Consider the following 111,852-nt stretch of genomic DNA (forward strand, 5'->3'; position numbering starts at 1 on the left):
TCCGGGGCGTGATAGATAGCAACCTGCGGCATCGCAATGCCCGCCTGCTGCGACTGCTGAGCCACGGTGTTCATCAGCCAGCGCTCCATATCGTTGCGCGGCTGCTCAATGACTTCACCCCCAACCGACTTCAGCGCCATCCATTTCGACATCAACAGTGAAACGAACGAGCCACCAAAACCAAACAGCAGCGCCATGATCAGCAAGCCCTGAACGCTGCTCGACTGAATACCCGTCAGGCTGAGCACCAGCCCGAAGACCAGCATGACCGCCAGGTTCGTTAACAGGAAGAGCGCGATCCGCATCATAATTTTCTTTTAACCTCAACTTAACAAAACGCACTATGCGACTACCCACATCGTATGGGTATATTGGCTATTTTCAAGCATAACCCGCGCGTAAGTTACCAGAAAGACACAACTTTACATTTTGACGCGGCAGGCTTACGCCGTGATACGCTTGTTAAAAAAAACAGGCACAATCTCTTGTGCCTGTTGGGGTTTACTGTGCCTTAGCGGGCTGCGCTGGCGGGCTTTCTTTCTCGATATGCGCCAGGTCGAGGGCGATATGCACCGTCTCATCAAGATAGGGATCCGGCTCCTGATAATCCTTCGGCAGATCGTCCAGCTTCTTCAGCTCCGGCTTGCCTTCGCGTTTAAAGCGATCGTTCAGGCGCGCCAGGCGAATCGCATCATCCTCTGCGTTCTCTTTCTCACGCTGGGCAAGATTGAGCGAGATCTGATTCCGCTTATCCTTCAGAGCATTAAAGCGCGCAATGTCCTTCAGGATGTACTGGAACTCCGGATCTTTGGCAATACGATCGTCATGCTCCTTGAGCAGCTGCGGCCCAAGCGGCGTCAGATCGCCTGACTTCACGAAGGTCGCGGCGTTGATGCTATCCCACGGCAGCGCGTTATCTTCAAACTTCTCACCGGTTTCGGTCTCTTCGTTGCCGGTCGGCATGATGATATCCGGCGTCACGCCCTTACGCTGCGTGCTGCCGCCGTTAACGCGGTAGAATTTCTGAATGGTGTACTGCACCGATCCCAGCGCCGGCCACTCCGGACGCAGCATTTGATCGTAGATACGGTTCAGGGAGCGATACTGCTGCACCGTGCCTTTACCGAAGGTCGGCTCACCGACGATCAGCGCCCGGCCATAGTCCTGCATCGCGGCAGCGAAGATCTCTGACGCCGAGGCGCTGAAGCGGTCAACCAGCACCACCAGCGGGCCTTTATAGTAGACGACGCCATCGGTATCGCTGTCTTCACGCACCTTGCCGTTGTTATCACGCACCTGCACTACCGGGCCGGACGGAATAAACAGGCCAGAGAGCGAGACCGCTTCGGTCAGCGCCCCGCCGCCGTTGGTGCGCAGATCGATGATCACGCTGCTAACGTTCTGCTTCTCGAGCTTCTGCAACTGCACCTTGACGTCATCCGTCAGGCCCACGTAGAAGCCTGGTATATCCAGCACGCCCACCTTCTCTTTACCAACGGTTTTCACCGTCATCTTCACGGCGCGATCTTCAAGGCGGATCCGCTCCCGGGTCAGGGTCAGGATGCGGGTCTTGGTCCCTTTACCGGCCGGCAGGATCTCAAGGCGCACCTTGCTTCCCTTCGGACCTTTGATCAGGGCCACGACGTCATCAAGACGCCAGCCAATCACGTCCACCATGTTCTGGCCAGGCTGGCCGACGCCAACGATACGGTCGCCAACGCTTATCGCTTTGCTCTTCGCCGCCGGACCGCCCGCCACCATGGAGTTGATCACGGTGTAGTCGTCGTCCATCTGCAGCACCGCGCCGATCCCCTCAAGCGAGAGGCTCATCTCGGTGTTGAACTGTTCGGTATTACGTGGCGACAGGTAGTTGGTGTGCGGGTCAATCTCATGGGCAAAGGCGGTCATCGCCAGAGAGAAGACATCTTCACTGTTGGTCTGCGCCAGACGCCGAATAGCAAACTTATAGCGGCGGGTCAGCGTTTCGCGGATCTCTTTCTCATCCTTACCGGTCAGCTTCAGGCTTAGCTCATCGAACTTCACCTTCGCATCCCACTGGGCGTTCATCTCCGCGTCGTCTTTCGGCCACGGCGCTTTGCTGCGGTCGGCATTAAAGGTGTCGTTGCCGGTGAAATCCATCGGCCGCTCAAGCACCTTTAGCGCATATTGATAGCGTTCAAACCGGCGCTTCTGTGCCAGGTTGTAAAGCTCGTAAAAGACGTCGAGTTTGCCGGTGCGTAGCTCATCGCCGAGCACGCTCCGCTTCGGCATAAACTTCTCAACGTCGCTAGCCAGCAGCACGTTATGGCTGTAGTCCAGCAAATTCAGGTAGCGATCAAAAATCTTGCCCGAAAACGCCTGATCGAGATCGAACTGGCGATAGTGGGAACGAGTGAAGCGCGACGTTACGCGCTCACTGACCGTTGCATGCTGGGTCTCTTCCTTTAGCACCGGGATCTGATCGGCACGCGTAATATCTTCAACGGCAAAGGCCTGCCCTGCAATCAGGAACAGGCCAGCCAACGCGGTGCGCTTAAACAAAGTGTTCATGCCAGGCTTGGCCTCCGTTTCAGAACAACAGGTGTTCTGCGCGTACAATCATCGACATGCCTGAGGTCAGCTGTACACGAACACCGTCTTTGGTGATCTCCAGTACAGTGGCGTCCATTGCGTTATTGCCCGCTTTCACCTTGAGGTTCTGACCCACATTCAGCGCAGTAATATCGGATACTGGCGTATGCTGTGGCTCTTCACGCGGTGCGCGCTGAGGTTTCGCGGCAGGTTTGTCGGCGCGTGGTTTACGCTGCTCGTTGCCCTCTTTACGGCGCGGCGCAGGACGCGGTTTACGCTCGCGGCGAGGCGCATCTTCCTGCTCACCGGCAGCGGCAGCAGCTTCGCGCTTTTTAGCCTGCTGTTCAGCACGCTGAGCCTGGACGCGGGCTTTCGCCTCTTCAAGCTGCTTACGCGCATGTTCAACATGCTGCTCGTCCAGCACGCCGCTCGGATTGCCGTCGAGATCGACGCGGGTCGCACCGGCTTTGATCCCATACAGGTAGCGCCAGCTAGAGGTGTAAAGACGCAGCGCAGAACGAAGCTGAGTTTTGCTGAGGCTCATCTCTCCTTCAACGCGCTCGACCAGATCCTGAAAAATACCAATTTTCAGGGGGCGCGCTTCACCTTCTGCACTGAAACAGTGAGGAAAACGTTCGGCCAGAAAGGCGATAACTTCTTTACTGCTATTCAACTTAGGTTGATTTTCCATGAAATTTCCTGATTACAACGGACGTTGCCAACAAGCCGCAGGCATGAACAGGCGTCATTATAATGACACCATCAGTAAATGCTACGTTATCCGTTGATTATACTGCGTCGCCCGCAAAGAATTTTTGATAATCGGTCGCTTCCAGCAGGCGTTCAAGGTGCGAAACCAGCTCGCGCAGCCCCTGCTCATCCTCGGTAGTGAAGCGAGAGAATACCGTGCTGTCGATATCCAGCACGCCAATAATCTTGCCTTTTACCACCAGCGGCAGAACGATTTCCGAGTTACTGGCGGCATCGCAGGCGATATGCCCGTCAAAGGCATGGACATCTTCTACGCGCTGGACGCTATTCTGCGCCACTGCCGTACCGCAGACGCCGCGGCCAACCGGAATGCGCACGCAGGCAATCTTGCCCTGGAACGGGCCTAATACCAGCGTTTCGCCTTCCAGCAGGTAGAATCCCGCCCAGTTAACGCCCTCAAGGCGTTCAAACAGCAGCGCGCTGGTATTGGCGAGCGTTGCTAAAAAACTGGTTTCACCTGCCATCAATGCCTGAAAATCGCGGTTCAACTCCGCGTAAAATTCACTTTTGTTCATTATTCAATCACTTGTTGTCTTACAAAAAAAGGTAGCCTAGCCTATTAAAATAAGCATTAAATGCCTTCATGCTCAAGATAATCCATTCATGAGTTAAGATAGATTAATTCAAACCTATATCAAAATACGTCATGGCGCTGAAAACTCCAAAGTTAGTCACCGACAGGAAAATGGCAATTCGTGCTATTGGCGACCCTCTGCCACGTGCACATTATCAGCGCTGCCCGCAGTGCGATACGCTTTTTGCGCTGCCAGTGATGAAATCACACGAAAGTGCTTATTGTCCGCGCTGTGATGCGAAGATCCGCGATGGACGCGACTGGTCCCTTACCCGGCTGGGGGCGATGGCTATCACTATGCTGATGCTGATGCCCTTTGCCTGGGGGGAGCCGTTGCTGCACCTCTACCTGCTGGGGGTGCGCATCGATGCCAACCTGCTGATGGGGATCTGGCAGATGTCCTCGCAGGGCAATCCGCTCACCGCCGCGATGGTGCTGTTCTGTACCGTCGGCGCACCGTTGGTGCTGGTGGCGGCCATTGCTTATCTCTGGTTTGGCAACCGGCTGGGGATGAACCTGCGTCCGGTGCTGCTGATGCTGGAGCGGCTCAAGGAGTGGGTGATGCTGGATATTTATCTGATCGGCATCGGCGTCGCCTCTATTAAGGTCCAGGACTATGCGTATCTGCAGCCGGGGGTAGGACTGTTGGCCTTCGTCGCGCTGGTGATCCTGAGCATTTTGACCCTAATCCATCTCAATATTGAGCAGCTGTGGGAGCGATTTTACCCTCAGCGCCCGGCCACCCGTGCGCATGAAAATCTTCGCGTCTGCCTCGGATGCCACTTTACCGGCCTGCCGGATCCGCGTGGACGCTGCCCGCGCTGCCATATTCCGCTGCGCCACCGCAGACGACATAGCATCCAGAAGTGCTGGGCGGCGCTAATCGCCTCGCTGGTGTTTCTGCTGCCCGCCAACCTGCTGCCTATCTCGGTTATCTATGTTAACGGCTCTCGGCAGGCGGACACCATCATGTCCGGGATTATGTCGCTGGCGAGCAGTAACATTGCCGTCGCGGGCATTGTTTTTATCGCCAGTATTCTGGTGCCGTTTACCAAAGTCATCGTCCTGTTTACACTGCTGGTTAGCATCCATTTTAAATGTGAACAGGGATTGCGCACCCGTCTGCTGCTGTTGCGTTTTGTGACATGGATTGGCCGCTGGTCGATGCTCGACCTGTTTGTGATTTCAATAACGATGTCACTCATTAACCGCGATCAGCTTCTCGCGTTTACCATGGGTCCCGCTGCGTTTTATTTCGGCGCAGCGGTAATTTTGACTATTCTTGCTGTGGAATGGCTGGACAGCCGCTTACTTTGGGATGCACATGAGTCAGGAAACCCCCGCTTCGCCGACTGAAGCGCGCATTAAAACAAAACGTCGAATTTCGCCTTTCTGGCTGCTACCTGTTATCGCATTAATGATTGCTGGCTGGCTTCTGTGGACCAGCTATGAGGATCGCGGTAACACCATTACCATCGATTTCGTCTCGGCTGACGGCATCGTGGCCGGGCGCACGCCGGTGCGCTACCAGGGCGTTGAGGTGGGCACCGTGCAGGACATCCGCCTGAGCGAAAACCTCAATAAAATTGAGGTCAAAGCCAGCATCAAAGCGGATATGAAGGATGCCCTGCGCAACGATACCCAGTTCTGGCTGGTGACCCCCAAAGCGTCGCTGGCGGGGATCTCCGGGCTGGATGCGCTGGTCGGCGGGAACTACATCGGCATGATGCCGGGCAAAGGCGATCCGCAGGATCACTTTACCGCCCTCGACACCCAGCCGAAGTATCGTCTCAGCAACGGCGAGCTGATGATCCATCTCCACGCCCCGGACCTCGGATCGCTGAGCAGCGGCTCGCTGGTCTACTTCCGTAAAATTCCCGTCGGGCGCGTCTATGACTACTCCATCAATGCCAACAAGCAGGGCGTGACTATCGACGTGCTGATTGAGCGCCGCTTCACCAGCCTGGTGAAAAAAGGCAGCCGCTTCTGGAACGTCTCCGGCGTGAAGGCGGACGTCGGCCTGAGCGGGGCGAAGATAGAGCTGGAGAGCGTCGCATCGCTGGTTAACGGAGCGATCGCCTTTGACTCTCCGGAATCATCGAAACCAGCAGAGAGCGATGATGAGTTCGGCCTCTATAAGGATCTGGCCCACAGCCAGCGCGGCGTGATCGTGAAGCTGGCCCTGCCCGGCGGCGAGGGGCTGAAAGCCGGCTCTACCGCGCTGATGTACCAGGGGCTGGAGGTAGGCGAGCTGACGAAGCTCGATCTCAACCCCGGCGGCGCGGTGAGTGGGGAGATGACCGTTGACCCGAGCGTCGTCAACCTGCTGCGCACCAATACCCGTATTGAGATGCGTAACCCGAAACTCTCCCTGAACAACGCCAGCGTCAGCTCGCTGCTTACCGGCACCACCCTTGAACTGGTACCGGGAGAAGGCGAGCCGCGGGATAACTTCGTGGTGCTGCCGGCAGACAAAACCCTGCTGCAGGAGCCAGGCGTCGTCACGTTAACCCTGACCGCGCCGGAGAGCTACGGCATCGACGCCGGTCAGCCCATCGTTCTGCATGGGGTGCAGATAGGCCAGGTGCTCGAGCGGGATCTGACCGCGAAAGGCGTCTCTTTTGCCGTCGCTATCGACCCTCAATATCGAGAGCTGGTGCAGGGCGACAGCAAGTTTGTGGTGAACAGCCGGGTAGACGTTAAAGTTGGCCTGGACGGCGTCGAGTTCCTTGCCGCCAGCGCCAACGAGTGGATCAGCGGCGGGATCCGTATCCTGCCGGGAAGCAAAGGCGAGATAAAGTCCACCTATCCGCTGTTCGCTAACCTCGACAAGGCGATTGAGAACAGCCTCAGCGATCTGCCCACCACCACCCTGACGCTGACCGCCGAGAAGCTGCCTGACGTACAGGCCGGCTCGGTGGTGCTCTACCGTAAGTTTGAGGTGGGCGAAGTGATCAACGTCCGCCCGCGCGCTAACGCGTTTGATATTCAGCTGCACGTTAAGCCGGAGTATCAATCTCTGCTGACCGCTAACAGCGTCTTCTGGGCCGAAGGTGGCGCGAAGGTGCAGCTCAACGGCAGCGGGCTGACGGTACAGGCCGCGCCGCTCGCCAGAGCCATCAAGGGTGCAGTGAGCTTTGATAACCTTACCGGTGCCAACGCCTCGACCCGCAAGGGCGACAAGCGGATCCTCTTCCCGTCAGAGACTGCGGCCCGCGCCGTGGGTGGCCAGATTAAGCTTCACGCCTTTGATGCAGGCAAGCTTGCCCCTGGGATGCCGATTAAATATTTAGGCATTGATATTGGCCAGGTGCAGGATCTGGAGCTGATTACCGAGCGTAACGAGGTGCAGGCCACCGCCGTGCTCTATCCGGAGTATGTGAAAAAATTCGCCCGCAGCGGTACGCGTTTTTCGGTGATCACCCCACAAATCTCAGCGGCCGGGGTTGAGCATCTGGACACTATTTTGCAGCCCTATATCAACGTCGAGCCTGGCCGGGGCGGTGACGTCCGCCGGGAGTTTGAGCTGCAGGAGGCCACCATTGCCGACTCGCGCTATGTTGACGGCCTGAGCATCGTGGTTGAAGCCCCTGAAGCGGGCGGGCTGAACATCGGTACGCCGGTGCTGTTCCGCGGCATTGAGGTGGGTACGGTGACCGGTCTGACCCTGGGATCGCTCTCCGATAGGGTGATGGTGGGCCTGCGCATCAGCAAGCGCTTCCAGCACCTGGTACGCAATAACTCGGTGTTCTGGCTGGCTTCCGGCTACTCACTGGACTTCGGCCTGGTAGGGGGCGTCGTGAAAACCGGTACCTTTAACCAGTTCATTCGCGGCGGCATTGCATTTGCCACCCCGCCGGGGATCCCGCTGGCACCGAAGGCGCAAACCGGCAAACACTTCCTGCTCCAGGATAGCGAGCCGAAAGAGTGGCGCACGTGGGGCACTGCCCTGCCGCGCTAAGCACCCTGCTCCGGCGCGCCTGCTGCGCCGGAGCGTTTTATGCTACACTGCGCCCCCTGATTTATTGCTGGTGGTGTAATTCGTGGCTCACAACGCTGTCTATCTCCCTGAAGAATTTCTTGCGCAAATGCGTCTGGCCATGCCGGCGCATCTCTCCTTCGATGACTTTATTGCCGCCTGTCAGCGTCCGCTGCGCCGCAGCATTCGGGTTAACACGCTTAAAATTTCCGTGGCAGCGTTTCTGGAACTGATCGCCCCCTATCATTGGCAGCTGACGCCCGTCCCCTGGTGCGAGGAGGGTTTCTGGATCGAACGCGATGACGAAGAGGCGCTGCCCCTTGGCAGCACCGCCGAGCACCTCAGCGGGCTGTTTTATATTCAGGAAGCCAGCTCTATGCTGCCGGTCAGCGCGCTCTTCGCCGACGGCAACCAGCCCCAGCGGGTAATGGACGTTGCCGCCGCACCGGGTTCGAAAACCACCCAGATCGCTGCGCGCATGGATAACGACGGTGCGATCCTCGCCAACGAGTTCTCCGCCAGCCGGGTAAAGGTTCTGCATGCCAACATCAGCCGCTGCGGGATCAGCAATGTTGCCCTGACCCACTTTGATGGCCGGGTATTTGGTGCGGCACTGCCCGAGACCTTTGACGCCATTCTGCTGGACGCCCCCTGCTCCGGTGAAGGGGTGGTGCGTAAAGATCCCGATGCCCTGAAAAACTGGTCCGTTGCCAGCAACCTGGAGATCGCCGCCACCCAGCGGGAGCTGATCGACAGCGCCTTTCATGCCCTGCGCCCCGGCGGAACGCTGGTCTACTCTACCTGCACGCTTAACCAGGACGAGAACGAAGCGATTTGCCACTGGCTGAAGGCCCGCTATCCCGAGGCGGTTGAGTTCCTGCCTCTGGCGCAGCTGTTTGCTGGCGCTTCTCAGGCGCTAACTGCCGACGGTTTCCTGCACGTTTTCCCACAAATCTTTGACTGCGAGGGGTTCTTCGTAGCGCGCCTGCGTAAAACTGCCTCTGTCGAGCCCCTGCCCGCTCCCGGCTATAAGATGGGCAAATTTCCTTTCTCACCGGTGAAAGGCCGGGAGGGCGCGCAGATAGCCGAGGCCGCTGCGGCTTCCGGACTGCGCTGGGACAACGCGTTACGCCTTTGGCAGCGTGATAAAGAGCTGTGGCTCTTCCCGGAGCAGATCGAAGCGCTTACAGGCAAGGTGCGTTTCTCACGCATCGGCATTAAGCTCGCCGAAACGCACAACAAAGGCTATCGCTGGCAGCATGAGGCGGTGATTGCCCTTGCTGGAGTCGATAACCCGTTGGCCTTTGAACTCACCCCTGCTGAAGCGGAAGAGTGGTATCGCGGACGGGATATCTACCCGCAGACGCAGGTCAAGCGTGACGAAGCGATCGTGACGTTTCAGGGGCAGCCGCTTGGACTGGCAAAAAAAGTCGGTTCACGCCTGAAGAACAGCTACCCAAGAGAGCTGGTTCGTGACGGTCGGCTGTTTGCCGGCAAAGAGTAGATCCGGGAAAAAGAGCACTTTTTTACTGGCGGGATACGTCATGTTGTACCAGGCTGAAAAATGGGGTGACTTTACTGGTCGTACCACATTATGCAGATAAATGGAGAGCATTATGACGAAAACCAGCGTGCGCATTGGCCAATTTGAAATTGATGATGCTGAGCTGCAGGGTGAGCAGCCAGGAGAGCGAACGTTACGCATTCCATGCAGCTCCGACCCTGATTTATGTATGCAGCTCGATGCCTGGGACGCCGACACCAGTATTCCGGCGCTTCTCAATGGCGAACAATCCGTGCTTTACCGTGAGCACTACGATCAACAGACCGACACCTGGATTATGCGCCTCGGCTAATCCATTGAACCCGCCGCCCGGCGGGTTATTTACTTCTGGAATTTCCTCTCTTTACATTCCTCCCCTACACTTAACTTAAGCGGTACGGAAGTGAGGAAGGAATGGTCGCACTGGTTCTCTTTATCTGCTACCTGGACGGTGGCTGTGATGACATTGTTATCGACGTATACAATACCGAACAGCAGTGCCTGGTCTCAATGGAGGAGCAGCGGATCCGCCACGGCGGCTGCTATCCGGTAGAGGATTTCATCGACGGCTTCTGGCGTCCGGCCCAGGAGTTTAGTGATTTTTAACTCCCCCAAATTTTAACCAAAAAAACGCTGGACGCCCGGCGGGTTGGGTATGGTATGGTTAACTCAGGAAGTAGATAAAAAAAGACCGAATACGATTCCTGTATTCGGTCCAGGGAAATGGCTCTTGGGAGAGAGCCGTGCGCTAAAAGTTGGCATTAATGCAGGCTAAATACGCCTGGCACTTTAAGAATAGATGACAGCGCCAGCTTTTCCAGTCCACAGCATCGGTGGCAGGAAAAAAAGGGTAATTGTCACGGTCGTAAACAAAAAAACCGCAACGCTTCATCAGTGAAGCCTGCGGTTTTTTGTTATGAATCAACCTGTAACTAGCAAAGCTTTTCCGCGCGCTCAATGTATGGAGCCAGGCTCATCTTTTCTCCGGGCTTCGCCGGATCGTCAATCTGGATAATGGAGATAGGCTGGCCACTGTTTTCCCCGCTGGCTACCTGCTGTTGCGCCGCATCATTGAGCGGATACTGCACCAGCGTGCTGGGGTTGATAGCAAACAGCGCATGGCCGGGACGACAGGTGAGCATCACCTCTTCACGGTTAAACGCCCATTTATCTTTACCCACATCTAAGCGGCTTACGGTGATCACCTGCGGTGCGGCCAGCGCGCTGGCAGAACAGGTAAGTAACAGAAGAGTGAGAATACGTTTTTTCATTTTTTCGCCAGTTATTCAAAAAGGTTCAAGTGTCGCAAACAGGCTGACCGTTGCCAGCACCACAATGCCGAGAACCACTTCAGCTTGCGTCATCCGAATAAAAACAGCACGCGCCTGCGCTTCCTGTGTACGGAAGCGTGGCACCAGCACGTAGCGGTTTATCAGCGCAATGGCCACCATCAGCAGCACCAGGGCGCATTTTACCAGCAGTAGACGGCCATACCAACTCTGCCACGGCAGTATCAACCCTTGAATAAGTAGCGCATTGATAATGCCGGATATCAGCACCCCTGCGACTGCCAGATGCCCGTAACGAGAAAAACGCATCAGGCTGCCGATCGCCTGCTGCCGTTTTTCCGCCTTAACCAGCTGCATACAATACAGCACCGGTAGCAAGCCGCCAAACCAGGCGGCGGCACAGAGTATGTGCACGGCGTAATTAATTCGGGTAAACAGCCCCATAGCCCCGTCATACATTGCCGCATGACCAGTCGCCGCCAGCAGCAGGAGCTGAGCGGTGACCAGCAGCAGCACCCGCCCCTGCTGCTGTGAATTCAGGAAACAGAGCAGCAGGGCTGTCAGCGCGATAATAATCTGCCACAGCCAGACGCTGCCAAAGTGCGTTTCGCTTACTGCCAGCCAGATATCCGGCTGCCAGACGTCATGCCAGCCGTTGCCCATCATGCCGCCCTGTAGGGCAAACATCAGCAGGGCGCAAACAAACGTCAGCATCAGCGCGCCACGCTGCATGAACATAAAGCGGCGCTGCAACGCGGAGCGGAGCGCCGGATCGGCAAGCCAGTGCGCAAAGGCGTTGCTGCCGAATACCAGCATCAGGGTCAGAAAGTGGATAAACCGCAGGCTTACATAGCAAAACGCGAGCATATTACTTCACGCTGAACCGATAGCTGCCCTGGGTTTTATGCCCGTCAACGGAGACAACGTGCCACTCTACGGTATACTGGTCAGGCTTCAGAGCCTGTTCGATGGGCACAATCAGCTGCGTTTTATCATTATCGTTACGCTTTACCACGCCGGTTTTTACCGTCTGCTGCTGCGAGCCGGTAATCTTTACGCCGCTGAATTTAGGCTCAATGCCTTCGGAAAAGTTGAGGGTCAGCGCCTGCGGAGCCGCCGTTACATTGGCGTCTGCCGCCGGATACTGGTGCTTCAGGTGGGCATGCGCGAAAACAACAGGCGATGCAACCAGAGAGGCGGCCAACAATAGCGCACGGCAGGTGTACTTTGCGGTAAAGCCCATCGTTCTATTCCTTTTTGTTATGTGTATAGCACAAAGAATAACTCTGTATAATGTACGAGTCGAGTCTGTACAGGCGTGGACTTGCCTTTCTACAGCAGGCTTAGTAATTTTGCGCCATATAACCGGGAGGATCTATGAAAACCAATCTTGCACAGCTGCCTCAGGATGAGATGGACAAAGTTAACGTTGACCTGGCGGCGGCTGGCGTGGCCTTTAAAGAGCGCTACAATATGCCGGTTATCGCAGAAGTGGTTGAGCGCGAGCAGCCCGCCCATCTGCGCGACTGGTTTCGCGAACGGCTGATCGCCCATCGCCTGGCATCCGTGTCGCTCTCACGCCTGCCTTACGAGCCTAAGATCAAATAATCGACCCGGTTTCTGGAGATAAGATGTTACGCGTAATCGATACTGAAACCTGCGGCCTGCAGGGCGGCATCGTTGAAATTGCTTCGGTGGACGTCATTGACGGGCAGATTGTTAACCCGATGAGCCACCTTGTGCGTCCGGATCGCCCTATCAGCCACCAGGCGATGGCCATCCACCGCATCACCGAAGAGATGGTCGCCGATCAGCCGTGGATCGAAGAGATTCTCCCCCACTATCTGGGCAGCAGCTGGTACGTTGCCCATAACGCCAGCTTCGATCGTCGCGTGCTGCCGGAGATGCCCGGAGAGTGGATCTGCACAATGAAGCTGGCCCGCCGCCTGTGGCCGGGGATCCAGTACGGCAATATGGCACTCTACAAGTCGCGTAAGCTGAACGTACAGACGCCGCCGGGGCTGCATCATCACCGGGCGCTGTATGACTGCTATATTACCGCTGCGCTGCTAATCGACATCATGGATAGCTCGGGGTGGACGCCGGATCAGATGGCAACGATTACCGGTCGTCCTGCCCTGATGACGACCTTTACCTTTGGTAAATATCGGGGCAAGGCGGTGTCTGAAATTGCCGACCGCGATCCAGGCTACCTGCGCTGGCTGTACAATAACCTGGAACGCATGAGTCCCGAACTGCGGCTGACGTTAAAGCACTATCTCGACGAAAACTAATCCTGATGAAAACTAGCTTTTCTTGCCGGGCAGCGTGCCCTGCGCCAGCGCCACAAGAAAAGCAAATTCCAGCGCAACGCCCTCATAGGATTTAAAGCGGCCCGATTTCCCACCATGGCCTGCGTCCATATCCGTACAGAGCAGCAGCAGATTATCGTCGGTTTTCGTCGCCCGCAGCTTCGCTACCCACTTGGCTGGCTCCCAGTACTGCACCTGGGAGTCATGCAGCCCGGTGGTGACCAGCAGATGCGGATAGGCCTGAGCGGTGACGTTATCGTATGGGCTATAGCTTTTCATGTAGCGATAGTAGGTCTCGTCCTGCGGATTCCCCCACTCCTCAAACTCGCCGGTGGTTAACGGAATGGACTCATCGAGCATGGTGGTGACCACGTCGACAAAGGGCACCTGGGCAATAGCGCCGTGGAACAAACCGGGGCGCTCGTTAATCACCGTACCGATCAGCATCCCGCCCGCGCTGCCGCCCATGCCGTAGCAGTAGCGGGTAGAGCCATAGCCCTGCGCCAGTAGCGCATCACAGACGTCAATATAGTCGTTAAAGGTGTTTTTCTTCTTAAGGAACTTACCGTCCTCATACCAGTTCTGCCCCAGCTCGCCGCCGCCGCGAATGTGTGCGATGGCAAAGACAAAGCCGCGATCCAGCAGGCTCAGGCGACTGCTGCTGAAATCGGCATCAATACTGGTGCCGTAGGAGCCGTAGCCGTAGACCAGCAGCGGATTCTGCCCCTTCCGGAAGTGTTTGCGGTTGTAGACCAGCGATACGGGCACCTCTACGCCGTCGCGCGCCTTGATCCAAAGGTGTTCGCTGCGGTACTGGCTGGCGTCAAAGCCGTGGACCTCTGTCTGCTTAAGCACCCGTCGTTCACCAGTGTCCATATCCAGCTCAAACAGGGTATCCGGCGTTGTCATCGAGGAGTAGCCGTAGCGCAAGCGGGAGGTTTCCGGCTCGGGGTTATAGGCAAGCCAGGTCACATAGGCCGGATCGTCAAAGGCGATGCCGGTGACCTCGCGGGTTTTACGGTTGATCTGCCGCAGGCTAGTCAGGCCGCGCTGACGCTCCTCCACCACCAGCCAGTCGGTAAAGAGCGTAAAGCCTTCCAGCATGATGTGCTCCCGGGGTGGGATCAGCACCTCCCACTGCTTATCATTGCGCACTTTAGTCCGGTAGAGGCCAAAGTTTTTCCCCTCACGGTTGGAGCGCAGATAGAAAGTGTGCTGGTAGTGATCGAGGTTGTATTCGTGATCTTTACGCCGGGGTAGGAACATAACGGGCTGCGCATCCGGCAGCTCCGCATCCAACAGCAGGCACTCGCTGGTCGTGGCGCTGGCAAGATAGATGATCACATAGTGCTGGGAGGTCGTCTTATGCAGACTAACGTAGAAGGTCTCGTCTTTCTCCTCGTAAACAAGCTCATCCTGGGCCGCAGGCGTACCAATGGTATGCCGCCAGACCTGGTAAGGAAGCAGCGTTTTGGCATGCTTACGCACGTAGTAGAGGGTTTCAGAGTCGTTGATCCAGACGAAATCCGGCGTGACGTTATCCAGCATCTCTGGATACCAGTTGCCGGTCTCCAGATTGCGAAAGCGTAGGCCGTACTGACGCCGGGAGAGATAATCCTCCGCCAGCGCCATAATTTTGTTGTCCGGCGAAACGGCCAGCCCGCCGAGGGTATAAAACTCGCTGTGGGCGGCGCGCTTGTTGGCATCCAGCAGCACCTGCCACTCATCCCACTCGCAGCTGAGCACCGACTGGCGCTGATAGATAGCATATTCGCACCCCGGCTCATAAACGTGCCGGTAGCGGTAACCGTTGCGGGTATAGGGAGCAGAGACTTCACGCTGGGGAAGACGATCGACAATCTCTTTCAGCAGGCGATCCTGTAACGCCTGCTGGGAGGCCATTATGTCGCGCCCGTAGTCGTTCTCCTGGTGCAGATAGTCCAGGACATCCTGATCCGAACGCGTATCATCGCGCAGCCAGTAGTAGTTATCTGTTCGCGTATCGCCATGCAGGTTCATGACGTGCGGTACTGTTTTTGCTTTTGGTGGCATAGCGTTATCTTTTCAGTTTACACCCTATAAGGGTGGCAAAACCCACGCATGTTGCAAGCGAAACGCGCCACCAACGCGTGTAAGCTAGCCTGGCAACGCGCTTTTTTGCTCTTTTAAGTCCTTTTCAATGCCGTCGCGCACGTCCTGCGGGATCTTCAGAGCGTCGCCGAGCGCATTGAGATAGCTGCGCTCCATAAAGTGATCGATATCGATAGCGGCGCAGCTGAGGAAGTAGAGCTCCAGCGCCTCCTCCTCGTTACGCACGTCACGGGCCAGCCGCTGGGGATCGAGCGGCTGCTCAATGGCCTGAGCCACCAGCGCTCTGCCCTGCTCTTCAACGCCAGCTTCCCGCATTTGCAGGTCAATCGCTTCGCGCTCGCGGGCATCGATATGACCGTCGCTTTTCGCGGCAAAAACCAGGGCAAGGATAAGACGTTCAGTGCGCACGTCCAGCGGCGAGCTTTGCTGACCAAACTGCGGCTCGTCCTGGTGCGCAGTCCGCACGCGATCTTTGTATTTGTTCCACAGCACCGTGCCAGCAACGGCCCCGCCGCCAACCAGCAGCGCGCTGGTACCGTATTTAGTAAGCAGCTTGCGGGAAGAGGAGTTTGAGACCAGCAGTCCCGCCAGGCCACCTAATGCCCCCGGCACCAGCAGCTTGCTCAGCCCCTGCCCGTCACCCGACGAGGCGGATGCCCCTTTCTGGCCCAGCAGCGACTGTAGTTGATTCATCCAGTTAGTCATAATTCCCCCCGATTATTCTGTGTCAGACCACAGAGTAAGCGAGGGGTTGTCAGGAAATGTCTAAGCTGGCTAAAGAAGCGAAAATGCGGCTTTGGTTATTGATGCGTGTAAACGGCTTTGCCGCCTTTGCAGTCCACCGCTACCCGATAGTGGATATCGGTATTTTTACCGCGCACGGTCAACGGAACAGTCCACTTATCGTCTTTGCCGGTGATCTCTTTGACGTTGATCCACGCAACCGGATCGGCCTGCCCCAGCGTCTCCTGATCGTCAGCCCAGCGCGCAATGCGGTTTTGCTGATAGTCACGTTTGACGCTGGCAGCGATACCGGAGGCATCCAGCCCTTCACAGCTGGGGAACTTCACGGATTTGTTATTCGCTGCCTGTACGCTGGCGCTGCCGGCCAGCACGGCCAGGCCGAGCAGTAGTCCTAATCTGTTCATGCTTATCTCCTGTGAGCATAACCCACTCAAAGCATGGTACAAATTACCGACAGCGCAAGCTGCAGTTAGGCTGCTTTAGTGCGCTTAGGCGTCGGCATATCCGTAACGGTATCGCTTTTTGCCGGTGCCGCATCCGGGTCCGGCAGCTTACCGGAGCGGAAGACCGCACTGAAGGTCTCTTTTTGCTCAGCCAGCCACAGCGCCATCTGCTCACGCTGTTCGTCATCAAACGCAACGGGTGCATTTACCAGCACGCCCTCCAGCACTTCTGCCAGATCGAGCATTTTGTCGTACGCATCGGCTTCCTTTTTGCTGGCAAAAGACATTTTTTCCTCACCTTCGCGGATTACCACGTATTTGACTTCAACCGCCATAATGCAGCCTCATTTACCTGTTTATTTATACAGTATAATAGTAAGCAATTCGCGCCCTGATTGCAAGCCGAAAAAAGACACGCAAACGTTTTCGTGTATAATAGTCCGAAATTTTTAAACGGTGGATATTATGACTTTTTTAGGTACCGCGCTGCGTCCGGCAGCCACGCGTGTGATGCTGTTAGGCTCCGGTGAGCTGGGTAAAGAGGTGGCCATTGAGTGCCAGCGTTTAGGCATCGAAGTGATTGCGGTTGACCGCTATGCCGACGCCCCGGCGATGCACGTGGCCCACCGGGCGCACGTCATCAACATGCTGGACGGCGAGGCGTTAAAAGCGTTAGTGGCACAGGAGAAGCCGGACTTTATTGTTCCGGAGATCGAAGCCATTGCCACCGATATGCTACTGGCGCTTGAGGCCGAGGGTCAGCAGGTGGTGCCCTGCGCCCGTGCTGCTAAGCTGACCATGAATCGGGAGGGGATCCGCCGCCTGGCCGCCGAAGAGCTGAACCTGCCTACTTCGACCTACCGCTTTGCCGACAGCGAAACCGCGTTTGAAGAGGCGGTCGCGGCGCTGGGCCTGCCGTGTATTATCAAGCCGGTGATGAGCTCCTCTGGCAAAGGCCAGAGCTTTATTCGCAGTGCAGACCAGCTGCATGACGCCTGGCAGTATGCCCAGCTCGGCGGTCGCGCCGGAGCGGGACGCGTCATCGTCGAAGGCGTGGTTAAGTTTGATTTCGAAATCACGCTCCTGACCGTGAGTGCCGTGGACGGGGTGCACTTCTGCGATCCTATCGGCCATCGTCAGGAGGATGGCGACTACCGTGAGTCCTGGCAGCCTCAGCAGATGAGCGCGCTGGCTCTCTCTCGCGCGCAGGCTATCGCCCGCGAAGTCGTGCTGGCGCTTGGGGGCTACGGCCTGTTTGGCGTAGAGCTGTTTGTCTGCGGCGATGAGGTGATCTTTAGCGAGGTGTCGCCGCGTCCGCATGATACCGGTATGGTCACGCTGATCTCGCAAGATCTCTCCGAGTTCGCCCTGCACGTACGTGCTTTCCTCGGTCTGCCCATAGGCGGAGTACGTCAGTACGGCCCGTCCGCCTCGGCGGTGATCCTGCCGGAACTGAAGAGCGATAATGTGACCTTTGATAATGTGCAGGCCGCAGTAGGAGCCGGACTACAGCTGCGCCTGTTCGGCAAGCCGGAGATTGACGGTACGCGGCGGTTAGGCGTGGCGTTAGCCACCGGTGAAAGCGTAGAGGATGCGGTGGAACGGGCAAAAAACGCCGCTGCAGGCGTGGTGGTGAAGGGATAAAAAAACGGGCCGAAAGGCCCGTTTTTGTTGGCATTGCCCGGCGGCGCTTCGCTTGCGCGGGCCTACGGTATCAAGCCGTTGTAGGCCGGGTAAGGCGAAGCCGCCACCCGGCAGAACAAGACCTTACTGCTGCGCGCCCTCTACCGCTTCGCGAGCCAGTTTAGTGATGCGATCGTAGTCACCCGCTTCCAGCGCGTCAGCCGGGACCAGCCACGAGCCACCGATGCACAGCACGCTTTTGAGCGCCAGATAGTCACGATAGTTCGCCGGAGAGATGCCGCCGGTCGGGCAGAAACGCACCTGCGAGAACGGACCAGCAATGGCCTGCAGCGCTTTGGTACCGCCGTTAGCTTCCGCCGGGAAGAATTTAAACTCTTTCAGACCGTAGTCGAGGCCGAGCATCAGCTCAGACACGGTGCTGATGCCTGGAATCAGCGGAATGGTGCCTTCGGTTGCTGCCTTCAGCAGCGGCTCGGTCAGGCCCGGGCTGATAGCAAACTGCGCGCCCGCTTCGGTCACTTCCGCCAGCTGCTGCGGGTTCAGTACCGTACCGGCACCAATGATTGCTTCCGGCACTTCTTTCGCAATGGCGCGGATCGCATCCATGGCGCAGGCGGTACGCAGAGTGACTTCCAGCACGCGAACGCCACCGGCCACCAGGGCTTTCGCCATCGGTACTGCATGTTCCAGTTTGTTCACCACGATAACCGGTACCACAGGACCCGTTTTCAGAATTGCTTCAGCACTCGTTTTCCAGTTTTTCATCAGAGTTTTTCTCTCGCCCGATCTAAAAAATTTATCAGTTTAAAAAGTGATACAGGTTGCGCCCTGCTCAGCACCGGAGAGTTTTTCACGCAGTGCGCTAAACATTTCGCGGCCAGTACCTACACGCGCGCTACTCAGGTCAAGAATGTGTGGCTGACGTGCAGCAAGCTCGGTGTCATCCACCAGCAGAGTTAACTCCCCTGTCTGTCCATTTACGCGGATGATATCGCCCTCGCGTACTTTTGCCAGCAACCCGCCGTCATACGCTTCTGGTGTTACATGGATCGCCGACGGTACTTTACCTGATGCGCCGGAGAGCCGTCCATCGGTGACTAATGCGATTTTGAAACGGCGGTCCAATAATACACCAAGTGGCGGCATCAGTTTATGTAATTCTGGCATACCGTTGGCTTTTGGCCCTTGATGCCGGACAACAACCACGCAGTCACGGTCGAGCAAACCTGCTTCAAAGGCCGGTAACACGTCGTGCTGACTCTCAAAAATCACCGCAGGCGCTTCGACCACCTGGTTCTCTACCGGGACGGCGGAGGTCTTCATAACCGCACGACCCAGGTTGCCGCTGAGCACCTTCGTGCCACCGTGGTGCGAGAAAGGTTTATCGATAGTGGCAATGATATCGCTGTCCAGCGAGGCGCTGGCACCCTCGCGCCAGTCCAGCTCGCCCTCGTTCAACCACGGCTCAAGGGTATAGCGTGACAGACCGTGACCTACCACGGTATTCACATCCTCATGCAGCAGACCACCCTTCAGCAGCTCGCGCATCAGCACCGGTACGCCACCCGCAGCCTGGAAATGGTTGATATCCGCCGGGCCGTTCGGATAGAGGCGCGCCATCAGGGGAACCACCTCGGAGAGTTCGGAGAAGTCATCCCAGTTGATGATAATGCCCGCGGCACGCGCCATCGCCACCAGGTGCATGGTGTGATTAGTGGAGCCGCCGGTTGCCAGCAGGGCGACGATGCCGTTGACCACCACCTTCTCGTCAATCATCTTGCCGAGCGGCATCCACTCGTTGCCGTTGCCGGTCAGGCGAGTCACCTGGCGTGCGGCGGCCACGGTCAGCGCTTCCCGCAGCGGCGCATCAGGATGGACGAATGACGAGCCGGGCAGCTGCATGCCCATAAACTCAATGACCATCTGGTTGGTATTGGCCGTGCCGTAGAAGGTGCAGGTGCCTGGCGCATGGTAGGAGGCCGCTTCGGATTCGAGCAGCGCCATGCGGTCGACTTTGCCCTCGGCATAAAGCTGGCGAATACGCACCTTCTCTTTATTTGGCAGGCCGCTGGCCATCGGTCCTGACGGCACAAACAGCGCTGGCAGATGCCCAAACGACAGCGCGGCCATCGCCAGGCCCGGGACGATTTTATCGCAGACGCCAAGATAGAGCGCACCGTCAAACATGTTGTGCGACAGGCCGACCGCAGCGGACATGGCGATCACTTCCCGACTGAGGAGAGAAAGCTCCATTCCGTCCTGGCCCTGAGTCACGCCATCGCACATGGCCGGTACGCCGCCTGCAACCTGGCCTACGGCGTTAACCGAGTGCAGCGCTTTACGGATAATGTCAGGGTAGCGTTCATAGGGCTGATGCGCGGAGAGCATGTCGTTGTAGGAGGTGATAATGGCGACGTTGTTACGCAGCATGCTTTTTAGCGAGACCTTATCTTCCGGCTGGCAGGCGGCGAAACCGTGAGCCAGGTTACCGCAGGCCAGCGACGAACGGTGAACGGTGCTGCTCTTCGCCTGTTCGATGCGGGCGAGGTAGGCGCTGCGGGTAGCATGGGAACGGTCGATAATACGCTTTGTTACCCGTAACAATGTCGAGTTCATAAAGGCTCCTGAAAATGAGGTGTCCCGGGCGGCGGTATCATTAATACAGAGAGAATACATAAACCACTAATCCGCCGCACACCGGAGGCAAAATCGCTTCAGCGAGTGTAATAAAAAAAGCGTTAAGGGTGAATCCGGGGCAAGTGCAAAAGAGTAAAAATTGTGCGGAAATCTGTGTTAGATCATGTTACCGGTAAAATAGCGACCGGATAAACAAAAAAACGGCCCCGCAGGGCCGTTTGAAAGCGGTGAGTTAATTACTCAAATTCGTTCCAGGAACGGCCGTCGCGGGTGATCATTGCTACCGACGCAACCGGTCCCCAGGTCCCTGCCTGGTAAGGCTTCGGTGACTCGTTATCCATTGCCCATGCTTCAGTAATAGAGTCGACCCATTTCCACGCCTCTTCCACCTCATCGCGGCGCACGAACAGCGCCTGGATGCCGCGCATCGTCTCCAGCAGCAGACGCTCGTAGGCATCGGCCAGATGGCTTTCGTTGAACGTCTCGGAGTAGCTCAGATCGAGCTTGGTGGTTTGCAGGTTGTGCTTGTGATCGAGACCCGGCACTTTGTTGAGGATCTGAATATCCACGCCCTCGTCCGGCTGCAGACGAATGGTGAGCTTGTTCTGGGGCAGATCCTGCCAGGACTCTTTAAACAGGTTCAGCGGCGGGGTTTTGAAGTAAACCACGACTTCGGAGCACTTGGTTGGCAGACGCTTGCCGGTACGCAGGTAGAACGGCACGTCGGCCCAGCGCCAGTCGTCAATATCCACGCGGATGGCCACGAAGGTTTCGGTGTTGCTGGTTTTGTTCGCGCCCTCTTCTTCCAGATAGCCCGGCACTTTTTTGCCCTGGGCAAAGCCGGCGGTGTACTGGCCGCGTACGGTTTTTTCACGCACGTTTGAGCGGTCAATACGGCGCAGGGATTTCAGCACCTTCACCTTCGCATCACGGATGCTGTCCGCAGAGAGATCCGACGGTGGCGACATGGCGATCATGCAGAGGACCTGTAACAGATGGTTCTGGATCATGTCGCGCATCTGTCCGGCCTGGTCGAAATAGCCCCAGCGGCCTTCGATGCCCACCTCTTCCGCCACGGTGATCTCCACGTGGTCGATAGTCCGGTTGTCCCAGTTGTTGACGAACAGGGAGTTGGCAAAGCGCAGCGCCAGCAGGTTCAGCACCGTCTCTTTACCGAGGTAGTGGTCGATACGGTAGACCTGGCACTCTTCAAAATACTCGCCCACCTGGTCATTGATTTCACGAGAGGTATCGAGAGAAGTACCCAGCGGCTTCTCCATCACCACGCGCGCTGGCTTGGCGTTGAGTTTTGCCTCACCCAGGCCTTTGCAGATGGCACCAAAGGTGCTCGGCGGCATGGCGAAATAGTTAATGGTGACGCGATTCTTCTGATCGAGCATCTCTCCGAGGCGGGTAAACGCGGAGGTATCGTTGACGTCAAGATTACAGAAATCGAGGCGTCCGCTCAGCGTATCCCAGAGGCTTTCATCGATTTTCTCTTTCATGAAGGTCTCGAGCGCTTCACGCACGATTTCGGTGTACTTCGCTTTATCCCAGTCCGCACGTCCTACCCCAAGGATACGCGTCTCAGGGTGGATCTGGCCTGCTTTTTCTAGCTGATACAGGGAAGGCAGCAATTTCCGGCGTGCAAGATCGCCTTTCGCGCCGAAAATGACCAGGTCACATGCCTGGGCTGTTTGCGTTACCGCCATGTCATTCTCCTCAGTTGGCAGCCCTAGTACTTTAGCCAGGGCATAGCTGTAATTTTATTACACTGCACTGTACTGCTTTTACGTAAAACCCGAAACCGTTACCGCTTATCCTCCCGTGCGTTTTCGCTCAGGCGGCTAAAAATTGGGTTAATCGCCCTGAAAAGTCAGGGAATTTGTCCGGAATCGAGTAGCTAAAATCCGACTCTGATCATGTAATGAAAAAAAACAACAAAATTTCCCGTGGTTCTTTACCTTTCCGACTCTCACAAGGGTAATATCGACCTAAACGCAGCACAATTTCATCCGTTATTGAAATTGATTTTAGCCATGAGCGCCCCGTTAATAATGAACATGCTGGAAAAAATTCACTCTCAGCTGGAACACCTTAGCAAATCCGAACGAAAAGTGGCGGAAGTCATCCTCTCCTCTCCGGACCAGGCCATTCACTCCAGCATTGCCGCTCTGGCGCAGGAGGCTGGCGTTAGCGAACCCACGGTTAACCGCTTCTGCCGCAGCATGGAAACCCGCGGCTTCCCCGATTTTAAGCTGCATCTGGCCCAAAGCCTGGCTAACGGTACGCCCTATGTTAATCGCAATGTCGATGAAGATGACAGCGTTGAGGCCTATACCGGTAAAATTTTTGAGTCGGCGATGGCCAGTCTGGATCATGTCCGCCAGTCGCTGGATATGCCTGCCGTTAACCGCGCTGTAGACCTGCTTACCCAGGCAAAGAAGATCGCCTTCTTTGGTCTTGGCTCGTCGGCAGCGGTTGCCCACGACGCCATGAACAAATTCTTCCGCTTCAACGTGCCGGTCGTCTACACCGATGATATTGTCCTGCAGCGTATGAGCTGCATGAACTGTAACGAAGATGACGTGGTGGTGCTTATCTCACACACTGGGCGAACGAAAAGCCTGGTAGAGCTGGCGCAGCTGGCCCGCGAAAGCGATGCGATGGTGATAGCCATCACCTCGGCGGGGACGCCGCTGGCCCGGGAAGCGACGCTTGCCATCACCCTGGACGTGCCGGAAGATACCGACATCTATATGCCGATGGTCTCGCGTCTGGCGCAGTTAACGGTCATCGACGTGCTGGCGACGGGCTTTACCCTCCGCCGGGGAGCAAAATTCAGAGATAACTTGAAGCGAGTCAAGGAAGCGCTTAAGGAATCGCGTTTTGATAAGGAGCTCCTGACCGGGAGCGATAAACATTAAAATTTTATAACAGCGTTGTAATTCATTACGGCATTCGGTTAAGTTTTTGATTTGCCAAATCGGCGCCCAGAACTGCCGAATTCATATTCACGCAACACCTGGTTGTTTCAGTCAACGGAGTAATACATGTCCAGAAGGCTTCGCAGAACTAAAATCGTTACCACCCTGGGTCCAGCTACCGACCGCGATAATAACCTTGAAAAGATCATCGCTGCTGGCGCAAACGTGGTACGTATGAACTTCTCCCACGGCACGCCAGAAGATCACAAGCTGCGTGCAGATAAAGTGCGCGAGATTGCGGCAAAACTGGGACGTCATGTGGCTATTCTCGGGGATCTGCAGGGTCCTAAAATTCGCGTATCGACCTTCAAAGAGGGGAAAGTCTTCCTCAACATCGGCGATAAGTTCCTGCTGGATGCCAACCTCGGTAAAGGTGAAGGCGACAAAGAGCGTGTCGGCATCGACTATAAAGGGCTGCCTGCAGACGTGGTTCCCGGTGACATTCTGCTGCTCGACGACGGTCGCGTACAGCTGAAGGTGATTGAAGTTCAGGGCATGAAGGTGTTCACCGAAGTGACCGTTGGCGGTCCGCTGTCGAACAACAAAGGCATCAACAAGCTGGGCGGTGGCCTCTCCGCTGAAGCGCTGACCGATAAAGACAAGGCGGATATCATCACCGCCGCACAGATCGGCGTTGACTATCTGGCCGTCTCCTTCCCGCGCTGTGGGGAAGACCTGAACTACGCGCGTCGCCTGGCGCGCGATGCGGGCTGTGATGCAAAAATCGTTGCCAAGGTTGAGCGTGCGGAAGCCGTGTGTGACCAGGACGCGATGGATGACGTGATCCTCGCCTCTGACGTGGTGATGGTTGCGCGTGGCGACCTCGGTGTGGAGATTGGTGACCCTGAGCTGGTGGGTATCCAGAAGGCGCTGATCCGCCGCGCACGTCAGCTTAACCGTTCCGTGATCACCGCCACCCAGATGATGGAGTCGATGATCACTAACCCGATGCCGACCCGTGCCGAAGTGATGGACGTTGCCAACGCCGTGCTGGACGGTACCGATGCCGTTATGCTCTCTGCCGAGACCGCTGCCGGACAGTATCCAGCAGAAACCGTGGCCGCAATGGCCCGCGTCTGCCTGGGTGCCGAGAAGATCCCCAGCATTAACGTCTCTAAGCACCGCCTCGATATCCAGTTCGAGAATGTGGAAGAGGCCATCGCGATGTCAGCGATGTATGCGGCAAACCATTTGAAGGGCGTTACCGCTATCATCACCATGACCGAATCGGGCCGTACCGCGTTAATGACCTCGCGCATCAGCTCCGGTCTGCCGATCTTCGCCATGTCGCGTCATGAACGTACCCTGAACCTCACCGCGCTCTACCGTGGCGTCACCCCGGTCTACTTCGACAGCAACAACGACGGCGTGGTCGCCGCTCATGATGCGGTCAACCTCCTGCGCGATAAAGGCTACCTGGTCTCCGGCGATCTGGTTATCGTCACCCAGGGCGACGTGATGGGCACCGTGGGTACCACCAACACCACCCGCATCCTGACCGTAGATTAAGGTTCGCGTATTCCCCGGTGGCGCTGCGCTTACCGGGGCTACGATATGTGTAGTAGGCCGGGTAAGGCTTCTGCCGCCACCCGGCGTTTACCCCTATTTCCTGAACAACTCCTTACGCTTGTACGGCTCTGTCTCGCCTGGCCTGCGCGTCTTAAGCAGCTTTAAAATCCAGGTGTACTGTTCTGGATTGGGCCTGACGAGGTGCTCCACCTCTTCATTCATCCGTCTTGCGATAGTGTTATCGTCGGCCTCCAGCAGATCGTCCATGGGCGGTCTGACCACGATTGTCAGACTATGCGTCTTGCTGTCATAGACGGGGAACAACGGCACAACGCGGGCGCGACACACTTTCATCAGGCGGCCAACGGCAGGCAGCGTCGCTTTATAGGTAGCAAAGAAGTCGACAAATTCGCTCTGCTCCGGGCCGTGATCTTGATCGGGCAGGTAGTAGCCCCAGTAGCCCTGGCGCACCGAGTGGATAAAGGGCTTGATGCCGTCATTGCGCGCGTGCAAGCGCCCACCAAAACGACGACGTACTTTATTCCAGACGTAATCTAATACTTTGTTCCCCTGATTGTGGAACATCGCGGCCATGGACTGGCCCTGGGAAGCCATCAGCATCGCCGGAATGTCCACGCCCCAGCCGTGTGGCACCAGCAGGATCACGTTCTCACCGTTGCGTTGCATCTCGTCGACGATCTCTTTGCCCTGCCAGTTAACGCGACCAGCAATCTTCTTCGGGCCGCGTATCGCCAGCTCGGCCATTAGCACCATTGACTGGGGAGCCGTAGCAAACATCTCATCAACAATGGCTTCCCGCTCGGCTACGCTCTTCTCCGGGAAGCAGTAGAGCAGGTTTATTTGCGCCCGGCGGCGGGCGCTTTTGCCCAGACGGCCACCAAAACGCCCAAGCTTGCCCAGCAGCGGGTCGCGTACCGAGGCAGGCACCAGCGAAACGCCTGCCAGCGCGAGAACCCCCAGCCATGCCCCCCAGTAGCGCGGCAGAAGGAACTCCTTTTCAAACTGGGGAGTGTATTCACTGTTATTTTTTTTCGTTTCCATGCATCTTCCGGGAGCCGACAGACTCGAGTCAGAGAAATAATCAGGTATCAGTTAACGTGATAGTTTAGCGAGACGTATAGCTTCACACAAAAGAAAAAGCCGGTGCGCATGGGCAACCGGCTTTAATAGCTTTCCTGCTGGGCAAACTAGTCGAAGCGCAGCTGCGGCGTCACCTCTTTCACCTGCGCCAGATAGTCACGGCGATCGCTGCCGGTCAACCCTTCGGTACGCGGCAGCTTGGCCGTTAACGGGTTAACCGCCTGCTTGTTGATCCACACTTCATAGTGCAGGTGCGGGCCGGTTGAGCGGCCGGTATTACCGGAGAGCGCGATACGGTCGCCTCGCTTCACTTTCTGGCCATCTTTCACCAGCAGCTTACGCAGGTGCATATAGCGCGTGGTGTAGGTACGACCGTGACGAATCGCCACATAGTAGCCCGCCCCTCCGCTACGCTTGGCCGTGACGACTTCGCCATCGCCCACTGCCAGCACCGGCGTACCCTGCGGCATGGCAAAATCGACGCCTTTGTGCGGAGCAATGCGGCCGGTCACCGGGTTCAGACGGCGCGGGTTAAAGTTTGACGATACGCGGAACTGCTTGGACGTAGGGAAACGCATAAAGCCTTTCGCCAGCCCGGTGCCGTTACGATCGTAGAATTTGCCATCTTCAGCGCGAATAGCGTAGTAGTCTTTCCCTTCCGAGCGCAGACGCACACCAAGCAGCTGGCTCTGCTCACGCTTGCCGTCGAGCATCTCCCGGGACATCAGCACCGAGAACTCATCGCCTTTTTTCAGCTTGCGGAAGTCCATCTGCCACTGCATGGCTTTGATTACCGAGCTGATTTCACCGCTGTTGAGGCCGGCGTCTTTAGCACTGGCAACGAAGCTGCCGCCTACCGTGCCCTTCAGTGTGGTGTTAACCCAGTCGCCCTGCTGAACTTCACTGCTCATTTTAAACCCGCCACTCTCCGTGCGGTCGTAGGTGCGGGTTTCGCGGCGCGACATCTCCCAGGTCAGGCGCTGCAGATCGCCGTCGGGGGTGAGGGTCCAGGAAATTTGCTGGCCGATTTTCAAATTACGCAGCTCTTTGTCCGTGCTGGCGAGTCGGGTAACGTCGCCCATATCCATACCGTACTGAGTCAAAATGCTGCTGAGCGTATCGCCGGTAGAAACAACGTACTCATGTACGCCCGCCTCGTTACCGGTTTTGTCGTCCAGCTCATCCTGGGGAATATCTTCCACTTCATCGGGCAGGGTCTGATCGATAGGCTCACTGGCTTCCGGCAGCAGCGAACGGATCTCGCTCTTCTCCAGCTCAATGGCTTTTACAATCGGGGCGGACTCGGGGTGGTAGACGTAGGGCCGCCAGACGGCGACCGCTAATGTGAGAACAGTAAGCGACCCCAGCATGACGCGATGGGGTCGGGGCAAATTGTTAAATGCCAGGGCGACAGAGCGGGCTATCTGTTGCACGTATTCACTTCCTCGTTAATCTCCTTTCAGGCAGCTCGCGTACTGGTTTGAGAGTTGTTTCAAAAATTGCGCATAGCTGGTTTTACTCAGCGCAATATTGGTGCCCAGAGGATCTAACGTCCCCATTCGCACAGATGTTCCTCTCGCAACAGATTCTACGACCGCTGGCCTGAACTGTGGCTCAGCAAAAACGCAGGTTGCTTTTTGCTCAACTAACTGTGTTCTGATTTCATGTAAACGCTGCGCACCGGGCTGAATTTCAGGGTTAACGGTGAAATGGCCGAGCGGCGTCAGACCATAGTGTTTTTCGTAGTAGCCATAGGCGTCATGAAAAACGAAATACCCTTTCCCCTTCACGGGTGCGAGCTCAGTGCCGACCTGCTTATCGGTCTCGGCCAATTGTGCCTCAAAATCGCGCAGGTTGGCGTCAAGCTTGGCTCGACTTTGCGGCATAACTTCCACTAATTTTTGATGGATTGCAACCGCTGCCAGGCGCGCTACCTCGGGTGACAACCAGATGTGCATGTTGTAGTCGCCATGATGGTGATGTTCGTCACCGTTTTCGCCGTGGTGGTCATGCCCCTCATGCTCATCTTCGTCATGATCGCTGCCTTTCATCAGCAGCGGTTTTACGTCGGGCAGTTCACCAATCGCCAGCTGTTTCTGCGCCGGAAGCTGCTGGGTTGACTTCTGCATGAAGGCTTCCATGTCTGGTCCAACCCAAACCACTAAGTCCGCGCTTTTTAAGCGTTTTACATCAGACGGGCGCAATGAGTAATCATGCTCAGAGGCACCGTCCGGGAGTAGTACTTCTGTCTCAGTCACGCCATCAGTAATAGCGGCCGTAATGAAGCCTAAAGGCTTAAGCGAAGCGACAACGGCGGCGTTGGCCGGAGCCATGGTTATGCCCATGAGAGCGGTGGAAATTGCAGCGCAAAGAAGCGTATTTTTATGTAACATAATGCGACTAACCATCGTAACAAGTAAGTGAAATGTGATATTATAACATTCTATGACTTGTGCAAGCCCTTAAACACTATGACAAATCTTGTTTCACTAGAAAACGTGTCCGTCTCTTTCGGCCAACGCCGCGTCCTGTCTGACATTTCGCTGGTGCTGCGCCCCGGAAAAATTTTAACCCTGCTGGGTCCAAACGGTGCGGGTAAATCTACCCTGGTGCGGGTGGTGCTTGGCCTGGTAGCAGCCGATTCCGGGACAATCAAGCGCGACAAGGCGCTGCGCATTGGCTATGTTCCGCAGAAGCTGCATCTGGATGCCACCCTGCCCCTGACCGTCAGCCGCTTTATGCGCCTGCGTCCCGGTACGCGTAAGGAGGATATCCTTCCTGCTCTTAAGCGTGTTCAGGCCGGGCACTTGATTGATGCCCCGATGCAGAAGCTCTCCGGCGGTGAGACCCAGCGCGTGCTGCTGGCCCGCGCCTTGCTCAACGCGCCGCAGCTGCTGGTGCTGGATGAACCAACCCAGGGCGTGGACGTCAACGGCCAGGTGGCACTCTACGATCTGATTGACCAGCTGCGCCGGGAGCTAAACTGCGCCGTGCTGATGGTTTCTCACGATCTGCATCTGGTGATGGCAAAAACCGATGAGGTGCTGTGTCTGAACCACCATATCTGCTGCTCCGGTACGCCAGAGGTGGTTGCCATGCATCCGCAGTTCATCTCAATGTTCGGCCCGCGCGGTGCTGAACAGCTGGGTATTTATCGCCATAACCATAACCATCGCCATGATCTACAGGGCCGTATCGTACTGCGCCGGGGAAATGGAAACTCATGATTGAACTACTTCTGCCCGGCTGGCTGGCCGGGATCATGCTGGCCTGTGCCGCAGGTCCGCTTGGCTCCTTTGTGGTCTGGCGTCGGATGTCCTACTTCGGCGATACCCTCGCCCATGCGTCGCTGCTCGGCGTCGCCTTTGGCCTGCTGCTGGATGTAAACCCCTTCTACGCGGTGATTGCCGTCACGCTGCTGCTTGCCGGCGGGCTGGTCTGGCTGGAGAAGCGTCCGCACCTGGCGATCGATACCCTGCTGGGCATCATGGCGCACAGCGCCCTGTCGCTGGGTCTGGTGGTGGTAAGCCTGATGTCGAATATTCGCGTCGACCTGATGGCCTACCTGTTTGGCGATCTGCTGGCGGTCACGCCGGACGACCTGATTGTCCTCGGCATAGGAGTCGCTATCGTCATCGGTATTCTGATGTGGCAGTGGCGTAGCCTGCTGTCGATGACCATCAGTCCGGATCTGGCTTTTGTTGACGGGGTGAAACTGCAGCGGGTGAAGCTGCTGCTGATGCTGGTGACCGCGCTGACCATTGGCGTGGCGATGAAGTTTGTCGGCGCGCTGATCATCACCTCACTGCTCATCATTCCCGCCGCCACTGCCCGCCGTTTTGCCCGCACGCCGGAGCAGATGGCCGGGGTTGCGGTGGGGGTAGGAATGCTCGCCGTCACCGGTGGCCTGACCTTCTCGGCGTTCTATGACACGCCGGCTGGCCCCTCGGTGGTGCTCTGCGCCGCGGTGCTGTTTATCTTCAGCATGATGAAGAAACCAGCACAGTAGAATGCAGCATCCCATTGCCCGGTGGCGCGTCGCTTACCGGGCCTACGGGTTTTGTAGGCCGGATAAGGCGAAGCCGCCATCCGGCGTTTTGTTGCTACGGCATCTCCGGTGGCGTGATGCCGAAGTGGTTCCAGGCCCTTACCGTCGCCATACGTCCGCGTGGGGTACGCTGTAAAAAGCCCTGTTGGATCAGGAACGGCTCCAGAACATCCTCGATGGTTTCCCGCTCTTCACCGATGGCCGCCGCAAGGTTATCTAACCCCACCGGGCCACCAAAGAACTTATCGATCACCGCCAGCAGCAGCTTGCGGTCCATATAGTCGAAGCCCTCGGCGTCAACGTTCAGCATATCCAGCGCCTGGGCGGCCACGTCTGCGGAGATGGTCCCGTCATGCTTCACCTCAGAGAAGTCGCGCACGCGCCTAAGCAGGCGATTGGCGATACGCGGCGTCCCCCGGGAGCGGCGAGCCACTTCCAGCGCTCCCTCTTCGCTCATCTCCAGCCCCATAAAGCGCGCGCTGCGCCCGACGATATGCTGGAGATCGGGCACCTGATAGAACTCCAGGCGCTGCACGATGCCGAAGCGGTCACGCAGCGGCGAGGTCAGGGAACCCGCACGGGTGGTGGCACCGATCAGCGTAAAGGGCGGCAGGTCGATTTTAATCGAGCGCGCCGCCGGGCCTTCACCGATCATGATATCCAGCTGGTAATCCTCCATGGCCGGATAGAGCACCTCTTCCACTACCGGTGACAGACGGTGGATCTCATCGATAAACAGCACGTCATGCGGCTCAAGGTTGGTCAGCATCGCGGCAAGATCTCCTGCCTTCTCCAGCACCGGGCCAGAGGTGGTGCGCAGATTAACGCCCATCTCGTTGGCGACAATGTTGGCGAGAGTCGTTTTACCCAGGCCAGGCGGGCCAAAGATCAGCAGATGATCGAGGGCATCGCCACGCAGCTTTGCCGCCTGGATAAAAATCTCCATCTGGGAGCGCACCTGCGGCTGGCCAATGTACTCGTCGAGCAGCTTAGGACGGATCGCGCGATCGATGACCTCTTCCTGGGTAACGCTGCCTGCTGATACCAGGCGGTCTGCTTCTATCATCCTTTACCTCACATCGCGGCGCGGAGCGCTTCACGAATAAGTGTTTCACTGCTGGCATCCGGGCGGGCCAGCTTACTGACCATGCGGCTGGCTTCCTGAGGCTTGTAGCCCAGCGCCACCAGCGCGGCAACCGCTTCCTGCTCGGCATCGTCCGCCGACGGACCCGCAGGCGACGTCAGCACCAGATCCGCCGCCGGGGTAAAGAGATCGCCATGCAGGCCTTTGAAGCGGTCTTTCATCTCGACAATCAGGCGCTCGGCGGTCTTTTTGCCGATGCCGGGCAGCTTCACCAGCGCGGCAAGCTCTTCGCGCTCTACGGCGTTGACAAACTGCTGCGCCGACATGCCGGAGAGGATTGCCAACGCCAGCTTCGGCCCAACGCCGTTGGTTTTGATCAGCTCTTTAAACAGGGTTCGCTCCTGTTTGTTATTAAAACCGTACAGCATCTGAGCATCTTCACGTACCACGAAGTGGGTGAAAATAGTGGCTTCCTGCCCAGCATCCGGTAGCTCATAGAAGCAGGTCATCGGCATATGCACTTCATAGCCTACGCCGTGGGTCTCCAGCAGTACCAGCGGGGGTTGTTTCTCGACAATAATGCCTCTGAGTCTGCCTATCACGTTTCGCTCCTGCGCTATCGGCTAAAATTTTCTCTATGATATAAAAAAGGCTGGATACATATCCAGCCTCTTTTTCATTTAACGTAACCGCCCTCGCGCAAGATTGAGCCGGGTTTCACTCATTTGCATGGCATTTTGGCTAACGTGGCAGTGGGTAATCGCGATGGCCAACGCATCGGCGGCGTCCGCCTGCGGGTTAGCGGGCAGCTTGAGCAGGGTGCGTACCATGTGCTGCACCTGGCTCTTCTCTGCGCTGCCGATGCCGACCACCGTCTGCTTCACCTGCCGGGCGGCATACTCAAAGACCGGCAGGTCCTGGTTTACCGCCGCCACAATCGCCACCCCACGCGCCTGCCCCAACTTCAGCGCTGAGTCGGCATTTTTCGCCATAAAGACCTGCTCAATGGCAAAAAAATCGGGCTGGAACTGAGTGATGATCTCCGACACGCCTGCGTAGATCAGCTTCAGGCGTGACGGAAGATCGTCGACCTTGGTGCGGATACAGCCGCTGCCAAGGTAGGTGAGCTGTCTGCCAAACTGGCGGATCACGCCGTAGCCGGTGATGCGTGAGCCGGGATCAATACCGAGAATGATTGACACCACGCACCTCCTGTTTTACGGATTCAGACTGCATCATTCGAGGGTTGCTGCAACCTCGTCAGAGATCTCACCGTTGTGGTAAACCTCCTGCACGTCGTCGCAATCTTCCAGCATGTCGATCAGGCGCAGCAGCTTCGGCGCAGTCTCGGCATCCATATCCGCTTTAGTGGACGGGATCATCGACACTTCAGCGTTGTCCGCTTTCAGGCCAGCGGCTTCCAGCGCATCACGCACCGCACCCATCTCTTCCCATGCGGTGTAGACGTCAATTGCGCCGTCGTCGTAGGTCACCACATCTTCCGCACCCGCTTCCAGCGCCGCTTCCATGATCGCATCTTCGTCGCCCTGCTCGAAAGAGATCACCCCTTTCTTGCTGAACAGGTAGGCAACGGAGCCGTCGGTGCCCAGATTGCCACCGGTTTTGGTGAACGCGTGGCGAACTTCGGCAACGGTACGGTTACGGTTGTCAGAGAGACACTCCACCATGACTGCCGTGCCGCCAGGACCGTAACCTTCATAAATGATGGTCTCCATGTTCGCGTCTTCATCACCGCCCACGCCACGCGCGATGGCGCGGTTCAGGGTATCGCGAGTCATGTTGTTGGAGAGCGCTTTATCGATCGCCGCACGCAGACGCGGGTTGGAGCCGGCATCGCCGCCGCCCAGACGCGCCGCCGTCACCAGCTCACGAATGATTTTGGTAAAGATCTTACCGCGTTTGGCATCCTGTGCCGCTTTGCGGTGTTTGGTGTTGGCCCATTTACTGTGACCTGCCATAAAAAATTCTCCAAAAGCGCCTTCTCAGGCGGCGTTAATTACAAACTCTTCAATCGCCTGCCGGTTGCTCCACGACTTGGTCATGAGGGCGGCATCTGCCGCATCGACCCAGCGGTAGGTCAGGTGCTCGGTGAACACGATCTCCCGCTCGTGAGGCAGCGCAAGACAGAACCATGATTCCGTGTTGCGCTCAATGCCCGGCGCATAGCGATGACGTAAATGCATAAAAATTTCAAACTCCACCGTGCGCTGACAGTCGATCAAGGTCAGCTGCTCAGCTGCAACGTCGATGGCGACCTCTTCCTTTACTTCACGCACGGCGGCCTGCGGTGCGGTCTCCCCCTCCTCCAGGCTGCCGGTAACCGACTGCCAAAAATTGGGGTCGTCGCGCCGTTGTAGCATCAGCACCCGTTTCGTGTCCTGGGCGTAGATCACGACAAGCACGGAAACGGGTTGCTTATAGGCCATTAGCTATTCTCAGCCTTTTTGATCACTTCGATACCCAACTCGGTCAGCGCGGCCTGGTTGGCGAAACTTGGCGCTTCGGTCATCAGGCAGGCGGCGGCGGTGGTTTTCGGGAAAGCGATCACGTCACGGATGTTATCGGTGCCGGTCAGCAGCATGGTCAGGCGATCGAGACCGAAGGCCAGGCCCGCGTGCGGCGGCGTACCGTACTTCAGGGCATCGAGCAGGAAGCCAAACTTCTCGCGCTGCTCCTGTTCAGTAATGCCGAGGATGCCAAACACCGTCTGCTGCATTTCGCCGCGGTGAATACGCACTGAACCACCGCCCACTTCATAGCCGTTAATGACCATATCGTAGGCGTTAGCAATCGCCGTTTCCGGCGCGGCCTTCAGCTCTTCCGGGGTCATGTTGCTTGGCGCAGTGAACGGATGGTGCATTGCGGTCAGACCGCCTTCGCCATCCTCTTCGAACATCGGGAAGTCGATCACCCACAGCGGCGCCCACTTGTTCTCGTCGGTGATGCTCAGGTCTTTACCCAGCTTCAGGCGCAGCGCGCCCATCGCGTCGGCAACTACTTTGCGGTTGTCCGCACCGAAGAAGATCATGTCGCCATCCTGGGCGCCGGTACGCTCCAGAATCGCTTCGATAATCTCTGCGTTCAGGAACTTCGCTACCGGGCTGGTGATGCCTTCCAGACCCTTCGCACGCTCGGTGACCTTGATGTAGGCCAGGCCTTTTGCGCCGTAGATCTTAATAAAGTTGCCGTAGTCGTCAATCTGCTTACGGCTCAGGGCCGCACCGCCCGGCACACGCAGGGCAGCTACGCGGCCTTTGGCATCGTTGGCCGGACCGGCAAATACGGCGAACTCAACGCTTTTCAGCAGGTCGGCAACGTCTACCAGCTCCATCGGGTTACGCAGGTCAGGCTTGTCAGAGCCGTAGCGGCGCTCGGCCTCGGCAAAGGTCATCACCGGGAAGTCGCCCAGATCCACGTTGATGGTGGCCTGCCACAGCTGACGCACCAGGGCTTCCATCACCTCACGCACCTGCGGCGCGGTCATGAAGGAGGTTTCGACGTCGATCTGGGTAAATTCAGGCTGACGATCCGCACGCAGGTCCTCGTCACGGAAGCATTTTACAATCTGATAGTAGCGGTCAAAGCCGGACATCATCAGCAGCTGCTTGAACAGCTGCGGGGACTGCGGCAGCGCGTAGAATTTGCCTTTGTGCACGCGGCTCGGAACCAGATAGTCACGCGCCCCTTCCGGGGTGGCTTTGGTCAGCATCGGGGTTTCGATATCGAGGAAACCGTGATCGTCCATAAAGCGGCGCACGAAGCTGGTGATCTTCGCACGGGTTTTCAGGCGGTTAGCCATCTCCGGGCGACGCAGATCCAGATAGCGGTACTTAAGACGCGCCTCTTCGGTGTTGACATGGTTGGAGTCGAGCGGCAGCGAATCTGAACGGTTAATGATGGTCAGATCGGAGGCCAGCACTTCAATCTCGCCGGTAGCCATATCGCTGTTGATGTTTTTATCGTCACGGCGACGGACGGTGCCGGTGACCTGGATGCAGAACTCATTACGCAGTTCAGAGGCCAGCTTTAACGCATCTGCGCGATCCGGATCGAAAAACACCTGCACGATCCCTTCACGATCGCGCATATCGATAAAGATCAGGCTGCCGAGATCGCGGCGGCGGTTGACCCAACCACATAGAGTCACCTGCTGCCCCTCGTGGGACAGTCGAAGCTGTCCGCAATATTCTGTACGCATGAGATATCCCTTAACTTAGCCGCAGGCCGTTTGTCGCCTGCCTTGCAGCCACGACGACGCAGCGCGAGCTGAATGTCACAGCTGGATGAAAAAGGCGGCTATTATACTGGAAATTCTTCCAGAGGATAAGAGCCAGACCACGCAGACGGGCGATTGCTGTCCGCTAATTAGGGTCTCTCACAAAAATTAACAAAATTTGTGCGCCATGGTAACGCCATTTACGCTTACTGTATGGGCAAAACGACGTAGATAACAGGAGCTAACATGCCAGAACTTAACGCGAAAACAACCGCCCTTGTGGTTATCGATCTTCAGGAGGGCATTCTGCCGTTTGCCGGTGGTCCGCATACGGCGGATGAGGTTGTTGCCCGCGCTGCCCGGCTGGCGGAGAAGTTTCGCGCTAATGGCGCCCCGGTAGTGATGGTACGCGTAGGCTGGTCGGCAGATTTCGCCGAGGCGCTCAAGCAGCCCGTCGATGCCCCCATCGGTGGTCACGCGTTGCCGCCGGAGTGGTGGCACTACCCGGTGGCGCTGGGCAAGCGCGACGGCGATATCGAAGTGACTAAACGCCAGTGGGGCGCATTCTACGGCACCGATCTGGAGCTACAGCTGCGCCGCCGCGGCATCGACACTATCGTACTGTGCGGTATTTCGACTAATATTGGCGTAGAGTCCACCGCCCGCAACGCCTGGGAGCTGGGCTTTAACCTGATTGTCGTCGAGGACGCCTGCAGCGCCGCCAGCAGCGAACAGCATCAGGGCAGCTTCACCCACATCTTCCCGCGCATTGGCCGGGTACGCAGCACCGAGGAGATCCTCTCCACACTATGATCTACATTGGCCTGCCGCAGTGGTCGCACCCGAAATGGGTGCGCCTTGGCATCACCGATCTCGAAGCGTACGCCCGCCACTTCAACTGCGTGAAGCGGTAATTTTTCAAATCACTAAAGAACGCCCAAGAGCATGTGTTTTCTTTAGATTAATCAATGCATTATAAACACGCATCATACGAAAATCGGTAAAGTTCGTATGAGTTAAAATGTCCCAACCATGCCCCAAAGCTGGTATTTATGCCCCATCCCTGCCCCAAAAGCCCCCCTTAAAAAGCTGCGCACCCCACCGTTGACACTGTATAAAAAAACAGTATAAATTGCGTCCTAAATCATTGTTGTTTTGGAGGCGGTATGTTCGTTGAGTTGGTGTACGACAAACGGAATGTTGAAGGATTAACAGGTGCCAGAGAAATAATTCTAAATGAGCTAACAAAGCGGGTGCATCGGATCTTTCCCGCTGCAGAGGTGAAGGTTAAGCCGATGCAGGCGAACAGCTTAAACAGCGACGCCAGCAAAAGCGATCGGGAGAAGCTGAACCGTATGCTGGAGGAAATTGTTGCTGTAATTGTTCTCTTCCGTATAGGCCATATTGCGTTATCATATCAAGTGTAACAGCTACGGGATCGGACATTCCGTTAAGTATAAGTCGTACAACTACACATATCGGCATGAATAAAAATAATGGGGCTTAAATATGGGTGTTAGGCAAGATGATGAAGGCAAGTATGTTACCAGTGACAGGCCGTTTAAACAGTATGATCATGGATGGCAGGCACAAAATGCAGAGAGCTGGCAAAATGCATGTGATGCCAGCAAATCAGTTAGTCAGCCGAGCCAGTCTTACCAGACGCCACAGTTTACAGCAGTTGCCGGTCAATCTGGGTTAAGCACTCTTTTTGGCTATGCCACGATAATATTAACATTCTGGGCTATTCTTAATTTTTTTATTCTTATTCCCGGCCTGAGGGCAAGTTTTTTATTACAAAGCGCCGGAGGTTTTTTTGCAATACCTGGGGCAGGTATAGGGTTTATACTTAGAGTTGTCCATTTAATACTTTTTGCCCCTTATGTTTTTATATACCCTTGGAGTGATGGTGACATTGCCAAACAATTTTTTTACCAGATGGGTGTGATAGCCGTAATTTCGATTCCAGCTCTAATTCTGTGGAAAAAGTTAAAGAAAACCATACTTTATTTTACAGGAGCAATTGCGATATTATCCTATATCTCCGTAGGTTTGCTGGCACTTAACAATGACTTATGGGCTTCTTTTGAAGTTTATCCCTTTTTAAACTAGCGCGGCAATTTCATGCCGTTCAAGCTTACCCGATTCCCGCCCGTTGTGCGGGAATCTTTGTAGAAACCAGACACGCCCACGATGTTAAAGACGACAATATCGTTATGCTGGGGCATAAGGCTGAAGTCGACAAGAAGAAAAGAGCCATCGAGAATACCGGCGCCGATCATGGAATCACCGGACACACGCAGCGTGTAGGGATAGTTATGTATGGCGGATGGTCTGTAGATGGATATCGTGGACTATGGAAAATTATTTTAGGGTCCGCAGCGCCTTGATTATCATGGTAGCGTGCTGTCATGGGGTGTCGGGGGTCGGAGGTTCAAATCCTCTCGTGCCGACCAATAAATCCCAGAAGAACCAGCCTCTTACGGCTGGTTTTTTTATGCCTGTAATCTGCCTGGGGTAGCGTTGGGGTAAAATGGGGGTAAAACCCCCGTCGAAATACCTTACGGAACCGGGCAGTCGTCGTCCCGCCCCACTGCATTGATCAGCGCCGTCACTGGCCCGATTACAGTCACGCCGTCCAGAGCCTCACCCTCAATCGCTTCGCCTTCCTCAGTTATCAGCGCATCACCCATCCAGCGGGCAAACTGGTTGTAGCCGTCAACGCTCACCAGCAGCACAACGCCTTGAGCTGGCCGCCGGGATTTATCGATCACAGCCCAGCCGCTCGACGTCTCAATCAGCAGTGTATTGCCGTTTACGTTGAATAACTCGTTCAGGCAAAGCGGACGCTGTACGTAATCTTGTGCTGGCGACGGGAATCCCATTTACATGATCCTCCCCATGTTGATCATGAAATAGCAGCGGTCCTCACCCTCATGTGGGGTGTAGTCCCGGAAATAGGTCTGATACCGGGCTATCCACCGGTTCGCCTGCTCCAGCGACCAATGATGATGATGCGCTTCCAGCTGCTGCACAAAATCAGCAGTGGTTACTGTAAATCCTCGTTTCGGATCTGGTTTAACGGCTGCGGTGAATGCCGCGCCAATGTCTGAATATTTAGCCACTCTGTGCTCCTCCCTGTTAAATGCTGTATATATAAACAGTAGTTTCAAGAAGGAGCCAGATCAAGATGGTACGGCCTATTGATTATCAGGATTAATACTTTGGTCCGTATTTTCAGCATCTTTTATCGCCAGCGCCTCCGCTGCCAGCCGCTTCTGGTTGTAGATGGAATTTTCCGGCATTTCCACACGAACAGAAACGAACTGATCGGCGGGAATGTCGATCGGGTCGCCGCTGGCATAGCCGTCACGTTCATTGCGTGCGAACTCCGGAGCGTCCGGGTAGGTTCGGTGGTAGGTTTTAACCGATATGGATCCGTCGGCATTCACCTCATAATCCAGCCAGACCAGCGCCTGGCCATTACGATCTTTAGGGATTTCAAACCCGCCATCGATACCGCCCCATGCCGCGTCGGAATTCAGGCCCAGGCAGCCCTCAACCAGATAGACCCCCACCGCCTGACGGGTTACGGTCACGCCCTCGGACTCATCATTAGTTTCTGATGACCCATCATTGCGTATTTTTACAACCGGTGAGGCGCGCTTTATGAATCCGTTCGTATCGACAATAGTGTTTCCGTCTGACCAGAAAACTCTCCAGCCGACCACTGTGCCGCTATTAATAGACCGCACGGATAGCCTGGCATCCATTCCTATTTGCAACTGTGTAGACGTTGTAGGTGATCTATACATGTGCAAAAGAGGAGCAAATGCGTCAAAAAAATTGGTGTTGGCCTGGCCGCTACCGCCATAGAAACCTGTTGCAGGAGCGAGATTTGCATTTGACAGAATATTTGAGTTCGTTGCGCCAAGTCCGAACGAGTTAACCTGTAACATTGCTCCTGAAGTTGTGTCTAGCAGCGAACTTTGTACATTCCGTGTCGATGCAGTGCCAAGCTCCATGTTATTTCTAGCCCCCGCCGCATCCGTTGCGCCGGTACCGCCCTGAGCGAGGGGCACCGCACCATTTGCAGATTTTTGCGCGACAGACTGCATGCCTGGCACTTTAACGGACACGCCGTTAATAGTGATCGTCACGATCCCTGTGCCATTCATCACGTCGGCGAACCCGCCCATGTATCGCTGATACATGCCGAACGTCTCGGCGATATCGAGCGCCAGTCCGTCTACGCTGAGCGAATCGCTGAGCAGAATTGAATAGCGGGTGCCAGCAGGAATGGCCGGGTTAACCGCGGGCGACACTGCCAGCTGCGTGGCGCTGGTAACGTCAGTGATCTGAAATGCCTGCGGCGGGCTGGTCAGAACAATGACGGTGCAACCATTACGGATCAGGCTGCCGGCCGCGGTGAAATTGGTGCCGGTACCGGTGAGGGTATTGCCGCTGCCGGCGATCGTGCCAGTGGTATAAATCATGTGTGCTCCGGACAATAAAAAACCCGCACGCGGCGGGTCTGTGTGGAATAAGGTTTGTTTCAGGCGAGCTAAACCAGCCCGAGCGCATAGGGGTAATACTGATCGTAGATGCTACAGTCGATGTAACCGACATAGCCGCGAATCGCCCAGGGTGTGACCGATGCGGCCTCCTGTGCCGTGATTATGCGACTGGAGAAAACGTTCGCTATCGCCGCCTGCCACGCTCCGTTTTTATAACCGGCTGCGGAGCAGCTGGTATTCAAATAACCACCGCTGGTAGGCGCTGATGGGTCGGCACGAACGAAGATCAGAGACGTAACGCCTGGCGTTACTGCCAGCGGTGTCGGTGAGGAAATATCCCCGGTCAAAAGTTTCATGTTGAGCGGCAGGCAGTTGCTGTGCCAGACCAGAACTCCGTCCCGGTAGACAAAGAAGCCCCAGTCGGGGATGTTGACCAGGTAGTTTGAGAACACATAAATACGGCACCCCGTCTGGGTAATACCCGAGGCATTAAACGAAAATGCGTGATAGCCTCCGGAATTAACCACCGAATAGACGGACGTTGATAACCGCCCGTCGGCGTTCGGCAGCCGGTGAAACGTGACGATTTTCTGGCTGACCGGGATCCGGGTCTGAATCAACTGGCCCCCAGGCGGCACGTCTATAACGTCAACGAGACAGAAAGGCACAAAATCCGGGGCCAGCTTTACCGTCTTGTTCCCAGAGGTGTCATATGAATACAGCGACTGGCCGAAATAGCTGCTGTCGGTACCAGTATTTGGCGTAGCCAGCACGACCAGCCGGACCGGAGTCGCCACGCTCCATGAGACAATATTCCCGGACACGGTTACCTGATACGGGTTATTAGTCGGAAGCGCGGAAACTGCCGTCTCGATCATCAGGTTAGCCTGGTAGGTGCATCCGGCCGGGTAGGCCTTGCTACCAGAGCCGGAGATGTCGATGACATCCATCACATAGTTGACCGCCATCGAATTGATGGCATCAAAGCTGGTTCCAGCGATAAATGTCTGCATTACAGTCTTTGCCCCATAACCGCGGCCACGCGTCCGTACTGGTCATACGAAATGATCCGGTTATTGGTAATAACCAGCCTGCCCTGGCCCGCTACCCCGCCGTTTATCTCGATGGTACCGTTTTTATCAATCCTCCACCCCAGAGTGCCGACAACGTAGTTTGACGACTGGATGTACGCGCCAATTTTCGCATTGCCGATCGTACCGTCGCCGATAACAGTTTCACGGATAATTACCTGCCCGTTCTGGATGACGAACGGCAGCGTCACCGTACTACCTGCGGTAGTGGTAACGGCGAACCGGTCAGCCAGGAAGACGATCTGCGACTGCATTCCGCCGGGGCTGTTCTGAACGCCGATCCCCATACCCGCCGCGTAATATTGCCCGTTGCTGGCAACACCGACCTTGATGGAGTACATCGCGTTGATGTTGCCACTGAGGTCAGTAAGTGCCTGGGCGTTCTGGGTGATCGCCGCCGTCTGTCCGTTCAGGGTCACCGTCATCGAGTTGATTTTCTGCGCCGAGACTGACGAGAAGTCCGCCAGCGTTCTGGCAAGGTCAGTGACATTGGACGTGCCGCCACCAGCGCTGGAATCCAGCGTTTTCAGCGACTCACTAACCGCCTGGCTGGCATCCGCCATCACGTTGTCAACGCGCGCTATACCGGCTTTGTTATCGCCATACTGAACGCTCAGGCGCTGCTGCAGGTTGACGTTCGCCAGGGTGCTCTCTATCAGGGCGACCGCCGTACTCCGTACGCCGCCGCTGGCAGCATCCGTTTTGCCGGTGATCTCCTCGAAACGTGAGGCGGTGGAGCTGTCCAGCGTCGTAACCACCTGGTCAAGCTCTGTGATCGCCGCGGTGTTCTGCGCGCTCTCCTCTGCTGCCGAATCGGCTTTATCAGATGCAGTTTTCGTGGCCGCCGTCAGCTGGTTAACCGCCGTCGCCCGCGCCTCCTCCTCGGTTGCCAGCGCCTGACGCACTTCAGTAATGCTCGCCGCGTTAGCCTCGGTTTCCGCATCCAGGCGGGTAACGTCGGTAACGCGCGCCTCCGTTTCAGTGGCGATCACCTCGCGAAGCTGCTCAAACTGAGCCGAGTTTGCACCCTGTTGAGCAGACTGCCGGAACGTCACCTCGGCGATGGCCAGCGCGTTCTGGATGATACCCTCGGCAGTCTCGCGGGTTGCGCCGACGGCCGCCGCCAGCTGATCGGCATTATCTGCAATAGATGCAGCCATGTCGGCGATGGTCTGGTTGCTGTTTACGGCGTTCTCAATCAGGTCTTTAAAGACCTCTGTATCCTTCATCTGCTCCAGGATATCAGCCGCGATTGCGCTCACATCGATGGAAGATGTGCCCATTACCCAGTCTGTCCAGTCTCCGGCATTGCCGATACGATCCACAAGGCGTGCGCGGTACCACTGCCGGACGCCAGAAGGCATTGGCCCATGCTGGTAGCTGGTTGACGGATAAGGGACGGTGGACAGCGCCAGCGGGTTCGCCTTGTCGTCAGTGGTGGCACGCTGAATCTCGGTATAAGCCGTGTCGCCGGCACCATCAGGGAACGCCCAGGTAACGTTAATGTTCCAGACCACATCGTCGCTCGCCAGCAGGTTCTGCGGCGTGCCGGGCTTGCCCGTCTTCCCTGTCAGGTAGGTCGTGTCAGCGTAGCCCCATGGCGAACTGGACTCCTGAGCGTTCAGCGCACGAACCCGCACATCGTAGCTCCCGGTGTAGATACCCTGCACCGCAAATCCCTGGGCGCTGGTCACCGGAACGTTAACCCAGTCGCCGTTATCCTTGCGCCACTGGGCCTGGTACCGGATCGCACCTTCAACACGGTCCCAGGACACATTCATGGTGGCGACCGTCAGCCCCTGCTCTATGTGATCGGTTTCTGTGATGACAATATTTTGGGGCGCAGGAATGACGCTGATAGGCGTTACTGTCACTGGCGCTGGCGTGATACGTACACCGTCATCGATATAGCGGTACTTATCCGGATCATGCTGAACCGCAGTGATGGTGAAGCCGCCATTGCTGTCGTCGTTCGCCCGGATAGAGGTGACGCGGAAATACTGGATAGCGAGATTATCGCTGTCGATAGCCCACACGGCACCTGGCTCCGGCGGCAGCCTGAAAGAGGTAGTGACTGTCACCGTCTGTTTGTCCGCGCTGACTGATGCGATCGTGCGAGTCTGCGCCTTGCCGTCGGGGAGATTAACCACCAGGCGGTCACCGGCGGAATAATCAACGGGGCGATCAAGCTCAACGCTGCGACCGCTTCCTGACCGGATACGCCCGCCGTTTTGCTTGCCTGCGCGGAACGGATCCGCGATACCGATAATCTCCGCTGGCAGCGGAATGTAACCGTCCAGCCCCACACCAAAGGACACCGTTCCGTCACGCGCGTTGGACAGCAGCGCCCAGCGGCCCCGGCGGTGCGCCTCACTCTGGGAGGTGCAGCCGATCGCCGTCATCGTCATCTGGTTAACGCCGTAACGCTGAACCAGTTCGGAGTCGTAAACCTGTTCTACAGTGTCGGTGAAATGATTCTGCGGATCGGACCACGACACCAGCGCAGACGAATAGCGGTTTTTGTAGCTGCCGCCACCATAGGTAAATAACCCGTCGATGACGTTCGAGGCATGGTAGGTAAAATCAACGTCATCCTGCGGCACGTCGGCGCGCACGTATATCTGATCGTTGCCCCAGAAGGTAATGCCACGAAACACAGCGGCAAGGTCGCTGAGAACGGTATACGCGTCCTGCTGGCTCTGGATGCACACGTTACAGGTAAAGCGCGGCTCGGTACCACCAGCACCATCAGAGACCATATCGTCGCAGTACTGTGCAATGGCGTACAGCTCCCACTTATCGATCATTCCTGCATCGACGCGGGTGCCCATGCCGTAAATTTCATCCAGCACCAGGTCGTAAAATATCCACGCCGGGTTGTTGGTATAGGCCATTTTGAAGCCACCCGACCAGGTGCCGCTGTAGGTGCGTGTCTCCGGGTCGTAGGAGTCAGGCACGCGAACCAGCTTGCCTTTTGGCCGACAGGTAACCTTTGGTGCGCCGGCGGTAAACTGGCTGGCATCGACCTCTATATAGAGCAGCGCCGTGTTGGGGTAGCGCAATTTGCTGTCGATTACCTCTGCGAAAGAAAACACCTTAAAGGCATTGACCAGTTTTGCATTACCGACGGAATCCGGGGTAATACGGCGCACGCGCACGGCCCAGCTGGTTGTGGCCGCAGGCAAATCTATGCGGTGATCGCGCTGGTATTCGCTGGTCGTCTTCCCGTCAAATTTACCGTTAACCACCGTCTGCCAGGCTGCGCCATCAGTGGAGAGATCGATAGCGTACTCGGTGACTGTGCCAACCATGTCGTTGTTGTCTTTATAGGTGTACTGCACAGGCAGGCTGAGCTTGATACGCACGGCATCCAGCGTCAGGTTAGTGAACTGGCGAGTCCAGGGCGCGGTGGTGGTTACCGTCACACCTGCTGAAAGCTCGTTACTGGTATCCGGAAGACCCTGAATGTATGTCTGGTCCTGCGTTCCCGGGCGAAAATCCCACTTCACGCCGGTGAAGTTGAAACTGCCGTCATCGTTGGCCAGCGGCGTGTCGTTGAGGAAAATTTTCTGCGCGGTCAGATCACCCTGGATTTCACCCTCCGCGATGGCCACCAGCATTTTTAGTGTTGCCGTCGACAGCAGGTCGTCCGGAGCCTCAACAGGGGTGTGCGGTTTGCTTCCTCCGCCTTTACGTCCCTGAATAATGGTCTCACCTTCGAGAAGTCGCATATTTCACCCATAAAAAAAGCCACCCTGAGGTGGCCTGGAGTTGGTCATATTTTACTGCTGGTCGCTGGAGAAGATCCCTGCGTTGATTATCGGACCGCCTATTTCAGGTTCGCCGTAATCCAGGGGGACCGGATAACCCATCGCCACGGTGTTCACCGGCGCGCCAAAGGCATAGTTGGGCTTGTTGTCCGCGCTGGACGACGCACCAACGTTATATTTTGGCTGCGGGGTCAGCAGCTGCACCACGCCGCCCAGCATCATCGACAGGCCCAGGCCGGTGAGCGCCGTTGTTGTAGCGGTTGCAGCAGCTGTGCTCAGGCCTATCGCCGTCAGCGATGCGCCCGCGGTAAAATATGCGGCCACGAGAGCCACCGCCCCGATAACGACCTGTAGTACACCGGCTCTTTTCGATCCTTCAACAATGGCTGAAATCCGGTACACCTCGCTACCGCGGGTCATGTCGAACTCTTCGAGACCGATATTATTTTTGCCATTGAAGAAGGCGAAGCGGATCCCCGTCATATGCCCCTCTGACATGTAGCGTTTAAAGCCGGGGACCTGGCTACACATGGCGCGCAGCATCTCTCGCAAATCGTCAACGTGAAACTGATGCTCACGCCCGAATTTCTTCGCCATGCGGCCTTCAAGAATCAGTGTTTTCAGCATTCATCAGTTCCTTATGCCTGACTACGCGAACGGTGCGGTCACGGTAATATTTGCCATAGGGCACCCGGGCAGACAGACTGCCAAAGTTGTGGTGCAGCATGATATTTTCCTGGTGCTCATGGCGCCCGAGGTAGATAGCTGCGTGATTGGTCACCTGGGCTTGTACTCGCATCATGATCATATCGCCGGGCTGCATATCAGACGGGTCAATCTGGATGAATCCCTCGGCCTCCCAGTGATCGTCATAGCGGTTTTCGCCCTGCTCCCACCACTCGTACGGCACTGAGTAATCGCCCAGGGTGATGCCATGCTCTCGCTGATACCACTCGCGGATCAGAGACCAGCAATCGGCAAAGCCGAGTACCCAGCGCCGCCCGGCATAATCCCGGTCTTCACGTGGCGCCAGAGTACAAAAGTCCCCGTCCGGCCAGCTCATAATGCCCCACTCAACGCCAGACCAGTCACACTGCACACGGTCCATTTCTGATGGCACGAGCTGGACCACATCCGGATGGGAGTGGATGACCATAATGATCTCACCCAGCTCCGACGCTGCGAGCGTGTCCTCGGGGGAAAGCGTGAAGGCTTCGTTGGGTGTCCCTGAAATATTGCGGCATGGTATGTACTGCTGCGCCCGCCCGGCCTGCACCACGACTCCACAGGCCTCTTTCGGATACTCCGCCTCAACGTGGGCACGGATCGCATCCATCAGTTTTTTTCGCATGATTATTTTCCCTGAAGGTTTGCCGCCGGGAAGCCGCCAAACGACAGCGGGTTGCCAGCCCCGAAGCGCGCTTCGCAGTCCTGCAGCAGGCCGCTGCACACATCCAGCGAAGGATTATCGGTGGGGGTGCCGTCTTTGAGGAAATAGCGGTTGCCGTTGTAATCGCATCCGGTGCCGGTGCGGTACCAGCCCCGCATGCACCAGGTGCAGACGGGGGTGATTTGCCGGGTGGGCAGCTGCAGGTTCTGGATGTCAAACGGTGAGCACAGCTCAAAGTCGATTTGTACCCTCGTTTCGGCGGTTTTGGCGTTAACGTAAAAAAGCTGCACGCGTTCGTCGGCCGGGCTGGCGTTCGGGTTGCCGGCTGTCCAGTTGGCCGCGTCCAGGTATTTCGCCATTGTGGTGTGGATCTTCACCTTCGCCTTGACCATGTCATCGTACTCCAGGCACAGCGCGGTAACGTAGTTTCCAACGTTGGACACGGAAAGCGTGGGGGTGGGCTGCGCCCCGGTACTGGACAGCTCCAGCCCTTTCAGCTCATACGGGTAAGGGTCATACTGCTGTCCCTGCCAGATAATGGCTGGCAGGTTATCAGCAGCGAACGCAGCCCAGCCCGGGGCTGCAATATTGTGCGCGTGAAATCGGAGTATGGTATCCATGCCAAAGGCGGTACCGTCGATCTCGATGAGCTGTATTAGCTCCCCCGGCTCGAGTTTCTGTACGTCATTCGTAAAGCTCATATTCAGTCCATAAAAAAGGCCGCATAAGCGGCCGGATGAATGCGGGTTTTCTAAGGCGCAAAGGACTGCTCGAAAACAAATGATATTTCGACAAAGCCCCCCATAGGAAATGCGGGGCTTACTGAGTCAGCCTTTATCCGGTAAAGCTTTTTCTCGCCCCACGGATTAACCCACCAGAACGATCTTGTTACGTGGCTTAGAAGAAAATCACGCAGCACCTTCATTGCCTCTACTTTGCCGTTACACGTCAGGTTCCATGTTTCTGCCTCAGCGTTGATCCCGGCGCCAGCCACCTGCTTATATCCATCCCCGAACTGCGCCTGAAGCGTGGCCACAGTATTTGACCCACTACTCCCGACACGGACGCACCAGGTAAAAGTGTCGATTGCCATATTGCTCCTTAACGGCGATAGAGGATGCCGCCCGGAGATATTTCTTTCTTCAGGCGATCGGTGAGGGTTTGCTGAACAATACCTTCGAGCTGGAGTGCTGTGCTGGCGGTATTGGCGTTACTGATTTCACCCGCAGAACCATCCTGGGTGATGCTGACCGGGGAGTGAACAGTGATGGCTGTATTGCCATTACCAGTAGCAGTATTAACGCCTGAAGATACGGCTCGCACACCGAGAGACCCATCCGCGGCCCGGGTCAGCGGCATGATTGCCTCCGGCCCGGCCTCGCCCATGACGCCCGCCCCTTTAGCAAATGCAAAGAATGTCGGCGTATCGACAATGCTGTTGCTAAAGGCGCTAAGCGAGGGTGAGTCGTAAACTCCGCCTTTGGCGTTGAAGGTGAGTGCACCTGCAGCTGCGGAATATGCACCAGACGGCGTTGCGCCAGCTGCTGCACCTCCGCCCACTGCCCCCGCCACGCTGCCTACAATAGAGCCCAAAATCCCAGAGGAAGAACTACCCAGCGCGCTGACAGCAGCCATCTGCAGACTGACTTTTGCGATCATCTCAAGCGCAGATAGTCCCCACTCTTTCCAGTCCGCCTTTCCACGCACAAGCATAGAAGCGACGTTATCCAGAGCGCTGTTCATGGTCGAGGTAATGCCCTGCGAAACCGTGCCCGCGATATTGCTGACACTATCCATCCAGTCAGCAAGACCAGCGCTTACACCGGCCCGCCAGTCCAGTTCGCTGGCTTTAGCCTGTTGGTATTTTTTATCAAGTGCATCCAGCGCCGAAGCGCGGGCGGCAACAGCCTCTGCGCCTTTATCCGTTTTATCAAAGACCCGCTCTACTTCCTGTCGTTCACGGTACTGATCCTGATCACGACTCCCCATCCCTGACGTGGCGACATTCAGGTTTGTTTCATCCTGATATCGGCGCGCGGCGTCTTTGAGATCCTTAAGCGCGTCGGTCATCTCACGCTGTTTGCGAACTGCCTCGTCAGCTTTTTGCGACCACTGGGCCAGCGCCACAGCCCCGGCCTCTATGGATTTACGCTGCTCTTCGCTCCATTTAGTTCCGTTCTCATGCGATGCGGCAAATAATTCAGCAGCCTGCTCGCCCTGTGTAGCGCGAACCTTTTGCACTTCGGTAGCGATACTCAGGTCTGCCATTTTTCGGCTGTACTGCTCGGCTGTTTGCGCTGCTTCACGAGCGGCCTTTCCTGCGTCGCGTGTAGCATCAGCCTGAGATTTTTGGGCGGCAGCAACCCGCTGCGCATTGTTGTAGTCGTCCTCGGCCGCCTTTGTATAGTCGGCAGCATACTTTGAGTTTTCAGGACCTGTACGGCCCATTTTTTCGAGTTCAAATTGCGCTTGCTTACGAGCCCTAGCAAGACCGGTTAATCCGGCAAGCTCTGCCTGCTGTTGCTTTTGAATAAGGCTTTGCTGATCTTGGGTTGATACTGGAGCCTGTGGAATGGCAAACGGGACATTAACCAGAGCGTTTCTTGATGAGAGAAGCTGATTACCAAGTGAAAGCAATCTGTTTAGCTCAGAATGCTGGCCATTCATCATCAGCAAAGAGTAATAAGCTTGGTTTTGCTTCCATGCCTGCTCGCGGAGCTGGTCAGTCCTGCGACGCTCGATTTCTGCCAGAGCCTGCTGAATAATGCGTGCCTGCTCCCGGAGTTGATTGAGCTTGTCTTCCTCGACAGCTAAATCACCTGTAACAATGGAAATGGCGCGCACTATATTAAGATCGTTTTCTCCAGTGATGCCGGGTTTACCCCTCGCAGCATTGAGATCATCAATTTGACCTTTTAAGGTCTCAACTTTCCCCTGCTGTTCGGTGACAAGCCTATTTTGCTCGGCCAGCGCTTCAATGGTTTTCTTGCGATTATCGTCTGTGTCAGGAAGCGACATCTTAGATGTCTTTTCGCGGATCTCATCTATCTGGCTGGCATATTCCTGCGCTGACTGGCGGGCCTGCTCCTGATTCTGGTACATGGCATACCATGCACCTGCACCAAGCATCACCAGACCTGGGACGCCCCCGATCAATCCCATTGCTCCGCCCAAAAGACGCGAACCAACTGATGTAACACTGTTCAGGTTGTTCTGTGCTGCGATCCTGCCTGAAAGGTTGCGGGTAAGCGCCGCCTGCGCTGATGCCAGTCTTGTTTCAGCGACTGTCTGAGCATCAGCGTTTTTAGCCGCTGCAAGACCGGATTGTGCTCGCTCAAGAGCGGCGCGCGCCCTGACTTTTTCTGTCGCTGTACCGCTGGTTAACGCAGTACTCAAACGCGTTTGAGCTGCTGTAACCTTCGCCTCTGCGGCGGCAACCTTTTCTCGCTGAGCCGCCTGCACATCAGCACTGCGGGCTGTCTGAACGGCCTGTTGTGCCCTATATACCTCAGCTCTTGAAGCAGCCACTGCCGACTGGGCTGCTTTTTCCTGCGCGACGGCAAGAGCGACTTCTGCTTTAGCGGCGGAAAGCAAAGAGGCTGTGGCCCCCGAGGCGCTGCTGACGACCCCCCCGAGATACTTCGCCAGTCCAACTCCAACCAGCGCACCAGCAACTGTTGTAATGGTGGACATGTTATTAGCGACGTCGTTCAGAGCGCCGCTCACTGCTGAGGATGTAAGGGAATCCAGTGTTCCGGCGACACCATCAAGCCCTCCAGATAAAGCAGAAGTAGCACCTGTCGCCTGGTTGATGCCACCAACCCATGCCATAAAGGAGTTGGTTACTTTTTGCAGTGATCCGGAAACAGTCTGCGGCATGGAGCTAAACTCCCCCCGCAAATTATCGAGCTGGCTTATCATAGCTGGCACGACTTTATCAATCGTCAGCTGACCCTGATCCGCCATAGCTTTAAGGTCTTTTCGAGCGACACCCATTCCAGCAGCCAGAGCCCTGATAACGCGATCGCCGGACTCGTTAACGGCATTAAACTCTTCGCCACGAAGAACGCCCTGGGCCAGCGCCTGGCTAAACTGCGTAATAACAGACCCAGACTCTTCAGCGCTAGCGCCAGATATTTTCAGCCCGGTAGAAACCGCTTCGGTTATTTTAAGCACATCCGAAGAGTCATAACCAAACTCCCGCATAGAAGCGGCTGCACGTGAGAAAAGATTAGCATTATCAGAAAACGCAGTGCCTGTTCGCTGGCTAATCTGCATGAGCTGTATCTGAGAACTGGTAAAGTCGTCAGTGGTGCTGGACGCTTGTTTTAACCGGGCATTTACAGAAGTCCATTCGTCAGCGATCTGGACTAGCTTGCCAGTTGCAAAGGCTGCTGAAGCCGCTGCGGCAGCCCGGCCTGCGCTTGCAAAACCACTTGTAAGATCGGACAGTGCTTTCTCGCTCTCACGCGCAGCAGCTGCAGCTTGCCGGCCACCATTTTGCATGGTGCGATAATAATCCTGACCCATACGAGAAGCGCGGGAAATTTCAGTTTGAAATGACTGGGAGTTCGCAGAAATTTTGATAATAAGTTCACGCAAGGTAGCCAATGATTAGCCTCCACAAATAAAAAAGCCCCGCAGTGCGGGGCTTTTCAGTAACATAAATTTATTTATCAAACTCTTTATTGCCAGTTGAAAGTAAATATGCGGATTTTATATATGGTAGCCTCATAACTATTGAATCTTCATCAATAGTCGCTCCTAGAGCAATAGTTCTGCACATAAGACTTACATACCCTTGCTTCCTTATGCACATCCCATCCGGGCTTTCAAAAAATGGCATATCTCCTTTTTTCCATATTAATAAAGTTGTACCTTCTGGCACAGCCCCAATTGGTTGGACAGAGAATACCGTCATTGAATTGATGATGAATCCTCCAACCGCCAGTACTAAAATAAATATCAAAAATATATATTTTTTCATGCTAAATCTTCCAGTTACAGGCAGCGGATATCTTTTTAGCGATATTATCAATTCCTGCAAGATCGAACTCAACTATTTGCATGGTTGAACCATAGGGTTCAAACCCAATGACTAGCTTTTTATGCTTCGATAATTCTTTTATAAAAAGCACCGCATTGGGAGCGAAGGCTGAATCACCTCCCTCACCCGGAGTCCACGTAATTTTCTGCGGTTTACCCCCATCATATCTGATGGTCACTCGTGGTGAGTCAACTCCAAGATAATCAGTTACGGACAGGTAGGCATCCGTAGAGTTTTCATTGCACCTTAAAACAAGAGAAGTGCTACGTTCAGTACCTTGCTTCACATAGATATCTTTCGTGCTATTTATTGCTACAACGTCAGTGGAGTCTGTTAGTTTGTTAACTTTAGATTTATAGAACCATGAACCGTCATTCTGTAATTCATCAGATTCCGTGGCATTGGCTGCACCAATAAAGGTGCTCATCACTAAAAATAATACAGATAATTTTTTCATCACTTCATCCCCTAAGGTATCGTTCGGACTAATCCTAACAGGGATCATGCTTGCAACAAAATATGAAGATGGCATGTGACCTAGCATCACTATCCGGCAAGCGCCGCAAAAAACCCTTCCAACCCGTCATTGCTCTCTTCCTGTTCAGTGGCATTCCACTGGAGGATCACATCATCCATGCTGACCTTAGCGCCCTGAGAGTTAAGCACGGCAGCGGAAATCTGTGCCGCCTGAATATCGCCGCGCCGATCGCTGATGGGATTGATGCGGTCAAACTCTATCCACATGCGCAACTCCCTGGCCGTCAGGGTTTGCTTCAGTTCATCAAGCGTGCGCCCCAGACGGAGCGCCAGCGTCATCAGGAAGAACGTGCCGGGCTGGCTTACGGCTTTTCCACCTCGGCCGCCGAAGTAGTCAGGTCAAGCGCCTGCTTGAGAAGGCGGGAGTGTACCGGGCCATAGAACTGCTCGACCTGTGGCTTATCCTCTTCGCTGAAGACCTGCGTACCGTCTTCCTCCAGCAGCACATCAATAAAGAGCACCACATCAGCGCTCTTGTTACGCAGCGCGCGTTCGGCTGCTGTCAGCTCTTCTGGTTCGCCTTCTCCCTGCTTCGGGTTAAGCACCTGCTGCCATTCAAGCCAGGCCTGCGCTGACGGCTCACGCAGTTTTACCCTGGCGTTTTTCCACTCCGGAACGGTGATGGTTTTGGTACGGAAGCCTGCCATCGGCGCCAGCGCGAGCGAGCGAAGTGAACTCTGTGAAACCTTATTGGCCATTTCATTTTCTCGTTTGAAGTCAGAAAAAGCGGCTTTCGCCGCTGTTATTAGCCTGCAGAGGGTGCAGGGACGATCGGGACGGGCTTGCCTTTGATGCGCAGCGTAAACGATGCGGTCACCACCCCGGCGGTGCCTAGGCTCCAGCTGTTCTGGCGCACTTCAGCCAGAAACGCGTAACCGTTGCCGGACGGGAAGATCACCTGAAACGCATGCAGCGCGTCAGTGTCGTAAGCGGTGCGCAGCGTGTTCTGCCCCTCTTCTTCTGAGGACCAGTTTCCGGAAACTGTCATTTCACCCGGCGCGGCCAGGCCGTTCGTCATCTCCTGCTCGGTAGAGCAGAGCGTGGTAGTGTCGATATCTGACTTCTGGCCGCCGGTATAGCTCAGCTCTTTGGTCGAGCAGTTGATAGACTGCCAGGTAGCGCCAGTGGGATTGACGGTAGTTGCCGGATCGGCGGAAACGTTGATTTTCGTTCCCTGTGTTTTTTCGTACTTTGAGGACATGGTGATCTCCGGATATAAAAAAGCCGCCCGGAGGCGGCAGAGTTAATGTGATGATGATTTATTGCCAGATCTGAACTTCAAGCATGGCCCGGTAAAGTCCGGTGTCAGGCTCATAGTCATTGATCTCGTTCAGTCCAACAGGATGCAGATCGGCCAGAGCGGCTTTAACCTGATTACGCAGCGCCCGGGCGTCATCAATCGACGAGGCCCACGCATCAACCTGAACCGTGCTTGCTGTTTCTGCCGGTCCGCAGAAAGCATCCTCACTGGCTGAGGAAGGCAACAGGTAGATCACCCATGGTGCAGAGGTTCCCTGCGGCGCCACGTACGGAAAGACGTTGCCGCCTGCCAGCGCGCTGAGGCGTGGATAGATATCGGCTTCGGTCATTTCGCCAGTACCTCGTCGATAGCCTGATTCATTCGCGCCAGCGCTGCCTGCGTTGCTTCTTCCTGCCGGGTATCAAACGCCGGGCGGACAAAGGGATGCGCGGGCATATTCGATGTACCGAGCTCCACAAAACGCCAGTAAAACGCATTGCGCGGGTTGTCTGCCTTCATTGTGTTATCGCTGTTGCCAGTGTCCGGATTGACTCCCCGGATATGTACGCCGGAAGTGATTTCGCCGCGGCGACGTCCTTTCTGGGTCACCACCACCACGTTTTTTTTCATCTTGCCGGTTTTGACTGGCGCGAGATTCTCTACCTCTTCTTTCAGAACCTGAGCGCCCGCACGAGTGGCATCACGCAAAACCTTGTTATTTTCTGCCCGGCTTAGCGTTTCCAGATCCGTAGCGATATCGGCCAGGCCGGAGAAATCAAGACTCGTTGAGATCACTGCTTCACCCCCTTCTCACAAAGCAACTCCAGGCGGGTACCGTTCTCGGCAGAGATAGCCGACTTGATGTCGTATATCTCTCCATTTCCGGTTGGCGGCAGGTGAATGGCACGCCATCCCGTTGATACCTGAATGCCAGGGTAGCGACGCATCCAGATCCGTGTAGTGGTGCTGCTTATCTCAGCGCCGCCATCTATCAGCTCTCGCCCCGACACATCCGCCACCTCAGCGCGGACAGATGTCACATCCACCCAGCCAGTGGCAGGCTGCCCCGAAGGCAGGCGCCCCGACGCTGGCTTTTGTAACGTAACCCGGTGTCGTAGCCGTCCTGCTTTCATACGCCATATATCCGGTAAGGTTGAAGAAGTGCTTCAGTTGAGAACTCCAAAGCGGAAGTGCTGCTGCCAGTGCTGACCGTCTCACGATTGGCGTACCAGTGTGCGATAAGCATCAACATGGCCATTTCGATATCTGCGCCATAAAGCAACCGATCAGGGTCAGACAGATAACCTGGATCATCGGCAGTGTCATAAAGCCGCCGGCGGGTCCATGTTTCGACGTACCGCGCCGCAGCTTTGATACTGGTATCGATCCAGATATCGTCTTCCGTGAAATCCTGCTCAATGTTGCAGTGGCGCTTAACCTGCTCTTTGGTCAGCATGCCCGCTCCTTATTTGGCCTTGCCATTCCCTTTCGGCTTTTGCTCTTTATTAGGATCCAGCTTTTTCTCGCCAGGCTCCTGAGCGTAACCGCTGGCAAGAAGGTTGCGGCCGTGTTGCTCCAGCGTCTCAAACTCGGTGCCTTCAGTAAGCACGTTGCCTTCAAAGTAGATGGGCTTGATAGCGATCAGCTTCATGGCTGTCTCCTTTAAGGAAAAAGAAAAGCGGCCCGCAGGCCGCCGTTAAGGTTTACGCACCGCCGCCAGCAGCAGGCGCGGTGAAGGAACCGTAAATAAACGCTTCCGGACGTTTCACGGCCAGCGCCAGGCGCTCTTCGCAACGAATCGAGATCATGTTTTTCTCGAAGTCGTCGGCGTTCTCGGTGGAGATAACCACGTTGGCATCTTCACGATCGAACAGCTGCGCCGCGGCGTTAAACGCACCGGTCAGGAATTTGCCCTGGAATGCTGCGGCCTCAGTTGCCACAACCGGCAGGCCCCACAGGGTAGGACCGGTCAGCGCCGCAGGGTTCGCCAGAATGTAGCGGCCCAGCGTGTCTTTGGTGAGTTCAATCTTCGCCCAGTCAATGAAGTGCAGGACGTGGCCGGAAGCCGGGAAGCGTGCCAGCTGAGCCTGGAGCATCGCGAGACGGAGATCATCAATACCGTTCTGTTGCTCAACCGTAAAGGCAGCGTCGTAAGCAGACGCCTGCGGCACGATGCCTTTCAGGTGCGCGCCGGTACCATCGCCAAAGAGAATCTCCTGCTCTTCAACATATTTCAGGCCGTAACGCATCTCGGCGTCGATGGTTGACTGCAGCTGAGCGAAATCGTCCAGGATCTGCTTGGACGCTTTGAACATGTGCGCGATGGTGGTCACCGGGGTGATCTGCGTGGCGAACTGGATATCGCTGTACGGCTTGGCGGTACCTTCAGGCACAACCTTCGCCGCATTGGTGAAGCCAGTCTGCTGCACCCAGAAGATGGCCGGTGCAGAGGTGCGGCCCGGCGCAATCAGATCCCGGATGAAGAGGCGCTGCTTCGGCGCTGTATCAATACCCGGCAGGCGCTGCGGCTCAACCACACCGGTTGCCACGTCAGTGGAAATCAGCGCAGCATTCACCGGAACGCTGACGCGCTTCCCGCCTTCAACGCTTGCCGCGAAAGCTTTCAGCGCTTCGCTGCTGATAACGGTCTGACCTACGGTCTCGATCACCCTGACGGCATTCGCCAGCGGCATCTCGGCAACCTTCTGCTCAATTTCGCCTACTGAGGACTTAAGCATCTTCAGCGCATCGTTAAGGGAGTTATGTTCGGTCGCGATTTTATCGACCATCCCCTTTGTTTCTTCAGAAAGCTTGCCGGACGCTTTTGCTTCATCCAGAGCCTTCTCGGCTTGTTTGCTGAAGTTGCTCGAAACTTCTTCAAGTTTTGAAGAAACTTTCTTCAGTAAATCATTAACGTCAGACATATTTATTCCTTATTTGCCGAACGCGGCCAGCGCGTCTTCAAGTTGTTTAATGTTTTCAGGTTGGATGGTGTCGGTAGCGCCCGGCGTACCTTCAGGGTCGGCAGCAGCGCCAGGCTTGCTGCCGGATAAAGCTTTAAGAAGTTTTCGACGCTCTGAGCGCGGCGTATTGGTTTTCGCCAACAGCGCATCGAGTTTGCGGAGCGCCGCCGCCGGGCTGTCGTCGTCGTCAGCTATCTCATCAGCTGAGAGGAGACTGTCAGCAAAGCCCTTAGCCACTGCATCACTGCCGCCGATATAGGTTTCGCCATCCATCATCTTGTCGACGGTGTCGGCATCAAGGCCGCTGCGAGCCTGGTAGATATCGCTCATCGCTTTATCAAACGGCTTCATGTCAGCGGCGATCTGCGCCAGGTCGTGGCGGTTGCCCATCGCATAGACCCAGCAGTTGTGGATCATCAGGAACGCACCGCGCCCGATCTGCACGTCGTCACCGGCCATTGCGATGACCGAGGCGGCAGACGCTGCCAGGCCGAGAACCTTAACGGTTACCCGGCCTTCGTACTCGCGCAGCAGGTTGTAAATCGCCAGACCTTCGAACATGTCGCCGCCCGGGCTGTTGATGTTAACCGTCACGTCAGCGCCACCGAGCGAACGCAGCGCGCCAGCTATGCGGCTGGCCGTCACGCCCTCCCCCCAGTAATCAGCGCCGATCACGTCGAAGATGGAAATGCTGTTGTCACCTTCGCGGGCGGCGCGGATGCCACCGTTCCAGCGTTCCATTGCCGCAGCCGGCAGATCAGGTTTTTCGCGCGCAAAAGGTCGCCCCTCCGGCGCAGCCGGAAGGCTTTTAATCGTCATGGATGCTCCTAAGCCGCTTTTTTCAGCGGTGACTGTTCGAAGGGAATATCGGGGAATACGTGGTTATGAACCTGCCGCAGTGCGAATGCCTGCGCGGCCTGGCTGTTCTGTTTCAAATCTTCGAGTGGCGTCAGGTTGAGCTGCACCGTGTAAATATCGCCGCCTTCGATAGGAGGCATATTCTCCAGGCGGCGCACGTCGTTGCGGGACATCCAGCCGTTCTGCAGCGCACTGGTGTAATACGCCGCCCGGCCAGCACTGTCTGCGCGCAACAGCCCTTCTACCGAGAACTCGGCAAAGAGATCCTCTTCACCGTTCAACAGGCAGCGGGAGATCTCCTGCTCAATGTTCACCAGCAGCGGGCGCAGTGTATGCGTCAGGAACTGGAGGTTCATTCCCTCGAGGCTCGACGCCCAACTGCTTTGCTTTGACGTGTGCCCGACCATAAACGGCGGCACGCGGAACCAGCGGCAGATTTCCTCGATACTGAACGATCGCGACTCCAGCATCTGCGCCGCCTCGGGGTTCATGGTAACGTTCTGGTATTTCAGTCCGCCCTCAAGCACCATAATTTTCCCGGCGTTTTTAGAGCCAGTAAACGCCTGCATATACTGCCGAAGGCGTTCTCTCTGATCTTTATCAAGTGCTGCGTCAGCAGAGAGAAACCCTGAGCTTTGCAGGCCGTTCTCGAAAATCTTGGCTGCTGACTCTTCGACTGCCATCGCCGCGCCGATCACGTCACGCCCTGTCATCATCGGCATCATGCCGCAGACACCATCGAGACCGAACCCGCGAATATGCATCAGGTTCTTTTCCTGGATAACACGTTTTTTGCCGTCTTCAGTATATGTGTACTCAAGCCGGCCAGTGTCCAGCCGCTTCACTACCATGTTCTGGGGTAGCAGCGGCACCAGCGATACCAGCTTGCTGCCGATAAAGAGCTTTTCGACGAAGGCGTTGCCACGTAAACAGATGCTTGCCACCACCATAAGCATGAATCGGGATGGCGTCATTTCGAGGTTGGGGCGACGGCACAGCACCTGGTAAACAGGATGATCCTGCGCCAGCTTGCGCGAGCCGTTAGCCTGCCGGGTGTAGATCTTGACCGGCAATGTAGAAACCGACTCGCTCAGGAGCCGGACGCAGGACCAGACCGCCGAAAGCCGTATCGCTTTATCCGCTGTAACCACCTTGCCGCTGCTGCTCGTGCCGTACCACTCCTGCCAGAACGTCCCGGTAGTCAGGCTGATGGGCACGCCCAGCCAGTTGAGCAAGGCGCTTTTCACCTTGCCCGGCTGCTTATTTTTATTCATCAGAAACCTACCATGATGGGGTTTTCAAAGAAGCCGTTAAGATCCTGCCGCGTGTCTGGCAGCATGGCCCGGCCGATATCCATGATCAGGGCGGTGGCCCCGTCGATTTTATTCTCGCTGTGCTCCTTAATTGGTCGCACAACGTCATCGTTACCAGGCAGGTGCTTGCCCACCACGTTAGAAATACACCACGTCAGTATGGGGTGCCCGTCATGGTGGAAGCGCCCGGCCTCTATCGCCGCCTCAACCTCCTTCATCGGGTCCGACATATTGGTGTAGTTCTGGACGATGGTTATCGGGTTGAGCCCCTCATCGGCCAGATGGTGGGAAAGGTTCGTGGCTCCGTGGGGGTCAATGGCCGATTCCTCTACCGGGTTCTGCCGGTTGGCCGCCTTCGCTTCCTCCAGGATGACGCGGTAATCGATCTCTGCACCTTCGGTTACCTCCAGATGACCGGAGTTCACCCATTTCTGGAAGCGTTCAGCAGTACGCTGATGATCGGTGTCGGTGCTGTATACCGTGTCATAGGGCACCCAGAACTTGGGCGCTATACAGTAATAGTGCCGTTTGCCATCGATATCACGAGTAAAGATCCGCACCATGCTGTTCATGTCGAGCTTTCGCGCCAGGTCGAACGCAAGATAACAAGGCTGCCCCTCAAACTGCTCGAGCGTAAGCGTCTCATCCTCGCAGTTGCGCCAGCTGACCAGATTGAAGTAAGCCGCCCGGGCTGATACCCAGATATTCAGATGCTTGGTTTTAAAAACGTTGGCCTGGCGGGCGTTGTTCATGGCACGCTTCTGTTGGCTCAGCAGGAAATCGCTGTAGACCGACACCCCCATGTTAGGATTGGCCTTGCGCAGCACCGCCGGGTCGGTCCAGTCGTCACCCTCATCAACGGTGTAAATCACACCGAAGAGCTCATCATTAAGTACCGTGCCGTTCAGCATTTCGATAACTTCCCGGCGCTTGTCGTAGCACGGCCCCTCGATGTTGTAGCCCGCAGTAGTAATGGCCCACATCAGCGGCTGACGCCGGGCTCCCATACCTGTCAGCATGGTGGTGTAGAGCGCGTCGGTATCGTGTTCGTGGTATTCGTCCACAATGGCGCAGCTCGGAGAAGCGCCGTCGCCGGGGTTGCCGATCAGGGGTTCAAGGCGCGCGCCATCTTCCGGCCGGTTCATGTTGGAGGCATTCACCTCAACGCCAAAGGCATCACATAGCGCCGGGGTACGCTTACACATCAGACGCGCCGGGCGGAACACCTCCCACGCCTGCTTTTCCGTCGTGGCGCCGGAGTAAACCTCCGCGCCAAACTCGTCGTCACAGGTGAAACAGAAGAGCGCCACCCCGGCGGATATTGCTGACTTACCATTCTTACGGGGGATCTCGGTATAGACCTCACGGAAGCGACGCAACTTTGTCCCCTTCCGCACCCAGCCGAACGCCGAGCAGACGATAAACAGCTGCCAGGGCTCCAGGGTGATGGGCATGCGTTTGAAGGCCCATTCACCTTTGGTATGCGGCAGGAGCTGAATGAACTTAGCCGCCTTTTCCGCCAGGTCTTTATCGAACCGGTATAGAAACTTTTTCGTTTTCTCTTTCGCCAGATCATCAAGGTGCCGCTGGCACGCATCGATGACGTAGCGGCACGCCACAGTTTTTCCCCGGACGATGTCGCGGGCATACTGATTTGCGGCGTTCACGTTGGGGTAGGCTTTGCGTGTCATAGATTCTTAAAGGGGTTGTCCGACTGTTTTTTGTTCCCCCCAATCAGGCGCTGTCTGCTGCTGGGGTCCAGCCCGAGCATGCCTCCGAAGGAAGCCATCTGCCGCATTGCTTCATTCAGCACGGTCAGCGCCGGGTTCTTGATCACACCGCCCATTGCGCCGGTTACGGTGATTCCATTATTAGTAACGTCTACCTGCGCAGCGCGGGCGTTGGCATAGGCCACACAAAACATTTCGAGGTTGTGTAAATCCGTGGCGCACAAAACCTCCTGCGCGCACAGCTCTTTAGAGACCATTCTCCACATTGTCGCAGCGGATTCGCTGAGCCACTCCGGCGGGTCAACGCCGGTTATGGGTGTGAAGGAAGGCTCTTCTTTATTGAGGGCGCGCTTACCCGGATTACCTGCCAGCAACTTCCGGGCGGTCGGCTTGGCGCGGCGTCCGGATCGGCCCGTCGCTCCAGCCATAGACGCTCCAGTTAAATTTTATATTTCGCGGGTGTAAAAATCTGACTGAGGCGGCGGTCCCAGGCGGGCATAGCCCTGAACTCTGATCCCGCCCTCCCCTTTGATGAGAATGGGTATCATTAAAACCGAAATGATTGCATTTGAAATCATTTCAACATCTGATGATGCGAGTCATTCTCATCAACATCAATCCTGATAGGATTCTCGTTCATCCCGGCATCCAGACCAAAGACCGCCGTGATGCTGGGCATGGTTGCTGGCTCGCTGTTTACCTTGGTGCTCATTTGATGGTCAAGCAGCACTCCATCGACAGCAACTCCATACCCCATAAAGATCTGCCCCCGATAGATGTGAGCCAGTTGTACGGGTTTGTTCTTCATGCTTTTCTCTCCTGCGCCGTCTTGCGCTTATGGCATGGCCAGCACAACGCCTGCAGGTTGCTGTCGTCGTCGGTGCCGCCGTGAGCTTTGGGTTTGATATGGTCAACTGTCGAAGCCGGGACAGGCTTCCCATTCCTCAAGCACTCCTGACATAAATGTCGATCACGCTTCAGGATGCGGGCTCTGATGATGTCCCACTTACTACCATAGCCTCGCTGGTGGCGGCTGCGGCCCTGCTGGTGCTGTTGCCAGCCTTCGTTACGGTGAGCCTCGCAGTAGCCAGAGCGGTCCGTCGTTGTGCCTGAACAGCCACGCTTGCGGCATGCCCGAGGAATTGCGGCAGGCATTAGCGCTTACCAAACAGCAGGCCGCCAGGCTTCACCGCGTTGCGTATGGCGTCGGTCACTACCTGATTAATGGTCTGTTGCAATGTGACCTGAGCTGAAGCCTGAGCATCCTGTGACACCAGCAGCGCCTTGAACACATCGCTCTCGCGTATGGCGTCAATGACAGCTTCACGCATCTCGTCAGAGAGACGGATCTTGAACTCTGCTGCTGTGGCGATCGCGTTGTTTAATTGCAGGCTGCCGCTTTTATTTACCTCAAACTTATCAGCCAGGAACCTCACCTTCTTGTCGCCATCCTCTACAGCGACACCCATACCAGCAGCGTAAAGGCGGCCGTTCTCGTCGCGCTTTACCTTCATTAAGCTGCTGGCTGTCGTATCAGCATCGCTGATCATCGCCTCTTTGATGAATACCTTTCCATCTTCGATGGCAAACGGAGATAAATCAGCGAGCTCCTTGCCAAGCTCCTTCGTCAGACGTCTGTGCTTGATGTGTTCCACCGCATCGCTTATCTCTTCAGGTGTATAGCCGCCGCCAATAGCAACATAGCGATCTCCGAGCATTACCACAGGCACCTTGCCTTCAGATGACGTGCCTAGCTTTTGCTCCCAGCGGCCCCTAAAGCAGTCAAGCTGATCGGCAATAGCTTTCTGCATTTCCAGCAGGTCACCCAGGCTCGGCTCTGTTATCTTCTCGGGGCTGGACTCATTTGTATCTGGTGCGGCAAAGTCAGGCCCTTTAAGCGAGATAGAGACAGGGAAATACTCTGGGACACCGTGCACCTCTTCCCGAACGCCCCACGCATCATATTTTGCGGTGCCGGCAGCGTTATGGAGTTCATAGCCACACTCAAGTGTGACAATCCGAAGGCTGTTCATTACCGTTTTCAGTGGTAACCGTTTCATGTTGGTTTCCTTTTAGATGTGAGCCTGTCGCACGGGACAGCCGCCCGAGAGAAGCGGATCCCCAGGCTCACGGCTGAAAGACTCTCTTTGGTGCGCGTGCGAGGCGCATAAAAAAAGCCACCAGCGAATGCCAGTGGCTCAATAGTGATATGGCGATATAAAAACCGTCCGAAGGCGGCTCTTACTCATTCTGGCTGTTTATCACCAGATTCTGGCGCTGACTCAGGGTTGTCTTTTGGTTTTTTATCCGTCTGCTCAGACTTATCATTTGTAAGGTCGTCAGGGATGGGGCTTAAGTCAGGATGGTCGCCATTAACGGGACGGTCAGTCATATTAACCTCCATTTTGGTTCATGGAACCTTAAGTATAGACAATCAGCTAATTGTCCTCTGGATATCTGAATACTCAGAGATGGTCTGCTGTAAGACCGTGTACGGCTGCTTCCTGGAGAGACTTATGTGCACTTAATGGCAGGCCAGTAAGAGGGTGGCATCGAATGAAAACTCCATCCATACGGCGAACCTTACAGACAAGCCCACGGCATTTTTGGCCTGCTAAATACCATTCCCCGTAGACAAGGAAGACACCTTTTACCTTTTCTATGATAAGTACCCTGGCATCACGTTTTATCATTTTCACTTCACCGTGCTGGTCAGCAGGTCACCGAAAAAATGCCATCTAAAAGCAGACGGCATAAAAAGTGGGTTATCAGGTGTAATCAGGTCACTCATTCGACCTAAATCAATTGTAGCAGCCAGAGCTAAAGATTTAGCATAAGGAAACACTTTCTTCGTAACTATGTAGCTTAGGTCACGTTCCAGGTGGTTTATAAGGCAACGCTAACTATGTAGTCAGTGAAATTATTCTTCCTTCATAATTGCAGGCCTGATGTCACATTCCCGGAACTGATAATCGCCGTACTCGGCGCGAAGCTCGGCATCAACCTCATCGAAGATCCGATCATATAACTGGCGTGTCGGCTCGTTCCCCCATGCACGAACGAAATGGATGCCCTGACCGTCCGGGACTGCTTCCGTTGAGAACCGGAATGTAAGCTGCCATACCGCTACCTTGTTCAAATCCAAAGGCTGTTTCATATCCCCTCCGCTGTAATTAGTCGCGGTCAGGATAGTTCATTGTATCGACAATGAGTACAGTGCTGGGGTCAGTTTTTGAGCCATGACACATTCCCCTGTCCTGTAAAAATGCTTTCCGGCTAAATCTCAGTGCAAAAATCATTAAAATCAGCATGCTTAGTATTGTAACGATTGTGCATTTGCACCCCTTAGAAACACTCTGGGTTTCCTGTTTCTAAGGGCTTTTTTTATTTCACTGCGTTATACCAGGCCTGCCAGCGGTACTTATCCAGCCGAAGTTGGCGCAGGCATTGCGATGTCTCGATGTCTGATTGCAGATCCGCGTCGCTGTCCTTTCCAGCATCACTTCCCTTGCACGGTTCCTGCATCAAATCCGCTGATGGAGTTGGCAGCGTCGATGGCACGCTGGCGCAGCTGCACAGCAGCATCGTCAAACTGGCACACAGTACGATTCGGATCCTGGACATATTTCACCACGTCGCGGGTTATGGTTCGGTAGATGATCCGGCCTTCGTCGCTGGCCTGCGCGGCCTTCTGCTCGACCGGCTGAATCGCCTTTTCTGCTTTGGTGCGCTTATCGGCAGCCAGGGCGTTAATGTGGTCGGCGTGCGCGTACCAGCCATTCCGGTAACGTAGCTCGCCATAGCCAATAGCAAGCAGGATCACCACGAGAGCGATCAGCAGAACCGTTCGGAAGCTAAAGGTCATGTTTGCTCTCCGCCAGACACATCGAGAGCTCCCGCCTTTAAGAAATCACCATGCGTCTTTTGCAGGTATGATTTATAAGCTAACTCAGCATCAGCCTTGTTTTCGAATGTACCTAGGTGGACTTCCTTTTTGTTCACCTTGAGTCTGGCGCGCCATTTTTTGCTTTGTGCGTGCCAGCTGACTCCTTTGCATCCGCTCGTATTTGCGCTAGACAAGCCTTTATTAATCTCATTTTGAGACCGCGTGCATTGCCGCAGATTTTCAATTCTATTGTCTTTCTTATCACCATTAATATGGTCAATCTCACCCTCGGGCAGACATCCGTGGACATACAACCAAACCATTCTGTGCTCAAGGTAATGCACCCCGTTTAGCTTGATATACCGATATCCGTTATCTCCGTTTGCGGTGCCGGCAATTCTGCCCGGTTTTACCCACCCCTTTGCAACTTTCCATACAAATCGGCCAATGTCATCGTGGTAAGCAAAGTTATCCATTAACTGACTCTGGGATATTTTCATGCGTATTACCTTTCAAAAACGAGCCTCGTTGCCCAGAAGCACCGCCCGCAGAGAGGCCGCCGCCTATAGCGGTGATTCTCCAAGGTTCGTTTCTGAAAGGCTCTGCGTGAAAGCGCCGGGCATGGCGCTATGAGGGAATTATTTCTTCACGTCGAAATCGCCAATACAAAGCGATCTTTCCATTTCTCTACGGTTAATAAGTCCAGCCCATTTCTGCTTCCCAGCGTAAACCCAGCGGCGCATCTCTTCGCACGCTCCGGCATGATCACCACGGTTGAGCTTGCGCAGCAGCGTGGACTTTGAGAAAGCGTCAGAGCCGACGTTAAAGACGAAGCTGTAGAGCGCGGCGCGCTGATACTCGTTAAGCGGGGCTTTGACCAGACTATCAACCGTCTTTTTGGCTGGCTGCAGGTCTTTCCACAGCAGGTTGTCACATTCGCGATCGGTGTAGGTCTTCCCTCTCACGATATCCCGGCCCGTATGACCATCGCAGACAGTCCACACCCCGGCGACGTCTTTATAGGGCACATACTTGCGCCCTTCGACGCCATCCTGCCCGCCTAGGAAAAGGGAGGCGATCAGCATTGCACCGCCACCAGCGGCGGCGATGAGTTTGTTACGCAGGCGGCTGGTCATTGGCATTTAATCATCTCCGACTTTGACTGCGGGGCCGTACTTCTCCAGCGCTTTGACCTGGGCGTTCGTTACCTTGCGCTTAAAGTACCAGTTAACCAGCCCGGTTATGATGATGCCCGCGATACCAGCCAGTACACCGACGGCGCTCCATTCATCAGGACTTAGCTTTGTCAGAACACCGTTCAGGATTGTGCCGCCGGACGTGCCGAGCGCGACACCGGTTACGAGTTTGCTCATATGGGACATATCTCTCACCTCCGATGGGTCGGGGTGCTGGGAGTAGTAAAAAGGGTTTCAGGCATAAGAATTCACGCCTGCTCTTCTGATTTTCAAAGGAACACAGAGACTTATTTCGTGATAATCCTGTCAATACAGTAGGAATAGGGTCATGATGCCTTTTTCTCATACTGGAATTGGCATGAATGATGAAGACTGGATTATTGGGAGAGCTGTCATTGACATCTTCCAGTCAGACCCGGAGCAAGAAATAAGCAAAGAATTGCTTATCAAATTTCTCACAAATAAGTATGTGGCTATCTATGAAAGCAGTGCTTCGGTAGAAGAAATTTTGCTTTATGAATCAGCTTTAAAGTGGGTAATAGATACTTCTAATTAAACAGCAAACTAACCAAAGGCTCACCTCTGAAAGGGTCTATGGTTGAAATGCGCCGAGCGTGGCGCGGGACATAAAAAACCCGCTCGGCGGCGGGTTTGTGTTCGTGCAGGCGTTAACGACACATTTCAGCTTTCGCTTTCATGTAAGCTTGATTGGCCAGCTCTGCAGTTTTGAAACTACCAAGATTTTTGCGTTGCCCGTTGATGATGATAGCCGAACGCCATACACCACGAGCCTTGCACCAGTTGGCTCCGATCAGCTTAGACTTCGCCCCTTTTCGGGCTTTGTGCCTGTTCTGCTGATTAGCAAATCGGGTGACAACACGTAAGTTATCCCATCGGTTATCTTTGGGATTACCATTGATATGGTCAACACACTTATCATCCGGCGGCAACGCGCCATCCATATACAGAAAAGCCAAACGATGAGCGAAGATTAATTTCTTATCGATCATTATCTGAACATAGCCGTGGGTATCAGCGTTACCAGCTATTTTACCGGGCATAGACCGTGGACCTGTACGTTTTATCCAAACAAATAAACCAGTCAAAGGCTCATACTTCAGAACCTCTTTCAGCCGTTCTTGCGTGATGCTCATGATATGCGTGTGCCTTACTTTGAAATGAACCTTTGCCGCACAGAAAATCAGCCCGTCGAGGCTCGCCAGCGCTGACTGACTTCCTCAAAGGCTCATTTCAAATGGATTGGTTCGACGTGATGAACGCGCGGGCGGTGCGCGGGAAATGCGGATACAAAAAAACCCGCAACGTGGCGGGCTTTTCAGAGTGAATTATCTGTAGGCGATATACTCCATAATTTGAAGCTTACACGACAACTTCGGACAAAATCAAGCTTTGATATTGAAAAAGTTAAACCCATAGGAGCAAGTCCTCAAAAGGTGAGGTGATACAAAAAACCCGGCGCGGTGGCCGGGTTGTTTTAGAGGATGCTTGCGAGATACCTCAATTGTTTCTGGTATCGCGTAACTGATTGGTTAACCTGCAATCGCTTGCCTTCACTTACGGTATGGAATCTACCAACCTTAAGCTGAGAGATTGGGATACCTTCGGCACCACTAATTTGACCACTGGAAACGAAATCATCGGTTACAACAAAAGCTTTGCTTACATCTTCATCGGCAAATAGATGCTTATATTTATCAGCAATCTTAACAGCTCGCTCGATATACATTTGCGATGCTTTGCCCGGTGTTGATGACAGTTTGCTTTTTGATCCAGCCATCGTCATAACGATTGCTGCGACTTTAGGTGAGGATAAACCTCCGGCGCGGCTATTCCACATCTGGAAGTCTTTATCAGTGCGTGACAGCATATCCAGTGTCAAATTAAGAGATTCGATAGAATGCTCGTCAACTCGAACAGGAATGATTAGTGCTTCAGCGGCGCACCAAGCAAGGTGTGTCCCACCTGCATAAAACGGGCTTGTATCCATTAAGAGAATTTCGCATTTTTTCTCAACGGCCTCCTCTTTCATGATCGAATGAAGGGAGGTAAGAAGCGTAGCGACGGCTCTTGGCTCTCCTCGAGATAATGCCACCTGAAGTTGCTGATACATGCTTGAGGGGAAAGCAAATAGCTCAGGGTCTCCAGGAATTGCATAGCAAGCCTTTCCGCCTTTGAAATCTTCGATGTAATTGCTTACGCGATATGAAATATCGTCTGGCTTATCACCAAATGCTGGACCTAACATTTTAGGTGTTAAAGCATGAGCAACTGTAACTTTAGCATTAGCTCCCTTCAGGATCGTTTCCGTCAGGTTGCATTGTGGGCAAAGGTCAGCAACAAGAACCGAATTGATGCGAGAAATCTCGTATGCCAAGTTGAAAGTCATCGTAGATTTACCGACGCCTCCCCTAAGATTGGATACAGCATAGCTTTTAAAACGAGGTCCACCTGTTGCGACATAGCCATGCTCTACAACCTGAGCATAGCGGGCAAGCACATCATCTACCAAACCTGACATAATCATCTCCTCATATCGACGAATAGCATTTAATCACCACAAAAGTGCAGGATCAACAAAAATGTGCAGGTTTTGAAATTAATTGCAGGTATTTAATTAATTTGCAGGTTTATGTTTAAGATGCAGGGGCTGTGTTTTTTTGCAGGAGCTTCTGGTAGAGCGATCAAAAAAGGCCGCATCTCTGCAACCTTTAGTCAATCGAGCGTATTTTCCGGCCGCTTTTAGCTCTCACTCTGATGGAGGGTTGTTGCATTTTGAAAAGCAGTGTCTGCTTGATGCTCTTCCTGCCAGCATTTATCAACAAGATCAGCAAGAAACGGTTTCCAGTTACGGGTCCATGTCCTCACATGCAGATTCGGCAGACGCTTAAGAATCACTTTGTGCGCAGCGGTCGAGGGTACAGACGAGAAGCCATTCCCAGAACAGCGCTCACAGGTTTTGAATACCGGCGCGCCCTTCTCCTTTGTCGCTACACGATCGAGCACTTCGCCTTTGCCGCCGCAGCGGCACCGGGCGTGAACGACGCCCTTTCCGCCGCACGATGCGCAGGTGTGCTTCACCAGCTCATGCTTAATCTTCGGGGCCACCACCGGCACACCGTCAGCATCAATAATGCCGGGATGTTTGATCACATCCTCATAGCGTGACGTCAAACCGGTACCGTCGCAGCTGTGACATGTCACGCTGGTGGCCGCCGAGCGGGCATATTCAGCGAAGGCAAATTGCGCCAGCAGTTGCATGCACCAGCCGAACTCGCCACCAGCTGCTTTGCGCACATTCTTCGGGGCTGCTTCCATCGCATGCCGCGCGAGCGCCTGAACCGCCAGCTGCTCATCCGTTTTGCTGATCCCGGCCTTTCCGAAGTATGCCGCCAGACCGAACCGGGCGCGGCTACTGGTGGTGCCGATGGCTGCCATGATATCTGTGCCGGTGACGCGATCCGGCGAGGTGCCCTTCACGCTGTCGCTGATGTGCATGCCCTGGGGGCTGAAGTGTTTGAGTGATGCTTCCAGCTTCATTCTTCACACTCCCCTACCAGATTAAGGATGATCGCCGCGCCGCCATTTTCCATATATTCGGTTCTCTCATTCGCCAGCAGCCAGATACAGACCTCGACAGCTTCAGCTCGTGTTACCGGCTTGATGGAGGACAGCAATTTCTCCAGGTAGTTTTCACGATCATAAACAGAATTGTGGTGCTCCGAGTAGCCGTATTCATGTCCCAGTTCACGGGCAGCGCAATCACGCTCACGATAAAGCCAGTCCCAGTAAACCAGTTCGCGAACCACATCAGAAAGTGTGTGGGGCTCCGGCAAAACGTCACAGTAACCGCCCACCATCGCGCGCCGCTGATCGTCAATTTCAAAAATGCGATGACCGCTAATATGCCCGGCTTCCATTTCTTCGGCAGACCAGCCGAAGTCGTACCCTTTTACATATTTCGGCGACGTTTTGATGATCCGTTCTGCCTCCACGTCTTCCAGCGCCGCTTCGTAGCTGCCGAACGTAGCGCGGACTCCTGCCGCCTTCTTGATATTCTCCCGTGCTTTCTCAATAGTTCGCGCCGGGTTATCCATGCCGATAGTGCCGAACGCAGCCACGAACGGATCAACGCGGTTCGCCAGCAGGTAGCGGGAATATCGTTTCTCGGCCTCCTTTGGTGTGATCGTGATTTTCTCCAGCGCGGCTTCGGCTGCGTCCAGGTGTGCCGGTTCGTTCATTCGGATGACCTCCAGCACCCAGAGATAGGCGTCTGTCTGCTTATCGCCGGTAATTTTACGCTGCTCAGGCAGTGGCTTGATGTTCGCCAGGGTGGTGCTGTGCGTTGCCGTCGGGATGGTGAAAAGTGCTTTATGTTCGATATTGTCTGTACGCATTATGCAGCCGCCTTTTTCTTGTAAAAAACCAGTTCACGAACCTGATCGCCGTTCATGAGCATGTTGTTGAAGTCATCGTGATCCGGCCAGTAGACGCTTACCTGTTGAAGGTCATTCTTTGCCAGCAGATTGGCATGGGCACACTCGTACGCCGCGGCCAGCCCGGTAGCGCTGTTCTCATCACGATCGGCAAAAATAATCAGGTGCCTGACGCCGGCCGGCACGCGGAATTTCTTCATGAATCCGCTGTTGATGGTCGCCCAGGTGTTCACCTTGTAAATCTGGTGCGCAGATAGCGCTGTCTCGATCCCTTCAGCGATACCCAGCGTGCTGGCCACCGGAAACATTCGGATTGCCACAGAGCGGGCGTGATCCAGATAATTATCCTCCTGCAGGGACTTGAGGCGTTTGGCGCTGGTCCCGATGTCTGCCTTTCTGGCCCCGTCGAGCAACGTCTGATGGAGATAGCAAAGCTCCCCTTTGTCGTCGGTAGCCAGTGAATAGAGAGACTGGAAAACCAGACCGTTATGACGCTGCTTATCGTTGAAGCGAATAGCTTCTGCTGGAAGCTGGTAAATGCCGCGTGCATTGAGGTACTGGGCGCCGGAAGTGCCGCGCAAGGCGGTAAGCTTTGCAAATTTGCTGAGCACCCTGGTTCGCATGCTGGTGGCGCTGCTGGTTTCAGGCAGCTTTTCCCGCGTGAAGCTGTTGCCAATGAGCTGATCGATTTCCTTGCAGATCTGGTTAAAGGGTTTGCCCTGGGTGGTGGTCACCAGTTTCATACCGTCGCCGCTGCCGCACGTACAGATCCAGGTGCCAGCTCCATCACGATCATCGATACGGAATTTGCCAATCGAGTCACATACCGGGCACTTCCCCCTGAAGTGGTTTTTCCCGGTGATTGGTGGCAGTCCGTAATGCTCGAAAATCATGGCCCACTGGCCCTTTGCTGCTTCTGCAGTTTTGAGATTAGTTCTCACGATAAAACCTCAAATCAAAGTTGTTCTTAACAAAATCTTCCCGTGCGCTGATGGCCGCCGTTAAATCATTAAACCGGCCAAGGAAGAAACGCTTACCATTGCAGTTAGCTTGAGCGATCCATTTACAGCTTTTATCGCTCCAGTAAACGCCCTTAACCCCGCTCTTGTTATCCGCCCGTAATTTGGCATTAATAGCGTTCTGCTGAGGGTCACACTCGCGCAAGTTCTCCCAGCGGTTGTCGTCACGTTTACCATTCTCGTGGTCTACAAATTCGGGCATTCTTCCCGTCATATACAGCCACGCCAATCGGTGGGCTTTATATCGCTTCCTCTTAATCAAAATATTCACATACCCATTCGTGCATGTGGTCCCGGCAACATCACCAGCATTGACGCAATAGCTGGGCTTAATGAGCCAGGTAAACACACCTGTGTCTGCTGAGTAATGGAGGAGGCGTTTTACTTCCGCCTGACTTAAGCGCTTCATACTCGTTTCCCTAACTGCTGCCTGATGTCGCTAATCACTTTCTGTGCCTGATGAATTGACGCGGGAGCCTCCGATTTCTGAGCCTCCTCCATGCGTCTGGACTTACCCTTCGCAAAAGCAATCTGCTTGTGCTTGATGAAGTTCGAAACCGTGGGGGTAATGTCCATCGGATAGTCGCTCAGTCCGCGTGGCCACTCCCCGAAACGTTCATGAAACGTGTGCTTACACCAGCCATCGCTTACCGGTGTTTTGCCAAGGGATTCGCGCTGTTTCTGGTAAAACTTGATCTGACTCCACCAAGCTTGCTTCTCGGCCTTCGTCGGCTGCGGCTTGTCCTTACCCAACTTTTTCAGCTTGCGCCCGGTGTCGGTGTCAATGTCCTCGCCTGCCAGCGGCTTATGGCCGCACTTCGGGCAGACGTAGACACCAACTGGTTTCATGTAGTGGCATTGTGAGCATTCGTGCGGCAGCTTCTCTTCGCGTTCCTCAGCTGCGCGGCGCGCGCTTTCCTCCATGCCGTCAGATTTACCGGGAAGATCGTCATATTCGATAGAATCCGGATAGCCCAGGCGGTGAACGGTGCCGCTGTGATCAAAGATGAGGCAGGACTCTTTTCCAGGGGCGGTGCGTAGCCCACGCCCGAGCGCCTGCAGCCAGCGAATCTCGCTTTTGGTTGGCCTGGCATAGATGATGCAGCGAACATCGCTGTCGAACCCGGCCACCAGCACGCCTACGCTGACTATGATTTTCGTTGCGCCTGTTTCGAAGCGGTGAATGATGGTTTGGCGTTCGTCGACCGGGGTGTCAGCGGTCATTACCTCGGCATTTACGCCAGCCTGATTAAACTGGATGGTGAGAAAATTGGCGTGGGCTACGTTCACGCAGAACGCGATTGTCGGCAGGTCACGGCCATTCTCCAGCCAGTTCTGGACGATATCGCCCACCAGCGTCGAGCCGCACATGATCTCGGCCAGCTGGGCCTCGTTATAGTCGCTGCCGTACTCCAATGATGGCTTAGTTTTGACGCCTTTCAGATCTGGCTTAGTCGGTGCGTAGAACTCATATTTGCTTAAGTCACCGCGCTGGATAAGCTCGCCTATAGTGGTCGGTTTGATGAGGCGGTCATAGTAATTACCCAGGAACGGGGAGAATGGTGTGCCCGACAAACCAATGACCTTCACCCCGCTGGCGCGCAGCCGTTCAATGTCCTGCAGGATGCGTTTTTTACGCAGGTGCGCTTCGTCGATAATCAGCAGATCGATGTCTTCCGGGAAAACGCGACGGATCAGCGTGTCAGCACTGGCAATCTGGATTTTGAGAGACGGATCATGATTCGGATGATCAGCCCAGATATAGCCAATCTCATCACCAGGCAAGCCATATTCCACAAAGCGGATGGCTGTCTGCTCAATCAAAATGGTGTACGGCGCGCAGAAAAGAACACGCATACCACGGCTGACGAACCCGGCAACGATGAAGGCAGCCAGTCCTGTTTTACCGCTACCGGTCGGCGAGTACACCATGAAGGTGTCGTGTGCCTTCCAGTCACGGCGCAACATGTTCAGCGCGCGCTCCTGTGCAAAGTTCGGTGTGATAGTCAGCTGCATTGTGCTGCCCCCGTGGTAATGAGATAATAATTTTGTGATGTGGTGTTCATGGATACCTCCTCACATGGCTGGCAGCCTCCCCTAAGGTTGCCGGCCCCCTTTCTGAACCAGCTCCCCCTGAAAAGCACTCTTCCAGGAAGAACCTTCCTCAATTCTCTGCGCCTTCAGCCTGTGTACTATCTTGCTGGTACTGGCGGCTTTTTTGGTTTAGCCCTTAAGACTGGGATCTACCTAACCTATGGATCTCTCCTGTTGGAAAAGGCCCTATTCCTACCCCTGCACCCAATCCCCCCTTACCCCCCTTTCCCTCTTCCCCATAAAAACGTACTATTTCCCTAGTACACATGAGGAATCGGGTAAGGCGCTTTCCAACCTGAACAGGCACCTTTAAGCCTGCTCTGTTCGGGTACCTTTAAACCCGAAACTATTAGGAGTGCTGTTACGCTCCTGCCAGGGGCGGTTCGGCGGTATACCCCTGCAAAGCCCTGCCCTGGTTCTTCACAAAAAGACGGAGCCGGGTATTTGCCTCATGCCTGGCCCGGTTCTCCTTGCGGAAACTTACGGGCTCAGCGTCTAACGCTTCCTGATACACCGCTGCATATCGTTGAACTGCTTTTGGCCTTGCAGCTGGTGTCAGGATCAGCAGCTGCTGCTGTATCCACTCTGCATCTGCCTGGCTGCATATGTCCGGCATAGACAGTTGTGCCTTAAAAAAATCATTCTCCATAAAGCAACCAGTGAGCTTCACATCCAAGCGCTGCGGCCAGCTCAATAAGAAGACGTGGTCTTTTGGTTTCTCCAGACTCAATCGCCTGTATCGATTGCTGCCGCATACCTACCTTTTGAGCTAGTTGGGTCTGAGACAGGCTTAACTCAGCTCGTTTTTGCTTAACTCGATGAGCGAGATTCATCGTAAACACCTCACAGTTTTATCTGTATATTTCTACAGAATTTACTGTTTGTCAAATACAGTTTAAGCTGTAAATATTAATAAAATTATTTACAGGGGCAGTCGCATGGGATTGGCAGAGCGGGTAAAACAAAAAAGGATTGAGCTTGGGCTCACCCAAACAGAAGCAGCAGAACTTGCCGGGATACGCCAGCAGTCATGGCAAAGTATTGAGGATGGGAAGACCCTAAAACCACGCAACATCATTGGCATCGCGAAAGCGCTACGCTGTGATGCCAACTGGCTTATGAATGGCGGTGCATTCAAGCCGATCTCAGAGGTGAACAGCAGGAGAGTTCCATTGATCAGCTACGTTCAGGCAGGAGCGCTTGCAGAAAAGCCACCAATAGAGGCCTTTGACGGCAGCTTCGAGTACATTCTTACAGACTCTGAGTTGTCTGAGTTTAGTTTTGGGCTTCGTATCGAGGGTGACTCTATGGAGCCTGATTTCAAAGATGGCGATATTATAATCGTTGATCCTGAGCTTGAGCCTTGCCCGGGAGAGTTTGTAGTGGCTAAAAATGGTGGTAACGAAGCTACATTTAAAAAATACCGCCCAACTTTTACTGACATGCAAGGCTGTCAGCATTTTGAACTTGTCCCTCTCAACGATGATTACCCTGTAATAAACAGTGATATCCAGCCACTAACCATCATCGGAGTTATGGTGGAACACCGGATTTATCGCAGAAAGCGCTAAGGCATCTTCCTCAGGTATGAAAACCGGCTATGCCGGTTTTTTTTGTCTTCTCAAAATTAAATGGCGATGAAATACAATTACATATGTAAAATCACAGCAATTTTACAGTTTTATCTGTTGCCTAAATTACAGTTTTAGCTGTATGATTTAATCATCCTAACTGACCAAGGCATAAAGATGAGCACAAGGAAATTTTACCAGGTAGTAAGTCTTCCCGATTTTCGGTATGAAACTGATTGCTCAGGGATTCAATATGACGAAGTCGCCAGCGATTGTGAAAGTAAAAGCATATCAATCTTAGATGCGATAAATTTTATTAGCCTGAGAATTTTTGAAATTTCCGAAGAGGAAAATAAAAAAGATGAAATAAGAAATCTTTCAGGCGTCATTGCTGATCTAGCTGAGATAGGATTAGCGACAAATAAAATACTTAATTCTGCATCTTATTATTCTGGATTGAAGGATGGTAAAAATGGCGCATGAAATATCAATCGAGCAGGCTATCGAAAAGTCCTGTCAAATAGAAACGATATTAGCAATGCTAGAAAGCTGCCCGGACGAGATGAATGATGCTCAGCTGATCTCTGTCGTTACACTGACGCGGCGTCTTGCGGGTGAAGTGTATTGCTGGTTGCTTGAAGAGCACTCTCAGAGAGGGGCTAAGTAATGTCTATCTGTTTACTGGCGGCTAGGAACCGCGTTAAACAAGCTGAAGCAGTTCTGGGCGTGTGGCTGGAGAGTCCGCGTGATGACTATGAATGTTCGTTGATATCTTCTGTAATCACGCTTCTGGAAGGTGTAGAAGAGGCAATTAACGAGGCTGATATCAAGCTCAATTCTCTGAAAAAATAGAAATTCTATAGCGTTCAATTAAATAACAGCTTAACAGCTGCGAATCATCTCACCCTAAAAACCGGAGTGAAGGAAATGAAAGATAAGTCAGCATTCAAATCAGCTTCAATTCTCGCCCAATTAGGTTACTGGGATATCGCAATGCTTCATCTTAAAAAAGCATATGGGCAGTAATCATGAGCGCATTAAAAAGACAAGATGTTCAGTATGTGAATATCAAAGCTGAGCAACTAGCGGGTCTATCACAAACATTATTTGAATATCACGAAAAGCTCGACCACTTCCAACTTAAAACGATTTGCGCTCTTGTTTATGATCTAGCCACTGATATTCATGACTGGACTGAAAAAGAGGAAGGAATAGTTATGAGTTTAGAGGAGGAACAGCGCAATGAATAATTTAATTAGCACTTATCGCCGACGAATTTTAAAGGCTGCGTTATTACGCCACCAGCGTAAAACTGGCAGTAGTTTCCTCATTATCAAGCTTAACAAAGGCGGTATTAACACGGTCGAGTTAACAGAGATTCATCTCGATGGATTATTACGAAAATTCGAAAGGCTCGCGATCAGTGAGTGCGGAAATGTCGAAGGCGTAAAAGCTATTAAGGGAATTTACAGCAGCTCTGTTGATGTTAATGGCAGCGGTGAGTTCCTCACAGAAAGCGGGAAGGAGTTAATCGACGAGCTTATTTCTGAGCTGGTGGAGTTCGTCAAAAAACAAAAAGTGGAGGCTCCGAAAATGGAGGATCAGGAAGGGGAGGCAGCTGATGGCACTGACTGCGATACGAATTCCTGAGCGGATCCACCTGCAGGCGGTGAAGGTGCTCTTGCAGTTCCGGCAGCAGCGCATTTTGCCGCGGCGAATGCGACGTACCGGCTACCTCAGTCTGAGGGTGAACTTGCGATGGCGGCTACTTTCCCGAGACGGCGGACGGAACTGGGAAGTAATGAGTCACGAACGATATAGCAAAGTTAAGGACGGAAAATGAAGGATAAGCACAACATCAACATGGTTCAACCAGCGCTAGAGGAACACGGAGATCCAGCGGTGGTGTATCCAGAACCGACATCAACCGGTATCCGTTTTGGGAACCGAGTGATTGGGTATTCCGCGGCCGTTCGCCAGCTCGATAAAGGTCATTATGACAAACGAATCCCGGATGGCATGGAGCTGCTGGCCTGCATTATGGAAGCGGTAGAAAACGGCTGGATTAGCCTGGGTATTGAGAAAGAAATCATTATCTGGCGCTGGTTACTGGTTGCCGTCTTCATTACCGAAGAACGGGAAAAAAACGGAACCATTGACATAGCCAACGAGCAAGGCGGGATTGACACTGCTGTGATCTTTTCCGGCAAGCACGGTGCCATTAGTGTCTACCCTGCACCGGAGCGGTTCAACCTCGCAAATCATGTTGAAGGCTGCGCCATTCAAAAATATAGCCTGAAGGTTGGGCAGGAACTGGCGCTGCGCATGTACCAGGACATGCTCGTGACGGACGATGAACACGGCTTCAGGCTTTCGGCTATGGGCCGCGAAGCTCTCAATCTGCTGCACGACAGCTTTATTGAACATATTCAGACCGAAGGTATGCCAGGCATGCCGGTTATGCACTGAGGAGTAATTTATGCCCCTGAAAACTGAACTGGCACCCGTAGCTGCTCATGACCTTCAGATCATCGAGTATCGCGGTCAGCGTGTCGTAACCACCGAGCAGCTGGCAGCAGGGTATATGGCCACAGAGAAGATGATCAGCAATAACTTCTCACGCAACCAAACTCGCTTTACTGAGGGAAAACATTATTTCGATGTCGAAGGTGAAGAACTTCAGACTCTGAAGAGCTCCCCCTCATTTAGAGGGGTAGTTGATAAACGCACTCCCCGCCTTCGTCTTTGGACCGAGCGCGGCGCAGCAAACCACGCAAAAATTCTGGAGACGGATCAGGCATGGGGATATCACGAGGACCTGGTGGAATTTTACTTCAGCCAGCGTGACTCTATCGCAGCACCAACTTCACCGCTGACACTTAGCCGTAAAGAACTGGCGCTAATGGTCATTGAGGCCGAAGAACGCGCCGAGGCCGCTGCACTGGAAACCAAAACCCTCAGTGCTACCGTCGAAAGTCTGGAGAAGCATTTCACCAAAGGCATGACGATCCCGGCATTCTGCAAGGCGCTGAACGGCGTCAACATCAGCAAAATGTTGTGGTGGGCATTTGAGCGTGACTGGGTGTTCAACGAGCAACGCGACCCGGAAAAAGATCCGCGCTGGCGCGTTGCCTCCTACGCCCGCGATAAATACCTGACAGAAGACCAGACGCAGATCACTCCGCACGGGAAAGAAACTTTCACCAGGTTCACACCTGTGCTGCTAGAGAAAGGGTGTCACCGGCTCTTTCAGCTGTATATGAAAGGTGAACTGCCAATGAAAAAGAGCTGGAACGGTGAACTTTGCCATGACAAAGCGATTTACACACCGGAGAAGAAATGATTACCAAAATTACCTTCTGCAAGATTTGTGAGGTGAATCATGCGTAATGCTGCTGAGATCGTTCTCCTGACCCCTAACGAGTGGGTTTGTGAAAGCGTCCTGATTGCGGTTACCGGGCTTAAGCCCGGAACCATCCTCAGGGCCAGAAAGGAGTGCTGGATGGTCGGGCGGGAATATATTCACGTATCGCCAGACGGAATCCCGAAACCATCCAGCGAGTGCATGTATAACCGGAAAGCGGTCGATGCATGGGTCGCTTCGATGAAAAACAAACAGCCTGGGTGATTTGATGCCATGAACAAGGTAAGCTCATATCGCTCTTGGGCGTCTGGAGGAGTCAATGGATAAAGTCACATATCCAACAGGCGTCGAAAACCACGGTGGAACATTGCGCATCTGGTTTAATTTTAAAGGTAAGCGTGTCAGGGAAAGTCTCGGTGTCCCTGACACCGCTAAGAACAGGAAGATCGCCGGGGAACTGCGGACGTCAGTATGTTTTGCCATCCGCACAGGAACGTTTGAGTATGCTGCACAGTTTCCGGACTCCCCTCACCTCAAGACTTTTGGGGTGGGTAAAAAAGAAATTACAGTGAAAGAGCTTAAAGAAAAGTGGCTGGATCTGAAGAGGATGGAAATCTGCGCGAACGCATTCAACCGTTATGAGTCAGTCGCAAGGAATGTGGTGCCCAGGATAGGGGGTAATCGGCTCGTGTCAGCTGTGACCAAAGAGGAACTGCTGTACATCAGGAAAGATTTGCTGACCGGTCACCAAGCGCCAGTGAAGGGTAAGATCCCGGCGAAGGGAAGAAGTGTTGTTACCGTGAATTATTACATGACAACCATTGCCGGAATGTTTCAGTTTGCTGCGGATCACGGTTACTTAGAGACAAATCCCTTTGTGGGAATTAAGCCTCTTAAAAAAGCCAGGGCAGAGCCAGATCCGCTAACTCGTGACGAATTTATTCGCCTGATAGATGCGTGCAGGCATCAGCAGACGAAAAACCTGTGGTCACTCGCAGTATACACAGGTGTTCGTCACGGGGAGCTGACCTCCCTGGCCTGGGAGGATATCGATCTTGAAGCTGGGACAATAACAATCCGGCGTAATTATACAAAACTGGGCGAATTCACTCTACCGAAAACTGAGGCGAGTACAAACAGGGTCATACACCTTATCCAGCCGGCGATCAACGTTCTGAGGAATCAGGCAGAAATGACCAGGCTAGGAAAGCAGCATCAGATTGATGTGCAGCTGCGCGAGTATGGCAGAACGGAGAGCCACGAATGTACATTTGTCTTTAACCCTCAGTTAGTCAGACGAAGTGATCAGGTAGGCTTTGTTTATAAAGTGGATTCGATAGGTGACCTGTGGGACGCGGCGGAGAAGCGAGCAGGGATAAGACACAGAAAAGCTTATCAGTCGCGTCATACGTACGCGTGTTGGTCACTGTCAGCTGGCGCTAACCCAAGCTTCATTGCCAGCCAGATGGGCCATGCGAGCGCACAGATGGTTTTCAATGTGTACGGTGCGTGGATGGCTGACAGCAGTAACGAGCAGATCGCCATGCTGAATCAGAAGCTTGCGAGTTTTGCCCCACAGATGCCCCAAAGCGAACAAGGCAGCACCAGAGCATTATTAAAATCAGTAAGTTAGTTATGTAAGCCCGCCACTTCAACTGTGTGGAGGGTAACACCACGCTGTATGCCCTGCCGAAGGCCGATATCGTGGCGCGCTGGCATGCCCAGACCACCGACAGCTTTCGCTTCTGCTTTAAGTTTCCGGCGACCATCTCGCACCAGGCGCGGCTGCGCCAGTGCGACGATCTCACCGAAGAGTTCTTTAGCCGCATGGCCCCGCTGGCGGAACGTATCGGCCAGTACTGGCTTCAGCTGCCCGCCTCGTTTGCTCCCCAGGATCTGCCTGCGCTGTGGGCTTTCCTTGACGGCCTGCCTGAAGGTTTTAGCTACGGCGTAGAGGTACGCCATCCGGATTTTTTTGCCAAGGGCGACGCGGAAACGCAGCTCAATCGAGGCCTGCATGCGCGCGGCGTCAACCGCGTGATCCTCGACAGTCGTCCGGTGCACAGCGCCCTTCCCCGCAGCGAAGCGGTGATCGAAGCCCAACGCAAGAAGCCCGTTGTACCTGTCCACGCTGTGGTGACGGCGCAGAATCCGATGGTGCGCTTTATCGGCAGCGACGACATGGCGCAGAACAGCGCCCTATTCGCCGTCTGGCTGGAGAAGCTGGCCCTCTGGGAGCAGAGCACGACCCCCTATCTTTTCCTGCATACGCCGGACATTGCCGAGGCGCCGGTGCTGGTTGATACCCTGTGGTCAGCGCTGCAGCGCGCCGTGCCCTCCGTTGGCCCTGCGCCATCAATTCCGCAACAAACTTCTCTTTTCTGAAGCAGGCGCTATCATAGAGGCGTACCCTTTCCGGGCTTAAATGGAGTTTCTATGGTAAGCGCGCTGTATGCCGTGCTGGGTGTCCTGCTGCTGATTAAGTTCTCTTTTGACGTTGTACGCCTGCGCATGCAGTATCGGGTGTCGATGGGCGACGGTGGGTTTAGCGAGCTACAGACCGCCATTCGCATTCACGGTAACGCGGTGGAGTATCTTCCCGGCGGTCTGATCCTGCTGCTGTTTATGGAGATGAACGGCGCAGAAACCTGGATGGTACACGTCTGCGGCCTGCTGCTGATTGTGGGTCGCCTGATGCACTACTACGGTTTACATCATCAGCTGATGCGCTGGCGGCGTTCTGGCATGAGCGCGACCTGGTGTTCGCTGGTGCTGATGGTGCTGGCAAACCTCTGGTACATGCCCTGGGAGTTGGTTTTCTCTGTGCATTAGCGCACAATACGCCACTTTTGTTTTCTCGGATTTTTACGTTATGTCTCACCGCGACACGCTTTTCTCTGCGCCTATCGCCAGCCTGGGTGACTGGACATTCGATGAACGGGTAGCCGAAGTCTTCCCGGACATGATCCAGCGCTCCGTTCCCGGCTACTCCAACATTATCTCTATGATCGGCATGCTGGCGGAGCGTTTCGTGCAGCCCGCGACTCAGGTCTACGATCTGGGCTGCTCGCTGGGCGCGGCTACGCTCTCCGTACGCCGTAATATCGCCCATCCGGAGTGTAAAATTATCGCCGTGGATAACTCGCCGGCGATGGTTGAACGCTGCCGCCGCCATATTGACGCCTATAAAGCGCCAACGCCGGTTGAGGTGATTGAGGGCGATATTCGCCATATCCGCATTGAGAACGCGTCGCTGGTGGTGCTGAACTTCACCCTGCAATTTATTGAGCCTGCGGAACGCCAGGCGCTGCTGGACAACATCTACCAGGGACTGAATCCGGGCGGTGCGCTGGTGCTGTCGGAAAAATTCAGCTTTGAAGATGCCACCACCGGCGAGCTGCTGTTTAACATGCACCACGATTTTAAACGTGCCAACGGATACAGCGAGCTGGAGATCAGCCAGAAGCGCAGCATGCTGGAGAACGTGATGCTTACCGACTCCGTGGAGACGCACAAGGCCCGCCTGCGCCAGGCCGGGTTTGAACATAGCGAACTCTGGTTCCAGTGCTTTAACTTCGGGTCACTGGTGGCCTTGAAAGCAGGAGCATCGGCATGATCGAGTTCGGTGACTTCTATCAGCAGATTGCTAAAAGCCCCCTCGCCCACTGGCTTGAGACCCTTCCCGCTCAGATCGCCACCTGGCAGCGCGGCGCTCTGCACGGCCAGTTCAAGCAGTGGACCAACGCGGTAGAGTTTCTGCCGGAGATGCAGCCGTACCGCCTCGATCTGCTGCACAGCGTGACGGCGGAGAGCGAAAGCCCGCTGAGTCCGGGGCAGATCAAGCGCATCGATACGCTGCTGCGTAACCTGATGCCCTGGCGCAAAGGGCCGTTCTCGCTCTATGGTGTGGATATCGATACCGAGTGGCGCTCCGACTGGAAGTGGGATCGTGTCCTGCCGCACCTCTCCGACCTGACCGGGCGCACGATCCTCGACGTTGGCTGCGGCAGCGGCTATCACCTGTGGCGAATGGTGGGCGCGGGCGCACACCTGGCGGTAGGGATCGATCCGACCCAGCTGTTCCTCTGCCAGTTTGAGGCGGTGCGCAAGCTGCTGGGCGGCGACCAGCGGGCGCATCTCCTGCCGCTGGGCATTGAGCAGCTTCCGGCGCTGAACGCCTTTGACACGGTCTTCTCGATGGGCGTGCTCTATCATCGCCGCTCCCCGCTGGAGCATCTGTGGCAGCTTAAGGATCAGCTGGTGAGCGAAGGCGAACTGGTGCTGGAGACGCTGGTGGTCGAGGGCGATGAGCGCACGGTGCTGATCCCTGGCGATCGCTATGCCCAGATGCGCAACGTCTACTTTATCCCCTCCGCGCTGGCGCTGAAAAACTGGCTGGAGAAGTGCGGCTTTGTGGATGTACGTATCGTTGACGTCTGCCAGACCACCACCGAAGAGCAGCGCCGCACCGACTGGATGATCACCGAGTCGCTGGCTGAGTTTCTCGATCCAAGCGACCCGAGCAAGACCATTGAGGGCTACCCCGCCCCGCTGCGTGCGGTATTGATCGCGAAGAAGCCGTAACGCATTAACGCCGGGTGGCGGCTACGCCTTACCCGGCCTACACACGCTGCAATTTTTCCAAAAAAAATGGCCCCTGTTGAAATGGCAGGGGCCTGGTACAAAGCAAGCATCATATTGGGCGACATGATGTGCGGTAAAAAAGGGTCAGAACGCACGATGACGGGTAATCATCGCTTTCATTTCCGCTACAATTTCACCGTCCACGCAATAGCGCAGATACTCATCCGACTGCGCGTCAGACGACATCGACAATCCCTGTTGACGGTAACGCATGGGTGAAGGCGTCCACATTCCTGCGGAGCTGTGCACCTCCTCTACCCCTGCGTTCAGAAACAGATGCAGGTTGCTGGCTCGAACACCAGCACCAGCCATAATGATTGGAGCACCGGATCGTGCTTTTAGTTCCGTAATTAATGAAAGTCCTTTTTCCGCTGACGCCTTTTGCCCCGAGGTGAGGATGCGCGAAACGCCCAGATCGGCTAGTTTATCAATGGCTTCTAGCGGATTTCTGCACATATCAAAGGCGCGATGAAAAGTGACCGCCATCCCCTCCGCGGCCTGCATTATTTGCCGCATTCGGGGCATATCGACACTTCCATCCTCTTCCAGCACGCCGATTACCAGGCCCGGAAAGCCAAGCGCCTGTATCAGCCTGACGTCGTCGAGCATGGCGCTGAATTCATCATCGGTGTAGCAGAAGTCACCCCCGCGCGGGCGGATAATCGGGTGCACGGGAATGGTCACCGTCTCGCGCACTAGCCGCAGGACGCCATGAGAGGGCGTCAACCCGCCCTCTTTCGGCGCCGCACAAAGCTCAATGCGATCCGCCCCGTTGAGCTGCGCGGTCTCGGCGCTCGCCTGGCTATAACAGCAGATCTCCAGCAGAGCCATTTCTCTTCCTCCTCTGTTCTACTCTACGCGCCGCTTTCGCTCGCGACGATCTCTTCGATGGACCAGGGGTGGAACTTCACCGTTACCGTGCCATCGGTCACAGCAAGGGTTGGGTTGGGCAGGCGTTCGCGCTCCCCTTTTGGCGAGCTGGTTTTAATGGCAATGCCCGGCTGGCGTAGCCCCTCATCTGCCAGCAGCGCCAGCGCCCGGGCGTTAAGCGTCTCCGGCTCGCCGGGCAGCACGATCTCGATATGCTCCCAGCCTTCATGCGGATAGCGCTTCTCCCCCGGCCACGGCAGCTCAACCACCGTAAAGGACCAGGGCGCCACCTTAACCGGCTGGTGCAGCTTAAACAGGCAGATCGGCCGACCATTAATGATGTTCTCCGACAGCAGCGTGCCGCACTGCTCAAACCCACGCCGCCAGCGCTCGGCGGTAGTATTCTGATGGCAGCGCAGCGAAATGTGATCGGCCTCCAGAGGCGCCATATCCAGCCCCAGACGGGTGGCAAGTTCTGTTAACGCTTTCGTAAAACGCGGAAGATCCGCAGAAATATCATGCAATTCGTCAATGGTCTGCCAGTCAGCCATGGTTAACGCCCTCGTTTGTCGCAAAGCCGCTAATTTACCCTGTTGTGGAACACTCACCAAACGGCGATTGCCCCGCCCGGCAAATGAATGATTATTCACGATTAGCTTGCCGGTTATTTGCGCAAAACCCGCGTCCCGACAGGGCTGACGGCAGCAGGCAATTGCAGTATACTCCCGGCTTTACTTATCAACACCCGGACGCGGGCGCCTTTTTGCGCGCTGCGTCGTTAACGTAAGGTATCCCGGTGAATATTCAGGCACTTCTCTCAGAAAAAGTCAGTCAGGCACTGATTGCCGCAGGCGCGCCTGCGGATTGCGAGCCGCAGGTTCGTCAGTCAGCAAAAGTACAGTTTGGTGACTACCAGGCCAATGGCGTCATGGCGGTTGCGAAAAAACTGGGCATGCCCCCGCGACAGGTTGCTGAGCAGGTCCTGACTCACCTTGACCTCAACGGCATTGCCAGCAAGGTCGAGATCGCCGGGCCGGGCTTTATCAATATCTTCCTCGATCCGGCATTTCTGGCCGACCAGGTAAACCAGGCCCTGACCTCCGATCGTCTGGGCCTCTCCCGCCCGGAGCCGCAGACCATCGTGGTTGACTACTCTGCCCCGAACGTGGCGAAAGAGATGCACGTCGGCCATCTGCGCTCAACCATCATCGGCGACGCCTCCGTACGTACCCTTGAGCTGCTGGGTCACAAGGTGATCCGCGCCAACCACGTCGGCGACTGGGGCACCCAGTTTGGGATGCTGATTGCGTTCCTGGAGCTTAAGCAGCAGGAGAACGCGGGCGAGATGGCGCTGGCGGATCTCGAAGCCTTCTACCGCGAAGCGAAGAAGCACTACGACGAAGATGAAGCCTTTGCCGAGCGCGCCCGTGGCTATGTGGTTAAACTCCAGGGCGGGGACGAGTACTGCCGTCAGATGTGGCGCAAGCTGGTGGATATCACCATGGCGCAGAACCAGGTCAACTACGATCGCCTGAACGTGACCCTGACCAGCAAGGACGTGATGGGTGAAAGCCTCTATAACCCGATGCTGCCGGGCATCGTCGCCGATCTGAAAGCCAAGGGTCTGGCGGTAGAGAGCGAAGGCGCAACCGTGGTCTTCCTCGACGAGTACAAAAATAAAGAGGGTGAGCCGATGGGTGTCATCATCCAGAAAAAGGATGGCGGCTACCTCTATACCACAACCGATATCGCCTGTGCCAAGTACCGCTTTGAAACCCTGCACGCCGATCGCGTGCTCTACTACATCGACTCCCGTCAGCATCAGCACCTGATGCAGGCGTGGACCATCGTGCGTAAAGCGGGCTATGTGCCGGAGAGCGTGCCGCTGGAGCACCACATGTTTGGCATGATGCTGGGCAAAGACGGCAAGCCGTTCAAAACCCGTGCGGGCGGTACCGTCAAGCTCTCCGACCTGCTGGACGAGGCACTTGAGCGCGCCCGCCGTCTGGTGGCAGAGAAGAACCCGGATATGCCTGCCGATGAGCTTGAGAAACTGGCTAACGCGGTGGGTATCGGCGCGGTGAAATATGCGGATCTCTCTAAAAACCGTACCACCGACTACATCTTCGACTGGGATAACATGCTGGCCTTTGAGGGGAATACCGCGCCGTACATGCAGTATGCCTACACCCGCGTGCTCTCCGTGTTCCGTAAAGCGGAGATTGACGAGAGCGTGCTGGCAAGTGCCAACGTGGTCATCACTGAAGATCGTGAAGCCCAGCTGGCGGCGCGCCTGCTACAGTTTGAAGAGACGCTGAACGTGGTTGCACGGGAAGGAACGCCGCACGTGATGTGCAGCTACCTCTACGATCTGGCGGGCCTCTTCTCCGGCTTCTACGAGCACTGCCCTATTCTTACCGCCGAGAGCGACGAGACGCGCCTGAGCCGTCTGAAGCTGGCGCAGCTTACCGCGAAAACGCTGAAGATGGGCCTGGACACTCTCGGGATCCAGACCGTCGAGCGGATGTAAAGAGTATTAACGGATCCTGTAGCCCCGGTTAGCGCAGCGCCACCGGGGAAAACGCCTGATGGCGCTTCGCTTATCAGGCCTACAGGAGCGGCAATCCTTAGAAGTATTTCCGCAGGTACTCGGTCAAACAGAGTATCGCCATCGCCTGGCCATAGGGCATCGAAGTCAGCGGAATATTGCGGTAGAAGTCGAGGTTCGATCCCATTCCGGTCCCAAAGGAGGTTTGCAGCAGCTCCCCTTCCGGCGAAATGTTATTCACAATCCCCTTAATCGCCCTATCCGCGACCTCAGCGTACTGCGGCCCGACGTAGCGCTTGCGCACCGCTTTTAAAATACCGTAGGCGAACCCGGCGGTGGCCGAGGCCTCAAGATAGGAGTGCGGATCGTCGAGCAGCGTATGCCACAGGCCGCTGTCGTCCTGACACGTCGCCAGGGCGGCGATCTGCGCATTCAGCACCTGCACCAGGTAGCGACGAACGGCGTTGTTCTCCGGCAGATCCACCAGCTCGAGGAAATCCGGGATCACAATGGTGAGCCAGCTGTTGCCCCGCGCCCAGCGCGCATGGGCAAAGTTGTGGTTACCCTCGTAGCTCCAGCCGTGGAACCAGAGACCGGTCTGGCGATCCATCAGGTTCTGCACGTGCAGCAGGAACTGATACACCGCCTCTTCGACATACTCCGGGCGATTGAGCAGCTTGCCGATCTTCGCCAAAGGCAGCACGGTCATCATCAGCGTATCGTCCCACATCTGCTGATGGTTCTCCTCTGCCAGGGTAATGTGCTGCATCCCGCCGTGCTCGGTGCGCGGCATCTCGCTCATCGCCCACTCGGCCCAGCTCTCCAGCCACGGCAGGTATGACGGGTTGCGGGTCTCCTCATAGCGATACGCCAGGGTCAGGAACGGTGCCATGGTATTGACGTTCTTGGTGGTTGCCCCCTCGGCAAAGCGGTCCGCGAACCAGCTATCAATGATCTCCCGCATCGTCTCATCGCCGGTCTGGCGATAGTATTGATACATGCCGTACAGCCCCACGCCGTGCGTCCACTCCCAACCCGCCCAGCCTTTGGTATCAATGACGCGCCCGTCGTCTAGTCGCAGTAAGAACTCACCGGATGCATCCTGAATATTGACCAGGTTATGGGTCACCTTCTGGATCAGTGCCTTCAGCTCATCCCGGGCAATAAAGCGCGCCGGCTGACAGAGTAAAGGGCTATGTTTGACAGGATAAACAATCATTTACTTAACCTCTTGCGTATTGAATTCATGGCCGGGGCGATCTTTCAGCGACGGCGCGGCTGGCTTGTTACGATTCAGATAGCCGATATTGTTGTTGCCCCACAGCGACTCATAAGGCATCCCCGCCAGCATCTCGACGGTGGCCCGCGCCTGCGGCGTCACGGTCTCCGGCATCACGCGGCCAGACTGGCGCATTTTGGCCGTCTCCTCCCGCAGCACGCTGTGGGTTCTCAGGTTCAGCTTAAAGCGCAGCGACACCAGGAAGCCGCAGAGCAGCACCGCTACCGTACCGAAGCAGAGGATCATCAGAATGGTGTGGCTAACCGACTCCGGCTGCGTTTTCTGACCGGAGACGAAGCCAGAAGCCTGCATGACGATCCCCACCAGCATCACCGCCCCGGCCTGGGAGGCTTTACGGGTCAGGGTCATGATGCCAGCGAAGATCCCCTCCCGGCGCTGGCCGGTGATCACTTCATCCACGTCGGAGATATAGGTGTAGGTATTCCACGGCACGTAGTTGATACCCCCGCGTCCCAGGCCCGCAACGGCAGAAACCAGCAGCAGCAGGGAGTAGATGTCGCTCAGGCCCGCATAGTAGAGCACGGCGTAGGAGATGGAGCTTAAGCCAAACAGCGTCACCACCATCCGGTAGGACGGCGCGGGTCCAAAGCGAATGCAGAGCGGGATCATGGCGATGACCGCGATGAACTGGAAGATAGCCATGGTGCCGAGCAGGTTAGAGGCCAGCGACGCCTCCTGCATCAGGACAAATACGACGTAGTAGGTAAAGACGGCGTTGAAGACGTCCTGAGCAATATAGCCCCCGAGGTACATGCCCAGATGCTGACGGAAAATTTTGATACGCAGGGTCGAGCTGAGTTCGACAAACAGACGGTTCATGCTCTGACGGAAGGTCAGGTGCTTCTTCTCCTCTTCTGCACGCAGCGCGGCCTCGGTCCACTCTTCACGCGGGCGCTCCCAGGTGAAGAACCAGACGAAGGTCAGCATCAGAGCACAAAGCACCGAGAAGACCAGGCTGGCATAGAAGAAAGAGACCGGGTTGTCTTTACCGAAGTGGGTGAGCAGGATCCCCGGCAGGAACGAGGCGAGGATCGCCGACATCTGCGCCATGCCGATACGCGCCCCGGAGAACTTGGTCTTCTGTTTAAAGTCGTCGGTCATCTCCGGTACCAGTGTCTCATACGGGACGAGGATCATGGTGTAGACGATATCGAACAGCAGGTAGGTGAGCAGGTAGTACCAGAAGCCCATGTCGCCTACCCACATGATGGAGTAGCTAAAGACGCACGGGATGCCGAGCATAATAAAAAACTTACGGCGGCCGAAGCGTTTGCCCAGCCAGGTCGAACCGAAGTTATCGGTTAAGAAACCCATCAGCGGGCTGACGACCGCATCCAGCACCCTTGCGGTTGCAAAGATGAAGGTGGCCTCGATAGGCGTTAAACCACAAAACGTTGTGTAGAAGTAGAGGAGCCACGCAGCGGTCAACGCTGTCGTCCCGGCCCCTAAAAAGTCACCGGATCCGTAGGCGAGGTAGTTCGCCAGTCCAATTTTACGTGTTTTCATTGCCGCCAACCCTTTTTGTTTTGGGAGTACTTACACGGCTAAAGTAAGAGGATGCGCCCGGAGAAACCTTTCTGTTTCTGCCACTGCGCAGACGCGGTTGGCAAAAATACAAAGAGTCTCACTACGGGTGTCACTGATTTATAAAACAGTGTTTCTAGCTCATCAAAAGGCGGGGTCAAAAATTGAGAGCCAGCCATCATAATCCCATTGAAAATGGTGATGACTGGCGAAGAATGAAGCGGTTAGCGGTAGTTTACAATGACTTCATTGCGGCTGACCTTCAGCGCTGGCAGCAGGCGTCCGCCGCCGGGCACCTCCCAGATAAAGCGCAGCGGCTCAGCGGCGGAAATGCCGCTGAAGGCGTGAGTTGTGCCGCTCTCTCCGTCCAGCTCCGTGCAGCGGATCGACGAGCAGAGGCGCACCCGCAGCCCGGCTGGCGTCGGGCCATTAAGCGCGTAGCGCCACGCCACCAGCGTCATCTGACCGGAAACGGGCTGAGAGGAGGCCAGCGGCCGAGAAGAGATGGACTCCCCCCGGTGGTTGAGGGTGAGGCCAATGCTGCTCGCCTGCCATGCCCCCTCGCCTGCCGCGTGGGTCAGCAGCGGCAGCGTCAGAAGTAGCCATAAAAACCTACGCACTATTTACCTCCGATGGTGGCGGTCATGCGGATGTTGCGGTTATCCGACAGCTCCATATTGGAGAGCACGACCAGCTGCGTCAGGCTACGGCGCAGGAAACGAGACAGCAGCGGACGCAGGGCGTGGTTCACCAGCAGCACCGGCGGCGCGCCAAGCATCTCCTGACGGGCCAGCGCCTCCTGGGTCTGGGCCAGCAGACGATCCGCCAGCCCCGGCTCCAGGCCACCACCACCCTGTAAAGCCTGTAGCAGCAGACGCTCAAGCGGCGTATCCAGACCGATCACCTGCACTTCACCAGTGCCCGGGAACCACTGCTGGGTGATCGCCCGGCCCAGCGCCACGCGCACGACGGCGGTCAGCTCATGCGGATCGCTCTGGATCGGCGCATGCTCGGCCAGGGTTTCCAGAATGGTACGCATATCGCGAATCGGCACCTTCTCATCCAGCAGGTTCTGCAACACCTTGTGCAGAGTGGTAAGCGTCACCACGCCCGGAACCAGATCTTCAGTGAGCTTCGGCATCTCCTGGCTCACGCGATCCAGCAGCTGCTGCGCCTCCTGGCGACCAAATAGCTCGGAGGCGAACTGGCCAATCAGGTGGTTAAGGTGGGTTGCCACTACGGTACTGGCCTCTACCACGGTATAGCCCTGGATCTGCGCCTGCTCTTTCAGGGCGCTTTCGATCCAGATCGCCGCCAGGCCAAAGGCCGGATCTACCGTCTGCTCGCCGGGCAGGGTTCCTGCCGCCGTGCCGGGGTTGATCGCCAGCCAGCGGCCCGGATAGGCCTCGCCGCTGCCGATTTCGACGCCCTTCATCAGAATACGGTAGCGCGCCGGGGGGAGATCCATATTGTCACGGATGTGCACTACCGGCGGCAGGAAGCCCATATCCTGGGCAAATTTCTTACGAATACTGCGGATACGCCCAAGCAGCTCGCCATCCTGCTGGAAATCGACCATCGGGATCAGGCGGTAGCCCACCTCCATCCCGAGGGAGTCCTCCAGCTGGACGTCGTTCCAGGTGGCCTCAACCGCCTGGTTGTTCTCCGGCATCTTCACCGGCGCTGCTTCAACCGGGGCCTTCTGTTCACGCCCGCGCAGCCACCAGGCAAGCCCAAGCAGCCCGGCGGTAAAGAGCAGGAAGACAAAGTTTGGCATACCGGGCACCAGGCCCAGCAGACCCAGCACGCCGGCACTCAGCAGCATCACGCGCGGGTTGCTAAACAGCTGACCCACCATCTGCTGGCCCACGTCCTGATCGGTCGCTACGCGGGTTACGATCACGCCCGCCGCGGTGGAGATCACCAGCGCCGGGATCTGGGCCACCAGACCGTCACCGATGGTCAACAGGGTATAGCTCTCCGCCGCGTGGCCCATGTCCATACCGTGCTGCAGAACGCCTACCAGCAGACCGCCGACGACGTTAATCACCATGATCAGGATGCCCGCGATGGCATCGCCGCGCACGAACTTACTCGCACCGTCCATGGAGCCGTAGAAGTCAGCCTCCTGGGTCACTTCCGAGCGGCGTTTTTTCGCTTCCTCTTCACCGATAATCCCGGCGTTGAGGTCGGCGTCGATCGCCATCTGCTTGCCTGGCATCCCGTCGAGGACAAAGCGCGCGCCCACTTCTGCGATACGCCCGGCACCCTTGGTGATAACCATAAAGTTAATGATGACGAGGATAACGAACACCACGATACCGATGGCAAAGTTACCGCCAACGAGGAAGTGGCCGAAGGCTTCAACCACCTTCCCTGCCGCCGCGCCGCCGGTATGCCCTTCCATCAGGATGATACGGGTCGAGGCGACGTTCAGCGCCAGCCGCAGCAGCGTAGTAAACAGCAGAATGGTCGGAAACGCGGCGAACTCCAGCGTGCGCTGGGTGAACATCGCCACCAGCAGCACCATGATGGAGAGCGCGATGTTAAAGGTAAACAGCAGGTCAAGGATGAACGCCGGAAGCGGCAGCACCATCATCGACAGGATAAGCAGAATCAGTATCGGTCCAGCAAGAATCTGCCATTGACCTGATTTCATGTTGCCAGGCAGGCGCAACATCGTCACCAGATTATTCATCAGTGTCCTTCTCGTCGTTCATAAAATCCAGTGCTTCAGGCACCGGAAGATTGGCGGGTTTCACCGGCGCTTGCCCACCAGCGAGCTTCCAGCGTTTGAGCTGCCATACCCAGGCCAGCACTTCGGCTACTGCCGCGTAGAGCTGGCCGGGGATCTGCTGGCCGACATCGGCATGGCGGTAGAGGGCACGCGCCAGCGGCGGCGCTTCCAGCAGTGGAATACGGTTTTCAGCGGCAATTTCACGAATGCGCAACGCCACCAGCCCGGCACCTTTCGCCAGCACCTTCGGCGCACTCATTTTGTTCTCATCGTACAGCAGCGCCACGGAGTAGTGCGTCGGGTTAGTGACTACCACGTTAGCCTTCGGCACGTCCGCCATCATGCGGCGGCGCGCGGCGGCGCGCTGCATCTGGCGAATGCGCCCTTTCACATGCGGATCGCCTTCGCTCTGCTTGTGTTCATCGCGGATATCCTGACGGGACATGCGCAGCTTTTTGATGTGGCTGTAGATCTGCCAGATTACGTCAAAGCCCACCATCGGGATGATGCCCAGCACCACCAGCAGCACGCAGAGCCCCACTAAGTTGAGGGCATTGCTCATGGCCGACAGCGGCGACTCGCTCATCAGGCGCATCATATCTGGCCACTTGTGGGTCAGATAGAGGCCCGCCACGCCGCCCATCAGCACAGCCTTCAGCACCGCCTTCACCAGCTCCGCGCCAACCTGGGCGGAAAAGAGGCGCTTCAGGCCGCTGAGCGGGTTGAGCTTGGAGAACTGGAACTGCAGCGACTTGCCGCTAAACACCAGGCCGCCCAGCAGGATCGGGGCGATCAGCGCCACCAGCACCACGCCGGTGATGAGCGGCAGCAGCGCGATCATCGCCTCTTTAATCAGCAGAATGGTCTGGCCGAGGATCAGATGGGGATCGTTGACAATGCCGTGGTCGAAGCGAAGGCCGGATGAGAGCAGTCCCGCCAGCCTGCGGGCGAGCGACTCCCCTCCAATCCAGATCACGCAGATGCCGACCACCAGGATTAGGAGCGATGTAAGCTCTTTGGAACGGGGAACCTGCCCCTCCTCACGCGCCTTCTCTAGTCGGTGGGGTGTGGGGGCCTCTGTTTTGTCCTCGTTGTCTTCTTCAGCCACGGGCAAAATTCCGCTGATACAATTTTGTATCATGATGCCTGAGACAAGCCCGAACAATGGGCGAATAAACGAGGCTAAAAGGCGGGCTTTTTGGCGTTAAGTACAATTTTGTATGTAACCGTGCTTTTACGCTTTGCGAGGTCGGTCGTAATCTGTAGAAAAGCGCAGCGGCAAGGTAGCAGTGCTTAAGAACATTTGTTAGCCTAAAATCCTTACTGATGAGAGGGATTTTTTATGCAGTGGCCACTGTTGCTGAATAGCAAACGTAGAAAAGAGAAACCAAAACAACAAGAGACCTTGCAGCCATTGCAGGCCACTTCCGCCCCTGAATGGCGACAGGAGATCGAGCGTGATTTTGATCGCCTCTTATTTGCTGCGCCTACCCGTCGTCTTGCCGATAAAACGCAGGTTTATCCTCTCGATCGTAACGATAGCGTGCGTACGCGTTTGACGCATTCACATGAAGTTGCCAATTTTGCTCGCGGTATCGGTATGCGACTGGCCTTTGATCTTAAAGGGACTATTTTTGGTTCATTACCTGAAAATCTTTGCGTTGAGCGTGATGTTCCCGCTCTGCTGGCCGCTATTGGGCTTGCACACGATCTTGGCAATCCCCCCTTTGGGCACCAGGGTGAGGCGGCTATGCGTGCCTGGTACAAACGCCATTTGACGAGTGAACTCGCTCAGCAACCAGGCAACAACTCGCCTTCAATTTTCAATGACTTTTTTGAGTTTGATGGTAACTCCCAGACGCTCAGACTCGTTACTAAGCTGCAAATTCTTAACGATACTTATGGCTTGAATTTGACCTATGCCACGCTCGCTGCGCTGCTTAAATATCCTCGATCCTCTTACACTCGATCGCCCGGTAAATGGAAAAAGCATGGATACTTTTATTCTGAAGAAAAAGTTGTTGAAGATGTCTGGAAAAAAACCGGGCTAGCCGAAGGGGTACGTCATCCCTTTACCTGGCTAATGGAAGCTTGCGATGACATTGCGTACTCCGTTCTCGATGCCGAAGATACGGTTAAAAAAGGCCTCGCTTCATATCATGACCTAATCGATCATCTTAAATGCTGGAACGGTGGTGAAGACGCTCTTATTAATGAGGTTGTTGAGCACACCGAGAAAAAGAACAGCGAATATAGAGAGCAGCAACGCAATCTCACCCCTGCTGAAATCAACGATATGAACATGCAGATGTTCCGCGTCAAATCAACGATTGCACTTGTTAACAACGTGGTAGAGGCCTTTACCCAGCATATCGATGAGCTAATGAGTCATGACTGCACGATGACAGATCTCATCGGTGTAAGCCGAGCTAAAGCCTTATGTGAGGCGCTAAAAGATTTTGATAGATCGCGCGGCTATCGGCATCCTTCCGTACTCAAGCTGGAACTTGAAGGCTCAAACTACATCCAAAGTCTTATGGACATGCTTTGGGTTGGTATTCACGGGCACAAGACGAAGCGTGAGCGAGACGAAGAAAAAGAGAGTGTAGATGAACCACGCAATGAATATCAATCAGAAACGCCTTTTGGCCGCTACGCCTATGGCCGCATTTCAGAAAACTATCGTCGTATCTTTGAAGACGAAAAAAACACGCTGCCGGTGCTCTACAAAGAAGCGCAGCTGCTTTCTGACGCTATCTCTGGGATGACCGATAGCTATTTGATACGGCTTCACGATGAGCTAAAATCCCTTTATGAGTATGAACGTAGCCAAAACACGTTATGCCCTAAAGCGGCGCATTGACAATTTTTTTGCTTCCGGCGAAGAGCAGCGGGCGGCCCGTGCCTTAATTGACGCGGTTGCCGCGCAACATCAAGCATGGATTTTTGGTGGCATGCTCCGGGACATTAGCCTCTTTGGACATGATGGATTTACGTCTGATATCGATATCGTGTTCGCTGGCGAACGTGAGGATTTGTTACATCTGCTATCCCGCTTTCATATGGAACATTTCGCAACCAATAAACTTGGCGGCATACGTTTTCGCTACTGCTCGTTGGATTTTGATATCTGGTGTCTCAGTGAGACCTGGGCATTTAAAGAAAATATCATTCCGTTAGAGGATGCACAAAGTCTGCTCCATACGACGCTCATGTCATGGGATGCAGTACTTTATGATGTGCATCGGGGCGAAATCCTCACGCCAGAAAATTATCTACAAAATCTGAAACGGGGTTATCTTGAGCTGGTTCTTGATGCCACGCCAAACGAAACCGGTTCGGTCGTGAAAATTTTACGTACTATCTATAACAAGCGGGTGAAAACGTTAGGCCCAGGTCTGAGTGAGTTCTTACATAAAGCCCTGCCTCGCTACAGTTATTCTGCATTGCAACATTATGAACTCGCACATTACGACACCAGCAGCTTTGACGACACTGAGTACGATTTGCTGTTGAACCGTTTACGTGAAACCGAGACAGGTTATAGCGTAGACGTGACGCGTTTGCGTACAAATTAGAAATATAAGAACGTCTTCTTTGATAAACCCCGCCCCCCTTTACCAGCAGAGGCGGGGCTTGTCATCAGAACCCGAGGCTATCCAGCAGGTCGTCGACCTGGTCCTGGCTGGCCACGACGCCCGCTTTAGTGGTGTCGAGCTGCGGCCCATTGAGCAGGCTTTCGTTCTCGCGCTTCGGACGCGCAGACGGCTCCGGCATGTTATCCAGCAGCACCATCAGCAGCTGACGCTCAATCTCCTGGATCACATCCATCATGCGCTTGATCACCTGACCGGTAAGGTCCTGGAAATCCTGCGCCATCATGATGTCCAGCAGTTGGGCATTGGTGAAGCTGGTATGGCCCGGCACGTCGCCAAGATACTGACGGGTGTCTTTAACCAGCTCTTTGGCATCTGTCAGCTCGATCGGGTTTTCAAACCATGCGTCCCAGCGCTTGCTCAGCGATTTCGCGCCGCTCTCCATCGCGTCCTGATGCGGCTGAGATGCTTCAACGCTGTTTAGCGCACGCTCGGCGGCCTGGGCCGTCATCTGCACCACGTAGTCCAGACGATCGCGGGCATCGGGGATCGCTTCCGCTGCTTCGGCAATTGCCTGGTCAAGGCCAAGCTCACGCAGGCTGTCGCGCAGCATACGCGTCAGGCTGCCGATGCGGGCGATAATGTCCCCGGGCGATTGCTCATCCGTAGGTTTCATTTGCGATTGCATCATCATCATCCGGTCCTCACATGCCGAGTTTCTCGAAGATCTTGCCGAGTTTTTCTTCCAGGGTTGCGGCCGTAAACGGCTTCACCACGTAACCACTTGCACCCGCCTGTGCGGCCGCAATGATGTTCTCTTTCTTCGCCTCTGCGGTGACCATCAGCACCGGCAGCGAAGCCATTGCGCTATTGCCACGAATGGTTTTCAGCAGCTCCAGGCCGTCCATGTTCGGCATGTTCCAGTCGGAGATAACGAAGCCAAAGCCGCCCGCCTGGAGCTTGTTCAGCGCGTCAACGCCGTCCTCTGCCTCTTCTACGTTATTGAAACCCAGCTCTTTCAGCAGGTTGCGCACGATGCGACGCATGGTGGAAAAGTCATCCACAACCAGAAACTTGAGCTCTTTGTCCGCCATAAAACTACACTCCTCGTTAAATACGTATTGCCTGTCCGGCACTGATTTTTGCCAGCATCTGCTGACTTACCTGACTAAGATCGACCACTTCGCTTACGCCACCCATATTGATAGCTTCGCGCGGCATGCCGAACACCACACAACTTGCTTCATTTTGCGCAATCGTCCAGGCGCCCGCCTGGTGCATTGCTAACATGCCGGCCGCGCCATCGTTGCCCATACCGGTGAGGATCACCCCCACGGCGTTGCGCCCCGCGTGTTTTGCGACCGAATGAAACAGTACATCTACCGCCGGACGATGCCGGTTAACCGGCGGCCCGTCGTGAATTTTGATCTGATAGTTTGCGCCGCTGCGCGCCAGCTCCATATGCTTATCGCCAGGAGCAATATAGGCGTGGCCCGGCAGCACACGCTCGCCGTCCTCGGCCTCTTTTACGCTGATCTGACAGAGCTTGTTTAACCGCTCGGCAAAGGAGCGGGTAAAGCCCGGCGGCATATGCTGGGTAATAAGAATACCGGGACTGGAGAGCGGCAATGGCTGGAGTACATGACGAATTGCCTCGGTTCCGCCGGTTGACGCGCCGATCGCCAGCAGTTTTTCCGAGCTTAACAGCGGCCCGGCTTTCAGGGTCGCCGGGGCAGAGACCGGATTATGCGCGGCCAGCTTGGCCCGCGATGCGGTACGTACCTTCTCAGCAATCATTTCGCTGTAGGCGAGCATTCCTTCGCGGATCCCCAGCTGCGGCTTGGTGACGAAGTCAATTGCCCCCAGCTCCAGCGCGCGCAGCGTAACTTCAGAGCCTTTCCCGGTCAGGGAGGAGACCATCACCACCGGCATCGGCCGCAGGCGCATCAGCTTCTCAAGAAAATCGAGGCCGTCCATGCGCGGCATTTCGACGTCCAGGGTCAGGACATCAGGATTGTATTTCTTGATCAAATCCCGCGCGACCAGCGGATCCGGCGCGGTAGCAACCATCTCCATATCACTGTGGCTGTTGATAATTTCAGTCATGATCTGGCGCATCAGCGCCGAATCATCAACAGACAGTACCCTGATTTTACTCATGCTTTATCCTTACTCAGCGCATAAACGGTCTGCCCACGCAGGGTAAACTCGCGCACAAGGTTGCTGAAATTCTCCGAATGCCCGGCGAACAGCAGTCCATCGGGCTTAAGCATTGGAGCAAAGCGACGCAATATGTCCTGCTGCGTCGTTTTATCAAAATAGATCATCACGTTACGACAGAAGATGGCATCGAACGGTCCCGGCACCTGGTACTGCTTATCCAGCAGGTTGAGCGACTGGAAGTCGACGAAGTTCGCCAGCTCCTGGCGCACCCGCACCAGCCCGGCATGAGGCCCGGTGCCGCGCATGAAGTAGCGCTGCAGCTGCTGGGGGGAGAGCGTTTTCAGCTCGTCCAGGCGGTAGATGCCGCTGCGGGCTTTCTCCAGCACCTCAGTGTCGATATCGCTGGCGATCACTTTCCAGCGCCCCTGCACCATCCCCAGCGCATCCGCCAGGGTGATGGCGAGCGAGTAGGGCTCCTCGCCGGTCGACGCGGCGGCGCTCCAGACGCGGTACTCACCGCTGTGCTTGCGGGCGTGATCGGCCAGCACCGGGAAGTGATGAGCTTCGCGGAAGAAGGCGGTCAGGTTAGTGGTCAGCGAGTTGATAAATGCCTGCCACTCGGCGCTGCTCTGGTTCGCTTCCAGCATGCTCAGGTAGCGACCAAAATCATCCAGCCCCAGCGTGCGCAGGCGGCGAACCAGCCTGTTGTAGACCATGTCTCGCTTATGGTCAGCCAGCACGATCCCCGCACGCTGGTAAATCAATTGACATATCCGACGGAAATGCGCGTCGGACAGCGCGAGGCGCTGAGGGAACTGCATAGTCAATGACGTTTGCCCGTTGGGCAGTGATGATGTCATAGCGCCTTCTTAATTACATTCAGGATAGTGCCGGCACGGCCCTGGGCGGTGCCACTTCGGGTTGGCCGACGTGCTCATCTAACTTAAATACCGCAACCTGGGATGTCAGACGATCCGCCTGGTGCGCTAACTGCTCGGTTGCTGCAGCCGCCTCCTCTACCAGAGAGGCGTTCTGCTGTGTGACCTGATCCATCTGGCTGACCGCCAGCGCGACCTGCTCAATACCCCGGCGCTGCTCATCGGAGGCGGAAGCAATTTCGCCCATGATGTCATTGACCTGGGTGACCGAGCGGACGATGTCCGTCATGGTCTGCGCTGCCGTATCCACCAGGTCTGAACCCTGCTGCACGCGGGCAACCGAATCTTCAATTAATCCTTTGATCTCTTTGGCTGCATTAGCGCTGCGGCTAGCCAGGTTGCGCACCTCGCCAGCCACGACAGCAAAGCCGCGCCCCTGCTCGCCGGCTCGGGCCGCTTCAACGGCGGCGTTCAGCGCCAGGATGTTGGTCTGGAAGGCAATGCCGTCGATCACGCTGATGATGTCGCCAATCTTTTGCGAGCTGGTGGCAATTTCGTGCATGGTGTCTGACACCCGCGAAGTCTGCTCCCCGCCCTTTCTCGCCGTTTCCGCTGCGCCGTGAGAGAGCACCGACGCCTGACGAGCGTTGTCCGCGTTCTGGGCAACCGTCGCGGTAAGCTGCTCCATACTGGCGGCGGTTTCCGCCAGCGACGCCGCCTGCTGCTCGGTACGCGCCGAGAGATCGTTATTGCCCGCAGCAATTTCTGAGATGCCGGTGTGCATCGACACGCTGCCTTCACGCACGTTAGCTACCGTGGCGCGCAGCGCGGTCTGCATCTTCTGCAGGCTGGCAAAAATGGCTGAGATTTCGTTTCGGCCATAGACCGAAATTGGCCGGGCCAGATCGCCCCCGGCAATGCTGTCAAAGTGACTGCTGATAATCGCCAGCGGCTGCACGATCATCCTGCGCGACCAGAACAGCCCCGCTGAGATCAGCCCCGCGGCCAGAATCAACACGGTAGTAAAGGTTGCCGCCGACATGTGGTAGTTAGCGCGGCTGGCTGACGTCGCGGTCACCACAAAGCGATCGATATAGTGCTGCCAGGCGGTAAAGGTCGCCTCAAACGCCTCCTGGGACTGCTGCACCGGCGCGGTCATAAAATCAGAGAGTTGGTTGTTTTCCAGCCAGGTCGCCTGATGCTCTAAGTCACTCATCCAGGTGCTGTAGGTGGCCTTCGCCTGCTCTTTAAGCTTCTCCCCTTCCGGTGAGATCGCCTCGATCCCTTCAAACTCTTTAAGCTGGTCGGTGGCGAGCTGCAAATTGCTGCGCGCCGAGCTCATCAGCCCTTTGATATCATCCGGCGGATAGCTTAAGGCGGTCAGCGTGCCGGCCTTGTTCAGCGAGGTGCTGGTCTGCAATAAAACGGCGCGCATCTGGGCCAGCGTGTTGCGCTGGTGGTTGCTCTTTTCAACCTGCTCCAGATGCTGAAAACCATCGCGGAAGGCCCAAAAAGAGAGGCCGTTGCTTCCCACAAGCAACAGGCCGCAAACAATCAGTAAGATAAACAGTGTGGTCGAGATACGAATACGATTAAACATCTACGCTCCCATCAGGCGGCTAACGCCGCAATATCAATACGATCAAAAAGTTTCCCAGTTATCATCCTGTCCGGTACTGAGCTGACGCCTGCTAACCGGGGCGGAAACGAACTCCCCGCCTGGCGAGCGGCGTTGCGCCGGATTTTCAGGGACGGCGGCAAGGCGGAAAGCAGAGACCGCCTGCGTGAGTCGACTGGCCTGTTCTTCTAATGCTGCGGCCGCAGCCGCAGACTCTTCTACCAGCGACGCGTTCTGCTGTGTCACTCTGTCCATCTCCGATACCGCCAGCGCCACCTGGTCGATGCCTTTGCTCTGCTCATCAGATGCGGAGGCAATTTCGCCCATAATGTCGGTCACCCGGGTCACCGCGTTGACGATATCGTTCATGGTCTCCCCGGCGCTCTCAACCAGCACCGAGCCGGTATCCACGCGCGAGACGGAATCTTCAATTAAGGCTTTGATCTCTTTGGCTGCGTTGGCGCTGCGGCTGGCGAGGTTACGCACCTCGCCTGCGACCACGGCAAAGCCGCGCCCCTGCTCGCCCGCGCGGGCAGCCTCTACGGCGGCGTTGAGCGCCAGAATATTGGTCTGGAAAGCGATGCTGTCGATCACGCTGGTGATGTCGGCAATTTTCTTCGAGCTGGTGGCGATGTCGTGCATGGTTTTCACTACGCCGTCCACCACTTTACCCCCGCGTCCGGCCGTCTCGGAGGCGCTGAGCGCCAGCTGCGAGGCCTGACGGGCATTGTCGGCGTTCTGCTTCACGGTGGCGGTGAGCTGCTCCATGCTGGCGGCAGTCTGCTCCAGCGCGGAGGCCTGCTGCTCGGTACGGGAGGAGAGATCGTTGTTACCGGCGGCGATTTCGCTGGTGCCGCTGTAGATAGCGTCCGACCCTTTGCGCACGTTGGTAACGGTATCGATCAGCGAGCGCTGCATATGCTCTACGCTGTCCGCCAGCTCGGTAATTTCGTTTTTGCCGTTAATGACCAGCGTCCGGGTGAGATCGCCGCTGGCGATGTCGCGAATGTGACGGATCACATTAGCCAGCGGATTAAGTAGGATATGACGAATGCCGTACCACACCGCAGCCAGCACGGTCACCAGCGCCAGGGCGAGGATCGCCATCTGCCACTGGGCGAAACGGTAGTCGTGAGTGCTCTGGGTAAAGGCGTCGAGGTATAGCTCGCTGCTGAGCTGAGCATACTGCCCGAGCGCGTCACCCATTGCATTCTGCATTCCCTGGGTCGGCTGGGCAAAGAAGGCGTCCATATTGCCGCTCTCCAGGAACTGGATCAGCTCCGTGAGCGCAGCATTATAGGTGCGGTACTTCTCATCAAGCTGCTGGCTCACCTCGGCCATGGCAGGCACCGGCGGCAGCGCTTTGTAGGCGTCGTAGTGTTGTGCCGCATCGGCGAGCGAAGCATGGGCGCTCTTCAGCAGATCGGTTTTGGCGCTGCTCTGCTGATTGGCCGGATCCATCATCATCCGGGCTGACGAACGACTGAGGTTAATGCGCGTCTGCAGCATCAGCTCCCAGGTTTTGGTCAGCTCGGTCTGCTGCTGGCGAAGATCGTTAGCGTCAGCAAAACTCTGCTGATTCTGTTTCAGCGACGAAAACAGAAGCCCACCTGATACCAGCTGTAGAAGTGCAAAAACCACCAGCACCATCATGAGCATTGTGACAACGCGGATACGGTTCAACATGCAACACCTTATTGATGACTTATTAACGGTGTTATCGGCATGTGTGGTGGGAACTTTACATTTGCGAAAGGGAAATAATCCGCTATGCGCCTGGCTGATTAAAAGGCGATATCCACCACCACCGTATCGCTGTAGCTTCCGGCGGGCGGCGTCGCCTGGTTAGTTAATACCCGGGCCGTATAGTTATAGGTACGCACCAGGCCGTTGGCGCTAAGCAGTGACGAGGCGCTGCTGGCCCAGCGTTCGGTGCCGCTGCTGCCCCAGCGCTCGCTGGTGCTGCCTTTGTAGATCTCGTAGCTCAGCCGGTTATTGCCGGAGGCCATTCTGCGCACGTTGCCGCTGGCGTTGCTGCCGTTGTTGATCCCCACGCTGTAGACGCTGCCTTTGGTGCAGGTCACCGCAACGCCCTGCGACACGGCGGGGAAGTTTTTGACCAGCGGCGCGCTGCCGAAGTTGACGTTTGGCGCGGTGATGGTGATGCAGTCGTTAGTAATATTAATGGTTGCCGTGACGGCGACGGGCACGGTACCGGTTTGCCATGCCCCGCAGCCAGCCAGCCCCAGCGAGCAGATGTTATAGGTAACGTTGAGGTTAAAGGTCACCTGATACTGTCCCGCCGCGACGGTCTGCCCGGAAAGAGTGCGAAAATAGATCGGCAGGGTAAAGCGACGGGTACTGAGCAGGTCAAGCAGCGCGTTTCCGCTCCAGGTGTAGCTGCCGCCAATCAGCGCTTCGCTGTTGTTATTGCACCCTGCGGCCCCGCACAGCCGCACCGGAATAGTATCGGTGCTGGCCGGGTTATCAACGCGACGCATGATCGCCCGGTTACTGACCGCGGCGCTTGCACTGGTAAGCTGCATGGTCACGGAGTTATTGGTTAACAGGTTAAGCAATACGACGTCGCACGCAACCACCAGATTGCCGCTGATCTCCTGCTCGGTGCTGTTAAGGGCAAACGAGGTGACGGTGCCAAATACACCGTTGGTCGGGGTCACGGTACAGGCTGACCACGCCAGCGGGCTGGCTCCCATCAGCAGCAGAAAAAGCAGAATAGCGCGGCGCATCAGCGTCTCTCCTCACAGGTAAGCGGCCCGTAGGTCTGTAATTTATGGTCAGGGTTTGCGCCGATCCTCAGGCTGGCATAGCAGGTGCGGTTATCTGGCGTGGTTACCCGCAGGGCGTTCACGTCGCTGAGGTTTTCCAGGAAGGCGATGCCGTCATAGCCCACCGGCGTCGGCGATCGGCCTTCCCGGTAGACCTGGCTGCCTACCGGCAGCGCCTGCCCCTGCTCATCGTGCAGGATGACGCTGGCAACCCGCTCCTGCTCCATCGGGAACTCCACCAGATAGCCGCTCTGGCGGCGCAGGGCAATCCGCTTTTCGGTCTCCTTCAGGCGCGTATCAGCCGGCAGGTTAAGGGTGTTGATGCTGTAGCTGGCGGGATAGTAGGCGGAGACGCCGCTGACCAGCAGATAGCCTTTGTCGTTGGTCTTACCCACCGGCTGGTTCTCATAGCTGACCGGCACATCGGCATTGCCGCCAGTGCTGACCACCACGAAGGCATCGTTGATCTTGTTAGCCGCAAAAACCTGGCCGTCCATCAGCACCAGTGAACCCAGCGCCTCGCCCCACCAGGTCATCATCCCGCGCTCGCCGTAGCCGCCCCCCTGCAATTCAACGCTGTTATTGCGCCAGCCCAGCGTCGCCTGCTGGTAGTTATCCGACTGCGGCTGGCGGGCAAAGGCCATATTCCAGCCGAAACCGCCGTCGGTAGGCATGGCGTGGTTATAGTTAATGCGCTGGCTGGTGCCTGCATCCGGCGTTCTCTCCACGCTGATTGCCGCGCTGTCCCGCTCACCGATGGGGATCTGCAGCGACATAGCGAAGGTCCAGTCGTCCCGCTGCTTATCATGGCTGGCCGCCAGGTAGAGGCTGCTGCTGCCCCACAGGTTCCGGCTCCAGGAGAGGTTCAGCAACTCGGTCTTCTGGTTATCAAAGCTGCGCACGCCAATCCACGCCGCGCCGACGTTGCCATAGTCGCCCATGTTAAAGGTCAGCGAATATTGATCGGTGTTGCGGCTAAGCGTCGCCAGCGGCTGACGATCGTCATCGTAAACGATGGTCTGATCGTAGAGGGCCAGGTTGCCGAACCCGCGATCGCGGCGGGTGTGCTGGGTGGCGATGCTGAAGACGCTGGTGCTGTACTGGTAACCCCAGTTGAGCTGGCTGCCGCTGTTGCCGCGCATCCGGCTCTCCGTCCACGATGAGTTGACGACGCCATACTGCCCCAGCTTTACCACCGCACCCGCGCCGCCGAGGGCCAGCTCTTCGGCGGCTTCACCGTGGCCTTCAAAGGTGAAGTAGTCCGTCACCCCGTAGCGCAGGGAGCCGCTGCCCGCCGCCGGACCGTAGTTGAAATCGTCGATGCCGTAGTTACGCCGCAGGCTGCCAAGGGTGACTGCCCCATCGCTGATGCCGCTTTTCAGCACGTCGCTGGAGACATAAAACGGCAGCGTAGTGCTGACCTGCCGTCCCAGCGCGTCGGTGGTGACCAGCACCGCATCTCCCGCCCCGTTAATGTAGGGCAGATTGGTCAGGGTAAAGGGACCGGGCTGGAGCTGGGTAGATCCCGCCCGGTAACCGTTGATAAAAACGTCCACCGCCGTGGGCACCGCCGCTTCGCCCGTAAAGGCGGGCAGCGGCCAGGTGACCAGATCGGGACGCAGGGAGAAGTCGCGTCCGTAACGGATCCCCCCCATCCGCACGCTGCTGCTCCAGCTCAGCGAGTCGGAGATGACGTCCCCCAGCTGCCACTCGGTGGCATTCTCCTCGTTGGTAAACAGCAGCGTCGTGTCGTAGCGGGTATAGCCCTCGTTTTGTCCGGCGGTGCCGGAGAGATACTCCCGCAGCGTACCGGTAGAAGAGAACACCGCATTGCTGTCGAAGTAGCGAAACTCATGCCACAGCGAGGCCTGACTGCCCGCGTGCTCGGTGCTGCTGGTATAAAAGTCATAGTTTACCAGCGCGCCCCGACCATAGTGCGGCTTAGCACGCGCCCTTTCGCCGTTAAAGGAGGTGGCGCGATCCCCTACCCACTCCCGGGGAACGAACAGCAGCAGCCGCTGGCGGTTGCTATCATATTCGGTCCGTACATCAGGCAGGGTCGAGAGATCAACGTCGCCTGCGGGCAGATGCTCAGCAGGGATCCCGGCCCGCTGCAGATCGCGGCTGGCGACAATATAGCGTCCCTGCTGCTGGGTGACCGGCACGACCAGATCGGTATCGTAGTGGTTGACCACCAGCGAGAGGTGAAAGACTGCCTGGGCGTTGATCGCCTGCGCATCCGGCGGCGGCAGGGCATCGTCCCCCTCCTCTGCCAGCGCATCCGTCACTCCCCCCAGCAGCACCATCAACGGCAGGATCAGTTTGCGGGCGACGACTGCCATTGCGTATCCCTGGCATTAATCGTCGCCGTCATGGTAGTCGGATTGCTGAGACCAGAGGGGAGCGGCCAGCTGCGCGCCCCGCCCGGCAGCACGTATCCCAGCAGGCCATCCGCCATCTGCCGGCGCTGGCTGCCCTGCTGCACGCTGACCTGGCTCAGGCGAACGTGTACATCGCTACGGTTACGCACCTCCAGCGCCGGTTTGCCCCCTTCGCGGATCACCCTCCAGCTTAAATCGCGGGTGTTAACCAGAGCATGGTTTGCCCCCTCGGTGGTGGTCGCCACGCCCTGGCCATAGACAAAGAGCGGAATCGAGTAGCGCATCTGAATTTTCAGGCCAATCTGCGGCGAATTGCCGTTAGCAGGCTGGGGGATCTCATCCACGATGATCCGGTAGCCTTGCTCTATGCCAGCGGGAACCTGAGTCTGCTTAATGAGACGAATAAGCTGCTTGCCACCTTTATCAATGCGCACAATCGGCGGGCTGGCGACTACATCCTGCTGGGCCTGGTAGCGCTCGTGTCCACCCTCCTGGGTCCAGCGCATGATGCGCACCTGCATGGTGGTTGGCGTATCGCCCTGATTCTGGATCCACAGCTCCGTTGCGTTAGCATCGGCGGCCAGCCACGGATCGATCGGCCAAAGTAAGATGGTTGCGGCGCCCTGCGCCTGCTGCGTCATGCCCGTCAGCGCCAGCAGGGCTCCTGCTATTAGGCTCCGGCCCATAATGGTTTTCATGATCCTTCTCCCTGTATGACCTTACCAGGACAACGTTACGGTCAGTTGATCGGTATAATTTCCTGCGGGGCTAAACCCCGTGAGCTGCGCTGCACCAAACAGCGTCAGCGCAATGTTGTTGCTATCGCTATAGGTGATCGAATACGCCTGGTTAACGCCCACTTCCGTATTAGCCGCCAGCGTACTGCTGCGATAGAGCCGGTAGGGCACCCGATCCGTTCCCCCGCTGCGCTGCATGTTGCGCACGGTGCCGTAGTGCAGACCGCCGTTGATGCTCATGCTTAACGCTACGCCGGGGGTGCAGGCGAGCGAGAGCGCACTGTTAGGAACAAAGCTGGTGGTGACCTGACCGCTTGCTACGCCGCTACGGCTCCCGAAGTCCAGCGTGCCCAGCAGGCCATTGCTGCCGCTGGCTACCGAGCACCCTGCCGCAATCGTTGCCCCAACCTGAAACGACTGGGTGCTGACCGTCAGCGCGGCGGCGATCCCTGCCCATCCCAGCATTCCCAGCCCGAAGACGATGCACAGCATGCTTCGGCCTGGCGCCGGGAGAGTAGCGACTCCCTCAGGTTTCATTGCGCTGGCGTCAGTAGATGACGCTCACGTTAATTGTATCGGTATAGGTACCGGGAACGACGGTCACGCTGTTGCCACCGCCCTGGATGCGGCCAAAGAGGGTGTAGTTATTCACCCCGCCAGCGGTCGAGGCTACGGGCAGCGGCGCGTCATTGGCGATGATGTTACTGAAGCCGCTGTCGCTGTAGAGGCTGTAGGCCACTCCCTGCGTTGCATTAGTGGTGTTAACCAGATAGCGCGCTGGTGTACCCGGTGTGCCGATCACTGTGGCAGGCGCCGTGGTATTGGTGGTGCCGGTGATCTGTACGGTGTAGGTATCGGTGGTGCACTGGATAGCGAAGCTGTTACCACCGTTAGCCCCGGTGAGCTGGGTTGTCAGCTCAGAGAAGGTCGCGGGATGGGTACCAAAGTCCAGAGAGCCGAAGTTGATGCCGCTCTGGTTCGGCGAGCCGTTAATCAGGCAGCCGTTGGTTAAGGTCAACGTCGCGTTGATGGTCCCACTGCTGGTTACCGCATAGGCAGAGTGTCCGGCCAGTGCCAGCGCACCGCTTGCCAAAACGAGGAGGATTTTTCTGTTCATGTTGTCGCCTCTGTTAAAAAGCAGGATTAACAGAAATTTAGCTTACGGGGTTGCAAAGGACCACCCTGTAAAGTCCCACTCAAACCATCAGCGTATTGACATAAAATTGCATTATCTTTCAATGAATTAACATTGTTAACAGCTGGTAACAAAGCGAAACGTGAATGATATATTCATTATCGCGTGATCTACTTCACAATATATTGTCTGTTGTTACATTCGCAGTTTAAGCAAAACTTAAATGTTATTAATGAGTAGTAAGGAAGGGGCGTGAAAAGCGGTTAAAAAACGCTCCCGGGGCCGGGAGCGTTGAGAGTTATCAAGCAACGTGAGCCGCTGCGCTGTCCAGCAGGGCCATCTCATCGCTGTTCAACAGCTTCTCGATGTTCACCAGGATCAGCATCCGGTCACCCAGCGCGCCGAGGCCGGTAAGATATTCCGTTGACAGGGTCACGGCAAACTCCGGCGCCGGGCGGATCTGATCGGCCGCCAGCGACAGCACGTCGGATACGCCGTCAACCACAATCCCGACCACGCGCTGACCCAGATTGAGCACGATCACCACGGTGTTATCGTTATACTCCACGTCCTGCTGGCTAAATTTTACCCGCAGATCGACGATGGGCACGATCACACCGCGCAGGTTAGTTACCCCTTTGATAAAGTCCGGGGTGTTGGCAATACGGGTTACCTGATCGTAACCGCGGATCTCCTGCACTTTCAGGATATCGATGCCGTACTCTTCATCGCCTAAAGTGAATACCAGAAATTCCTGACCCGATGGCTCACCAGCCAGTTTCGTTACATTACTCATACCGGTCATATTTTTACCTTTTTAACTAAATCAGGCGGCTGTGTGCGCCACACGTTGCTCACGGTTTAATCCCTGTAACGCCGAAACATCGACGATCAGCGCCACGCTGCCATCGCCGAGGATGGTTGCAGCAGAGATGCCTGGCACCTTGCGGTAGTTGCTCTCAAGGTTCTTCACCACAACCTGGTGCTGACCAATCAGCTGATCCACCAGCAGCGCGTAGCGACGGCCTGCGCTCTGGAGGATCACCACAATGCCTGTCGTTGCCTCGGTTTTCGCCCCGTCGACGTCAAAGACTTTCCACAGCTCAACCAGCGGCAGATACTCGCCGCGCACTTCCAGCACGCGCTCGCCCCCCGCCAGCGGATGCAGATCCTCTTCACGCGGCTGCAGGGACTCCATTACCGCGTTCAGCGGCAGGATAAAGACTTCGTCCGCGACTTTTACCGACATACCGTCAAGGATCGCCAGCGTCAGCGGCAGTAGAATGCGGATGGTGGTGCCTGCGCCCTGCTTCGACTGGATCTCAACGTGGCCGCCCATCTCCTGGATGTTACGTTTCACCACGTCCATGCCTACGCCGCGGCCGGAGACGTCCGTCACCTGCTCTGCGGTAGAGAAGCCTGGCGCGAAGATCAGCATGCCAACCTCTTCGTCGGTCATGTTTTCATTTACCGCCATGCCTTGCGATACCGCTTTCGCCAGGATACGCTCGCGGTTCAGGCCTGCGCCGTCGTCGATCACTTCGATGCAGATATTGCCGCCCTGATGTTCGGCAGAGAGCGTCAGGTTACCTACCGGGGATTTCCCCGCAGCAACGCGGTTTTCCGGGAGCTCAATCCCATGGTCCAGGCTGTTACGCACCAGGTGGGTTAACGGATCGATAATGCGCTCGATCAGGCTCTTATCCAGCTCGGTGGAGCTACCCAACAGCGTCAGTTCAATCTGCTTGTTGAGCTTGCTCGCCAGGTCGCGTACCAGCCGCGGGAAGCGGCTGAAGACGTACTCCATCGGCATCATACGAATGGACATCACCGACTCCTGCAGATCGCGGGCATTACGCTGCAGCTGGCCCATGCTGGTGATCAGATCGCCATGATTGACCGGATCCAGCTCGTTGGAGCGCTGGGCCAGCATCGACTGGGTGATCACCAGTTCGCCCACCAGGTTGATGAGCTGGTCAACTTTCTCAACGGCGACGCGGATACTGGTAGACTCGCTTGCGCGGGCCGGTTTTTCTGCGCGCTCCTGACGGGCCGCAGGCTGCTCACGCGGTGCAACCGGGGCAGCGGCGACGGGCTGGGCCTCTGGGGCCGGAGCGGCAGGTGCTGTCTCGCTGATGGTAGCAGCCGGGGCTGGCGCATCGGCAAAGCTAATCTGATCCGGCTCGATGACAAAGCAGAGCACAGCAACCAGATCATCTTCGCTGACGCCACCTTCCAGCGTCGCGCTCAGAGAATCCGCGCCTTTTACCACGTCGCTGAGGGTCGCCAGATTTTTCAGCTCATCTTCCAGCAGGTTGACTTCGCTCTCTTTCAGGCGCGACAGAACAATGCGCAGTTTACCGTCGTTGCCAGCCGCCGGGGCGGTGACAGGCACAGCATCGGCGACGGCCTGGGCATTATCTACAACGGTCAACTTTGCGCCACCGGCCGCAGCGGGAGCCACTTCGCCTTTCGCTTCCAGCGCCAGCTGGCGCAGCGCAATGCAGATATATTCAAAGCTGGCGGCATCCGGCTCTTGCGAGCTTTTATAGGCGTCGAGCTGTTCCTGCATAATATCTTTGGTTTCCAAAAACAGGTTGATAATATCGGTATTGAGTTGCATCTCTCCGCGCCGGGCCTCATCCAGCAGGTTTTCCATCAGGTGCGTGGTCTCCTGCAAAATGGTAAAGCCAAACGTGCCAGCGCCACCCTTTATGGAGTGGGCCGCACGAAAGATGGCGTTGAGCTGCTCTGAATCCGGTGCTTCCGGCACCAGATCCAGCAGGTGTTGCTCCATGTCGGCTAACAGCTCGTCAGCTTCATCAAAAAATGTCTGATAAAAATCGCTAATATCCATGCTCACGCTATCACCTCGGATCGGGTTGTGGCGATGTGGGAACGGTCGCCTGGGGCTGCGCCCCCGGCTGTTGTAATACACTTACCGGCTCGTTTTGGCTTTCGGCGTTTTCGTGCAGAATTGCCTGTTCTGCTTGTTTATTCAGCACCAGGAGGCTAATGCGACGGTTAACGGCGTCATCAGCGCCTTTGTCACTCACGCGCATGGTGGCAGCCATGCCAACCACGCGTAGCACTTTACCGTCGTCCAGCCCGCCCACGACCAGCTCGCGCCGCGAGGCGTTAGCGCGATCCGCAGACAGCTCCCAGTTGCTATACCCGCGTTCGCCATTGGCATACGGGAAGTCATCGGTATGGCCAGAGAGGCTAATACGGTTCGGAATATTGTTCAGCACCGGCGCAATAGCACGTAAAATATCGCGCATGTAGGGTTCCACTTCGGCGCTGCCGGTTTTAAACATCGGCCGGTTCTGGCTATCGATAATCTGGATGCGCAGCCCCTCCTGCACCAGGTCAATCTTCAGGTGCGGACGCAGGGCGCGCAGCTTGGGATCGGCCTCGATCAGCTGGTCGAGATCGCCACGCAGTTTGCTCAGGCGGGACTGCTCCATCTTCTGGCGCAGCTCGTCGATATTGGGCTGGCGCTGCACCTCCCCTTTCTGTTGGGTGACGTCATCGCCGCCACCGGGGATCGGGCTGTCGCTGTTGGAGATCCGCGGACCGCCGGCAATGGAGGTCGCCAGCGGGGTGCGGAAATACTCTGCAATCTGAATCAGCTCTTTCGGACTGGAGATTGAGATCAGCCACATCACGAGGAAGAACGCCATCATTGCCGTCATAAAGTCGGCGTAGGCAATCTTCCAGGATCCATGCGAGCCGCCTCCGTGCCCCTTATGCTTGCGCCGTTTTACAACGACAATAGGATGGGCCTGGTTTTTCATGCGTCCTCAGTCGTGGTCTGCTGGTTTGGGTTACGTACCGCACGGACGTGCTCATCCAGTTCCACAAAGGATGGACGCTCGCTGGAGTAGAGCGTTTTACGGCCAAACTCAACGGCAATCGGTGGCGCGTAGCCGTTCAGGTTGGAGAGCAGCGTGATCTTCACGCACTGCATCATCTTGGTGGTTTCAGCGCTCTTCTGGCGCAGCACGGTTGCCAGCGGCGAGATAAAGCCGTAGGCCAGTAGAATACCGAGGAAGGTCCCTACCATCGCGTGGGCAATCAGCGCCCCCAGCTCGGCCGCCGGACGATCCGCCGAGGCCAGCGCGTGGACCACGCCCATGACCGCCGCCACGATACCGAACGCCGGCAGCGAGTCGCCGACCATTGCCAGGCTATTCGCTGGCACTTCAGCTTCGCTTTCGTGGGTCTCGATCTCTTCGTCCATCAACGCTTCGATTTCGAAGGTGTTCATGTTGCCGCTGATGATCAGGCGCAGATAGTCGACGATGAACTCCAGCATCACCGGATCGGCAAGGATCCGCGGATAGTTGGCAAAAATTTCGCTCTCTTTTGGATTCTCAATATCACGCTCAAGGGAGAACATCCCCTGCTGACGCGACTTGGCCATCAGGCGATAGAGCAGCGCCAGAAGATCCATATAGACAGCTTTTGTGTATTTGGAGCGACGAAACAGCAGCGGAAGCGCCTTAAGCGTTCCTTTGATCGCTTTGCCGTTGTTGCCCACAATAAACGCACCCACGCCCGCACCGCCGATAATAATCAGCTCAGCCGGTTGATAAAGTGCCCCAAGGTGTCCGCCGGTCATCATATAACCGCCAAAGACTGTACCGAGAACAACAAGGTAACCTAATAAGATCAGCACGACATCATCCTTCCGCTGTTGACTAAGGCAAGGAAAAACAGTTTTGGGGCTAAAAACCCAACGGGGAGGCAAAAAAAAGCAGCGGTAATTGCTTACCGCTGCTGGAGTGTTACCCACGCCGTTACGTTAAACAGCCTGTTTGATCTGTTCATCCAGCAGTTGTGGAATAATATCGGCAGCTTCCGGGGAAAGTTTACGTCTTTTTACGGCCCTAGAAGGCGGCTGGCACAAACTGCAGGCAAAACTCCCTACGGGCTGGTGAGCATGGGTAATAAAATTGCCGCCGCAGCAGTTGCAGCTTGAAAGTTCCAGCATCCCGCTCTCAACAAAACGGACTAACGTCCACGCACGCGTCAGGGCTAACAGCGGCCCCTCTTCCGGCTGCGGGCACTGTTCCAGATAGAGGCGATACGCTTTAATTACCGCGTCAACACCGCTGCAGAGGCCTGTTTTCAGCAAGAACTGCCAGGCATTGCAGAACATTGAGGCGTGAATATTCTGTTCCCACGTCATAAACCAGTCGGTTGAAAAGGGGAGCATCCCTTTCGGCGGCGGGCTACCACGAAGTTCTTTATAGAGTTTGATGAGGCGGCCCCGGCTGAGCTGCGTTTCGCTCTCCAGCATTTGCAAACGCGCGCCCAGCGTAA

121 protein-coding genes and 3 pseudogenes (1 of these 124 only partly in view) are annotated in these 111,852 nt (G+C 55.7%); 34 read left to right on the forward strand and 90 right to left on the reverse strand.

Features of this window, described 5'->3' with window-relative positions; translation table 11 throughout:
• The 4 genes and pseudogenes from RTP97_RS04940 to RTP97_RS04955 form a co-directional block, all read right to left on the reverse strand.
• A pseudogene (locus RTP97_RS04940) lies at positions 1 to 308 on the reverse strand (protease HtpX); the annotation flags it as partial.
• A 193-nt stretch (positions 309 to 501) separates the two neighbouring features.
• On the reverse strand, positions 502 to 2,550 hold the full coding sequence (gene prc / locus RTP97_RS04945; RefSeq protein ID WP_312411464.1) for a carboxy terminal-processing peptidase: 2,049 nt from the start codon (positions 2,548 to 2,550) through the stop codon (positions 502 to 504).
• A gap of 19 nt (positions 2,551 to 2,569) precedes the next feature.
• The gene (proQ, locus tag RTP97_RS04950; RefSeq protein ID WP_042391318.1) at positions 2,570 to 3,262 is read right to left on the reverse strand and encodes an RNA chaperone ProQ; all 693 of its coding nucleotides are present in this window, start codon (positions 3,260 to 3,262) and stop codon (positions 2,570 to 2,572) included.
• Positions 3,263 to 3,359: 97 nt separating this feature from the next.
• Entirely contained in the window at positions 3,360 to 3,857 is a 498-nt protein-coding gene (locus tag RTP97_RS04955) for a GAF domain-containing protein (protein ID WP_312411467.1), read from the reverse strand.
• A gap of 131 nt (positions 3,858 to 3,988) precedes the next feature.
• On the opposite strand from RTP97_RS04955, the gene yebS reads away from it, so the two are divergent.
• From yebS to RTP97_RS04980, 5 genes are all read left to right on the forward strand, one after another.
• Positions 3,989 to 5,272 carry a membrane integrity lipid transport subunit YebS gene (gene yebS / locus RTP97_RS04960; protein WP_312411470.1) on the forward strand — a complete coding sequence of 428 codons (1,284 nt, stop codon included), beginning with the start codon at positions 3,989 to 3,991 and terminating at the stop codon, positions 5,270 to 5,272.
• Positions 5,241 to 7,877 (forward strand): MlaD family protein, encoded by a 2,637-nt coding sequence (locus RTP97_RS04965; protein ID WP_312411472.1) that lies wholly within the window; start codon positions 5,241 to 5,243, stop codon positions 7,875 to 7,877. Before yebS ends, RTP97_RS04965 begins: the two co-directional genes overlap by 32 nt.
• Positions 7,878 to 7,959: 82 nt before the next feature.
• Positions 7,960 to 9,399, forward strand: coding sequence for a 16S rRNA (cytosine(1407)-C(5))-methyltransferase RsmF (rsmF, locus tag RTP97_RS04970; protein WP_312411474.1), 1,440 nt, complete (start codon positions 7,960 to 7,962; stop codon positions 9,397 to 9,399).
• A gap of 112 nt (positions 9,400 to 9,511) precedes the next feature.
• Positions 9,512 to 9,751, forward strand: a complete 240-nt coding sequence (locus tag RTP97_RS04975; RefSeq protein WP_312209342.1) for a YebV family protein — start codon at positions 9,512 to 9,514, stop codon at positions 9,749 to 9,751.
• Positions 9,752 to 9,852: 101 nt separating this feature from the next.
• Entirely contained in the window at positions 9,853 to 10,044 is a 192-nt protein-coding gene (locus RTP97_RS04980) for a YebW family protein (protein ID WP_268107648.1), read from the forward strand.
• A gap of 326 nt (positions 10,045 to 10,370) precedes the next feature.
• Here the strand turns inward: RTP97_RS04980 and RTP97_RS04985 are convergent, their stop codons facing one another.
• From RTP97_RS04985 to yobA, 3 genes are read right to left on the reverse strand one after another with little or no spacing between them, the layout of a single operon-like run.
• Positions 10,371 to 10,709, reverse strand: coding sequence for a YebY family protein (locus tag RTP97_RS04985; protein WP_312411475.1), 339 nt, complete (start codon positions 10,707 to 10,709; stop codon positions 10,371 to 10,373).
• 15 nt (positions 10,710 to 10,724) lie between these two features.
• Positions 10,725 to 11,594, reverse strand: coding sequence for a copper homeostasis membrane protein CopD (gene copD / locus RTP97_RS04990; RefSeq protein ID WP_312411477.1), 870 nt, complete (start codon positions 11,592 to 11,594; stop codon positions 10,725 to 10,727).
• A gap of 1 nt (position 11,595) precedes the next feature.
• The gene (yobA, locus tag RTP97_RS04995; RefSeq protein ID WP_312411479.1) at positions 11,596 to 11,970 is read right to left on the reverse strand and encodes a CopC domain-containing protein YobA; all 375 of its coding nucleotides are present in this window, start codon (positions 11,968 to 11,970) and stop codon (positions 11,596 to 11,598) included.
• A 134-nt stretch (positions 11,971 to 12,104) separates the two neighbouring features.
• On the opposite strand from yobA, the gene RTP97_RS05000 reads away from it, so the two are divergent.
• Complete coding sequence (locus tag RTP97_RS05000; RefSeq protein WP_312227030.1) at positions 12,105 to 12,335, forward strand: DNA polymerase III subunit theta; 231 nt, start codon at positions 12,105 to 12,107, stop codon at positions 12,333 to 12,335.
• Between the two features lie 23 nt (positions 12,336 to 12,358).
• Positions 12,359 to 13,021, forward strand: a complete 663-nt coding sequence (gene exoX, locus RTP97_RS05005; protein WP_312411480.1) for an exodeoxyribonuclease X — start codon at positions 12,359 to 12,361, stop codon at positions 13,019 to 13,021.
• 12 nt (positions 13,022 to 13,033) lie between these two features.
• On the opposite strand, the gene ptrB is transcribed toward exoX, so the two are convergent.
• The 4 genes from ptrB to RTP97_RS05025 form a co-directional block, all read right to left on the reverse strand.
• Positions 13,034 to 15,091: an oligopeptidase B gene (gene ptrB / locus RTP97_RS05010; RefSeq protein WP_312411482.1), complete on the reverse strand. Its 2,058-nt coding sequence runs from the start codon at positions 15,089 to 15,091 to the stop codon at positions 13,034 to 13,036.
• An 84-nt stretch (positions 15,092 to 15,175) separates the two neighbouring features.
• Positions 15,176 to 15,835 (reverse strand): tellurite resistance TerB family protein, encoded by a 660-nt coding sequence (locus RTP97_RS05015; RefSeq protein ID WP_312411484.1) that lies wholly within the window; start codon positions 15,833 to 15,835, stop codon positions 15,176 to 15,178.
• Positions 15,836 to 15,930: 95 nt separating this feature from the next.
• Positions 15,931 to 16,278 (reverse strand): protein YebF, encoded by a 348-nt coding sequence (gene yebF / locus RTP97_RS05020; protein ID WP_312209328.1) that lies wholly within the window; start codon positions 16,276 to 16,278, stop codon positions 15,931 to 15,933.
• 65 nt (positions 16,279 to 16,343) lie between these two features.
• A complete protein-coding gene (locus RTP97_RS05025) occupies positions 16,344 to 16,652 on the reverse strand; it encodes a YebG family protein (protein WP_312411486.1) in 309 nt (102 codons plus the stop codon).
• 130 nt (positions 16,653 to 16,782) lie between these two features.
• On the opposite strand from RTP97_RS05025, the gene purT reads away from it, so the two are divergent.
• Entirely contained in the window at positions 16,783 to 17,961 is a 1,179-nt protein-coding gene (gene purT / locus RTP97_RS05030; protein ID WP_312411488.1) for a formate-dependent phosphoribosylglycinamide formyltransferase, read from the forward strand.
• Between the two features lie 123 nt (positions 17,962 to 18,084).
• Here purT and kdgA read toward each other — a convergent pair whose 3' ends face one another.
• From kdgA to zwf, 3 genes are all read right to left on the reverse strand, one after another.
• Positions 18,085 to 18,726: a bifunctional 4-hydroxy-2-oxoglutarate aldolase/2-dehydro-3-deoxy-phosphogluconate aldolase gene (gene kdgA / locus RTP97_RS05035; RefSeq protein WP_042391344.1), complete on the reverse strand. Its 642-nt coding sequence runs from the start codon at positions 18,724 to 18,726 to the stop codon at positions 18,085 to 18,087.
• A 39-nt stretch (positions 18,727 to 18,765) separates the two neighbouring features.
• Positions 18,766 to 20,577, reverse strand: a complete 1,812-nt coding sequence (edd, locus tag RTP97_RS05040; RefSeq protein ID WP_312411490.1) for a phosphogluconate dehydratase — start codon at positions 20,575 to 20,577, stop codon at positions 18,766 to 18,768.
• A 257-nt stretch (positions 20,578 to 20,834) separates the two neighbouring features.
• Entirely contained in the window at positions 20,835 to 22,310 is a 1,476-nt protein-coding gene (zwf, locus tag RTP97_RS05045; protein WP_312411492.1) for a glucose-6-phosphate dehydrogenase, read from the reverse strand.
• Positions 22,311 to 22,655: 345 nt separating this feature from the next.
• On the opposite strand from zwf, the gene RTP97_RS05050 reads away from it, so the two are divergent.
• Positions 22,656 to 23,525 (forward strand): MurR/RpiR family transcriptional regulator, encoded by an 870-nt coding sequence (locus tag RTP97_RS05050; RefSeq protein ID WP_312411700.1) that lies wholly within the window; start codon positions 22,656 to 22,658, stop codon positions 23,523 to 23,525.
• A gap of 126 nt (positions 23,526 to 23,651) precedes the next feature.
• On the forward strand, positions 23,652 to 25,094 hold the full coding sequence (pyk, locus tag RTP97_RS05055; RefSeq protein ID WP_312209321.1) for a pyruvate kinase: 1,443 nt from the start codon (positions 23,652 to 23,654) through the stop codon (positions 25,092 to 25,094).
• A gap of 93 nt (positions 25,095 to 25,187) precedes the next feature.
• On the opposite strand, the gene lpxM is transcribed toward pyk, so the two are convergent.
• The 3 genes from lpxM to znuA all read right to left on the reverse strand — a co-directional run bounded on the left by lpxM (position 25,188) and on the right by znuA (position 28,588).
• Complete coding sequence (gene lpxM / locus RTP97_RS05060; RefSeq protein WP_312411494.1) at positions 25,188 to 26,156, reverse strand: lauroyl-Kdo(2)-lipid IV(A) myristoyltransferase; 969 nt, start codon at positions 26,154 to 26,156, stop codon at positions 25,188 to 25,190.
• A 146-nt stretch (positions 26,157 to 26,302) separates the two neighbouring features.
• The gene (mepM, locus tag RTP97_RS05065) at positions 26,303 to 27,628 is read right to left on the reverse strand and encodes a murein DD-endopeptidase MepM (RefSeq protein WP_312411497.1); all 1,326 of its coding nucleotides are present in this window, start codon (positions 27,626 to 27,628) and stop codon (positions 26,303 to 26,305) included.
• Between the two features lie 15 nt (positions 27,629 to 27,643).
• Positions 27,644 to 28,588 carry a zinc ABC transporter substrate-binding protein ZnuA gene (gene znuA / locus RTP97_RS05070; RefSeq protein ID WP_312411500.1) on the reverse strand — a complete coding sequence of 315 codons (945 nt, stop codon included), beginning with the start codon at positions 28,586 to 28,588 and terminating at the stop codon, positions 27,644 to 27,646.
• Positions 28,589 to 28,666: 78 nt separating this feature from the next.
• Between znuA and znuC the strand changes: the two genes are divergently transcribed.
• Together znuC and znuB are read left to right on the forward strand one after the other, a co-directional pair.
• On the forward strand, positions 28,667 to 29,422 hold the full coding sequence (znuC, locus tag RTP97_RS05075; protein WP_312411503.1) for a zinc ABC transporter ATP-binding protein ZnuC: 756 nt from the start codon (positions 28,667 to 28,669) through the stop codon (positions 29,420 to 29,422).
• Positions 29,419 to 30,204 carry a zinc ABC transporter permease subunit ZnuB gene (znuB, locus tag RTP97_RS05080; RefSeq protein WP_312411505.1) on the forward strand — a complete coding sequence of 262 codons (786 nt, stop codon included), beginning with the start codon at positions 29,419 to 29,421 and terminating at the stop codon, positions 30,202 to 30,204. The genes znuC and znuB overlap by 4 nt, the downstream gene beginning before the upstream one ends.
• A gap of 94 nt (positions 30,205 to 30,298) precedes the next feature.
• On the opposite strand, the gene ruvB is transcribed toward znuB, so the two are convergent.
• From ruvB to aspS, 6 genes are all read right to left on the reverse strand, one after another.
• A complete protein-coding gene (gene ruvB / locus RTP97_RS05085) occupies positions 30,299 to 31,309 on the reverse strand; it encodes a Holliday junction branch migration DNA helicase RuvB (RefSeq protein ID WP_312209310.1) in 1,011 nt (336 codons plus the stop codon).
• A gap of 8 nt (positions 31,310 to 31,317) precedes the next feature.
• Complete coding sequence (gene ruvA, locus RTP97_RS05090) at positions 31,318 to 31,929, reverse strand: Holliday junction branch migration protein RuvA (protein WP_312411507.1); 612 nt, start codon at positions 31,927 to 31,929, stop codon at positions 31,318 to 31,320.
• 78 nt (positions 31,930 to 32,007) lie between these two features.
• Positions 32,008 to 32,529 carry a crossover junction endodeoxyribonuclease RuvC gene (gene ruvC, locus RTP97_RS05095; RefSeq protein ID WP_312411510.1) on the reverse strand — a complete coding sequence of 174 codons (522 nt, stop codon included), beginning with the start codon at positions 32,527 to 32,529 and terminating at the stop codon, positions 32,008 to 32,010.
• A 33-nt stretch (positions 32,530 to 32,562) separates the two neighbouring features.
• Positions 32,563 to 33,306: a YebC/PmpR family DNA-binding transcriptional regulator gene (locus tag RTP97_RS05100; protein ID WP_103819300.1), complete on the reverse strand. Its 744-nt coding sequence runs from the start codon at positions 33,304 to 33,306 to the stop codon at positions 32,563 to 32,565.
• Between the two features lie 24 nt (positions 33,307 to 33,330).
• The gene (gene nudB / locus RTP97_RS05105) at positions 33,331 to 33,774 is read right to left on the reverse strand and encodes a dihydroneopterin triphosphate diphosphatase (protein ID WP_312411513.1); all 444 of its coding nucleotides are present in this window, start codon (positions 33,772 to 33,774) and stop codon (positions 33,331 to 33,333) included.
• The gene (gene aspS, locus RTP97_RS05110) at positions 33,774 to 35,546 is read right to left on the reverse strand and encodes an aspartate--tRNA ligase (RefSeq protein WP_312411516.1); all 1,773 of its coding nucleotides are present in this window, start codon (positions 35,544 to 35,546) and stop codon (positions 33,774 to 33,776) included. The genes nudB and aspS overlap by 1 nt, the downstream gene beginning before the upstream one ends.
• A 264-nt stretch (positions 35,547 to 35,810) precedes the next feature.
• Between aspS and RTP97_RS05115 the strand changes: the two genes are divergently transcribed.
• The 4 genes and pseudogenes from RTP97_RS05115 to RTP97_RS05130 all read left to right on the forward strand — a co-directional run bounded on the left by RTP97_RS05115 (position 35,811) and on the right by RTP97_RS05130 (position 37,676).
• A complete protein-coding gene (locus RTP97_RS05115) occupies positions 35,811 to 36,377 on the forward strand; it encodes a hydrolase (RefSeq protein ID WP_312411520.1) in 567 nt (188 codons plus the stop codon).
• Positions 36,374 to 36,472, forward strand: a pseudogene (locus RTP97_RS05120) (hypothetical protein); the annotation flags it as partial. The gene RTP97_RS05115 and the pseudogene RTP97_RS05120, both read left to right, overlap by 4 nt.
• A gap of 258 nt (positions 36,473 to 36,730) precedes the next feature.
• Complete coding sequence (locus tag RTP97_RS05125) at positions 36,731 to 36,991, forward strand: DinI-like family protein (RefSeq protein WP_312411523.1); 261 nt, start codon at positions 36,731 to 36,733, stop codon at positions 36,989 to 36,991.
• 82 nt (positions 36,992 to 37,073) lie between these two features.
• The gene (locus RTP97_RS05130) at positions 37,074 to 37,676 is read left to right on the forward strand and encodes a hypothetical protein (protein WP_312411526.1); all 603 of its coding nucleotides are present in this window, start codon (positions 37,074 to 37,076) and stop codon (positions 37,674 to 37,676) included.
• Here the strand turns inward: RTP97_RS05130 and RTP97_RS21410 are convergent.
• From RTP97_RS21410 to RTP97_RS05305, 35 genes are all read right to left on the reverse strand, one after another.
• Positions 37,673 to 37,912, reverse strand: coding sequence for a S24 family peptidase (locus tag RTP97_RS21410; RefSeq protein WP_409455924.1), 240 nt, complete (start codon positions 37,910 to 37,912; stop codon positions 37,673 to 37,675). The two genes, RTP97_RS05130 and RTP97_RS21410, sit on opposite strands and share 4 nt — an antisense overlap.
• 213 nt (positions 37,913 to 38,125) lie before the next feature.
• Positions 38,126 to 38,449 (reverse strand): hypothetical protein, encoded by a 324-nt coding sequence (locus RTP97_RS05140; protein ID WP_312411528.1) that lies wholly within the window; start codon positions 38,447 to 38,449, stop codon positions 38,126 to 38,128.
• Positions 38,450 to 38,689 (reverse strand): DNA polymerase V, encoded by a 240-nt coding sequence (locus tag RTP97_RS05145; RefSeq protein WP_312411531.1) that lies wholly within the window; start codon positions 38,687 to 38,689, stop codon positions 38,450 to 38,452.
• Positions 38,690 to 38,764: 75 nt separating this feature from the next.
• On the reverse strand, positions 38,765 to 40,060 hold the full coding sequence (locus RTP97_RS05150; RefSeq protein WP_312411533.1) for a phage tail protein: 1,296 nt from the start codon (positions 40,058 to 40,060) through the stop codon (positions 38,765 to 38,767).
• Between the two features lie 68 nt (positions 40,061 to 40,128).
• Positions 40,129 to 41,094 (reverse strand): hypothetical protein, encoded by a 966-nt coding sequence (locus RTP97_RS05155; protein WP_312411536.1) that lies wholly within the window; start codon positions 41,092 to 41,094, stop codon positions 40,129 to 40,131.
• Positions 41,094 to 44,903: a phage tail protein gene (locus RTP97_RS05160; RefSeq protein WP_312411537.1), complete on the reverse strand. Its 3,810-nt coding sequence runs from the start codon at positions 44,901 to 44,903 to the stop codon at positions 41,094 to 41,096. The genes RTP97_RS05155 and RTP97_RS05160 overlap by 1 nt, the downstream gene beginning before the upstream one ends.
• A gap of 51 nt (positions 44,904 to 44,954) precedes the next feature.
• Positions 44,955 to 45,569: a tail assembly protein gene (locus RTP97_RS05165; RefSeq protein ID WP_312411538.1), complete on the reverse strand. Its 615-nt coding sequence runs from the start codon at positions 45,567 to 45,569 to the stop codon at positions 44,955 to 44,957.
• Complete coding sequence (locus tag RTP97_RS05170) at positions 45,547 to 46,293, reverse strand: C40 family peptidase (protein ID WP_312411539.1); 747 nt, start codon at positions 46,291 to 46,293, stop codon at positions 45,547 to 45,549. The genes RTP97_RS05165 and RTP97_RS05170 overlap by 23 nt, the downstream gene beginning before the upstream one ends.
• A gap of 2 nt (positions 46,294 to 46,295) precedes the next feature.
• A complete protein-coding gene (locus RTP97_RS05175) occupies positions 46,296 to 47,033 on the reverse strand; it encodes a phage minor tail protein L (protein ID WP_312411541.1) in 738 nt (245 codons plus the stop codon).
• Between the two features lie 50 nt (positions 47,034 to 47,083).
• Positions 47,084 to 47,425: a phage tail protein gene (locus tag RTP97_RS05180; RefSeq protein ID WP_312411543.1), complete on the reverse strand. Its 342-nt coding sequence runs from the start codon at positions 47,423 to 47,425 to the stop codon at positions 47,084 to 47,086.
• 8 nt (positions 47,426 to 47,433) lie between these two features.
• Positions 47,434 to 50,943 (reverse strand): phage tail tape measure protein, encoded by a 3,510-nt coding sequence (locus tag RTP97_RS05185; protein WP_312411544.1) that lies wholly within the window; start codon positions 50,941 to 50,943, stop codon positions 47,434 to 47,436.
• 58 nt (positions 50,944 to 51,001) lie between these two features.
• The gene (locus RTP97_RS05190) at positions 51,002 to 51,319 is read right to left on the reverse strand and encodes a hypothetical protein (protein ID WP_312411547.1); all 318 of its coding nucleotides are present in this window, start codon (positions 51,317 to 51,319) and stop codon (positions 51,002 to 51,004) included.
• Position 51,320: 1 nt separating this feature from the next.
• Entirely contained in the window at positions 51,321 to 51,836 is a 516-nt protein-coding gene (locus tag RTP97_RS05195) for a type VI secretion system-associated protein TagO (protein WP_312411550.1), read from the reverse strand.
• Positions 51,837 to 51,925: 89 nt separating this feature from the next.
• Positions 51,926 to 52,195, reverse strand: a complete 270-nt coding sequence (locus tag RTP97_RS05200) for a DUF4035 domain-containing protein (RefSeq protein ID WP_312411552.1) — start codon at positions 52,193 to 52,195, stop codon at positions 51,926 to 51,928.
• Between the two features lie 23 nt (positions 52,196 to 52,218).
• Complete coding sequence (locus RTP97_RS05205) at positions 52,219 to 52,614, reverse strand: phage tail assembly chaperone (protein WP_312411554.1); 396 nt, start codon at positions 52,612 to 52,614, stop codon at positions 52,219 to 52,221.
• A 47-nt stretch (positions 52,615 to 52,661) separates the two neighbouring features.
• Positions 52,662 to 53,117, reverse strand: a complete 456-nt coding sequence (locus tag RTP97_RS05210) for a phage tail tube protein (RefSeq protein ID WP_312411556.1) — start codon at positions 53,115 to 53,117, stop codon at positions 52,662 to 52,664.
• 58 nt (positions 53,118 to 53,175) lie between these two features.
• On the reverse strand, positions 53,176 to 53,505 hold the full coding sequence (locus tag RTP97_RS05215) for a DUF3168 domain-containing protein (protein ID WP_312411558.1): 330 nt from the start codon (positions 53,503 to 53,505) through the stop codon (positions 53,176 to 53,178).
• Positions 53,502 to 53,951 carry an HK97-gp10 family putative phage morphogenesis protein gene (locus tag RTP97_RS05220; protein ID WP_312411561.1) on the reverse strand — a complete coding sequence of 150 codons (450 nt, stop codon included), beginning with the start codon at positions 53,949 to 53,951 and terminating at the stop codon, positions 53,502 to 53,504. The genes RTP97_RS05215 and RTP97_RS05220 overlap by 4 nt, the downstream gene beginning before the upstream one ends.
• Positions 53,948 to 54,289, reverse strand: coding sequence for a phage head closure protein (locus tag RTP97_RS05225; RefSeq protein WP_312411563.1), 342 nt, complete (start codon positions 54,287 to 54,289; stop codon positions 53,948 to 53,950). Before RTP97_RS05225 ends, RTP97_RS05220 begins: the two co-directional genes overlap by 4 nt.
• The gene (locus RTP97_RS05230) at positions 54,286 to 54,612 is read right to left on the reverse strand and encodes a head-tail connector protein (RefSeq protein ID WP_312411565.1); all 327 of its coding nucleotides are present in this window, start codon (positions 54,610 to 54,612) and stop codon (positions 54,286 to 54,288) included. Before RTP97_RS05230 ends, RTP97_RS05225 begins: the two co-directional genes overlap by 4 nt.
• A gap of 9 nt (positions 54,613 to 54,621) precedes the next feature.
• On the reverse strand, positions 54,622 to 54,807 hold the full coding sequence (locus RTP97_RS05235; RefSeq protein WP_312411566.1) for a hypothetical protein: 186 nt from the start codon (positions 54,805 to 54,807) through the stop codon (positions 54,622 to 54,624).
• 52 nt (positions 54,808 to 54,859) lie between these two features.
• Positions 54,860 to 56,080: a phage major capsid protein gene (locus RTP97_RS05240; protein ID WP_312411567.1), complete on the reverse strand. Its 1,221-nt coding sequence runs from the start codon at positions 56,078 to 56,080 to the stop codon at positions 54,860 to 54,862.
• A 9-nt stretch (positions 56,081 to 56,089) separates the two neighbouring features.
• Complete coding sequence (locus tag RTP97_RS05245; RefSeq protein ID WP_312411568.1) at positions 56,090 to 56,938, reverse strand: head maturation protease, ClpP-related; 849 nt, start codon at positions 56,936 to 56,938, stop codon at positions 56,090 to 56,092.
• An 8-nt stretch (positions 56,939 to 56,946) separates the two neighbouring features.
• Complete coding sequence (locus RTP97_RS05250; protein ID WP_312411569.1) at positions 56,947 to 58,251, reverse strand: phage portal protein; 1,305 nt, start codon at positions 58,249 to 58,251, stop codon at positions 56,947 to 56,949.
• Positions 58,251 to 59,981, reverse strand: coding sequence for a terminase large subunit (locus RTP97_RS05255; RefSeq protein WP_312411571.1), 1,731 nt, complete (start codon positions 59,979 to 59,981; stop codon positions 58,251 to 58,253). The genes RTP97_RS05250 and RTP97_RS05255 overlap by 1 nt, the downstream gene beginning before the upstream one ends.
• The gene (locus tag RTP97_RS05260; RefSeq protein ID WP_312411572.1) at positions 59,978 to 60,448 is read right to left on the reverse strand and encodes a phage terminase small subunit P27 family; all 471 of its coding nucleotides are present in this window, start codon (positions 60,446 to 60,448) and stop codon (positions 59,978 to 59,980) included. The genes RTP97_RS05255 and RTP97_RS05260 overlap by 4 nt, the downstream gene beginning before the upstream one ends.
• A 146-nt stretch (positions 60,449 to 60,594) precedes the next feature.
• A complete protein-coding gene (locus RTP97_RS05265) occupies positions 60,595 to 60,828 on the reverse strand; it encodes a hypothetical protein (protein ID WP_312411574.1) in 234 nt (77 codons plus the stop codon).
• Positions 60,825 to 61,175: an HNH endonuclease signature motif containing protein gene (locus RTP97_RS05270; protein WP_312411575.1), complete on the reverse strand. Its 351-nt coding sequence runs from the start codon at positions 61,173 to 61,175 to the stop codon at positions 60,825 to 60,827. Before RTP97_RS05270 ends, RTP97_RS05265 begins: the two co-directional genes overlap by 4 nt.
• The gene (locus RTP97_RS05275; protein ID WP_312411576.1) at positions 61,175 to 62,080 is read right to left on the reverse strand and encodes a DUF1983 domain-containing protein; all 906 of its coding nucleotides are present in this window, start codon (positions 62,078 to 62,080) and stop codon (positions 61,175 to 61,177) included. Before RTP97_RS05275 ends, RTP97_RS05270 begins: the two co-directional genes overlap by 1 nt.
• Before the next feature lie 185 nt (positions 62,081 to 62,265).
• A complete protein-coding gene (locus RTP97_RS05280; RefSeq protein WP_312411577.1) occupies positions 62,266 to 62,412 on the reverse strand; it encodes a hypothetical protein in 147 nt (48 codons plus the stop codon).
• 528 nt (positions 62,413 to 62,940) lie between these two features.
• Positions 62,941 to 63,177, reverse strand: a complete 237-nt coding sequence (locus tag RTP97_RS05285) for a hypothetical protein (RefSeq protein ID WP_312411578.1) — start codon at positions 63,175 to 63,177, stop codon at positions 62,941 to 62,943.
• A gap of 342 nt (positions 63,178 to 63,519) precedes the next feature.
• Positions 63,520 to 63,885 carry a hypothetical protein gene (locus tag RTP97_RS05290; RefSeq protein WP_312411580.1) on the reverse strand — a complete coding sequence of 122 codons (366 nt, stop codon included), beginning with the start codon at positions 63,883 to 63,885 and terminating at the stop codon, positions 63,520 to 63,522.
• Positions 63,882 to 64,406, reverse strand: coding sequence for an HNH endonuclease (locus RTP97_RS05295; protein ID WP_312411581.1), 525 nt, complete (start codon positions 64,404 to 64,406; stop codon positions 63,882 to 63,884). Before RTP97_RS05295 ends, RTP97_RS05290 begins: the two co-directional genes overlap by 4 nt.
• Positions 64,407 to 64,544: 138 nt before the next feature.
• Positions 64,545 to 65,042 carry a lysozyme gene (locus RTP97_RS05300; protein WP_312411702.1) on the reverse strand — a complete coding sequence of 166 codons (498 nt, stop codon included), beginning with the start codon at positions 65,040 to 65,042 and terminating at the stop codon, positions 64,545 to 64,547.
• 6 nt (positions 65,043 to 65,048) lie between these two features.
• Positions 65,049 to 65,288, reverse strand: a complete 240-nt coding sequence (locus RTP97_RS05305) for a class II holin family protein (protein ID WP_042395855.1) — start codon at positions 65,286 to 65,288, stop codon at positions 65,049 to 65,051.
• 172 nt (positions 65,289 to 65,460) lie between these two features.
• On the opposite strand from RTP97_RS05305, the gene RTP97_RS05310 reads away from it, so the two are divergent.
• The gene (locus RTP97_RS05310; protein WP_042395858.1) at positions 65,461 to 65,658 is read left to right on the forward strand and encodes a hypothetical protein; all 198 of its coding nucleotides are present in this window, start codon (positions 65,461 to 65,463) and stop codon (positions 65,656 to 65,658) included.
• A gap of 112 nt (positions 65,659 to 65,770) precedes the next feature.
• Here RTP97_RS05310 and RTP97_RS05315 read toward each other — a convergent pair whose 3' ends face one another.
• The 9 genes from RTP97_RS05315 to RTP97_RS05355 all read right to left on the reverse strand — a co-directional run bounded on the left by RTP97_RS05315 (position 65,771) and on the right by RTP97_RS05355 (position 73,502).
• Positions 65,771 to 66,256, reverse strand: coding sequence for an HNH endonuclease (locus RTP97_RS05315; protein WP_312411586.1), 486 nt, complete (start codon positions 66,254 to 66,256; stop codon positions 65,771 to 65,773).
• Positions 66,257 to 66,597: 341 nt separating this feature from the next.
• Positions 66,598 to 67,641 (reverse strand): ParA family protein, encoded by a 1,044-nt coding sequence (locus RTP97_RS05320; RefSeq protein WP_312411589.1) that lies wholly within the window; start codon positions 67,639 to 67,641, stop codon positions 66,598 to 66,600.
• A 221-nt stretch (positions 67,642 to 67,862) separates the two neighbouring features.
• Positions 67,863 to 68,660: an antitermination protein gene (locus tag RTP97_RS05325; protein ID WP_312411591.1), complete on the reverse strand. Its 798-nt coding sequence runs from the start codon at positions 68,658 to 68,660 to the stop codon at positions 67,863 to 67,865.
• Positions 68,657 to 69,517 (reverse strand): helix-turn-helix domain-containing protein, encoded by an 861-nt coding sequence (locus tag RTP97_RS05330; protein ID WP_312411594.1) that lies wholly within the window; start codon positions 69,515 to 69,517, stop codon positions 68,657 to 68,659. The genes RTP97_RS05325 and RTP97_RS05330 overlap by 4 nt, the downstream gene beginning before the upstream one ends.
• Positions 69,517 to 70,449, reverse strand: a complete 933-nt coding sequence (locus RTP97_RS05335) for a toprim domain-containing protein (RefSeq protein WP_312411704.1) — start codon at positions 70,447 to 70,449, stop codon at positions 69,517 to 69,519. Before RTP97_RS05335 ends, RTP97_RS05330 begins: the two co-directional genes overlap by 1 nt.
• Positions 70,450 to 70,486: 37 nt before the next feature.
• Complete coding sequence (locus RTP97_RS05340) at positions 70,487 to 70,984, reverse strand: HNH endonuclease (protein ID WP_312411597.1); 498 nt, start codon at positions 70,982 to 70,984, stop codon at positions 70,487 to 70,489.
• A complete protein-coding gene (locus RTP97_RS05345; protein ID WP_312411600.1) occupies positions 70,981 to 72,591 on the reverse strand; it encodes a DEAD/DEAH box helicase in 1,611 nt (536 codons plus the stop codon). Before RTP97_RS05345 ends, RTP97_RS05340 begins: the two co-directional genes overlap by 4 nt.
• Before the next feature lie 439 nt (positions 72,592 to 73,030).
• Positions 73,031 to 73,318: a hypothetical protein gene (locus tag RTP97_RS05350; RefSeq protein WP_312411603.1), complete on the reverse strand. Its 288-nt coding sequence runs from the start codon at positions 73,316 to 73,318 to the stop codon at positions 73,031 to 73,033.
• A complete protein-coding gene (locus tag RTP97_RS05355; RefSeq protein ID WP_312411605.1) occupies positions 73,308 to 73,502 on the reverse strand; it encodes a helix-turn-helix transcriptional regulator in 195 nt (64 codons plus the stop codon). Before RTP97_RS05355 ends, RTP97_RS05350 begins: the two co-directional genes overlap by 11 nt.
• A gap of 105 nt (positions 73,503 to 73,607) precedes the next feature.
• On the opposite strand from RTP97_RS05355, the gene RTP97_RS05360 reads away from it, so the two are divergent.
• The 14 genes and pseudogenes from RTP97_RS05360 to cmoB all read left to right on the forward strand — a co-directional run bounded on the left by RTP97_RS05360 (position 73,608) and on the right by cmoB (position 82,188).
• Positions 73,608 to 74,240 (forward strand): S24 family peptidase, encoded by a 633-nt coding sequence (locus RTP97_RS05360; RefSeq protein WP_312411608.1) that lies wholly within the window; start codon positions 73,608 to 73,610, stop codon positions 74,238 to 74,240.
• Positions 74,241 to 74,417: 177 nt separating this feature from the next.
• Positions 74,418 to 74,723, forward strand: a complete 306-nt coding sequence (locus RTP97_RS05365; protein ID WP_312411610.1) for a hypothetical protein — start codon at positions 74,418 to 74,420, stop codon at positions 74,721 to 74,723.
• A gap of 183 nt (positions 74,724 to 74,906) precedes the next feature.
• Complete coding sequence (locus tag RTP97_RS05370; protein WP_312411613.1) at positions 74,907 to 75,092, forward strand: hypothetical protein; 186 nt, start codon at positions 74,907 to 74,909, stop codon at positions 75,090 to 75,092.
• 176 nt (positions 75,093 to 75,268) lie between these two features.
• The gene (locus RTP97_RS05375) at positions 75,269 to 75,490 is read left to right on the forward strand and encodes a hypothetical protein (RefSeq protein WP_312411615.1); all 222 of its coding nucleotides are present in this window, start codon (positions 75,269 to 75,271) and stop codon (positions 75,488 to 75,490) included.
• Positions 75,483 to 75,890, forward strand: coding sequence for a hypothetical protein (locus tag RTP97_RS05380; RefSeq protein ID WP_312411617.1), 408 nt, complete (start codon positions 75,483 to 75,485; stop codon positions 75,888 to 75,890). Before RTP97_RS05375 ends, RTP97_RS05380 begins: the two co-directional genes overlap by 8 nt.
• Positions 75,862 to 76,083: a hypothetical protein gene (locus RTP97_RS05385; protein WP_312411619.1), complete on the forward strand. Its 222-nt coding sequence runs from the start codon at positions 75,862 to 75,864 to the stop codon at positions 76,081 to 76,083. Before RTP97_RS05380 ends, RTP97_RS05385 begins: the two co-directional genes overlap by 29 nt.
• A gap of 107 nt (positions 76,084 to 76,190) precedes the next feature.
• Complete coding sequence (locus tag RTP97_RS05390; RefSeq protein ID WP_312411706.1) at positions 76,191 to 76,709, forward strand: hypothetical protein; 519 nt, start codon at positions 76,191 to 76,193, stop codon at positions 76,707 to 76,709.
• Positions 76,710 to 76,719: 10 nt separating this feature from the next.
• The gene (locus RTP97_RS05395; RefSeq protein WP_312411621.1) at positions 76,720 to 77,583 is read left to right on the forward strand and encodes an ORF6N domain-containing protein; all 864 of its coding nucleotides are present in this window, start codon (positions 76,720 to 76,722) and stop codon (positions 77,581 to 77,583) included.
• 39 nt (positions 77,584 to 77,622) lie between these two features.
• Positions 77,623 to 77,868 carry an excisionase family protein gene (locus RTP97_RS05400; protein WP_312411623.1) on the forward strand — a complete coding sequence of 82 codons (246 nt, stop codon included), beginning with the start codon at positions 77,623 to 77,625 and terminating at the stop codon, positions 77,866 to 77,868.
• Between the two features lie 55 nt (positions 77,869 to 77,923).
• Entirely contained in the window at positions 77,924 to 79,237 is a 1,314-nt protein-coding gene (locus tag RTP97_RS05405) for a site-specific integrase (protein ID WP_312411624.1), read from the forward strand.
• A gap of 8 nt (positions 79,238 to 79,245) precedes the next feature.
• Positions 79,246 to 79,989, forward strand: a pseudogene (locus tag RTP97_RS05410) (DUF72 domain-containing protein); the annotation flags it as partial.
• Between the two features lie 51 nt (positions 79,990 to 80,040).
• A complete protein-coding gene (locus RTP97_RS05415) occupies positions 80,041 to 80,436 on the forward strand; it encodes an MAPEG family protein (protein ID WP_312227094.1) in 396 nt (131 codons plus the stop codon).
• A gap of 40 nt (positions 80,437 to 80,476) precedes the next feature.
• The gene (gene cmoA / locus RTP97_RS05420; RefSeq protein WP_312411627.1) at positions 80,477 to 81,220 is read left to right on the forward strand and encodes a carboxy-S-adenosyl-L-methionine synthase CmoA; all 744 of its coding nucleotides are present in this window, start codon (positions 80,477 to 80,479) and stop codon (positions 81,218 to 81,220) included.
• Positions 81,217 to 82,188, forward strand: a complete 972-nt coding sequence (gene cmoB, locus RTP97_RS05425) for a tRNA 5-methoxyuridine(34)/uridine 5-oxyacetic acid(34) synthase CmoB (protein ID WP_312411630.1) — start codon at positions 81,217 to 81,219, stop codon at positions 82,186 to 82,188. Before cmoA ends, cmoB begins: the two co-directional genes overlap by 4 nt.
• A 144-nt stretch (positions 82,189 to 82,332) precedes the next feature.
• On the opposite strand, the gene cutC is transcribed toward cmoB, so the two are convergent.
• On the reverse strand, positions 82,333 to 83,079 hold the full coding sequence (gene cutC, locus RTP97_RS05430) for a copper homeostasis protein CutC (protein ID WP_312411633.1): 747 nt from the start codon (positions 83,077 to 83,079) through the stop codon (positions 82,333 to 82,335).
• Positions 83,080 to 83,102: 23 nt separating this feature from the next.
• Positions 83,103 to 83,669, reverse strand: a complete 567-nt coding sequence (locus RTP97_RS05435) for a VOC family protein (protein WP_312411635.1) — start codon at positions 83,667 to 83,669, stop codon at positions 83,103 to 83,105.
• 245 nt (positions 83,670 to 83,914) lie between these two features.
• On the opposite strand from RTP97_RS05435, the gene argS reads away from it, so the two are divergent.
• A complete protein-coding gene (argS, locus tag RTP97_RS05440) occupies positions 83,915 to 85,648 on the forward strand; it encodes an arginine--tRNA ligase (protein ID WP_312411637.1) in 1,734 nt (577 codons plus the stop codon).
• Positions 85,649 to 85,745: 97 nt separating this feature from the next.
• Here argS and RTP97_RS05445 read toward each other — a convergent pair whose 3' ends face one another.
• From RTP97_RS05445 to flhB, 5 genes are all read right to left on the reverse strand, one after another.
• The gene (locus tag RTP97_RS05445) at positions 85,746 to 86,885 is read right to left on the reverse strand and encodes a glycoside hydrolase family 105 protein (RefSeq protein ID WP_312411638.1); all 1,140 of its coding nucleotides are present in this window, start codon (positions 86,883 to 86,885) and stop codon (positions 85,746 to 85,748) included.
• Entirely contained in the window at positions 86,886 to 88,472 is a 1,587-nt protein-coding gene (locus RTP97_RS05450; RefSeq protein ID WP_312411639.1) for an MFS transporter, read from the reverse strand.
• Between the two features lie 242 nt (positions 88,473 to 88,714).
• Complete coding sequence (locus tag RTP97_RS05455; protein ID WP_312411642.1) at positions 88,715 to 89,110, reverse strand: flagellar protein FlhE; 396 nt, start codon at positions 89,108 to 89,110, stop codon at positions 88,715 to 88,717.
• A complete protein-coding gene (flhA, locus tag RTP97_RS05460) occupies positions 89,110 to 91,188 on the reverse strand; it encodes a flagellar biosynthesis protein FlhA (RefSeq protein WP_312411644.1) in 2,079 nt (692 codons plus the stop codon). Before flhA ends, RTP97_RS05455 begins: the two co-directional genes overlap by 1 nt.
• Positions 91,181 to 92,335 (reverse strand): flagellar biosynthesis protein FlhB, encoded by a 1,155-nt coding sequence (gene flhB, locus RTP97_RS05465; protein ID WP_312209284.1) that lies wholly within the window; start codon positions 92,333 to 92,335, stop codon positions 91,181 to 91,183. The genes flhA and flhB overlap by 8 nt, the downstream gene beginning before the upstream one ends.
• Before the next feature lie 234 nt (positions 92,336 to 92,569).
• Here flhB and dgt point away from each other — a divergent pair, with 234 nt between their 5' ends.
• Both dgt and RTP97_RS05475 read left to right on the forward strand, forming a co-directional pair.
• Positions 92,570 to 94,090 (forward strand): dGTP triphosphohydrolase, encoded by a 1,521-nt coding sequence (gene dgt / locus RTP97_RS05470; RefSeq protein ID WP_312411646.1) that lies wholly within the window; start codon positions 92,570 to 92,572, stop codon positions 94,088 to 94,090.
• A complete protein-coding gene (locus tag RTP97_RS05475) occupies positions 94,041 to 94,805 on the forward strand; it encodes a hypothetical protein (RefSeq protein WP_312411649.1) in 765 nt (254 codons plus the stop codon). Before dgt ends, RTP97_RS05475 begins: the two co-directional genes overlap by 50 nt.
• Positions 94,806 to 94,869: 64 nt before the next feature.
• On the opposite strand, the gene cheZ is transcribed toward RTP97_RS05475, so the two are convergent.
• The 16 genes from cheZ to flhC all read right to left on the reverse strand — a co-directional run.
• Complete coding sequence (gene cheZ, locus RTP97_RS05480) at positions 94,870 to 95,514, reverse strand: protein phosphatase CheZ (RefSeq protein ID WP_312209282.1); 645 nt, start codon at positions 95,512 to 95,514, stop codon at positions 94,870 to 94,872.
• 13 nt (positions 95,515 to 95,527) lie between these two features.
• Positions 95,528 to 95,917 carry a chemotaxis response regulator CheY gene (cheY, locus tag RTP97_RS05485; protein ID WP_042391378.1) on the reverse strand — a complete coding sequence of 130 codons (390 nt, stop codon included), beginning with the start codon at positions 95,915 to 95,917 and terminating at the stop codon, positions 95,528 to 95,530.
• Positions 95,918 to 95,933: 16 nt separating this feature from the next.
• Positions 95,934 to 96,983, reverse strand: coding sequence for a chemotaxis response regulator protein-glutamate methylesterase (locus tag RTP97_RS05490; RefSeq protein WP_144818575.1), 1,050 nt, complete (start codon positions 96,981 to 96,983; stop codon positions 95,934 to 95,936).
• Positions 96,980 to 97,846 carry a protein-glutamate O-methyltransferase CheR gene (cheR, locus tag RTP97_RS05495; protein ID WP_312411652.1) on the reverse strand — a complete coding sequence of 289 codons (867 nt, stop codon included), beginning with the start codon at positions 97,844 to 97,846 and terminating at the stop codon, positions 96,980 to 96,982. Before cheR ends, RTP97_RS05490 begins: the two co-directional genes overlap by 4 nt.
• Positions 97,847 to 97,865: 19 nt before the next feature.
• Positions 97,866 to 99,464: a methyl-accepting chemotaxis protein IV gene (gene tap / locus RTP97_RS05500; RefSeq protein WP_312411654.1), complete on the reverse strand. Its 1,599-nt coding sequence runs from the start codon at positions 99,462 to 99,464 to the stop codon at positions 97,866 to 97,868.
• A 42-nt stretch (positions 99,465 to 99,506) separates the two neighbouring features.
• Positions 99,507 to 101,168, reverse strand: a complete 1,662-nt coding sequence (gene tar, locus RTP97_RS05505) for a methyl-accepting chemotaxis protein II (protein ID WP_312411655.1) — start codon at positions 101,166 to 101,168, stop codon at positions 99,507 to 99,509.
• A gap of 98 nt (positions 101,169 to 101,266) precedes the next feature.
• The gene (locus RTP97_RS05510) at positions 101,267 to 102,232 is read right to left on the reverse strand and encodes a spore coat U domain-containing protein (RefSeq protein ID WP_312411657.1); all 966 of its coding nucleotides are present in this window, start codon (positions 102,230 to 102,232) and stop codon (positions 101,267 to 101,269) included.
• Entirely contained in the window at positions 102,232 to 104,613 is a 2,382-nt protein-coding gene (locus RTP97_RS05515) for a fimbria/pilus outer membrane usher protein (RefSeq protein WP_312411658.1), read from the reverse strand. Before RTP97_RS05515 ends, RTP97_RS05510 begins: the two co-directional genes overlap by 1 nt.
• Positions 104,589 to 105,350 carry a molecular chaperone gene (locus RTP97_RS05520; RefSeq protein WP_409455923.1) on the reverse strand — a complete coding sequence of 254 codons (762 nt, stop codon included), beginning with the start codon at positions 105,348 to 105,350 and terminating at the stop codon, positions 104,589 to 104,591. Before RTP97_RS05520 ends, RTP97_RS05515 begins: the two co-directional genes overlap by 25 nt.
• Positions 105,351 to 105,371: 21 nt before the next feature.
• Complete coding sequence (locus tag RTP97_RS05525; protein ID WP_312411709.1) at positions 105,372 to 105,854, reverse strand: spore coat U domain-containing protein; 483 nt, start codon at positions 105,852 to 105,854, stop codon at positions 105,372 to 105,374.
• Between the two features lie 82 nt (positions 105,855 to 105,936).
• A complete protein-coding gene (locus tag RTP97_RS05530) occupies positions 105,937 to 106,506 on the reverse strand; it encodes a spore coat U domain-containing protein (RefSeq protein WP_312411659.1) in 570 nt (189 codons plus the stop codon).
• 319 nt (positions 106,507 to 106,825) lie between these two features.
• Complete coding sequence (cheW, locus tag RTP97_RS05535; protein WP_312411660.1) at positions 106,826 to 107,329, reverse strand: chemotaxis protein CheW; 504 nt, start codon at positions 107,327 to 107,329, stop codon at positions 106,826 to 106,828.
• 21 nt (positions 107,330 to 107,350) lie between these two features.
• The gene (cheA, locus tag RTP97_RS05540; protein WP_312411662.1) at positions 107,351 to 109,387 is read right to left on the reverse strand and encodes a chemotaxis protein CheA; all 2,037 of its coding nucleotides are present in this window, start codon (positions 109,385 to 109,387) and stop codon (positions 107,351 to 107,353) included.
• A gap of 4 nt (positions 109,388 to 109,391) precedes the next feature.
• Positions 109,392 to 110,321, reverse strand: a complete 930-nt coding sequence (motB, locus tag RTP97_RS05545) for a flagellar motor protein MotB (protein WP_312411664.1) — start codon at positions 110,319 to 110,321, stop codon at positions 109,392 to 109,394.
• Positions 110,318 to 111,205 carry a flagellar motor stator protein MotA gene (gene motA / locus RTP97_RS05550; RefSeq protein WP_312209265.1) on the reverse strand — a complete coding sequence of 296 codons (888 nt, stop codon included), beginning with the start codon at positions 111,203 to 111,205 and terminating at the stop codon, positions 110,318 to 110,320. Before motA ends, motB begins: the two co-directional genes overlap by 4 nt.
• A gap of 126 nt (positions 111,206 to 111,331) precedes the next feature.
• Positions 111,332 to 111,852: the 3' portion of a flagellar transcriptional regulator FlhC gene (gene flhC, locus RTP97_RS05555; RefSeq protein ID WP_312411712.1), read on the reverse strand. It continues 58 nt past the right edge of the window; 521 of the gene's 579 nt are visible here — the last part of the coding sequence; its start codon lies off the right edge, out of view; the stop codon is at positions 111,332 to 111,334.

The organism is Pseudescherichia sp. (assembly GCF_031998825.1).
In the GTDB taxonomy this organism is placed as follows: Bacteria; Pseudomonadota; Gammaproteobacteria; order Enterobacterales; family Enterobacteriaceae; genus Pseudescherichia.

Bases quoted from the DNA above. Each gene is read 5' to 3' on its own strand.
- prc (WP_312411464.1), bottom strand. From the start codon at position 2,550: ATGAACACTTTGTTTAAGCGCACCGCGTTGGCTGGCCTGTTCCTGATT.
- proQ (WP_042391318.1), bottom strand. From the start codon at position 3,262: ATGGAAAATCAACCTAAGTTGAATAGCAGTAAAGAAGTTATCGCCTTT.
- RTP97_RS04955 (WP_312411467.1), bottom strand. From the start codon at position 3,857: ATGAACAAAAGTGAATTTTACGCGGAGTTGAACCGCGATTTTCAGGCA.
- yebS (WP_312411470.1), top strand. From the start codon at position 3,989: ATGGCGCTGAAAACTCCAAAGTTAGTCACCGACAGGAAAATGGCAATT.
- RTP97_RS04965 (WP_312411472.1), top strand. From the start codon at position 5,241: ATGAGTCAGGAAACCCCCGCTTCGCCGACTGAAGCGCGCATTAAAACA.
- RTP97_RS04975 (WP_312209342.1), top strand. From the start codon at position 9,512: ATGACGAAAACCAGCGTGCGCATTGGCCAATTTGAAATTGATGATGCT.
- RTP97_RS04980 (WP_268107648.1), top strand. From the start codon at position 9,853: ATGGTCGCACTGGTTCTCTTTATCTGCTACCTGGACGGTGGCTGTGAT.
- RTP97_RS04985 (WP_312411475.1), bottom strand. From the start codon at position 10,709: ATGAAAAAACGTATTCTCACTCTTCTGTTACTTACCTGTTCTGCCAGC.
- copD (WP_312411477.1), bottom strand. From the start codon at position 11,594: ATGCTCGCGTTTTGCTATGTAAGCCTGCGGTTTATCCACTTTCTGACC.
- yobA (WP_312411479.1), bottom strand. From the start codon at position 11,970: ATGGGCTTTACCGCAAAGTACACCTGCCGTGCGCTATTGTTGGCCGCC.
- RTP97_RS05000 (WP_312227030.1), top strand. From the start codon at position 12,105: ATGAAAACCAATCTTGCACAGCTGCCTCAGGATGAGATGGACAAAGTT.
- exoX (WP_312411480.1), top strand. From the start codon at position 12,359: ATGTTACGCGTAATCGATACTGAAACCTGCGGCCTGCAGGGCGGCATC.
- ptrB (WP_312411482.1), bottom strand. From the start codon at position 15,091: ATGCCACCAAAAGCAAAAACAGTACCGCACGTCATGAACCTGCATGGC.
- RTP97_RS05015 (WP_312411484.1), bottom strand. From the start codon at position 15,835: ATGACTAACTGGATGAATCAACTACAGTCGCTGCTGGGCCAGAAAGGG.
- yebF (WP_312209328.1), bottom strand. From the start codon at position 16,278: ATGAACAGATTAGGACTACTGCTCGGCCTGGCCGTGCTGGCCGGCAGC.
- RTP97_RS05025 (WP_312411486.1), bottom strand. From the start codon at position 16,652: ATGGCGGTTGAAGTCAAATACGTGGTAATCCGCGAAGGTGAGGAAAAA.
- purT (WP_312411488.1), top strand. From the start codon at position 16,783: ATGACTTTTTTAGGTACCGCGCTGCGTCCGGCAGCCACGCGTGTGATG.
- kdgA (WP_042391344.1), bottom strand. From the start codon at position 18,726: ATGAAAAACTGGAAAACGAGTGCTGAAGCAATTCTGAAAACGGGTCCT.
- edd (WP_312411490.1), bottom strand. From the start codon at position 20,577: ATGAACTCGACATTGTTACGGGTAACAAAGCGTATTATCGACCGTTCC.
- zwf (WP_312411492.1), bottom strand. From the start codon at position 22,310: ATGGCGGTAACGCAAACAGCCCAGGCATGTGACCTGGTCATTTTCGGC.
- RTP97_RS05050 (WP_312411700.1), top strand. From the start codon at position 22,656: ATGAACATGCTGGAAAAAATTCACTCTCAGCTGGAACACCTTAGCAAA.
- pyk (WP_312209321.1), top strand. From the start codon at position 23,652: ATGTCCAGAAGGCTTCGCAGAACTAAAATCGTTACCACCCTGGGTCCA.
- lpxM (WP_312411494.1), bottom strand. From the start codon at position 26,156: ATGGAAACGAAAAAAAATAACAGTGAATACACTCCCCAGTTTGAAAAG.
- znuA (WP_312411500.1), bottom strand. From the start codon at position 28,588: ATGTTACATAAAAATACGCTTCTTTGCGCTGCAATTTCCACCGCTCTC.
- znuC (WP_312411503.1), top strand. From the start codon at position 28,667: ATGACAAATCTTGTTTCACTAGAAAACGTGTCCGTCTCTTTCGGCCAA.
- znuB (WP_312411505.1), top strand. From the start codon at position 29,419: ATGATTGAACTACTTCTGCCCGGCTGGCTGGCCGGGATCATGCTGGCC.
- ruvB (WP_312209310.1), bottom strand. From the start codon at position 31,309: ATGATAGAAGCAGACCGCCTGGTATCAGCAGGCAGCGTTACCCAGGAA.
- RTP97_RS05100 (WP_103819300.1), bottom strand. From the start codon at position 33,306: ATGGCAGGTCACAGTAAATGGGCCAACACCAAACACCGCAAAGCGGCA.
- nudB (WP_312411513.1), bottom strand. From the start codon at position 33,774: ATGGCCTATAAGCAACCCGTTTCCGTGCTTGTCGTGATCTACGCCCAG.
- aspS (WP_312411516.1), bottom strand. From the start codon at position 35,546: ATGCGTACAGAATATTGCGGACAGCTTCGACTGTCCCACGAGGGGCAG.
- RTP97_RS05115 (WP_312411520.1), top strand. From the start codon at position 35,811: ATGCCAGAACTTAACGCGAAAACAACCGCCCTTGTGGTTATCGATCTT.
- RTP97_RS05125 (WP_312411523.1), top strand. From the start codon at position 36,731: ATGTTCGTTGAGTTGGTGTACGACAAACGGAATGTTGAAGGATTAACA.
- RTP97_RS05130 (WP_312411526.1), top strand. From the start codon at position 37,074: ATGGGTGTTAGGCAAGATGATGAAGGCAAGTATGTTACCAGTGACAGG.
- RTP97_RS05140 (WP_312411528.1), bottom strand. From the start codon at position 38,449: ATGGGATTCCCGTCGCCAGCACAAGATTACGTACAGCGTCCGCTTTGC.
- RTP97_RS05150 (WP_312411533.1), bottom strand. From the start codon at position 40,060: ATGATTTATACCACTGGCACGATCGCCGGCAGCGGCAATACCCTCACC.
- RTP97_RS05155 (WP_312411536.1), bottom strand. From the start codon at position 41,094: ATGCAGACATTTATCGCTGGAACCAGCTTTGATGCCATCAATTCGATG.
- RTP97_RS05160 (WP_312411537.1), bottom strand. From the start codon at position 44,903: ATGCGACTTCTCGAAGGTGAGACCATTATTCAGGGACGTAAAGGCGGA.
- RTP97_RS05165 (WP_312411538.1), bottom strand. From the start codon at position 45,569: ATGCTGAAAACACTGATTCTTGAAGGCCGCATGGCGAAGAAATTCGGG.
- RTP97_RS05170 (WP_312411539.1), bottom strand. From the start codon at position 46,293: ATGCGAAAAAAACTGATGGATGCGATCCGTGCCCACGTTGAGGCGGAG.
- RTP97_RS05175 (WP_312411541.1), bottom strand. From the start codon at position 47,033: ATGAGCTTTACGAATGACGTACAGAAACTCGAGCCGGGGGAGCTAATA.
- RTP97_RS05180 (WP_312411543.1), bottom strand. From the start codon at position 47,425: ATGGCAATCGACACTTTTACCTGGTGCGTCCGTGTCGGGAGTAGTGGG.
- RTP97_RS05190 (WP_312411547.1), bottom strand. From the start codon at position 51,319: ATGAAAAAATATATATTTTTGATATTTATTTTAGTACTGGCGGTTGGA.
- RTP97_RS05195 (WP_312411550.1), bottom strand. From the start codon at position 51,836: ATGAAAAAATTATCTGTATTATTTTTAGTGATGAGCACCTTTATTGGT.
- RTP97_RS05200 (WP_312411552.1), bottom strand. From the start codon at position 52,195: ATGACGCTGGCGCTCCGTCTGGGGCGCACGCTTGATGAACTGAAGCAA.
- RTP97_RS05205 (WP_312411554.1), bottom strand. From the start codon at position 52,614: ATGGCCAATAAGGTTTCACAGAGTTCACTTCGCTCGCTCGCGCTGGCG.
- RTP97_RS05210 (WP_312411556.1), bottom strand. From the start codon at position 53,117: ATGTCCTCAAAGTACGAAAAAACACAGGGAACGAAAATCAACGTTTCC.
- RTP97_RS05215 (WP_312411558.1), bottom strand. From the start codon at position 53,505: ATGACCGAAGCCGATATCTATCCACGCCTCAGCGCGCTGGCAGGCGGC.
- RTP97_RS05225 (WP_312411563.1), bottom strand. From the start codon at position 54,289: ATGAAAGCAGGACGGCTACGACACCGGGTTACGTTACAAAAGCCAGCG.
- RTP97_RS05230 (WP_312411565.1), bottom strand. From the start codon at position 54,612: ATGCTGACCAAAGAGCAGGTTAAGCGCCACTGCAACATTGAGCAGGAT.
- RTP97_RS05235 (WP_312411566.1), bottom strand. From the start codon at position 54,807: ATGAAGCTGATCGCTATCAAGCCCATCTACTTTGAAGGCAACGTGCTT.
- RTP97_RS05240 (WP_312411567.1), bottom strand. From the start codon at position 56,080: ATGTCTGACGTTAATGATTTACTGAAGAAAGTTTCTTCAAAACTTGAA.
- RTP97_RS05245 (WP_312411568.1), bottom strand. From the start codon at position 56,938: ATGACGATTAAAAGCCTTCCGGCTGCGCCGGAGGGGCGACCTTTTGCG.
- RTP97_RS05250 (WP_312411569.1), bottom strand. From the start codon at position 58,251: ATGAATAAAAATAAGCAGCCGGGCAAGGTGAAAAGCGCCTTGCTCAAC.
- RTP97_RS05255 (WP_312411571.1), bottom strand. From the start codon at position 59,981: ATGACACGCAAAGCCTACCCCAACGTGAACGCCGCAAATCAGTATGCC.
- RTP97_RS05260 (WP_312411572.1), bottom strand. From the start codon at position 60,448: ATGGCTGGAGCGACGGGCCGATCCGGACGCCGCGCCAAGCCGACCGCC.
- RTP97_RS05265 (WP_312411574.1), bottom strand. From the start codon at position 60,828: ATGAAGAACAAACCCGTACAACTGGCTCACATCTATCGGGGGCAGATC.
- RTP97_RS05270 (WP_312411575.1), bottom strand. From the start codon at position 61,175: ATGCCTGCCGCAATTCCTCGGGCATGCCGCAAGCGTGGCTGTTCAGGC.
- RTP97_RS05275 (WP_312411576.1), bottom strand. From the start codon at position 62,080: ATGAAACGGTTACCACTGAAAACGGTAATGAACAGCCTTCGGATTGTC.
- RTP97_RS05280 (WP_312411577.1), bottom strand. From the start codon at position 62,412: ATGACTGACCGTCCCGTTAATGGCGACCATCCTGACTTAAGCCCCATC.
- RTP97_RS05285 (WP_312411578.1), bottom strand. From the start codon at position 63,177: ATGAAACAGCCTTTGGATTTGAACAAGGTAGCGGTATGGCAGCTTACA.
- RTP97_RS05290 (WP_312411580.1), bottom strand. From the start codon at position 63,885: ATGACCTTTAGCTTCCGAACGGTTCTGCTGATCGCTCTCGTGGTGATC.
- RTP97_RS05295 (WP_312411581.1), bottom strand. From the start codon at position 64,406: ATGAAAATATCCCAGAGTCAGTTAATGGATAACTTTGCTTACCACGAT.
- RTP97_RS05300 (WP_312411702.1), bottom strand. From the start codon at position 65,042: ATGACCAGCCGCCTGCGTAACAAACTCATCGCCGCCGCTGGTGGCGGT.
- RTP97_RS05305 (WP_042395855.1), bottom strand. From the start codon at position 65,288: ATGTCCCATATGAGCAAACTCGTAACCGGTGTCGCGCTCGGCACGTCC.
- RTP97_RS05310 (WP_042395858.1), top strand. From the start codon at position 65,461: ATGAATGATGAAGACTGGATTATTGGGAGAGCTGTCATTGACATCTTC.
- RTP97_RS05315 (WP_312411586.1), bottom strand. From the start codon at position 66,256: ATGAGCATCACGCAAGAACGGCTGAAAGAGGTTCTGAAGTATGAGCCT.
- RTP97_RS05320 (WP_312411589.1), bottom strand. From the start codon at position 67,641: ATGTCAGGTTTGGTAGATGATGTGCTTGCCCGCTATGCTCAGGTTGTA.
- RTP97_RS05325 (WP_312411591.1), bottom strand. From the start codon at position 68,660: ATGAAGCTGGAAGCATCACTCAAACACTTCAGCCCCCAGGGCATGCAC.
- RTP97_RS05330 (WP_312411594.1), bottom strand. From the start codon at position 69,517: ATGCGTACAGACAATATCGAACATAAAGCACTTTTCACCATCCCGACG.
- RTP97_RS05335 (WP_312411704.1), bottom strand. From the start codon at position 70,449: ATGATTTTCGAGCATTACGGACTGCCACCAATCACCGGGAAAAACCAC.
- RTP97_RS05340 (WP_312411597.1), bottom strand. From the start codon at position 70,984: ATGAAGCGCTTAAGTCAGGCGGAAGTAAAACGCCTCCTCCATTACTCA.
- RTP97_RS05345 (WP_312411600.1), bottom strand. From the start codon at position 72,591: ATGCAGCTGACTATCACACCGAACTTTGCACAGGAGCGCGCGCTGAAC.
- RTP97_RS05350 (WP_312411603.1), bottom strand. From the start codon at position 73,318: ATGGAGAATGATTTTTTTAAGGCACAACTGTCTATGCCGGACATATGC.
- RTP97_RS05355 (WP_312411605.1), bottom strand. From the start codon at position 73,502: ATGAATCTCGCTCATCGAGTTAAGCAAAAACGAGCTGAGTTAAGCCTG.
- RTP97_RS05360 (WP_312411608.1), top strand. From the start codon at position 73,608: ATGGGATTGGCAGAGCGGGTAAAACAAAAAAGGATTGAGCTTGGGCTC.
- RTP97_RS05365 (WP_312411610.1), top strand. From the start codon at position 74,418: ATGAGCACAAGGAAATTTTACCAGGTAGTAAGTCTTCCCGATTTTCGG.
- RTP97_RS05370 (WP_312411613.1), top strand. From the start codon at position 74,907: ATGTCTATCTGTTTACTGGCGGCTAGGAACCGCGTTAAACAAGCTGAA.
- RTP97_RS05375 (WP_312411615.1), top strand. From the start codon at position 75,269: ATGAGCGCATTAAAAAGACAAGATGTTCAGTATGTGAATATCAAAGCT.
- RTP97_RS05380 (WP_312411617.1), top strand. From the start codon at position 75,483: ATGAATAATTTAATTAGCACTTATCGCCGACGAATTTTAAAGGCTGCG.
- RTP97_RS05385 (WP_312411619.1), top strand. From the start codon at position 75,862: ATGGCACTGACTGCGATACGAATTCCTGAGCGGATCCACCTGCAGGCG.
- RTP97_RS05395 (WP_312411621.1), top strand. From the start codon at position 76,720: ATGCCCCTGAAAACTGAACTGGCACCCGTAGCTGCTCATGACCTTCAG.
- RTP97_RS05400 (WP_312411623.1), top strand. From the start codon at position 77,623: ATGCGTAATGCTGCTGAGATCGTTCTCCTGACCCCTAACGAGTGGGTT.
- RTP97_RS05405 (WP_312411624.1), top strand. From the start codon at position 77,924: ATGGATAAAGTCACATATCCAACAGGCGTCGAAAACCACGGTGGAACA.
- RTP97_RS05415 (WP_312227094.1), top strand. From the start codon at position 80,041: ATGGTAAGCGCGCTGTATGCCGTGCTGGGTGTCCTGCTGCTGATTAAG.
- cmoA (WP_312411627.1), top strand. From the start codon at position 80,477: ATGTCTCACCGCGACACGCTTTTCTCTGCGCCTATCGCCAGCCTGGGT.
- cmoB (WP_312411630.1), top strand. From the start codon at position 81,217: ATGATCGAGTTCGGTGACTTCTATCAGCAGATTGCTAAAAGCCCCCTC.
- cutC (WP_312411633.1), bottom strand. From the start codon at position 83,079: ATGGCTCTGCTGGAGATCTGCTGTTATAGCCAGGCGAGCGCCGAGACC.
- RTP97_RS05435 (WP_312411635.1), bottom strand. From the start codon at position 83,669: ATGGCTGACTGGCAGACCATTGACGAATTGCATGATATTTCTGCGGAT.
- RTP97_RS05445 (WP_312411638.1), bottom strand. From the start codon at position 86,885: ATGATTGTTTATCCTGTCAAACATAGCCCTTTACTCTGTCAGCCGGCG.
- RTP97_RS05450 (WP_312411639.1), bottom strand. From the start codon at position 88,472: ATGAAAACACGTAAAATTGGACTGGCGAACTACCTCGCCTACGGATCC.
- flhA (WP_312411644.1), bottom strand. From the start codon at position 91,188: ATGAATAATCTGGTGACGATGTTGCGCCTGCCTGGCAACATGAAATCA.
- dgt (WP_312411646.1), top strand. From the start codon at position 92,570: ATGCAGTGGCCACTGTTGCTGAATAGCAAACGTAGAAAAGAGAAACCA.
- RTP97_RS05475 (WP_312411649.1), top strand. From the start codon at position 94,041: ATGAGTATGAACGTAGCCAAAACACGTTATGCCCTAAAGCGGCGCATT.
- cheZ (WP_312209282.1), bottom strand. From the start codon at position 95,514: ATGATGCAATCGCAAATGAAACCTACGGATGAGCAATCGCCCGGGGAC.
- cheY (WP_042391378.1), bottom strand. From the start codon at position 95,917: ATGGCGGACAAAGAGCTCAAGTTTCTGGTTGTGGATGACTTTTCCACC.
- RTP97_RS05490 (WP_144818575.1), bottom strand. From the start codon at position 96,983: ATGAGTAAAATCAGGGTACTGTCTGTTGATGATTCGGCGCTGATGCGC.
- cheR (WP_312411652.1), bottom strand. From the start codon at position 97,846: ATGACATCATCACTGCCCAACGGGCAAACGTCATTGACTATGCAGTTC.
- tap (WP_312411654.1), bottom strand. From the start codon at position 99,464: ATGTTTAATCGTATTCGTATCTCGACCACACTGTTTATCTTACTGATT.
- tar (WP_312411655.1), bottom strand. From the start codon at position 101,168: ATGTTGAACCGTATCCGCGTTGTCACAATGCTCATGATGGTGCTGGTG.
- RTP97_RS05510 (WP_312411657.1), bottom strand. From the start codon at position 102,232: ATGCGCCGCGCTATTCTGCTTTTTCTGCTGCTGATGGGAGCCAGCCCG.
- RTP97_RS05515 (WP_312411658.1), bottom strand. From the start codon at position 104,613: ATGGCAGTCGTCGCCCGCAAACTGATCCTGCCGTTGATGGTGCTGCTG.
- RTP97_RS05520 (WP_409455923.1), bottom strand. From the start codon at position 105,350: ATGAAAACCATTATGGGCCGGAGCCTAATAGCAGGAGCCCTGCTGGCG.
- RTP97_RS05525 (WP_312411709.1), bottom strand. From the start codon at position 105,854: ATGCTGGGATGGGCAGGGATCGCCGCCGCGCTGACGGTCAGCACCCAG.
- RTP97_RS05530 (WP_312411659.1), bottom strand. From the start codon at position 106,506: ATGAACAGAAAAATCCTCCTCGTTTTGGCAAGCGGTGCGCTGGCACTG.
- cheW (WP_312411660.1), bottom strand. From the start codon at position 107,329: ATGACCGGTATGAGTAATGTAACGAAACTGGCTGGTGAGCCATCGGGT.
- motB (WP_312411664.1), bottom strand. From the start codon at position 110,321: ATGAAAAACCAGGCCCATCCTATTGTCGTTGTAAAACGGCGCAAGCAT.